This is a genomic window from Stenotrophomonas sp. 28608_Sma, from assembly GCF_056486185.1.
The window spans coordinates 469,344-582,148 of record NZ_CM151308.1 but is presented as its reverse complement, the minus strand read 5'-3'; the positions used below and the strand labels follow the sequence as shown (position 1 = coordinate 582,148).

At 65.4% G+C, this 112,805-nt stretch carries 100 protein-coding genes and 1 pseudogene (2 of these 101 cut by a window edge); 42 read left to right on the top strand and 59 right to left on the bottom strand.

Annotated features, from left to right (window positions below; translation table 11 throughout):
- Positions 1-57: the end of a DUF3016 domain-containing protein gene (locus ACZLHH_RS02600; protein ID WP_049463461.1), read on the top strand. It extends 507 nt beyond the left edge of the window; 57 of the gene's 564 nt are visible here — the last part of the coding sequence; the start codon falls outside the window, past its left edge; the stop codon is at positions 55-57.
- Between the two features lie 281 nt (positions 58-338).
- Here ACZLHH_RS02600 and alr read toward each other — a convergent pair whose 3' ends face one another.
- Together alr and ACZLHH_RS02590 are read right to left on the bottom strand one after the other, a co-directional pair.
- Positions 339-1,409 carry an alanine racemase gene (gene alr, locus ACZLHH_RS02595; protein ID WP_049463462.1) on the bottom strand — a complete coding sequence of 357 codons (1,071 nt, stop codon included), beginning with the start codon at positions 1,407-1,409 and terminating at the stop codon, positions 339-341.
- Entirely contained in the window at positions 1,388-2,692 is a 1,305-nt protein-coding gene (locus tag ACZLHH_RS02590) for a D-amino acid dehydrogenase (protein WP_032128742.1), read from the bottom strand. Before ACZLHH_RS02590 ends, alr begins: the two co-directional genes overlap by 22 nt.
- Positions 2,693-2,841: 149 nt before the next feature.
- Between ACZLHH_RS02590 and ACZLHH_RS02585 the strand changes: the two genes are divergently transcribed.
- Positions 2,842-3,321, top strand: a complete 480-nt coding sequence (locus ACZLHH_RS02585; RefSeq protein ID WP_005407919.1) for a winged helix-turn-helix transcriptional regulator — start codon at positions 2,842-2,844, stop codon at positions 3,319-3,321.
- A 56-nt stretch (positions 3,322-3,377) separates the two neighbouring features.
- Here ACZLHH_RS02585 and ACZLHH_RS02580 read toward each other — a convergent pair whose 3' ends face one another.
- Positions 3,378-3,578, bottom strand: a complete 201-nt coding sequence (locus ACZLHH_RS02580; protein ID WP_049463463.1) for a hypothetical protein — start codon at positions 3,576-3,578, stop codon at positions 3,378-3,380.
- A gap of 144 nt (positions 3,579-3,722) precedes the next feature.
- Positions 3,723-4,100 carry a hypothetical protein gene (locus ACZLHH_RS02575; RefSeq protein ID WP_049398340.1) on the bottom strand — a complete coding sequence of 126 codons (378 nt, stop codon included), beginning with the start codon at positions 4,098-4,100 and terminating at the stop codon, positions 3,723-3,725.
- 141 nt (positions 4,101-4,241) lie between these two features.
- Here ACZLHH_RS02575 and msrB point away from each other — a divergent pair, with 141 nt between their 5' ends.
- From msrB to ACZLHH_RS02550, 5 genes are all read left to right on the top strand, one after another.
- Positions 4,242-4,709 (top strand): peptide-methionine (R)-S-oxide reductase MsrB, encoded by a 468-nt coding sequence (msrB, locus tag ACZLHH_RS02570; RefSeq protein WP_049463465.1) that lies wholly within the window; start codon positions 4,242-4,244, stop codon positions 4,707-4,709.
- A gap of 91 nt (positions 4,710-4,800) precedes the next feature.
- Entirely contained in the window at positions 4,801-5,655 is an 855-nt protein-coding gene (motA, locus tag ACZLHH_RS02565; RefSeq protein WP_032128746.1) for a flagellar motor stator protein MotA, read from the top strand.
- Positions 5,656-5,658: 3 nt separating this feature from the next.
- Positions 5,659-6,597, top strand: a complete 939-nt coding sequence (gene motB / locus ACZLHH_RS02560; protein ID WP_049398339.1) for a flagellar motor protein MotB — start codon at positions 5,659-5,661, stop codon at positions 6,595-6,597.
- A 128-nt stretch (positions 6,598-6,725) separates the two neighbouring features.
- Positions 6,726-7,214, top strand: coding sequence for a hypothetical protein (locus ACZLHH_RS02555; protein ID WP_049463467.1), 489 nt, complete (start codon positions 6,726-6,728; stop codon positions 7,212-7,214).
- A 13-nt stretch (positions 7,215-7,227) separates the two neighbouring features.
- The gene (locus ACZLHH_RS02550; protein WP_049463469.1) at positions 7,228-7,503 is read left to right on the top strand and encodes a DUF4031 domain-containing protein; all 276 of its coding nucleotides are present in this window, start codon (positions 7,228-7,230) and stop codon (positions 7,501-7,503) included.
- Between the two features lie 39 nt (positions 7,504-7,542).
- Here the strand turns inward: ACZLHH_RS02550 and ACZLHH_RS02545 are convergent, their stop codons facing one another.
- On the bottom strand, positions 7,543-8,085 hold the full coding sequence (locus ACZLHH_RS02545) for a DUF6630 family protein (RefSeq protein ID WP_005407911.1): 543 nt from the start codon (positions 8,083-8,085) through the stop codon (positions 7,543-7,545).
- Positions 8,086-8,175: 90 nt separating this feature from the next.
- Here ACZLHH_RS02545 and ACZLHH_RS02540 point away from each other — a divergent pair, with 90 nt between their 5' ends.
- Positions 8,176-8,424 carry a DUF3297 family protein gene (locus tag ACZLHH_RS02540; RefSeq protein WP_032128750.1) on the top strand — a complete coding sequence of 83 codons (249 nt, stop codon included), beginning with the start codon at positions 8,176-8,178 and terminating at the stop codon, positions 8,422-8,424.
- A gap of 90 nt (positions 8,425-8,514) precedes the next feature.
- Here ACZLHH_RS02540 and ACZLHH_RS02535 read toward each other — a convergent pair whose 3' ends face one another.
- The 3 genes from ACZLHH_RS02535 to ACZLHH_RS02525 form a co-directional block, all read right to left on the bottom strand.
- Positions 8,515-10,164, bottom strand: a complete 1,650-nt coding sequence (locus ACZLHH_RS02535; RefSeq protein ID WP_032128751.1) for a Na+/H+ antiporter — start codon at positions 10,162-10,164, stop codon at positions 8,515-8,517.
- A gap of 117 nt (positions 10,165-10,281) precedes the next feature.
- Positions 10,282-11,070: a dioxygenase family protein gene (locus ACZLHH_RS02530; RefSeq protein ID WP_049463471.1), complete on the bottom strand. Its 789-nt coding sequence runs from the start codon at positions 11,068-11,070 to the stop codon at positions 10,282-10,284.
- Positions 11,071-11,101: 31 nt separating this feature from the next.
- Complete coding sequence (locus tag ACZLHH_RS02525) at positions 11,102-11,512, bottom strand: DoxX family protein (protein ID WP_049424804.1); 411 nt, start codon at positions 11,510-11,512, stop codon at positions 11,102-11,104.
- 96 nt (positions 11,513-11,608) lie between these two features.
- Between ACZLHH_RS02525 and ACZLHH_RS02520 the strand changes: the two genes are divergently transcribed.
- Positions 11,609-12,490 carry a LysR family transcriptional regulator gene (locus tag ACZLHH_RS02520; protein WP_049424802.1) on the top strand — a complete coding sequence of 294 codons (882 nt, stop codon included), beginning with the start codon at positions 11,609-11,611 and terminating at the stop codon, positions 12,488-12,490.
- A 95-nt stretch (positions 12,491-12,585) separates the two neighbouring features.
- Here the strand turns inward: ACZLHH_RS02520 and ACZLHH_RS02515 are convergent, their stop codons facing one another.
- Positions 12,586-15,648 (bottom strand): bifunctional diguanylate cyclase/phosphodiesterase, encoded by a 3,063-nt coding sequence (locus ACZLHH_RS02515; RefSeq protein WP_049463473.1) that lies wholly within the window; start codon positions 15,646-15,648, stop codon positions 12,586-12,588.
- A gap of 176 nt (positions 15,649-15,824) precedes the next feature.
- Here ACZLHH_RS02515 and ACZLHH_RS02510 point away from each other — a divergent pair, with 176 nt between their 5' ends.
- Positions 15,825-17,936, top strand: a complete 2,112-nt coding sequence (locus ACZLHH_RS02510; protein ID WP_032128756.1) for a M13 family metallopeptidase — start codon at positions 15,825-15,827, stop codon at positions 17,934-17,936.
- 354 nt (positions 17,937-18,290) lie between these two features.
- On the opposite strand, the gene ACZLHH_RS02505 is transcribed toward ACZLHH_RS02510, so the two are convergent.
- On the bottom strand, positions 18,291-19,463 hold the full coding sequence (locus ACZLHH_RS02505; RefSeq protein ID WP_049460662.1) for an MFS transporter: 1,173 nt from the start codon (positions 19,461-19,463) through the stop codon (positions 18,291-18,293).
- Entirely contained in the window at positions 19,460-20,674 is a 1,215-nt protein-coding gene (locus tag ACZLHH_RS02500) for an MFS transporter (protein WP_049460663.1), read from the bottom strand. The genes ACZLHH_RS02505 and ACZLHH_RS02500 overlap by 4 nt, the downstream gene beginning before the upstream one ends.
- A 133-nt stretch (positions 20,675-20,807) precedes the next feature.
- On the opposite strand from ACZLHH_RS02500, the gene ACZLHH_RS02495 reads away from it, so the two are divergent.
- Positions 20,808-21,395 (top strand): TetR/AcrR family transcriptional regulator, encoded by a 588-nt coding sequence (locus ACZLHH_RS02495; RefSeq protein WP_049460665.1) that lies wholly within the window; start codon positions 20,808-20,810, stop codon positions 21,393-21,395.
- A gap of 228 nt (positions 21,396-21,623) precedes the next feature.
- On the opposite strand, the gene ACZLHH_RS02490 is transcribed toward ACZLHH_RS02495, so the two are convergent.
- Positions 21,624-22,553, bottom strand: a complete 930-nt coding sequence (locus ACZLHH_RS02490; RefSeq protein WP_049460666.1) for an oxygenase MpaB family protein — start codon at positions 22,551-22,553, stop codon at positions 21,624-21,626.
- 309 nt (positions 22,554-22,862) lie between these two features.
- Here ACZLHH_RS02490 and ACZLHH_RS02485 point away from each other — a divergent pair.
- Positions 22,863-23,084: pseudogene (locus ACZLHH_RS02485) on the top strand (hypothetical protein); the annotation flags it as partial.
- 412 nt (positions 23,085-23,496) lie between these two features.
- Here ACZLHH_RS02485 and ACZLHH_RS02480 read toward each other — a convergent pair.
- The 13 genes from ACZLHH_RS02480 to ACZLHH_RS02420 form a co-directional block, all read right to left on the bottom strand.
- A complete protein-coding gene (locus ACZLHH_RS02480; protein WP_032128762.1) occupies positions 23,497-23,841 on the bottom strand; it encodes a hypothetical protein in 345 nt (114 codons plus the stop codon).
- Positions 23,842-23,859: 18 nt separating this feature from the next.
- Positions 23,860-24,630, bottom strand: coding sequence for a LytR/AlgR family response regulator transcription factor (locus ACZLHH_RS02475; RefSeq protein ID WP_032128763.1), 771 nt, complete (start codon positions 24,628-24,630; stop codon positions 23,860-23,862).
- Positions 24,620-25,879: a sensor histidine kinase gene (locus ACZLHH_RS02470; protein ID WP_010484138.1), complete on the bottom strand. Its 1,260-nt coding sequence runs from the start codon at positions 25,877-25,879 to the stop codon at positions 24,620-24,622. Before ACZLHH_RS02470 ends, ACZLHH_RS02475 begins: the two co-directional genes overlap by 11 nt.
- Before the next feature lie 212 nt (positions 25,880-26,091).
- On the bottom strand, positions 26,092-27,741 hold the full coding sequence (locus tag ACZLHH_RS02465) for a M28 family metallopeptidase (protein ID WP_049460669.1): 1,650 nt from the start codon (positions 27,739-27,741) through the stop codon (positions 26,092-26,094).
- A gap of 585 nt (positions 27,742-28,326) precedes the next feature.
- Positions 28,327-29,973, bottom strand: coding sequence for a CsgG/HfaB family protein (locus ACZLHH_RS02460; RefSeq protein ID WP_049463530.1), 1,647 nt, complete (start codon positions 29,971-29,973; stop codon positions 28,327-28,329).
- A 16-nt stretch (positions 29,974-29,989) separates the two neighbouring features.
- Entirely contained in the window at positions 29,990-30,667 is a 678-nt protein-coding gene (locus ACZLHH_RS02455) for a hypothetical protein (RefSeq protein ID WP_049398327.1), read from the bottom strand.
- Positions 30,668-30,766: 99 nt separating this feature from the next.
- Entirely contained in the window at positions 30,767-31,867 is a 1,101-nt protein-coding gene (locus tag ACZLHH_RS02450) for a hypothetical protein (protein WP_032128768.1), read from the bottom strand.
- Positions 31,858-33,054 (bottom strand): hypothetical protein, encoded by a 1,197-nt coding sequence (locus ACZLHH_RS02445; RefSeq protein WP_049463531.1) that lies wholly within the window; start codon positions 33,052-33,054, stop codon positions 31,858-31,860. Before ACZLHH_RS02445 ends, ACZLHH_RS02450 begins: the two co-directional genes overlap by 10 nt.
- Before the next feature lie 107 nt (positions 33,055-33,161).
- A complete protein-coding gene (locus ACZLHH_RS02440) occupies positions 33,162-34,424 on the bottom strand; it encodes an RNA polymerase sigma factor (protein ID WP_032128770.1) in 1,263 nt (420 codons plus the stop codon).
- Positions 34,425-34,469: 45 nt separating this feature from the next.
- Positions 34,470-34,826 carry a DUF1428 domain-containing protein gene (locus ACZLHH_RS02435; RefSeq protein WP_049463532.1) on the bottom strand — a complete coding sequence of 119 codons (357 nt, stop codon included), beginning with the start codon at positions 34,824-34,826 and terminating at the stop codon, positions 34,470-34,472.
- A 23-nt stretch (positions 34,827-34,849) separates the two neighbouring features.
- Positions 34,850-35,260 carry a VOC family protein gene (locus ACZLHH_RS02430; protein WP_032128772.1) on the bottom strand — a complete coding sequence of 137 codons (411 nt, stop codon included), beginning with the start codon at positions 35,258-35,260 and terminating at the stop codon, positions 34,850-34,852.
- A gap of 34 nt (positions 35,261-35,294) precedes the next feature.
- A complete protein-coding gene (locus ACZLHH_RS02425; RefSeq protein WP_012509913.1) occupies positions 35,295-35,717 on the bottom strand; it encodes a VOC family protein in 423 nt (140 codons plus the stop codon).
- A 68-nt stretch (positions 35,718-35,785) separates the two neighbouring features.
- Positions 35,786-36,199 (bottom strand): YciI family protein, encoded by a 414-nt coding sequence (locus ACZLHH_RS02420; RefSeq protein ID WP_049463533.1) that lies wholly within the window; start codon positions 36,197-36,199, stop codon positions 35,786-35,788.
- A 716-nt stretch (positions 36,200-36,915) separates the two neighbouring features.
- Between ACZLHH_RS02420 and ACZLHH_RS02415 the strand changes: the two genes are divergently transcribed.
- Positions 36,916-37,323, top strand: a complete 408-nt coding sequence (locus ACZLHH_RS02415; protein WP_049461400.1) for a YciI family protein — start codon at positions 36,916-36,918, stop codon at positions 37,321-37,323.
- On the opposite strand, the gene ACZLHH_RS02410 is transcribed toward ACZLHH_RS02415, so the two are convergent.
- The gene (locus tag ACZLHH_RS02410; protein ID WP_049461402.1) at positions 37,301-39,382 is read right to left on the bottom strand and encodes an NHL repeat-containing protein; all 2,082 of its coding nucleotides are present in this window, start codon (positions 39,380-39,382) and stop codon (positions 37,301-37,303) included. The two genes, ACZLHH_RS02415 and ACZLHH_RS02410, sit on opposite strands and share 23 nt — an antisense overlap.
- Positions 39,383-39,547: 165 nt before the next feature.
- Between ACZLHH_RS02410 and ACZLHH_RS02405 the strand changes: the two genes are divergently transcribed.
- The gene (locus tag ACZLHH_RS02405; protein ID WP_049461404.1) at positions 39,548-41,068 is read left to right on the top strand and encodes a tetratricopeptide repeat protein; all 1,521 of its coding nucleotides are present in this window, start codon (positions 39,548-39,550) and stop codon (positions 41,066-41,068) included.
- 42 nt (positions 41,069-41,110) lie between these two features.
- On the opposite strand, the gene ACZLHH_RS02400 is transcribed toward ACZLHH_RS02405, so the two are convergent.
- Together ACZLHH_RS02400 and cycA are read right to left on the bottom strand one after the other, a co-directional pair.
- Entirely contained in the window at positions 41,111-41,887 is a 777-nt protein-coding gene (locus ACZLHH_RS02400; protein ID WP_049461406.1) for a lytic transglycosylase domain-containing protein, read from the bottom strand.
- Positions 41,888-42,105: 218 nt separating this feature from the next.
- A complete protein-coding gene (gene cycA / locus ACZLHH_RS02395) occupies positions 42,106-43,479 on the bottom strand; it encodes a D-serine/D-alanine/glycine transporter (RefSeq protein ID WP_049399140.1) in 1,374 nt (457 codons plus the stop codon).
- A gap of 228 nt (positions 43,480-43,707) precedes the next feature.
- Here cycA and ACZLHH_RS02390 point away from each other — a divergent pair, with 228 nt between their 5' ends.
- Positions 43,708-45,324 (top strand): EAL domain-containing protein, encoded by a 1,617-nt coding sequence (locus ACZLHH_RS02390; protein ID WP_049461408.1) that lies wholly within the window; start codon positions 43,708-43,710, stop codon positions 45,322-45,324.
- Positions 45,325-45,648: 324 nt separating this feature from the next.
- Here ACZLHH_RS02390 and ACZLHH_RS02385 read toward each other — a convergent pair whose 3' ends face one another.
- Complete coding sequence (locus ACZLHH_RS02385; RefSeq protein ID WP_049461436.1) at positions 45,649-46,833, bottom strand: MFS transporter; 1,185 nt, start codon at positions 46,831-46,833, stop codon at positions 45,649-45,651.
- Positions 46,830-48,008, bottom strand: a complete 1,179-nt coding sequence (locus tag ACZLHH_RS02380; RefSeq protein WP_049461438.1) for a serine hydrolase domain-containing protein — start codon at positions 48,006-48,008, stop codon at positions 46,830-46,832. The genes ACZLHH_RS02385 and ACZLHH_RS02380 overlap by 4 nt, the downstream gene beginning before the upstream one ends.
- A gap of 228 nt (positions 48,009-48,236) precedes the next feature.
- On the opposite strand from ACZLHH_RS02380, the gene ACZLHH_RS02375 reads away from it, so the two are divergent.
- Together ACZLHH_RS02375 and ACZLHH_RS02370 are read left to right on the top strand one after the other, a co-directional pair.
- Entirely contained in the window at positions 48,237-49,136 is a 900-nt protein-coding gene (locus ACZLHH_RS02375) for a LysR family transcriptional regulator (protein WP_049461440.1), read from the top strand.
- 240 nt (positions 49,137-49,376) lie between these two features.
- Positions 49,377-50,984, top strand: a complete 1,608-nt coding sequence (locus tag ACZLHH_RS02370) for an ATP-binding cassette domain-containing protein (protein WP_049461442.1) — start codon at positions 49,377-49,379, stop codon at positions 50,982-50,984.
- A 72-nt stretch (positions 50,985-51,056) separates the two neighbouring features.
- Here ACZLHH_RS02370 and ACZLHH_RS02365 read toward each other — a convergent pair whose 3' ends face one another.
- Positions 51,057-52,382, bottom strand: coding sequence for a GTP-binding protein (locus tag ACZLHH_RS02365; RefSeq protein WP_049461444.1), 1,326 nt, complete (start codon positions 52,380-52,382; stop codon positions 51,057-51,059).
- 69 nt (positions 52,383-52,451) lie between these two features.
- Here ACZLHH_RS02365 and ACZLHH_RS02360 point away from each other — a divergent pair, with 69 nt between their 5' ends.
- Entirely contained in the window at positions 52,452-52,823 is a 372-nt protein-coding gene (locus ACZLHH_RS02360; protein ID WP_014645760.1) for a MerC domain-containing protein, read from the top strand.
- 125 nt (positions 52,824-52,948) lie between these two features.
- On the opposite strand, the gene ACZLHH_RS02355 is transcribed toward ACZLHH_RS02360, so the two are convergent.
- The gene (locus tag ACZLHH_RS02355) at positions 52,949-53,233 is read right to left on the bottom strand and encodes a metal-sensing transcriptional repressor (RefSeq protein WP_049461446.1); all 285 of its coding nucleotides are present in this window, start codon (positions 53,231-53,233) and stop codon (positions 52,949-52,951) included.
- A 48-nt stretch (positions 53,234-53,281) separates the two neighbouring features.
- Here ACZLHH_RS02355 and dmeF point away from each other — a divergent pair, with 48 nt between their 5' ends.
- Entirely contained in the window at positions 53,282-54,247 is a 966-nt protein-coding gene (dmeF, locus tag ACZLHH_RS02350) for a CDF family Co(II)/Ni(II) efflux transporter DmeF (RefSeq protein ID WP_049461449.1), read from the top strand.
- Positions 54,248-54,363: 116 nt separating this feature from the next.
- Here the strand turns inward: dmeF and ACZLHH_RS02345 are convergent, their stop codons facing one another.
- A complete protein-coding gene (locus ACZLHH_RS02345) occupies positions 54,364-55,326 on the bottom strand; it encodes an IS110 family transposase (RefSeq protein WP_228355044.1) in 963 nt (320 codons plus the stop codon).
- 244 nt (positions 55,327-55,570) lie between these two features.
- Positions 55,571-55,855, bottom strand: coding sequence for a hypothetical protein (locus ACZLHH_RS02340; RefSeq protein WP_032130412.1), 285 nt, complete (start codon positions 55,853-55,855; stop codon positions 55,571-55,573).
- Between the two features lie 90 nt (positions 55,856-55,945).
- Here ACZLHH_RS02340 and ACZLHH_RS02335 point away from each other — a divergent pair, with 90 nt between their 5' ends.
- The 3 genes from ACZLHH_RS02335 (at position 55,946) to ACZLHH_RS02325 (ending at position 57,729) form a co-directional block, all read left to right on the top strand.
- Positions 55,946-56,362, top strand: a complete 417-nt coding sequence (locus ACZLHH_RS02335; RefSeq protein WP_049399133.1) for a hypothetical protein — start codon at positions 55,946-55,948, stop codon at positions 56,360-56,362.
- 69 nt (positions 56,363-56,431) lie between these two features.
- On the top strand, positions 56,432-56,755 hold the full coding sequence (locus tag ACZLHH_RS02330) for a hypothetical protein (RefSeq protein WP_049462916.1): 324 nt from the start codon (positions 56,432-56,434) through the stop codon (positions 56,753-56,755).
- 131 nt (positions 56,756-56,886) lie between these two features.
- A complete protein-coding gene (locus tag ACZLHH_RS02325) occupies positions 56,887-57,729 on the top strand; it encodes a class I SAM-dependent methyltransferase (RefSeq protein WP_049462917.1) in 843 nt (280 codons plus the stop codon).
- A gap of 3 nt (positions 57,730-57,732) precedes the next feature.
- Here the strand turns inward: ACZLHH_RS02325 and ACZLHH_RS02320 are convergent, their stop codons facing one another.
- Both ACZLHH_RS02320 and ACZLHH_RS02315 read right to left on the bottom strand, forming a co-directional pair.
- The gene (locus ACZLHH_RS02320; protein WP_049462918.1) at positions 57,733-58,701 is read right to left on the bottom strand and encodes a polysaccharide deacetylase family protein; all 969 of its coding nucleotides are present in this window, start codon (positions 58,699-58,701) and stop codon (positions 57,733-57,735) included.
- A gap of 70 nt (positions 58,702-58,771) precedes the next feature.
- Positions 58,772-59,431: a hypothetical protein gene (locus tag ACZLHH_RS02315; RefSeq protein WP_478478754.1), complete on the bottom strand. Its 660-nt coding sequence runs from the start codon at positions 59,429-59,431 to the stop codon at positions 58,772-58,774.
- Positions 59,432-59,564: 133 nt separating this feature from the next.
- Between ACZLHH_RS02315 and ACZLHH_RS02310 the strand changes: the two genes are divergently transcribed.
- Entirely contained in the window at positions 59,565-60,245 is a 681-nt protein-coding gene (locus ACZLHH_RS02310; protein ID WP_049462920.1) for a hypothetical protein, read from the top strand.
- A gap of 91 nt (positions 60,246-60,336) precedes the next feature.
- Here the strand turns inward: ACZLHH_RS02310 and ACZLHH_RS02305 are convergent, their stop codons facing one another.
- Both ACZLHH_RS02305 and ACZLHH_RS02300 read right to left on the bottom strand, forming a co-directional pair.
- Positions 60,337-60,510 carry a hypothetical protein gene (locus ACZLHH_RS02305; RefSeq protein ID WP_097048477.1) on the bottom strand — a complete coding sequence of 58 codons (174 nt, stop codon included), beginning with the start codon at positions 60,508-60,510 and terminating at the stop codon, positions 60,337-60,339.
- A gap of 9 nt (positions 60,511-60,519) precedes the next feature.
- Positions 60,520-61,332: an alpha/beta fold hydrolase gene (locus tag ACZLHH_RS02300; RefSeq protein WP_049462921.1), complete on the bottom strand. Its 813-nt coding sequence runs from the start codon at positions 61,330-61,332 to the stop codon at positions 60,520-60,522.
- A 222-nt stretch (positions 61,333-61,554) separates the two neighbouring features.
- On the opposite strand from ACZLHH_RS02300, the gene ACZLHH_RS02295 reads away from it, so the two are divergent.
- Both ACZLHH_RS02295 and ACZLHH_RS02290 read left to right on the top strand, forming a co-directional pair.
- Positions 61,555-62,034 carry a nuclear transport factor 2 family protein gene (locus ACZLHH_RS02295; RefSeq protein WP_049462922.1) on the top strand — a complete coding sequence of 160 codons (480 nt, stop codon included), beginning with the start codon at positions 61,555-61,557 and terminating at the stop codon, positions 62,032-62,034.
- 75 nt (positions 62,035-62,109) lie between these two features.
- On the top strand, positions 62,110-62,502 hold the full coding sequence (locus ACZLHH_RS02290) for an XVIPCD domain-containing protein (protein ID WP_049462923.1): 393 nt from the start codon (positions 62,110-62,112) through the stop codon (positions 62,500-62,502).
- A gap of 3 nt (positions 62,503-62,505) precedes the next feature.
- Here the strand turns inward: ACZLHH_RS02290 and ACZLHH_RS02285 are convergent, their stop codons facing one another.
- The 3 genes from ACZLHH_RS02285 to ACZLHH_RS02275 all read right to left on the bottom strand — a co-directional run bounded on the left by ACZLHH_RS02285 (position 62,506) and on the right by ACZLHH_RS02275 (position 65,404).
- The gene (locus tag ACZLHH_RS02285; protein WP_049462924.1) at positions 62,506-63,450 is read right to left on the bottom strand and encodes an XVIPCD domain-containing protein; all 945 of its coding nucleotides are present in this window, start codon (positions 63,448-63,450) and stop codon (positions 62,506-62,508) included.
- 9 nt (positions 63,451-63,459) lie between these two features.
- Positions 63,460-64,095: a hypothetical protein gene (locus ACZLHH_RS02280; RefSeq protein WP_143048151.1), complete on the bottom strand. Its 636-nt coding sequence runs from the start codon at positions 64,093-64,095 to the stop codon at positions 63,460-63,462.
- A gap of 163 nt (positions 64,096-64,258) precedes the next feature.
- Positions 64,259-65,404, bottom strand: a complete 1,146-nt coding sequence (locus ACZLHH_RS02275; protein ID WP_049462926.1) for a YncE family protein — start codon at positions 65,402-65,404, stop codon at positions 64,259-64,261.
- A gap of 219 nt (positions 65,405-65,623) precedes the next feature.
- Here ACZLHH_RS02275 and ACZLHH_RS02270 point away from each other — a divergent pair, with 219 nt between their 5' ends.
- Positions 65,624-66,406: a hypothetical protein gene (locus ACZLHH_RS02270; protein ID WP_143048150.1), complete on the top strand. Its 783-nt coding sequence runs from the start codon at positions 65,624-65,626 to the stop codon at positions 66,404-66,406.
- A 42-nt stretch (positions 66,407-66,448) separates the two neighbouring features.
- Here ACZLHH_RS02270 and ACZLHH_RS02265 read toward each other — a convergent pair whose 3' ends face one another.
- Entirely contained in the window at positions 66,449-67,375 is a 927-nt protein-coding gene (locus tag ACZLHH_RS02265; protein WP_049462928.1) for an XVIPCD domain-containing protein, read from the bottom strand.
- A 219-nt stretch (positions 67,376-67,594) separates the two neighbouring features.
- Between ACZLHH_RS02265 and ACZLHH_RS02260 the strand changes: the two genes are divergently transcribed.
- Positions 67,595-68,455, top strand: a complete 861-nt coding sequence (locus tag ACZLHH_RS02260; RefSeq protein WP_049462929.1) for a hypothetical protein — start codon at positions 67,595-67,597, stop codon at positions 68,453-68,455.
- 27 nt (positions 68,456-68,482) lie between these two features.
- Complete coding sequence (locus tag ACZLHH_RS02255; RefSeq protein ID WP_049462930.1) at positions 68,483-69,775, top strand: XVIPCD domain-containing protein; 1,293 nt, start codon at positions 68,483-68,485, stop codon at positions 69,773-69,775.
- 54 nt (positions 69,776-69,829) lie between these two features.
- Here ACZLHH_RS02255 and ACZLHH_RS02250 read toward each other — a convergent pair whose 3' ends face one another.
- The 7 genes from ACZLHH_RS02250 to ACZLHH_RS02220 all read right to left on the bottom strand — a co-directional run bounded on the left by ACZLHH_RS02250 (position 69,830) and on the right by ACZLHH_RS02220 (position 83,526).
- Positions 69,830-73,042, bottom strand: a complete 3,213-nt coding sequence (locus ACZLHH_RS02250; RefSeq protein WP_049462931.1) for a helicase-related protein — start codon at positions 73,040-73,042, stop codon at positions 69,830-69,832.
- Positions 73,042-74,880 carry a phospholipase D family protein gene (locus ACZLHH_RS02245; RefSeq protein ID WP_049462932.1) on the bottom strand — a complete coding sequence of 613 codons (1,839 nt, stop codon included), beginning with the start codon at positions 74,878-74,880 and terminating at the stop codon, positions 73,042-73,044. The genes ACZLHH_RS02250 and ACZLHH_RS02245 overlap by 1 nt, the downstream gene beginning before the upstream one ends.
- Complete coding sequence (locus tag ACZLHH_RS02240; protein ID WP_049462933.1) at positions 74,877-76,067, bottom strand: DUF6361 family protein; 1,191 nt, start codon at positions 76,065-76,067, stop codon at positions 74,877-74,879. Before ACZLHH_RS02240 ends, ACZLHH_RS02245 begins: the two co-directional genes overlap by 4 nt.
- 530 nt (positions 76,068-76,597) lie before the next feature.
- Positions 76,598-78,463: a dynamin family protein gene (locus ACZLHH_RS02235; RefSeq protein WP_049462934.1), complete on the bottom strand. Its 1,866-nt coding sequence runs from the start codon at positions 78,461-78,463 to the stop codon at positions 76,598-76,600.
- The gene (locus ACZLHH_RS02230) at positions 78,460-80,673 is read right to left on the bottom strand and encodes a dynamin family protein (protein WP_049462935.1); all 2,214 of its coding nucleotides are present in this window, start codon (positions 80,671-80,673) and stop codon (positions 78,460-78,462) included. The genes ACZLHH_RS02235 and ACZLHH_RS02230 overlap by 4 nt, the downstream gene beginning before the upstream one ends.
- Entirely contained in the window at positions 80,670-82,433 is a 1,764-nt protein-coding gene (locus tag ACZLHH_RS02225) for a dynamin family protein (RefSeq protein ID WP_032968364.1), read from the bottom strand. The genes ACZLHH_RS02230 and ACZLHH_RS02225 overlap by 4 nt, the downstream gene beginning before the upstream one ends.
- An 88-nt stretch (positions 82,434-82,521) precedes the next feature.
- Positions 82,522-83,526 carry a helix-turn-helix transcriptional regulator gene (locus ACZLHH_RS02220; RefSeq protein ID WP_004139622.1) on the bottom strand — a complete coding sequence of 335 codons (1,005 nt, stop codon included), beginning with the start codon at positions 83,524-83,526 and terminating at the stop codon, positions 82,522-82,524.
- 906 nt (positions 83,527-84,432) lie between these two features.
- Here ACZLHH_RS02220 and ACZLHH_RS02215 point away from each other — a divergent pair.
- The 4 genes from ACZLHH_RS02215 to ACZLHH_RS02200 all read left to right on the top strand — a co-directional run bounded on the left by ACZLHH_RS02215 (position 84,433) and on the right by ACZLHH_RS02200 (position 87,803).
- Positions 84,433-85,080: a HEPN domain-containing protein gene (locus ACZLHH_RS02215; RefSeq protein ID WP_049462936.1), complete on the top strand. Its 648-nt coding sequence runs from the start codon at positions 84,433-84,435 to the stop codon at positions 85,078-85,080.
- 324 nt (positions 85,081-85,404) lie between these two features.
- Entirely contained in the window at positions 85,405-85,779 is a 375-nt protein-coding gene (locus ACZLHH_RS02210) for a TonB family protein (protein ID WP_080356568.1), read from the top strand.
- A gap of 454 nt (positions 85,780-86,233) precedes the next feature.
- Positions 86,234-86,602: a hypothetical protein gene (locus ACZLHH_RS02205; RefSeq protein WP_049462937.1), complete on the top strand. Its 369-nt coding sequence runs from the start codon at positions 86,234-86,236 to the stop codon at positions 86,600-86,602.
- A gap of 643 nt (positions 86,603-87,245) precedes the next feature.
- Positions 87,246-87,803: an HNH endonuclease gene (locus ACZLHH_RS02200; protein ID WP_053093340.1), complete on the top strand. Its 558-nt coding sequence runs from the start codon at positions 87,246-87,248 to the stop codon at positions 87,801-87,803.
- A 197-nt stretch (positions 87,804-88,000) separates the two neighbouring features.
- On the opposite strand, the gene ACZLHH_RS02195 is transcribed toward ACZLHH_RS02200, so the two are convergent.
- The 4 genes from ACZLHH_RS02195 to aceE all read right to left on the bottom strand — a co-directional run bounded on the left by ACZLHH_RS02195 (position 88,001) and on the right by aceE (position 95,886).
- Positions 88,001-89,218, bottom strand: a complete 1,218-nt coding sequence (locus ACZLHH_RS02195) for a 5'-methylthioadenosine/S-adenosylhomocysteine nucleosidase family protein (protein WP_080356569.1) — start codon at positions 89,216-89,218, stop codon at positions 88,001-88,003.
- Positions 89,215-89,694 (bottom strand): response regulator, encoded by a 480-nt coding sequence (locus ACZLHH_RS02190; protein ID WP_080356570.1) that lies wholly within the window; start codon positions 89,692-89,694, stop codon positions 89,215-89,217. The genes ACZLHH_RS02195 and ACZLHH_RS02190 overlap by 4 nt, the downstream gene beginning before the upstream one ends.
- On the bottom strand, positions 89,684-93,076 hold the full coding sequence (locus tag ACZLHH_RS02185) for a hypothetical protein (RefSeq protein WP_152911155.1): 3,393 nt from the start codon (positions 93,074-93,076) through the stop codon (positions 89,684-89,686). Before ACZLHH_RS02185 ends, ACZLHH_RS02190 begins: the two co-directional genes overlap by 11 nt.
- Positions 93,077-93,198: 122 nt before the next feature.
- On the bottom strand, positions 93,199-95,886 hold the full coding sequence (aceE, locus tag ACZLHH_RS02180) for a pyruvate dehydrogenase (acetyl-transferring), homodimeric type (protein WP_004139606.1): 2,688 nt from the start codon (positions 95,884-95,886) through the stop codon (positions 93,199-93,201).
- 567 nt (positions 95,887-96,453) lie between these two features.
- Here aceE and ACZLHH_RS02175 point away from each other — a divergent pair.
- Positions 96,454-97,014: a PadR family transcriptional regulator gene (locus tag ACZLHH_RS02175; protein WP_049399094.1), complete on the top strand. Its 561-nt coding sequence runs from the start codon at positions 96,454-96,456 to the stop codon at positions 97,012-97,014.
- A gap of 59 nt (positions 97,015-97,073) precedes the next feature.
- Complete coding sequence (locus tag ACZLHH_RS02170) at positions 97,074-97,871, top strand: siderophore-interacting protein (protein WP_049462941.1); 798 nt, start codon at positions 97,074-97,076, stop codon at positions 97,869-97,871.
- A 94-nt stretch (positions 97,872-97,965) separates the two neighbouring features.
- Here the strand turns inward: ACZLHH_RS02170 and ACZLHH_RS02165 are convergent, their stop codons facing one another.
- The gene (locus ACZLHH_RS02165; RefSeq protein WP_049462942.1) at positions 97,966-98,799 is read right to left on the bottom strand and encodes a hypothetical protein; all 834 of its coding nucleotides are present in this window, start codon (positions 98,797-98,799) and stop codon (positions 97,966-97,968) included.
- Positions 98,800-99,008: 209 nt separating this feature from the next.
- Between ACZLHH_RS02165 and ACZLHH_RS02160 the strand changes: the two genes are divergently transcribed.
- Positions 99,009-99,410, top strand: coding sequence for a hypothetical protein (locus tag ACZLHH_RS02160; protein WP_049462943.1), 402 nt, complete (start codon positions 99,009-99,011; stop codon positions 99,408-99,410).
- 556 nt (positions 99,411-99,966) lie between these two features.
- Here ACZLHH_RS02160 and ACZLHH_RS02155 read toward each other — a convergent pair.
- Both ACZLHH_RS02155 and ACZLHH_RS02150 read right to left on the bottom strand, forming a co-directional pair.
- Positions 99,967-100,674 (bottom strand): YceI family protein, encoded by a 708-nt coding sequence (locus ACZLHH_RS02155; RefSeq protein WP_080356579.1) that lies wholly within the window; start codon positions 100,672-100,674, stop codon positions 99,967-99,969.
- A gap of 86 nt (positions 100,675-100,760) precedes the next feature.
- Positions 100,761-101,351 carry a malonic semialdehyde reductase gene (locus ACZLHH_RS02150; RefSeq protein ID WP_004139510.1) on the bottom strand — a complete coding sequence of 197 codons (591 nt, stop codon included), beginning with the start codon at positions 101,349-101,351 and terminating at the stop codon, positions 100,761-100,763.
- Positions 101,352-101,471: 120 nt separating this feature from the next.
- Between ACZLHH_RS02150 and ACZLHH_RS02145 the strand changes: the two genes are divergently transcribed.
- From ACZLHH_RS02145 to ACZLHH_RS02120, 6 genes are all read left to right on the top strand, one after another.
- On the top strand, positions 101,472-102,437 hold the full coding sequence (locus tag ACZLHH_RS02145; RefSeq protein WP_049463237.1) for a mitochondrial fission ELM1 family protein: 966 nt from the start codon (positions 101,472-101,474) through the stop codon (positions 102,435-102,437).
- 128 nt (positions 102,438-102,565) lie between these two features.
- Positions 102,566-102,793 (top strand): hypothetical protein, encoded by a 228-nt coding sequence (locus tag ACZLHH_RS02140; protein WP_004139505.1) that lies wholly within the window; start codon positions 102,566-102,568, stop codon positions 102,791-102,793.
- Between the two features lie 48 nt (positions 102,794-102,841).
- Positions 102,842-103,693, top strand: a complete 852-nt coding sequence (locus tag ACZLHH_RS02135) for a DUF2145 domain-containing protein (RefSeq protein WP_049463236.1) — start codon at positions 102,842-102,844, stop codon at positions 103,691-103,693.
- Positions 103,694-103,712: 19 nt separating this feature from the next.
- Complete coding sequence (locus ACZLHH_RS02130) at positions 103,713-104,216, top strand: hypothetical protein (protein WP_049463238.1); 504 nt, start codon at positions 103,713-103,715, stop codon at positions 104,214-104,216.
- 32 nt (positions 104,217-104,248) lie between these two features.
- Complete coding sequence (locus tag ACZLHH_RS02125; protein ID WP_004139500.1) at positions 104,249-104,764, top strand: hypothetical protein; 516 nt, start codon at positions 104,249-104,251, stop codon at positions 104,762-104,764.
- Positions 104,765-104,839: 75 nt separating this feature from the next.
- Positions 104,840-105,400, top strand: coding sequence for a queuosine precursor transporter (locus ACZLHH_RS02120; RefSeq protein ID WP_004139497.1), 561 nt, complete (start codon positions 104,840-104,842; stop codon positions 105,398-105,400).
- Positions 105,401-106,151: 751 nt separating this feature from the next.
- Here ACZLHH_RS02120 and glnE read toward each other — a convergent pair.
- Positions 106,152-108,947 (bottom strand): bifunctional [glutamate--ammonia ligase]-adenylyl-L-tyrosine phosphorylase/[glutamate--ammonia-ligase] adenylyltransferase, encoded by a 2,796-nt coding sequence (glnE, locus tag ACZLHH_RS02115; RefSeq protein WP_049462168.1) that lies wholly within the window; start codon positions 108,945-108,947, stop codon positions 106,152-106,154.
- A gap of 401 nt (positions 108,948-109,348) precedes the next feature.
- Between glnE and ACZLHH_RS02110 the strand changes: the two genes are divergently transcribed.
- Positions 109,349-110,863 carry an acetyl-CoA hydrolase/transferase family protein gene (locus tag ACZLHH_RS02110; protein WP_049462169.1) on the top strand — a complete coding sequence of 505 codons (1,515 nt, stop codon included), beginning with the start codon at positions 109,349-109,351 and terminating at the stop codon, positions 110,861-110,863.
- Positions 110,864-110,935: 72 nt separating this feature from the next.
- On the opposite strand, the gene hglS is transcribed toward ACZLHH_RS02110, so the two are convergent.
- Entirely contained in the window at positions 110,936-112,300 is a 1,365-nt protein-coding gene (gene hglS / locus ACZLHH_RS02105; RefSeq protein WP_049462170.1) for a 2-oxoadipate dioxygenase/decarboxylase HglS, read from the bottom strand.
- 165 nt (positions 112,301-112,465) lie between these two features.
- Positions 112,466-112,805, bottom strand: the 3' portion of a protein-coding gene (locus tag ACZLHH_RS02100; RefSeq protein WP_049462171.1) for a hypothetical protein. 149 nt of this gene lie beyond the right edge of the window; only the last 340 of its 489 coding nucleotides appear in the window; the start codon falls outside the window, past its right edge; it ends in the stop codon at positions 112,466-112,468.

Genomic DNA, 112,805 nt, shown 5'->3' with positions numbered 1-112,805 from the left:
CTGATCGATGACTGGGTGAAGCGGCAGCTGGCCAGCCAGGCCACCGCCGCGCGATGATCCCGGGCGGCGCGACTCACCGGTAGGTGTCGACCTTGGTCGACACGCATTCAAAGCGCCGACCAAGGTCGGCCGCTACCAGTGCCGAGCACGCCGACCAGTCCCTACCGGTAGGTGTCGACCTTGGTCGACACGCATTCAGAGCGCCGACCAAGGTCGGCCGCTACCAGAGCCGTGCGCGCCGACCGGTCCCTACCGGTAGGTGTGGACCTTGGTCGACACGCATTCACAGCGCCGACCAAGGTCGGCCGCTACCAGAGCCGTGCACGGCCAGCGTTCGGTCAGTCCTGATAGACCTTCGCCACGCGCTTGACCGCGCAGGGCAGCTGGTACGCACTCACGCCGCAGCGCGGCGCCAGTTCGGACAGCGTCGGTGCACTGCCCCACAGTTCCACCACACTGCCGATGCCGGCCTGCGCGTGCGCGGTCAGGTCCACGGTCAGCATGTCCATGGACACGCGCCCGATCAGGGCACCGGGCTGACCATCGATCAGCGCCGGGGTGCCATTCGGGGCAAACTGCGGATAACCGTCGGCATAGCCGAGCGCGACCACGCCCACGCGGGTGCGTGCCTTGGCCACGAAGCGCGCGCCATAGCCCACCGGCTCACCGGCCTCGATCCAGCGTTCGGCGATCACCTTCGACTGCATCGTCATCACCGGGCGCAGGCGCTCGGTCAGCGCGGTGTTGTCAGGCAGCGGATTGGCGCCGTACAGCATCAGGCCCGGGCGCACCCAGTCGCTGCGTACATCTGGCCAGCCCAGCAGCGCCGGCGAGTTGCACACGCTGGTCTCGCCATCGAGGCCGTCGATGGCCCGCGCGAACGTCGCCGCCTGCTCGTGGGTGCGTTCGCTGTCCAGTTCGTCGGCACGCGCCAGGTGGGTCATCAGCACGATGCGTTCGACCTGCGGCAGCGCCAACAGGCGTGCATGCGCCGCGCGGAAGCTGTCCACGTCCAGGCCGAGGCGATGCATGCCGCTGTCCAGCTTCAGCCACACCGTCAGCGGGCGCGGGCTGTCGAACGCGACCAGGGCTTCCAGCTGCCACGGCGAGCCCACCGCGAACCAGAAATCGTGTTCGGCCACCAGCGCCATGTCGCTGGGCTCGAAGATGCCTTCCAGCAGCAGGATCGGCGCACGGATGCCGGCCTGGCGCAGTTCCAGCGCCTCTTCGATGGTGGCCACGCCGAAACCATCGGCCTCGCCTTCCAGTGCCTGCGCACAGCGCACTGCGCCGTGGCCATAGGCATCGGCCTTGATGATCGCCAGGGCCTTGCCACCGCCCAGTTCACGGGCGAGCCGGTAGTTGCTGCGCAGGGCGCCCAGATCGATCAGCGCGCGGGCAGGACGCATGTGCGGTTCTCTTGTTGCGGCGCGTGACCGTACTGGCCGTAGCGGAAAATATCCAGGCCTTCGGTGCTGATCTGCGGCTGGCGCGCGCTCATCAGGTCGGCCAGGTAGCGGCCCGAGCCGCACGCCATGGTCCAGCCCAGCGTGCCGTGCCCAGTGTTGAGGTACAGGTTGCGGAACGGCGTGGCGCCGATCACCGGCGTACCGTCCGGCGTGGCCGGGCGCAGGCCGGTCCAGAACTGCGCGCGCGACAGGTCACCGCCCTTCGGGTAGAGATCGCTGACCACCAGCTCCAGGGTCTCGCGACGGCGCTGCGACAGCGACAGGTCGAAGCCGGCCACTTCGGCCATGCCACCGACGCGGATGCGGTCGTCAAAACGGGTCACCGCCACCTTGTAGCTCTCATCGAGGATGGTCGAGGTCGGCGCCATCGCCGGGTCGGTGATCGGCAAGGTCAGCGAGTAACCCTTCAGCGGATACACCGGCAGGCGCATGCCCAACGATGCGACCAGCGCCGGCGAGTAGCTGCCGAGCGCGACCACGAAGCGGTCGGCGGTTTCCAGCTTGCCGTCGATGCGTACGCCGGTGATGCGGTCGCCATCGAATTCCAGGCCGGTGATGTCCTGGTCGAAACGGAACTCGACACCGGCATCCACGCACATCTGCGCCAGGCGGCGGGTGAACAGCTGGCAGTCGCCGGTCTGGTCACGTGGCAGGCGCAGCGCGCCGACCAAGCCATCGACATGGGCCAAGGCCGGTTCGGCCTGGATGATGCCGGCGCGGTCCAGTACCTCGTACGGCACGCCGTACTGGGCCAGGATCTCGATGTCCTGCGCCGAGGCATCCAGCTGCTGCTGGGTGCGGAACAGCTGGGTGGTGCCCAGGTCGCGGCCTTCGAACTCGATGCCGATCTGCGCGCGCAGCTCGTTCAGGCAGTCGCGGCTGTACTCGGACATGCGCACCATGCGCGCCTTGTTGATCGCGTAGCGCTCGTGGGTGCAGTTGCGCAGCATCTGCCACAGCCAGCGGTACTGGGCCAGGTCCATGCCCGGCTTGATCGCCAGCGGCGCATGCTTCTCGAACAGCCAACCGATGGCCTTCTTCGGCACGCCCGGGGCGGCCCACGGCGAGGTGTAGCCGAACGACAGCTGGCCGGCATTGGCAAAGCTGGTTTCCAGCGCCGGGCCGGGTTGGCGGTCGATGACCGTGACTTCAAACCCGGCCTGTCGCAGGTACCAGGCACTGGTGGTGCCGATCACGCCGCTGCCGAGAACTAGGACTCGCATGGGACTTCTCCAACCCGATCATTCCCTGCACTGGAGCGTGCCGGGACCATAATTGGGGAAGTATAGACAGCCATTCCCAGTTGATTTGCCTGATTTGCGATCAACCGGCAGGATGTTCCCCTGCAATTCATTCCCCAAGGTTGACGGCCATGGCCACCCGTACCCGCGAACTGGACAAGATCGATCGCAAGATCCTGCGCATCCTGCAGGCCGAGGGCCGTATCTCCTTCACCGAACTGGGCGAGCGGGTCGGCCTGTCCACCACCCCGTGTACCGAGCGCGTGCGCCGGCTCGAGCGCGAGGGGGTGATCACCGGCTACCACGCCCACTTGGACCCGGCGGCGGTGAAGGCCAGCCTGCTGGTATTCGTGGAGATCAGCCTGGCCTACAAGTCCGGTGACATCTTCGAGGAGTTCCGGCGCGCCGCCCTGAAGCTGCCCAACGTGCTGGAGTGCCATCTGGTCTCGGGCGACTTCGATTACCTGCTGAAGGCGCGGATCAGCGAGATGGCCTCCTACCGCAAGCTGCTCGGCAGCACCCTGCTGACACTGCCGCATGTGCGTGAGTCGAAGAGCTACATCGTGATGGAAGAAGTGAAGGAAACGCTGAGCCTGCCGATTCCGGATTGAGTCCGGAACGGTAGTGGGGCCAGATCCCGTGCAGCGGGCTCTGACCCCCGGGTCCGTCAGCGCTGCTGCGGATGCTTCTGCGAGCGCTGTTCCTGCTGCTTGCCACCCTTGTGCGGCTGCTGCGGCTCCATCTGCTGCTGTTGCTGTTGCTGTTGCTGTTGCTGCTGTTGTTGCTGCGGGTTGCGGCCCTGCGGTTCCTTGCCGGGATGACGGTTCTGCTGGTTTTTCATGATCGCGATCCAGTGGACGAAGGACATGCGGCGGCGCAATGCCGGCGCACGGTCACGTTGGTCCCGGAACGGTTAATCGCAGGCGAAAAAGCAGTGATCTGCAGCGGGTTGTTTTCGTGCGTTCAGGCCGGACAGCGTGCGGTAGCCGCCAACCTCGTTTGGCACCCGAGATCAGCGCTTGATCTGCTGGCCATCGCCGGCCGGCACGCTGTCGTAATAGCGGCCGGTACGCGAATCGAACACGCGGTTCGGACCGGCCGGGCGTACCCCGGGGACGATGCGGCCATTGCGGTCGTACACCTTGTCGGCCGGCTTCGGCGCCGGGGTGGGCGCGATCTGGGCGGGACCGGTGGACCTGATCGGCTGCGCCGGCTGCGGCGACGGCAGGACCTGCGGCTGCGGGCGAGCGGCCTGCGGCGGCGGCATCACCGGCTGCGGTGCCACGGTGGTGGCACTGCGGGTGGCGGTCGGGCTCGACGACGTCGGTACCTGGGCCTGCGCGACCAGGGGCAACAGGGCCATCAACAGCAGGGAAAGGGTCGGTTTCATGTCACGCTCCGGCGTGGATCACATTTACCTTGCGCCTGCACCTGTGTGCCGGCCATGAACGGCCATCACACTTGCAAGCGCGCGCCGGCACCCCCACGTTTTCCGCCATCCCCAGGCCATCAACCCCCACGGAGCGCCGCCATGACTGCCTTCGACCTGACGCCCCCCACCGCCACCCAGACCGAGGCGCTGATCGCCGGCCTCAGCAGTGAAGAGCGCCGCGTGCTGCTGCAGCACGGTACCGAGGCGCCGTTCTGCGGCGTGTTCCTCGACAACAAGCGCGAGGGCGTCTACTGCTGCCGGCTGTGCGCACTGCCGCTGTTCCGCTCCAGCACCAAGTTCGATTCCGGCACCGGTTGGCCGAGCTTCTTCGCCCCGTTCGACCCGGCACACGTGCGCGAAATCCGCGATACCAGCCACGGCATGGTCCGCACCGAGATCACCTGTGCGCGCTGTGGCAGCCATCTGGGCCACGTATTCCCGGACGGCCCGCCGCCCACCTACGAGCGCCACTGCCTGAACTCCGTCTCACTTTTGTTCACCGGCAATGGCGAGCCCTGGCCCGACCCGTTGCAGCGTGGCGGCGCCGAAAGCGGCGTGGCGGGCTGAAACACCCCGCTGACCGATTTCACAGAATTCCCTCTTCAGAAAACCGGGCGACGGGCCGACAAGGAGATATCCCCTCTCCTTGCGTCGCCCCATGCTCATCATCGTTGGATTCCTGGTCGTCATCGTCAGCGTGATCGGGGGCTATCTCGGTGCCCACGGCCGCCTGGGTGCCCTCTGGCAGCCCTACGAGCTGGTCATCATCGGTGGCGCCGCGCTCGGCGCCTTCCTGGTCGGCACCCCGGCCAAGACGGTCAAGCAGACCCTGCAGGCCATGGTCGGCGTGTTCAAGGGCCCGCGCTACAAGCAGCAGGACTACATCGATGTCCTCAGCCTGCTCTATGAACTGCTCAACAAGGCCCGCCGCGAAGGCTTCATGGCGCTGGAAGACCACGTCGAGCGCCCGGCCGAAAGCGCGCTGTTCGGCAACTACCCCAAGGTGCAGGCCGACCACCACCTGATCGACTTCATCACCGACTGCCTGCGCCTGATGATCGGCAGCAACATCGAGCCACACGAGCTGGAGCCGCTGCTGGAACTGGAGCTGGAAAAGCACCACGCCGAGGCCATGGCGCCGTCGCAGGTGCTGACCAAGGTCGCCGACGGACTGCCCGGTTTCGGCATCGTCGCGGCGGTGCTCGGCATCGTCATCACCATGGGTTCGATCGGCGGGGATATCGTCGAGGTCGGCGGCCATGTGGCCGGCGCGCTGGTCGGTACCTTCCTGGGCATCCTGCTGGGCTACGGTTTCGTCGGCCCGATGGCGGCAGCGATGGAAGCGCGCGCCGAGCAGGACAGCCGCATCTACGAATCGGTGAAGACCGCGCTGCTGGCCTGCCTGCGTGGCTACAACCCGAAGATCGCGCTGGAATTCGCCCGCAAGACGCTGCCGTCGAACGTGCGCCCGGCCTTCTCCGATTTCGAGCAGCACCTGAAGACGGTCAAGTAAGCCATGGCCGAGACCAAGCCCACCGTCATCGTCCGTCGGGTCAAGAAGGCCGGCCACGCCGCCCATCATGGCGGTTCGTGGAAGGTGGCGTATGCCGACTTCGTGACCGCGATGATGGCGTTCTTCCTGGTGCTGTGGCTGATGGCCACCACCAACAAGAACGACCGTGCGGCCATTTCCGAGTACTTCCGCAACCCCAGCCCGCTGAGCGGGCAGAACGCCACGCCGGCGCCCGGCATGGCCGGCCCGGGTGGCGCCAGCACCTCGATGATCAAGCTCGGTGGTGCCACCGACATCTCGCGGGGCAGCAGCAACGATCCCTTCCAGAACCAGAAGGAAGCGGTGCCGCAGCCGGTGGACCAGCAGCAGCGCGACAAGCAGCAGCTGGAAGCGCTGATGAAGGAACTGCAGGAGGCGATCAGCAAGAGCCAGGCGCTGGAGCCGTTCAAGGACCAGCTGCTGCTGGATCTGACCCCGGAAGGCCTGCGCATCCAGATCGTGGACAAGCAGAACCGGCCGATGTTCGACCTCGGCAGCGCCACGCTGAAGCCGTACACGCAGCAGATCCTGCACGAGTTGGCCAACTACCTGAACCACGTGCCGAACCGGATCAGCCTGACCGGCCACACCGACATCACCGCCTATTCGGCCGCGCGCGGCTACGGCAACTGGGAACTGAGCGCCGATCGTGCCAACGCCGCACGGCGCGCACTGGTGGACGGCGGCCTGGAGGACAGCAAGATCACCCGCGTGGTCGGCCTGTCTTCGTCGGTGCTGTTCGACAAGGCCGACCCGCAGAATCCGATCAACCGCCGCATCAGCATCGTGGTGATGACCCAGGCCGCCGAAGCAGCCGCCCTGGCCGGTGCCGGCCCGCAGGTGGGGCTGTCGGCCCCCGCCGCCGACCCGGACGTGCAGGCCGCGCAGGGTCCGGCAAAGTAAACGGTAGGTGCGGACCTTGGTCCGCACATCCGGGAAAAGCGTGCGGACCAAGGTCCGCACCCACCAGGGGCATGACCCGGCGCACCCGCTACAATGGTGGTCTTTCCGTTTCCAGGTGACCCCACCCCATGTCCCAGAACTCCAAGGCCAAGCGCGACAAGCGCAAGAAGCAGCAGGCCAAGCGCCCGTTCCTGCGCCTGAACGCGCAGCAGCAGGTGCAGAACCATGCCGTGCTGACCAACGAAGACGGCCAGGTGGTCGCGGCCATCGGCCTGCAGGGCCGTGAGTGGCTGCTGGCCATCGGCGGCCAGACCATGGGCAACGCCGAGAACCCGGTGCCGATGCTGGCCATGCTCAAGCACCTGGCCAACGTGCAGGAGAAGGAAGGCCGCAAGGTCAACCTGGAGTACTCCGAACTGCTGCAGAAGCTGCTGGACACCCTGGCGGCCGAATCCGAGCAGACCGCCGACGAGTACCTGGACAAGCTGGTTGCCGAGTTCGAAGGCGTCGACGCTGCTGAAGGCGAGGAAGGCGAAGCCGCCGAGGGCGACGTGGCCGAAGAAGCCGCTGCCGAGGCCACTCCGGCCGCTGACAGCGACAGCAAGCCGCAGGCCTGAACCGGCCGCGGCGGTGACAGTCTACGTCGATGACGCGGTGCATCCCTGGCGCGGACAGCGCTGGGCGCACCTGATGGCCGACACCCTGGCCGAGCTGCACGCGATGGCGGCGCAGCTCGGCATTCCCCCGCGGGCCTTCCAGAACAAGGCCAGCGGTGCCCACTACGATGTCACTTCCGAGCTGCGCGCACAGGCGATCGCGCTCGGTGCGCGGGCGATCTCAAGGCACACCGACCGCGCGCTGGTCAAAGCGGTGATCGCCAACGCCAGGGCGCAGTACCGGCCGTAGATGGGAGCGCCGGGCATGGCCCGGCGCTACCGATCAATCTCAGAACGGGTCGCTGCCCAGCCGGATTTCCACGTTCAGCAGCGAGCACAGCGCCAGCATCGCGTCGTCGTCGCGGGTCAGCGCCATCACGCCGGTGAAGCCGTCGCTGCCGGCATCCACGCTCCACAGCGTGTAATTGTGCTCGCGCAGGCGGTCGAATGCGGTGGACATCAGCTGCACGCCGTCCAGGTCTTCGGCGAAGTCCTCGTCGTCCAGGTCGCCGCCCCAGTCCAGCTGCAGGTTGAAGCGCGCCGACAGCTCGTTCACCGCCGACTGCAGCGATTCCAGGTCATCTCGTTCCACCTCGAAACCGGACTGCCAGGCAATGGCCGTGAACAGCGCTGGCAGCCAGTCGCTGTCCGCTTCCAGCGGCTGCCCGTCCTCGGCCAGGTGCTCGCGCCAGCGGTTGAACTGCTGCAGGGCCAGCTCTTCGTCGCCCGGGTTGATCAGTACCAGCAGGTTCCAGACCCGCGCCTCGAAGCCGTCTTCGTCGAAGTCGTGGATGTCTTCCTCGAAGTCGAAATAGTCGCTGTTGTCGGGCATGGCGGAACTTCCTCTGGGGCAGGCCGGCATTCTACGGTTTATCCTGTGCCGCTGAAGCCGGCCTTGGTGGCCGTCACTGTGAATGAAGCGATGAGCGATACCCCTCCCGACCACCTGGCGATCAACCCGGCCAGCCCCTTCCATGATGCGCAGGCGCTGGAGCGCGGCGTTGGCGTGCGTTTCAACGACGTCGAGCGCGACAACGTCGAGGAATACTCGGTCAGCGAAGGCTGGATCCGCGTGCAGGCCGGCAAGGCCCGCGACCGCCGCGGCAACCCGATGACCATCAAGGTCAAGGGCAAGGTCGAGGCGTATTTCCTGGACCAGAAGCCGGAATAACCCGCGCCGTGGGATCGGTAGAGTCGAGCTTGCTCGACTGCTTTGCGAAAGAGCAGTCGAGCAAGCTCGACTCTACGCTTCGGGGCAGGGTCACTCGCGCTTGCGCGATTCCAGCAGGTCCAGGTTGCGGATCAGGCGCCGCGAGATCTCATCGGAGATCACCCCGCGCCGGGTCAGCCGGAACAGCTCCTCGCGCTCGGCATTGAGGCCGGCACTGCGCAGCTGGCGGTAGCCCAGTTCCATGCGCCGCACCTTCTCCGGGTCCACGTCGGGCCCGTCGCTGTCCTTCTCCAGGTGGCGCTGGTACAGCAGGCTGACCCGCGAGGCGGCGTCGTTGTACAGCTGCACGTTCTCGGTGTTCTGGTTCATCACCATCTGCTGGCGCATGCGCTCGACCCCGGCCAGCGCCGCCTTCGACGACAGCCGGCGCGCCAGATCCTCTTCCTTGCGCTCACCCGAATCGGACGGCAGCTGCAGGCCTTTCAACAGCCGCGGCAGCGCGATGCTGGCGCCCAGCAGCGAGAACAGGATCACCGACGCGGCCAGGAAGATCACCAGGTCACGCGCCGGGAACGCACTGCCGTCGGGCAGGAACAGCGGCAGGGTCAACACGCCGGCCAGGGTGATCGCACCGCGCACGCCGGCCACCGAGGTCGCCACCACGATGCGCCAGTTCGGCGCCTCGCCCCGCTCCAGGCCGCGACGACGCGCGCGCAGCAGGTTCCAGCGCAGCGACAGCCACACCCACAGCAGGCGCAGCACGACCAGTGCCAGATTGATCACCACCACATACACCAGCAGCCACCACGCACTCTGGTGGCCGGTCTCGTTCATGGTGGTGGTGGCGCGTTCGACGATGCCCGGCAGCTGCTCGCCCAGCAGCACGAACATGATGCCGTTGAAGCTGAACTGCAGCATGTTCCAGACCCCGGCACGCTGCACGCGCATGCTGCCGGAGACACGGCCGGTCAGCTCGACATAGCTCATCGCGATACCGGCAGCGACCGCGGCGAGGATGCCCGAGGCATGGATCTCTTCGGCCAGCAGGTAGGCCGCGAACGGAATCAGCAGGTTGACCAGCATCGCCGCGCCAGGCTCTTCGCCGAAGCGGCGCCACAGCCAGCGCTGGAAGGTGGACACACCCAGCGTCACTGCCACTCCCACAGCAAGGCCGGCCACCGCCACCCACACGAAGGTCAGCGAGGCGGTGGCCAGCGAGAAGGTGCCGGTCATCACTGCCGCCACCGCGAAGCGGAAGCAGACCAGGCCCGAGGCATCGTTCAGCAGCGACTCGCCCTCAAGGATGTGCATCAGGCGCTTGGGAATCGGCGCCTTGGAAGCGATGGCCCCGACCGCCACCGGGTCGGTCGGCGACACGATGGCCGCCAGCGCGAAGCACACCGCCAGCGGCATCACTGGAATCAGCCAGTGGATGAGGAAGCCGGCGCCGATGACGGTGAACACCACCAGGCCGAACGCCAGCTCGAGGATCGCGCCCTTGTCGCGGAACAGGCCCTGTTTGGGAATGCGCCAGCCATCCAGGAACAGCAGCGGCGGCAGGAACAGCAGGAAGAACACCTCCGGCTCCAGCGCGTGGCCGCGGTTGAACACGCCGGCGATGACCGCACCCAGGCCGATCTGCACCAGCGGCAGCGGCAACGAGAACGGCAGGACACGAACCAGGTAGCCGCTGGCGACAACGGCCACCAGCATCGCCAGGACGACTTCAATGGTATGCATGCTTCTTCCAGGAAGCGGCGCGCGGGGAGGCTCGCAAGCCAGCGCCGGAAACCCGGAAAAAACTACCACATGCGGCCATGACCGCGACGGCCGGGGCCGCCGCGCGTCAGCCCCGGCTCATGCCCCGTCGAAGCGGTACAGATCCATGGCGAGGAAGCCGGCATCGATACCGGCGTCGATGCGGCGTGCACCGAAGCCGCCCTCGCCGGCCGCGCCCATCGCGAAGAACAGCGGCAGCAGGTGCTCGTCGGTCGGGTGCGCACGTTCGGCGAACGGCGCCTGCCGACGGTAATCGAGCAGGGCCTGGCGGTCGTCGGCGGCCAGGCGCTGCTCCACCCACTCGATGAAGGGCCGCACGTACGGCGCTTCCTTGCCGTCCTGGTAGTCGCCCCAGTCGTGCAGGTTGTGGGTGATGCTGCCCGAGCCGACCAGCAGCACGCCCTGCTCGCGCAGCGGCGCCAGCGCGCGGCCGAGCGCGAACTGGTGCTCGGGGCCGAGCATCGGCTGGATCGACAGCGGCACCACCGGGATGTCGGCCTGCGGGCGCAGCAGCCGCAGCGGCACCCAGGCACCGTGGTCGAGGCCACGCTGCGGGTCGAGTGCCACCGGCAGGCCAGCGGCGGCGATGCGGCCGGCCACCTCTTCGGCCAGCGCCGGATCGCCCGGCGCCGGGTACTGCAGTTCAAACAGCGCGCGCGGGAAGCCGCCGAAGTCATGGATGGTCGGTGGCTGCGGATGCGCGCCGACCAGCGGCTGCCGGCCCAGCCAGTGCGCCGAGGCCATCACGATGGCGCGCGGCGTCGGCAGGTCGCGCGCCAGCTCGGCCAGGCGCACGCCAACCTGGCCCGGATGCAGGGCGGTCATCGGCGAACCATGCGAGATGTACAGCGAAGGCAGGCGGGACATGGAATTCTCCAGTTGCAGGGTCAGGCGGCGATCAGCGCGAACGCAGGGTCCACTTGCCATCGCCGACCAGGAACAGCACTACCAGCGCCAGTGCCCAGAACGCCGGGTATTCCCAGCCGCCGCCGGCATTGGCGAAACCGAAGCCGTTGGCGCCGTGCACGGTGACGATGGTGCCCAGCAGCAGCGGCACACCGACAAGGCCCACCCAGCGTGCGTAGATGCCCAGCAGGAGCGCGACGGTGATCACCAGCTCGACGCCGATGGTGAGGTAGCCGAGCACGCCGGGCAGGCCCAGCGACTCGAAGAACGCCGCCGTGCCGGCCGGGGTGAATACCAGCAGCTTGATCAGCGCATGGACCAGGAACAGCACGCCCAGGGCCAGGCGCAGCAGGGTGGCGCCGTACGGGGCCAGCGGCGAAACAGGAGCGGTCGTGGTGTGCATGGGGAAACACCTTGAAGGGAGTAGGCACAGGTTATTGCGCCTTCGTGGACCAATAAATACGATGGATTGACCGTATTTATTTCAAAAGGCGCAACAATGGACACCCTCGAGGCGATGCGCGTGTTCGTGGCGGTGGTCGAGCGCAACGGCTTCAGTGCCGCCGCCCAGGCCCTGGATATGTCCACTGCCGGCGTCACCCGCCAGGTCGCCGCGCTGGAAAAGCGCCTGTCCACCCGCCTGCTCCACCGCACCACGCGCCGGGTCAGCCCGACCAGTGCCGGTGCCGCCTACTACGCCCAGTGCGTGCGCCTGCTGGCCGAGTTCGACGCGCTGGAGGCCAGCATCGGCGCGCAGGCGCTGGAGCCCTCCGGCACGCTGCGCATCAACGCACCGGTCAGTTGGGGCATCGCCCGCCTCGGCCCGCTGCTGGCCAGCTACCGCGAACGCTTCCCGCAGGTGGAACTGGACCTGGCCCTGTCCGACCGGCTGGTGGACATGGTCGAGGAAGGCTACGACGTCGCCATCCGCATCACCCGCGAGCCGGGGCCGACGTTGATCGCGCGACGTCTGGGCGAATCGCGGGTGAGCCTGTGCGCCGCGCCGGCCTACCTGGCCGCACGCGGTACGCCACAGACGCCGCAGGAGCTGCAGGCCCACGCCTGCCTGAGCTACAGCTACTGGGCCGCTGGCGACCATTGGCCGCTACAGGGACCGGGCGGCGAAGTGAAGGTGGCGGTAAGCAGCCTGCTGCACGCCAACAACGGCGACGTGCTGCGCGAAGCGGCGATCGCCGGTATGGGCGTGATCCTGCAGCCCGATTTCCTGCTGGAAGACGCGCTGGCCGATGGCCGCCTGGTGCGCATCCTGCCCGAATGGGAGGCCTCGCCGATCGGCATCTTCGCGGTCTATACCAGCCGCAGCCATCTGGCACCGAAGGTGCGCAGTTTCATCGACCATCTGGTGGAGGCCGGGGTGTAGCCGAATCTGGCGCTTGCCGGTAGTGCCGGCCGCTGGCCGGCAATCAGACACATCCCGGTCCTGGGCGAATGCCGGCCAGCGGCCGGCACTACCACTTAGGCGGCAACCTCATCCAGCGCCTCGATGATCCGTTCCAGCGGCGCCGGCCGCCCGAGCAGGTAACCCTGCACCTGGTCGCAGCCGTGCGCAGCCAGCCAGTCCAGCTGCCCCGGCGTTTCCACGCCCTCGGCGATGATGGTCAGGCCCATGCTGTGGCCCAGCGACAGCAGCGCGCGGCAGATCGAGGCATTGCGCGGATTGGTTTCCACGTCGGCGACGAAGCTGCGGTCGATCTTCAGGATGTCCAATGGCAGGTGCTGCAGGTAGGACATGCTGGAATAGCCGGTACCGAAATCATCCAGCGACACGCTGATGCCCTGCTCGTGCAGGCGTTGCATGGTCTGCATCGCCTGCGCCGGCTTGCGCATCAGGCTGCTCTCGGTCAGCTCCACGTGCAGCGCGCCGCGGGCCAGGCCGAACTCCTGCTGCGCGCGGGTGAACTCGGCCACCAGATCGCTGTTGAAGAACTGCACCGCCGATACATTGACCGCGATCGGCAGCTCGCCCCAACCGGCCTCGACCAGCCGGCGCTGCGCCTTCGCCGCCGCACGGATCACCCAGCGCCCCAGTGCCAGGATCAGCCCGGTGTCCTCACACAGCTGGATGAACTCGTTGGGCGGGATGAAGCTGCCATCGGCCTGCGGCCAGCGCAGCAGAGCCTCCAGCGCGGCCGGGCTGCCATCGCTGGCGTGCCGGATCGGCTGGAAATACAGCTGGAACTCGTTGTCGATGGCGGCGTGGATGCGTCCGGCCAGGCGCAGGCGGTCGGCCAACCGCGTGGTCACCGCCGCGTCGAACCAGACCACCACGTTGCCTTCGGCGCGCGCGGCATGCGCGGCCTGTGCGGCCATGCCGATCACCTGCTCGGCGCTGTGGCCGTCGCCGGCAATGTGCACGGCCACGCCGATGCGCGGCTCGAACTGGTGCAGCGAATCCTTGCCGCGCATCGGCGCCGACACGATCTGCAGCAGGTCGTCCAGCACGCGCTGGGTATCGTGCTCGGCACCGATGGCGAACACGAAGTCCTCCGCCGGCTGGAATGCCAGCGTGCCGCAGCGCGCGCCCAGGCCACCGAGCCGGGTCGCCATCGACTGCAGCACCGCATCGCCGATCTCGCGGCCCAGCGTGTCGGCCACCAGCTGCAGTCCTCGCAACTGCACGAAGGCGATGGTGTAGCCCTCCTGCTGTTCGTCCAGCTGTTCGGTCAACGCACGCACGTTGAGCAGGCCGGTGGCCGGGTTGTGCCGCGCCTGGTAGGCCAGGTCGCGCTCGTAAGCCAGCCGCTCGCTCACATCCTCGGCCAGCACCAGGCAGGCGGGCTGGCCATCGAAATCGAGCTTGGACAGGTGTGCGCGCACTTCGAACACACTGCCGTCCTTGCGCCGGTGCAGGCGCACGGTGGCATCCTGCAGCTCGCCGACACGGGCCTTGGCGATCGCACCCTTCACCTCGTCCCAGCCTTCGCGCGGGCGGATGTCGAGGATGCTCATCGCCAGGAATTCCTCGCGGCTGTAGCCATACTGGCGCACGGCGGCATCGTTGACCTCGATGAAGCGCAGCGTATCCGGATCGAACACCCAGAACGGCGCTGGATTGCGGTCGAACAACAGGCGGAAGCGGCGTTCCACTTCGCTCATCTGCTCGCGGGCCTGGTAGCGTTCGCTCAGGTCGGTCAGGGCACCGATCATGCGGCGCTCGCTGTCGGCCACCTCCACCCGCTGCCCGCGTGCGCCCACCCAGCGCACTGCGCCTCCGGGCAGCACCAGGCGGAACACCTGGTCGAGCACCGCGCCACCGGCGAAGGCCTGGTCGAAGGCCTGCTGCAGGCGCGCTGCATCATCACGATGCACGCGCGCGAAGAAATCGGCCACCGGCAGCGCATCGGTCTGCACGCCGAAGATCTCACGCGCCAGCGGTGACCAGCGCAACAGTGCGGCATCCTCGTCCACGTACCAGGTGCAGACGCGCCCAACCTGGTGGGCCAGGCGCAGTTCGGCATGCCCGGTCTTCAGTTCCTCCGCCATCGACTGCTGGCGGCGGGTGCTGCGGCGCACCGCGTACAGCAGGACCAGCAGCACCCCGACGTAGGCCAGCACGATTGCTACTGACGCCTGCAGGTAGGGCCACCATGGCGCCAGCACGTCCTCATCGGCCAACCCGACCTGCACCGCCAGCGGGCTGCGCTCCAGCGTGCTGATGGTGATGATGCGCTGCACACCATCGACCGCGCCCGGCAGGCTGCCCAGCTCGACCACGGCCTGCTTGCCGAGCAGGTCGCGATGCGCGAGATCGTAGCGTCGGCCGACCGTGCCGTGCGGGTCCGGTACGCGGGCCAGCATGTAGCCTTCCGCATCGCTGATCGACACCAGCCCGTTCGGGCCAACATCGAGGCCGCCGATGATGCGCTGCAGTTCGCCGCAGCGCAGCCGCGCCAGCAACCAGCGGTCACCGGCCATCGGCAGCGCCAGCGGCACCACCCAGCCACCGTCGCTGGCGCGCAGCGGCGGGCCGATGTACAGCGAACTGCCCAGGCCGCGGCGCTGCGGATCGGTCCACAGCGGCAGGTTCAGGTCACCTTTGCCGGCCGTCAGGGCGCGGCCATAGCTGTCCAGCACCACGATGCTGTGCAGCTCGGCATGCCGGCGCAGCACGCCGCCGATGGAGGCATCAAGCAGCGCCGGCGCCTGCGCGGGCACGCTGCGGAACACTTCAACGGCATCGGCGGCGATGCCGGACATCGCCCGCTCCAGGTTGCGCAGCTCCAGCGCCAGCAGGCGCTCGCTGCCCACCGCCAGTGCACGGCTCTGGCGCTGTGCGGCCTCCAGCCGGCGGTGATGGTCGTTGGCCAGCATGGTGGTCAACCCGGCCACCAGCAGAATGCCCAGCAACACCCCGCCCCAGGTAATGGCGCGCAGCGGCCGGGCCAACGCCCGTTTCAGCGCGGGCATCGGTTGGTCTTCCTTGTGCAGTCGGCTGGCTTCATGCGCGAACGAATCCTCCACATCCCCGACCTCAACGGCCGGCGGACGCCATTCTTGACGCCTGACCCGCCCCCGCATGGCCACCTCCCCGTGTCCGCGCAGGGCTCCTGAGGCCAGCATGCACCACACCGGTGACGGCGTGAAGATCGCTTCCGCGCGTTCAGCCAGATCCCGCACAGGGCGGGCGGCACTACGGGAGGGCCAGCCGGGGCGGAGCGGATTAGACTTGGGGTTTTCCGCTGCAAGAGAAGTCCATGTCCAAGCTGCGCCGTCCCACCCTGGCACTGGCCATCGTTGCCAGCCTGTCCCTGGCCGCCTGCGACCGCCCGGCCGATCCGGCTGCCGGCACCGCCGCGCCTGCCGATGCCGCACCTGCGGCCGCCAAGCCGATGCTGGGCAGCTTCGGCTTCGATGCCAGCGGCATGGACCGCAGCATCAACGCCGGCGATGATTTCTTCGGCTTCGCCAACGGCACCTGGGTGAAGAACACCGAGATCCCGGCCGACCGCTCGCGCTTCGGCAGCTTCAACGTCATCGCCGAGAAAACCCTGGCCGACACCCGCGCCATTCTCGAAGGCGCCGCCGGCAACACCCAGGCCAGCGGTGACGACAAGCTGATCGGCGACTACTACGCCGCCTACATGGACGAAGCCGGCATCGAGCAGCACGGCATCGCGCCGGTGCAGCCGCAGCTGAAGGCCATCGATGCGATCGCCGACAAGGCCGGGCTGGCCCGTGCCCTGGGCGGCGACGTGCGTGCCGACGTCGACCTGCTCAATGCGACCAACTTCTACACCGACCGCCTGTTCGGCCTGTGGGTGTCGGTGGACCTGCTGCAGCCGGACCGCAACGCGCCCTACCTGGTGCAGGGCGGCCTGGGCATGCCCGACCGTGACTTCTACCTGGGCGGCGGCCGCATGGCCGAGCTGCGCAAGCAGTACCAGGCCTACATCGCACAGATGCTGCAGCTGGCCGGTGTCGCCGATCCGGCGGGCAAGGCGCAGCGCATCCTCGCGCTGGAGACGAAGATCGCGCAGGCGCACGCCACCCAGGAAGAAACCAATGATGTGACCAAGGGCGCCAATCCCTGGACCCAGGCCGACTTCAATGCCAAGGCGCCGGGCATGGACTGGAACGCCTTCCTCGACGCGGCCGCGCTGGGCAAGCAGCAGGACTTCATCGTCTGGCAGCCCAAGGCCGTGGCCGGCCTGTCCAAGCTGGTCGCCACCGAGCCGCTGGATGTCTGGAAGGATTACCTGGCCTTCCACGCGCTGGACCGCGCCGCTGCCTACCTGCCGAAGAAATTCGCTGATGCCCGCTTCGCCTTCCACGGCACCACGCTGAGCGGCACGCCGCAGCAGAGCGACCGCTGGAAGCGTGCAGTGGACGACGCCAACCATGCCATCGGCGAAGCGATCGGCAAGCGTTACGTCGAGAAGCACTTCGACGCCAAGACCAAGGAACGCGCGGACGAGATGGCGAAGAACATCATCGCCGCCTTCGCCAAGCGCATCGACGCGCTCGCGTGGATGTCGCCGCAGACCAAGGCCAGCGCCAAGGCCAAGGTGGCCGGCCTGACCGTGGGCATGGGCTACCCCGAAAAGTGGCGTGATTACACCGGCCTGGAGATCCGCCGTGATGACGCGCTGGGCAATGCGCAGCGCGCCGAACTGTTCGAGTACCAGCGCAACATCGCCAAGCTGGGCAAGGCGGTCGACCACAGCGAGTGGGCGATGCTGCCGCAGACCATCAACGCGATGAACGTGCCGCTGGAGAACCGCCTGGTGTTCCCGGCCGCGATCCTGCAGCCGCCGTTCTTCGACGGTGCTGCCGACGACGCGGTGAACTACGGCGCCATCGGCGCAGTGATCGGCCACGAGATCAGCCACGGCTTCGACAACGCCGGTGCGCTGTTCGACGAGACCGGCAAGCTGCACAACTGGTGGACCGCTGAAGACCTGAAGCAGTTCAACGCCGCTGGTGATGCGCTGGCCGCACAGTTCAGCAGCTACGAGCCGTTCCCGGGCGTGCATGTGAACGGCAAGCTGACCCTGGGCGAGAACATCGCCGACGTGGCTGGCCTGGGTACCGCCTACGATGCCTACCAGCTGTCGCTGCAGGGCAAGCCGGGGCAGACCCTGGAAGGCTTCACCCCCGACCAGCGCTTCTTCCTCGGCTTCGCCCAGGCGTGGCGCAGCAAGAGCCGCGAGCAGGCGCTGCGCAACTCGCTGCTGACCGATGTGCATGCACCGGGCCAGTTCCGCGCACTCACCGTGCGCAACATCGACGCCTGGTACCCGGCGTTCGAAGTGAAGGAAGGCCAGAAGCTGTACCTGGCCCCGGACAAGCGGGTCAAGGTGTGGTGATGTAACCGGAACGGGCGCCGAAAGGCGCCTGTTTCATTTCCCGGTAGCTGCCAACCCTGGTTGGCAAATGCCCCGCTCTGGTGGGTGCCAACCCTGGTCGGCACATGCCCCGCTCTGGTAGCTGCCAACCTTGGTTGGCAAATGCCCCGCTCTGGTGGGTGCCAACCTTGGTCGGCAAATGCCCCGCTCTGGTAGCTGCCAACCTTGGTTGGCAAATGCCCCGCTCTGGTGGGTGCCAACCTTGGTCGGCAAATGCCCCGCTCTGGTAGCTGCCAACCTTGGTTGGCAAATGCCCCGCTCTGGTGGGTGCCAACCTTGGTTGGCACGGAGCAGGAATCCACGCATGGCGTGGATCTACCTGCGGGTGGTGGCAACCATCAGCAGAGCGCTCGCAGCCAACACCGCAGCAGCCCAAAGCGTGGCGTACGGCCCGACACCATCCAGCAGCCGTCCCCCGCCCCACGCGCCAAGTGCGATACCGATGTTGAACACGCCTACATACAGGGCGGTGGCGATCTCCACGGCCTGCGGCACCGCTTTCATCATCCAGCTCATCAGGCCCACCGATACGCCGCCATAGGCCAGGCCCCATAGCAGCAGCACCGCAATGCCACCGCTCGGCGTGCCCCCCACCCACAGCAACAGCAGCGGCGTCAGCAGCAGGCCCGATGCGATCGCCAGCAACGTACCGCGCGGATGGCGTGCTGCCAGCGGCCCGGCGATGAAGTTGCCGGCGATGCCGGCCAGGCCGTAGGCAAACAGCAGTGCACCGATCCACGACGCCTCCACGCCCGAGACGGACGTCAGCAGCGGCCGCACGTAGGTGAAGGCGATGAAGTGCCCGGACACCAGCAGCACGGTCAGCCACAGCCCACGCCGCAGGTCGCGCTGGCCAAGCTGCTGTACGAACTGCCGCGGCTGCGCCGATGTACTTACAGGTAACGCGGGAACCACCCGCAGATGCAGCAGCATCACCGCCGCACTGAACAACGCCATCGCCGCAAAGGCGCTGCGCCAACCCAATGCATCCCCGATCAGCGCGCCCAACGGAACGCCCAGCACCGACGCTGCGGCCACGCCGCCGAAGATGATCGAGGTAGCCAGGCCGATGCGGTCAGCCGGCACCAGACGCGCAGCCAGACCGCCGGCGATGGCCCAGATGCCGCCCATGCAGAACCCCACCAGCACCCGTGCGGCCAACAGCCAGCCGATGCCCGGTGCCAGCGCCGACGCGAGGTTGGCGACCAGCAGGAGCGCAAGCAGCGCGCACAGGATGCGACGGCGATCGATGCCACCGGCTGCGATCACCACCAGCGGTGCGAACACTGCCGCCAGCAGGGCCGGCAGCGAGATCATGAGGCCGGCTGTGCCGGTGGACGCGCCGAGATCTTCGGCGATCGGGGTCAGCAGGCCGACCGGCAACATTTCGGTGGTGACCACCGAGAACGTGGCGAGGCCGACGGCGGAAACCGCCCACCACGGATGACGAGGCACAGGCGCGGCGTGCGCAGGCGATGAAGCGCTCACGGGACGATTCCTTCAGGGGATGTGGTCGAGGCAGACGGGCGCAGTGCACGGTGCGCGAGCACGGCGAACAGCAGCACGCCACCGCCTGCCACCAGCGCAACAGCAAAACCGCTGCGCACGCCCCCCGCATCGACACCCTGCCCGGACAGTGCCGCGCCCAGCGCCACGCCGATGTTCAATCCGGCCAGCAACCAGGTCATGCCTTCGGTCAGGCGCGATTCGGGCACGTACTGTTCGACCAGCGACATCGCCACGATCATCGTCGGCGCGAAGAACACCCCGGCCAGCAGCACGGCAACGGCCAGGGCAGGCAGGCTGCCGACCCACAGCAGCGGTAGCGTGGCCAATGCAGTGGCCGCTGCTGCGGTCAGCAACAGGCGCGGCAACGGGATCTGCAGCTTCAGTGCACCAAACAGCAGGCCCGCCGCGCAGCTGCCCAGCGCATAGGCCGACAGCACCCAACTGGCAGCCAGTGGCTGCCCGCGCTGTTCGGCGAAGGCCACGCTGGTGATGTCGACGGTACCGACAATCACACCCATCGCCAGCATCAGCAACGCCAGCAGGCGGATCTCCGCTTGCCGCAGCAGCGAGCGCGAGGGTGTTGCGCCTTCGCAGCGCTGCAGCGGTGGTTCGGTACCACGCTGCAGGAACAGTGCGGTCACTCCGATCACCAGCAGAAGGGCTGCAGCCAGCACGCCGGCCTGTGGCCATACCGCTACCGACAATCCGACTGACAACGGTGGCCCGGCGATGAAGGTGACCTCGTCGAACACCGTCTCCAGCGAGTAGGCGGTCTGCAGTTGCGGGCGCCCGCGATGGATCGCGGTCCAGCGCGCGCGCACCATCGCCGACACACTGGGCATGCAACCGGCCAGCATCGCCGCAATGAACAGCGTCCAGTCCGGCGCGGCCAGCAGCGTGCACGCAAGCAGCAACAGCAACCCGGCCGCACTGGCCGCGGTGGCCCACGGCAGCACCCTGCCCTGCCCGCGCCGGTCGACCCAGCGCGATACCTGCGGCGACAGCAACGCGTAGGTCAGCACGAAGGTGGCCGACACCGCACCGGCCAGTGCATAGCTGCCGCGCAGCTGGGACAGCAGGGTGATGATGCCGATACCGGTCATCGGTAGAGGAAGGCGTGCCAGCAGCCCGGCCAGGGCGAGGCCGGCGGTGCCGGGGGCCGCGAACAGGTCGCGATAGGGGGTGGCCATCAGGTTCTCCAGGGCAGCGACTTGCCTGGCGCACTGGGCGCCACGACAATACATACAGAGTGTATGAATAAGAGGCTACATTCATACGCACCGTATGTAAATAATCATGCACTGTGTATGTAAGGAGCTCCGGATGGTTCGTCGCACCCGCGCCGAGATGGAAGAAACCCGCGCCACCCTGCTGGCCACCGCCCGCCGGGTGTTCAGCGCGCATGGCTATGCCGCCACCTCGATGGACGACCTGACCGCCCAGGCCGGGCTGACCCGCGGCGCGCTGTACCACCACTTCGGCGACAAGAGGGGTCTGCTGGCGGCTGTCGTCGCCCAGCTCGATGCCGAGACCGACCTGCGTCTGCAGGCGATCAGCGATGGCGCGGATGATGCCTGGGACGGCTTCGTGCAGCGTTGCCGCGCCTATCTGGAGATGGCACTGGAGCCGGAGATCCAGCGCATTGTGCTGCGCGATGCGCGCGCGGTACTGGGTGGTGCCTCACCGGAATCGCAGCGCCACTGCGTGCACTCGATGCAGCACCTGATCGAACATCTGGTGGCGCAGGGCGTGGTGGCGCCGGTGGACGCGCAGGCGCTGGCGTCGCTGATCTACGGCAGCCTGGCCGAGGCCGCGTTCTGGATCGCCGAGGGCGAGGATGGCGACGCGCGCCTGCGGCAGGCGACGGCGGCGCTGGAGATGCTGTTGCGTGGGTTGAAGTCGGCCGGGTGAAGCCCATCCGCGCATGGCGTGGATCTACTGCGGAATCCGCTCTGGTAGAGGCCAACCTTGGTTGGCGCTTCTTCGGCACCGCGCGAAATGCGTGCCGACCAAGGTCGGCAGCTACCAGAACCAAGGTGTCAGTAGATCCAGCTACTGCGGAATCCGCTCTGGTAGAGGCCAACCTTGGTTGGCGCTTCTGCGGCACCGCGCGAAACGCGTGCCAACCAAGGTTGGCACCTACCTGGGAACGGTGGGCCACCCGCGCAACACCGCCACCGGCACGCCCATGCGCGTGCAGGCGCGGCTGGCCAGGCCATCGGGTAGCGCGCGGCGGAACAGCGGCGCCATGCCCTGCATCAGCTTCGCCGACGCGGCCGCCTGCGCCCGTTGGCGGCCATTGCGCTCGAGCATGCCTTCGGCCCAGTCCGGCAGCAGCGCGGCACCGGCCCCCAGAAACACTTCGCGCGACAGACCCGGCACCGGTACCGGCAGGCGCACGCCGGACAACACCTCCAGCACTTCGCGCGAGCGTTCGTCGACGCGCAGTTCCGGCTGCCGCGCGCAGAAGTACGCGGCCACTTCGGCTTCACTGCGTGGCACATCCACCGCACCCAGTGCCTCGGCCACGCAGCGGTACTCGTCGTAGTAGCGATCGGCGATGTGCGCCGGCACCTCGCGCCCGTAGCGGCGGAAGCCTTGCAGGAAGCCAAACGCCTCGGTCACGTGCACCCACGTCAGCAGCTGCGGATCGTCCGCCGCATAGGGCTCCCCCTGCGCGGTCTGGCCCCGGATCTGCGCATGGATGCGGCGTACCTTGGCCACCAGCGCCTCCACCTCGCCGCTGGGCGCATAGCTGGTGCCGGCAACGAAGGCGGTGGTGCGACGCAGGCGTCCCACCAGGTCCTGGCGGAAATTGGAGTGGTCGTAGACGCCGGCCAGCGCGCGCGGGTGCAGGGTCTGCAGCATCAGCGCACACAGGCCACCGGCCAGCATCGACGGGAATTCCGCATGCAGCCGCCAGGTGACGCTGTCCGGGCCGAACCAGCCCGGGTCTCCCAGCGGGTGGTCGTAATCGATGCCGCTCTGGCCACGCGGGAAGGCCTCCAGCACCCAGCGCCGGATAGGCGCGGTGACGGGGCGGGAAAGTCGCTGCAGCAGAGCCGGCATCACAGGTCCAGGAAAGGCGGAAGAGCGGCCGCAGGTTGCGCGGTCGGCCCCGATTCTGGGCGATCACGACGCCGACGGCGAGTCTCCGCGCTCAGCCACGGTTTCATGTGCAGCCGCAGCACGTTTCACCCTGCGACATCCTGTCGCAGGCTGCGACCATGATGTTGCAGTGCAACAACATTCACCCATTCAGACAAAACCCTTACGCCGCTAGGCATTGCGCCCATTGCACGGCTCGCTGGAAGTGCTAGAACTGAACCCGCCACACCGTCCAACGCTGATCGACGCACGTTCCACAAGGAGCCAGCCATGATTGCTTTGTTCAAGGGTTTGGGACTACTGCTTCGCGACAACGAGCTCTACAGCAGCCCGTTCGAAAAACAGGTCGCGCACTGGCGCAGCCTCAGCGAGCAGCAGATCCGCGATGAAGTGGCTGTGCTGGCCCAGGCTAAGTGCCAATGGCTGATCGCCTCGATCGTCGGCTGGCAGGCGGCCTCGCTGCTGATCCTCGGGCTGATCACCAACTACCTGTGCCCCCCCCCCCCCCCCCCCCCCCCCGTTGTTGTCTCCTCCCCCCCCCCCCTTTTTTTTTTTTTTTTCCCCCCCCCCCCCCCCCCCCCCCCCCCCCCCCCCCCCGTGGGGAGACCCCCCCCCCCCCCCCCCCCCCCCCCCCCCCCCCCCCCCCCCCCCCCCCGCCGCCCGGCCCCCCCCCCCCCCCCCCCCCCCCCCCCCCGGACCGGCCCACCACCCCCCCCCCCCCCCCCCCCCCCCCCCCCCCCCCGGAGCCCCCCCCCCCCCCCCCCCAGAACGGGCGCGCGAAACCCCCCCCCCAACAGGGCGCCCCCCCCCCCCCTGGGGGGGGGAAAGCCCCCCCCCCCCCCCCCCCCCCCCCCCCCCCCCCCCCCCCCCCCCGGAAACGGGGGGACCCACAATGCCACCGTGATCACTCACGGTGGCATTGTTCTATCGGGTCCTGGCTGACGCATTGGTGGAAGCCCCTGGGCAGGTCACGCATCGCCTCGGTCTTTCCCACCGCCACCGCGAACCGACGCAACGGCGGCGTGGCACACGCGGCCCCGCTGCTGCATGCAGGGTCCAGCACCACGTAGTGGCAGTGGCCACTGCTGCTGGCGATGCACTGGAACCGCGCCTCGCCATCGACCACGGTGCGTTTGCTGTACAGCGTGTCCACGCCGTTGGCATTGGTACGGGTGATCGAGGTTTCGCTGGACTTCTCGCAGCCGGCCAACGACAGCGCAGCAACGCAGGCAAACAGGAACAGGCGCATGGTGCCTCCAGGGTGCGGCTACATGCCGCGGAACAGGCTCATGAAGGGTTGGCTGACCACCAGCGTCTCCGTACGCCCACGCAGGCGCAGCACCCCGCGCCCGGTATCGTCGCGGCTGACCGCTGCCACCGCCTTCATGTTGACGATGGTCGAGCGATGGATCTGGCGGAAGTGCTGCGGATCGAGCACTTCCAGCAGCTCGCGCAACGGTGTGCGCAGCAGGCTCTCACCGGCCGCGGTCATCACGGTGGTGTACTTGTTGTCAGCACGGAAATAGGCCACGTCTTCCAGCATGATCAGCTGCGTCTCGCGGCCGTTGCTGGCGGTGATCCAGGCCAAGGGCGGGCGCTCTGCCGCCCTCTGCGACGGCCCCAGGCGCTGAAGCAGGCGTTCGAGTACGGCATCGTCCTGGCGCGTTGATGGCAGCCGCGACAGGATGCGTTCGCGCGTGGCCAGCAGGCGCTCATCGCTGACCGGCTTCAGCAGGTAGTCCATCGCACCCTGCTCGAACGCGTCGATGGCGTACTGGTCGTAGGCGGTAACGAACACCACCTGGGTGCGCGGGCTCAGTTCGGACAGCGAACGGGCCACTTCAATGCCACTGATGCCGGGCATGCGGATATCGAGGAAGGCGATGTCCGGCTGTTTCTCGGCCAGCTGTTCCAGCGCACTGGCGCCATCCTCGCACTCGGCCACCAGCTTCAGGTCCGGCCACAACCGGCCCAGCTGCTCGACCAGCGACTGCCGCAGCAGTTCCTCGTCTTCGGCAATGAGCGCCTCAAGCGGCATGGCTGCGCTCCTTGCTCGACTGCGGCAGGGTCATGGTCGCGGCCACGCCGCTGGGGAAGTTGGCGACGATCGCCACGCCGGCCTGTTCGCCGCAGGTCAGGCGCAGGCGCTCGCGCAGGTTCTTCAGGCCGATGCCGGTACCGCTGGTGCCCTGGCCGAAGCCGAGGCCATCGTCGGCCACCGTCACCGTTACATGGTCATCGAAGCCACGCGCCAGGATCCAGATCGTGCCACCGCCGGGCTTCGGTTCCAGGCCATGCTTGATCGCGTTCTCCACCAGCGTCTGCAGCGCCATCGCCGGCAGCTGCACGCCGTGCAGTTCGTTCGGTACCTGCACCTCCACCCCCAGCCGTGCGCCCATGCGGATACGCAGGATCTCCAGGTAGGCACGGGTGCGCTCCAGCTCCACGCCCAGCGTGGACAGCGATTCGTCCACCTGTGGCAACGAGCTGCGCAGGTACTGGATCAGGTGGCCCAGCATCTGGTCAGCACGTGCCGGGTCGGTGCGGGTCAGCACCTGCGCGTTGGCCAGCGTGTTGTAGAGGAAGTGCGGTTCCACCTGCGCGTGCAGCAGGTTCAACCGGGCCACCGACAGCTCCTTTTCCACCTGGGTCTGCTCGGCCGCGGCCTGCTCGTCGCGACGCTGGTCGGCAACACGGCGGCTGATCGCGCGGGTGACCGCTTCGGCGTTCTCGAAGTTGCTGCCCTCATCCAGTGCCAGCAGGTCGGCCCACCAGCCGGCATCCGGCTCAAACAACAGGGTGACGGTACTGGTGCCCTGCCCCGGCGTGACCGTCGCCAGCACGCTGTTGCGCTTGATCGCCAGCCGTGCCGGCAGGTTCCAGCGCGATGGCTGGCGGCCGTTCCAGGCATCCACGCGGCGCACGTAGGCCCGCACCTGCAGGCTGCCGGCCGAACTTTCCACGTCTTCAACGCGCGGCAGTTCAGCGATGGCCGCTTCCACCACCGAGAATGCCTGGCCGGCATCCATCGGCAGTTCCACCTGGCGGCGCTGGCGGCCGGAGAGCGTGGTCGAATCCAGCCGGCCGGCGACCAGCCAGACGCGGCGTACATGGGTAATCGCGCTGCCCAGCGCGGAAATCATCAGAAACATCGCCAGCAGGCCGAAGATCCAGCCGGGGCCATCGTTCATGCCGCTGAAGATGCCGCTCCAGACCATGCCGGCGACGAACAGCGCCGCAGCCCAGGCCAGCAGGTGACGAAGCAGGAGAGAGAGGCTGGCGAACACGGCGGCGCCTTGGAGGAAGGGGGTGAGCCGAGCATAGGGCGGCCCGCCGGGCAAACAAGCGGGTTGCGACGAAGGGCCGGAAAGCGGGGATGGAAGCCATTCTGGTAGAGCCGGCCGCTGGCCGGCTCCCCATGACCTCCACAAGCATCACAAGGTTGCCGGCCAGCGGCCGGCACTACCCGGGAGGCGCCGGGCGAACCCGGCGCATTCCCTTACTTGCGCTGGTCGGCGCTGGCGTCACGCACGGCGCGGAACGATTCGTCCTTGCTCCAGTTTGGCCAGCTGCGCGAGTTGGCCAGCTGGTTGCCCAGCGTGTACAGCACCTCCAGGTCGCGGGCGGCACCGGCGAACACCCAGTCCGGCTGCCACTCGTCGCCCTGCTGGTGGTAGCGCTTGGCGGTGTAGTCCTCGGAGGCCTTCTTGCCTGCGGCCACGCCACCGTCCACCCAGTCCTGGCCGGCCGACCAGGACAGCGCCGGCACGCCACGCTTGGCGAACGGGAAGTGATCGGAGCGGAAGAACAGGCCCGCTTCCGGCTTCGGGTCCGGCGTGTAGCGGATATCCCAGCCCTTGGCCACGTCCTTCAGCTGGTCCAGCAGCTCGAAGCGCGCGGCACCGTAGATGCCGAAATCACGCGACGGCCCGAACGGCGCCATGCCATCCATGTTGATCACCGCCACGGTCTTTTCCAGCGGATACAGCGGATGGGTGGCGTAGTACTCCGAACCCAGCAGGCCCTTTTCCTCGGCGGTGACCGCCAGGAACAGCAGCGAACGCTGCGGGCGCTTGGCCTTGGCGAAGCCACGGGCCAGTTCGATCAGCGATGCGGTGCCACTGGCGTTGTCCAGAGCGCCATTGAAGATCCGGTCGCCACGTGCGTCGGGCTCGCCCACGCCGATGTGATCCCAGTGCGCGCTGTAGACGATGGTCTCGTCCGGGTGGCTGCTGCCCTCCAGGCGTGCGGCCACGTTGTGCGAGGTGATCACTTCGGTCTTCACCGCGTACTTCGCGTCCAGGCTGGCGCCGGTCAGCGGCACCGGGGTGAAGTCGCGCTGCTGCGCCTTCTTCTTCAGCGCCTCGAAGTCCTGCCCGGCCGAGCGGAACAGCTCCACGGCCAGGTCGCGCTGGATCCAGCCTTCCAGCAGCGGGTGGCTGTCGGCCGGGTTGTCGCGCACCACGTCGAACATGGTGTTGGTGTTGGAACCGGCCACGGTGGCCCAGCCGTACGACGCCGGTGCGGTCTCGTGCACGATCAGCACGCCCAGCGCCCCCTGGCGGGCGCCTTCTTCGTACTTGTAGGTCCAACGGCCGTAGTAGGTCATGCCCTTGCCGTCGAAATCACCCTGGCCGGTCTCGAAGTCCGGGTCGTTGATCAGCACGACGGCGATCTTGCCCTTCAGGTCCACGCCCTTGAAGTCATCCCAGTTGCGCTCCGGGGCCTTCACGCCGTAGCCGAGGAACACCAGCGGGGCCTTGCTGATGTCGACGTTGCTGGCGCCGTTCATGGCAGCGCGCACGGCGATCTGCTTGCCCTGTTCCAGCGCAACGGTCTTGCCGCCCTGGTGCAGCGCCAGCTGCGGTGCGCCGACGATGTCGCCCTTGCGCAGCGGCACCGCCTGGGTCCACAGGCGCTTGCCGTCCTTGAGGTCGCCGCCCGGCTGCAGGCCGGCGTCGGCGAACTGCTTGCTGAGGAAGGCGATGGTCTTCTCTTCGCCGGCGGTGGCCGGGGAGCGGCCTTCGTAGGCGTCGGAGGCCAGTTCCTTGACGTCGGCGGAGATCCGCACGCCATCGAATTTCGGGGTGGCCGCCATCAGTGCGCTCGACACCGAAAGGGCCAGCACGCCCAGTACTACTCGTTTCATTGCTCTCTCCAGCAGGGAAATCCTTCTGGAGTGTAAGGGGTTCGGCAGGGCTGCGCCCTGCACCCGCAGAAACAACGGCAACGGCCGAAGCAACAGCAAAAGCTGGGTTCCTGAGGGTAGGCGGGGTAGGTCCGGTTGCGGGGGACGCCGTGAATCCGTCCCTGGAGGCTTGGGCGCGCCATCCATGGCGCTTACACCCCCGCAACCGGACCCACCCCGCCTTCGACAGGTTCCCGCTGCTGTTGGTGGGTGTCGACCTTGGTCGACACACCGCTGTTGGTAGGTGTCGACCTTGGTCGACACGCCGCTGTTGGTAGGTGTCGACCTTGGTCGGCACGCCGCTGTTGGTAGGTGTCGACCTTGGTCGGCACGCCGCTGTTGGTAGGTGTCGACCTTGGTCGACACACCGCTGCTGGTAGGTGTCGACCTTGGTCGACACACCGCTGCTGGTAGGTGTCGACCTTGGTCGACACACCGCTGCTGGTAGGTGTCGACCTTGGTCGACACGGACGGAAACAAGAAGGGGTCAGTTCCCTTTCCCAGCGGGAACGGTCTCTGACCCCATCGGTGTGTTGCTTGAGCCTGTTACCAGTTCGGGTCTTCGGCCGGGGCGGCAGCGGGCTTGGGCTTCGGCTTGGCCGCCGGGCGCGCGGCGGCAGCCGGTGCAGCCGAGGCCGTTGCGCCAGCAGCGGCAGCAGCCGGCTTGCTGCCCAGCTTCTGGCGCAATTCAATCTGGCCCGGACGGAAGCCGCCGCGCATGGCGTCGACGCCGTCTTCGATGGTGCCGTACGAGGTCTGTGCAGCCACGCGGTCGATGCGGATGGTGCAGCACGGGTGTTCGCTGCGGCCCAGCGAGCGACCGGTCTGCGGGTCCTTCAGTTCTTCGCCCAGGCGCACGGCCTGCCAGCGCTGGCCGGCCTGCACGGTGTCACCGCCCTGGCTCAGCACCACCTGGTCTCCGTCCACCGAAACCACCGACACCGGGAACAGCGTGGTGACGATGGCGGTGCCGATCTGGCCGGACAGCGATTCCATCATCGCCGCGGCCATGTTGCGGCCATTGACCACGCGCGGCAGGGTGCTCGGGCCGGTCGAGGCCAGCTGGTGATCGAAGCTGTCGGACATCACCACCTGGCCGGTGGTGGCGTTGATCAGGCGCAGGGTAATGCGGCCGCCACCGGAGTACGAGGTCACCTGGCGGTCGGACATGCGCAGGTTGCGCACGCTGCGCGGGTACTCGAAACGTTCGATGGTCGGGATCAGGATCAGGTCGGTCGCCAGCTGCTGGCCCACGCGTGCGGTGTCCTGCAGGCGCACGTTGCCACTGTTGATGTGATCGATCTCGGCCTGCAGTTCGTCGCCGAATTCGCGGTCCAGCACGATGAAGCGCTGGGTCTGGGTCAGCGTGTCGGACAGCCGTGCGCGGATCGCATCGGCCACTTCATCGGCATCCACGCGGCCGTCTCCGACGGCGTAGCTGCCGGCCTTGGTGCGCGGCAGGGCAACCACGATCTTCGGCTTGCCCTGCTCGTCCGGCGCGCGGTACTGGGCAATCTGTGCGCGCACGCGCACCTTCCAGTAGCTGCGCATGCTGCGATGGGTCACGTCGGAATCGAACGAACTGGCGCCACGCTTGGCATCGACGTTGACCTTCTCGTCGTAGCTTTCCCTGACGCTGGCCGAGGCCGAACCGCTCTTGGCCGATGCTTCGCCGGAGGCACTGGCCGACGCCGAGCCCTTGAAGCTCCAGCCTTCGTCGCTGGCGCGCACGCGGGCGATGGTTTCCTCGTCCAGCTGCCGCACTTCATCCTGCGACAGGATTTCATAGCCCAGCACCGCGCCCTGCGAGCCGGCGATCATCTGCTGGGTGAACGCGTCGGCGCGGATATCGCCGACGTGTTCGTCATCCACATCCACATGCAGGCCTGCACGCAGGCTCTGCATCTGACTGGCCACGCGTACGCCGTTGACCTGCGCCACCGCCGACTGCAATGCCGCCAGCACCGCCAGTTCCGGGGTGCTGCCAATGCCGTCGGCTTCGCGCGCGACCTGGGTGATGCCGCCGAAATCCGGCGTGCCACGCAGGGGCGCTGCTTCCACTGGCGCATTGCTGGCCAGTGCACTGGTTGCCTTGTCCTTGGCGGGCGCGGCGGCCGGGGTGTCCTGCTTGCCACAGGCTGCAAGCAGCGTGGCAGCCAGGCCCAGGCCGATCAAACGGTAGGTCATACGCATGGAGATTCGCCTCGGATCAGAGCGTGTCGAGCATCGAATCGGCGTTGGACGGCACCTTCACCTTGCTCTTCTTGGCGAAGGTCACGGCCGACTTGGTCGAACCGTACAGGCCCTGGATGAAGCCCGGCGATTCCTTGGCCACCCATGCACCTGCTGCCAGCTTGCGGCCGACGGTGGCCAGCTGGGTCGCGCCCAGGTTCTTCATGCCGGCGGTGAAGTTGCTGGCTTCGCCGCCCAGCTTCTGTGCTTCGGCCGCCGAGGACAGCAGCGAGACCAGGCCTTCGGCGTAGTGCTGCTTGGATTCAGCGTTCAGTTCCGGCTGTGCGGCCTGGCGCTCGTTGATCGCCGCCTGCGCAGCTTCACTGACCGACACCGACTTCTTCATCGCATCGACGCTGACCGAACCCGACGACAGCGCCTGGCGCTCGGCTTCCAGCAGCTGCACCTGCTCGGCCAGGCCGAAGGCGCGGGCAAACGAGGTCTGGGCCTGCAGCGAGTGCGACTGCGAGCTGACGAAACGACGCACCAGCGCTTCCTGCGCGGCTTCGTCCGGAGCGGCGGCGCTGGAGGCGCTGCTGCTGGAGGTGCCGGTAGCGGCGCCAGCCAGGTCCTTCAGCTTGCCCAGGCCAGCGTGGGCCGGCATCGACAGGGTGGCGGCCGCGATGGCCACGACAAGAGCGGTATTGCGGATCATGTGAGTGTCCTTTTGGGAGAGACGGCCGCGAAGCGGCACGTGGGAAATCGGTAACCCCGGGCGATGCCGAGCGAGCTCGGCACCCACCGGGGTGGCGGATCAACGAACTGCCTTGACGTTCAGTTCGTTGATCATCTGCTGGGCAGCCTTTTCAGCCGCCAGCTGCAGCGCGTTGGTACGGGCGACGGTTTCGTTCGGGCCGGTACCGGAGAACTGCACCGGGCCCACCGACGACACGGTGCGCGGGAAGCGACCGGTCACGTCCAGCACCTTGCCGGTGACCGTGACGAACACGCGGGTGTTGCCGCTGGCCGGGTCGCGGTCGCGCATGCCGACGTCGAGGGTGCCGACGGCGATGTACGGGATGTTGGCCGCACGGATGCCGTTGGCGGTATCACGCAGGGTGGCCGGGGCCAGGTCGTTGCCGGTGCTGAAGTCCTTGCGGATACGCTCGATGCTGAGCAGACCGCGCGACTCGCCTTCCACGTATTCGGCTTCAACCACTTCGTAGCCGGCGGCGCTGAAGGCGCCGGTCATCGCGGTGTTCACTTCGGCGGCGTTGGCCACCTTCCAGCTGATGTTGTCGCTGCGCTGGGTGGTGCTGCCACCGCTGGTGACCGACATCGAACCATTCTGGTTGATGCTGCCGTTGGTGCTGACCGAGTTGCCGCGGAAGCTGTCGCCTTCACGGGTGTTCTCGCTGTAGCTGCTGCTGGCGTCGACGCGACGGTATTCCTTGTCCTGGAACGACTGCACGGTGTCCTGCGAGCGCGCCATGAACAGGAAGGTCAGCAGCGAGCGCTGCGCGGCGGTGGCACCGGCCACGGCCGAGCCGGCATCCAGCTTGGTCTGCAGCAGTGTGGTGTTGATCTCGGCGCGGACGGTGACGGTGTAGGTCTTGGCCTTCTTGTCTTCAATGTCCGACAGCTGCACGGCGCTGAGCACGTAGCGGTCGATCTCGCCGATGAACTCGGAGCGACGTGCTTCGAACAGGCGCAGCTTGGCCGCACCGGTTTCGGCGATGTACGCCTCCAGTGCATTGACCTTGGCCTTGTTCAGGGCCTGGGCGCGGGTGTCGGCACTCAGGCGCAGGCCGTAGCTGGCCGAACCGGTACCGCGTGAACTGGCGGTCTGTGCAGCGACCGGGGAGGCCACCACCAGGGCGATGAGGATGAGCAGGATGGTACGCATCAACGACATGACTTGATCAACTCCTGGAGGGCTTGGGTCTGCTGCTGCAACGGGCGGCCGCCCGGCTTCTGTTCGTCCAGCCAGCCGCGCGAATCGGCGCGCTTGGCGGCGGCGCCGGCGAAGGCGTCGAAGCCGGCCAGCAGGGTTTCGTAGCTGGCCGACCACTGGTCGACCTGCCACTGCGTGACCGGCACCACCTTGGTGGCACCCTTGCGCAGCGGCTGTTCGAAATAGACCTTGCCGGAGAACGGCTCGGTCACCTTGGCGGTGAAGAACGCGCCGAACAGCATCGTCTTCATCGCCGGCGTTTCTTCGATCACGCCGTTCTTCAGCGCATCCACCTGCAGGTTGATGACGTAGTCCGGCTCGGGAATCTTCAGCTGGTAGACCTTGCCGTCGGCAAAGCGCGCCGCCATCGCACCACCGATCGCCTGGCCCGAGGCCGGCGGCAGCAGGCCGACGCCGGTATTGGACGACAGCGTCTTGGACAGCTCATGGGCCAGCGTGGCGCGCAGCGGGGCTTCCCACTTCGGGTCGGGCAGCTTGGCGCGGACCGCGTCGGACAGGGTTACGCCACCGACCTGCAGGCGACGCACGGCGGCATCGGGCAGCTTGGCCTGGGCGAGGCTGGCGGCCAGTACCTGCGACAGGCTGGTCGCAGCGTTGCCGTACAGCAGATCGGCGACGATCGCATCGATATCGTCGTTGTCGGGGCGGTAATCCTGCACATCGATGCGCTGCAGGGTGAGCGGATAGGACGCGATCACCTGGCGCTCGCGGAAATCGAAGAACAGCGCCTGCAGCGCCACTTCCACCAGCACCTTGTACTGGTCGCCGATCGGCTCGACCGAGACCAGTTCGCGGTCCAGTGCCGCGGCCAGCACTGTCGCACTGGTGGTGCCGTCGAGCATCGCCACCGGCTGGTCGATCAGTTCCAGATTGGCCGGCGGGCGACGCTTGAGCCCCTGCCCCAGGGTCTGGTTGAGCGGGATCAAGCCACGCTTTTCCAGCACGGCGTGCGCATGCGGCGTGGTCGCCTGCACGGCAGCGGCATCAGCGGTATAGGCAAAACCGGCCCAATAGGCCTGCTGTGATTTGTCTGCCGCCTGCACGGCCATCGGCCATACGGCCAGGCACAGGGCACAGGCAAGCAGGCGCGCAAAAGCGCGCGATGCGCTCTTCGTCCTTGAATACATCCAACCGCTCCTCGGTCAATACGCATGGAAAGTGGACGCTGACGCGTCCGCTGGGCGCGAAACATAACGGCTCGCGGGCCCGCCGACAAGTGCTGCCTTCGTCGAGGTCACTCCGTGGGAGGCAGGCCGGCCCGTTGCCGCAGCAGGCCCCGCTCTGCCTGGTTCTGGCTGAGTCTGGCGGCTTCCGCAAAAGCGTGACGTGCGTCCAGGTCGCGCCCCAGCGCCTGTAGTAACTCCCCGCGCACCACCTGCAGCGGCGCGTACTCGCGCAGTCGCGCGTCCACCAGCAACGGCTGCAGCTGCGCCCACGCCGCGAAGGCACCGTCACTGCGCAGCACCGCCACGACCCGGTTCAATGCAACAACCGGCGAGGGCTGCACCTGCAGCAGCTGCGTATAGAGCGCTGCGATGCGCGGCCAGTCGGTATCCTCGGGGCGGCGCGCCGCTGCATGGCACGCTGCGATACGCGCCTGCAGTACATAGGGATCATCAGCGCCACCGGCGGCCAGCGCGCGCGCCAGCACCTGCTGCCCGCGTTCAATCTGCAGCCAGTCCCAGCGCGCGCGGTTCTGCTGGTCCAGCAGTACCGGCACGCCCTGCGCATCGGTCCGTGCCGCGGCACGCGAGGCCTGCAGCTCCATCAGCGCCAGCAGGCCCAGCACCGGCGGCACCGGCAGCCGGTGCGCCAGGATGCGCGCGAGCCGCAATGCCTCCTCGCACAGCGCCGGACGCATCCAGTCATCACCGGCACTGGCCGCATAGCCTTCGTTGAACACCAGGTAGATCGCCTCCAGCACCGAAGTGAGCCGCTCGGGCATCGCGTCAGCACGCGGGACCTCGTAGGGCACCTGCTTCTGCGCCAAGGTGCGCTTGGCGCGCACGATGCGCTGGGCGATGGTCGGCTCGGGCTGCAGGAACGCGCGCGCGATCTCGACAGTGGTCAGGCCACCGAGCAGGCGCAGGGTCAATGCCACCCGTGCATCGGCCGGCAGCACCGGATGGCAGGCCACGAACATCAGCCGCAGCAGGTCGTCACCCAGATCATCTTCCAGCGCTTGACTGTCGTCGGGCGCCGGCAGCGGCGCCGGATGCAGTTCCTCGCCCCACTGCGCATGCTGCTGCGCCACCCGCTGGTGCTGGCGCAGTACATCAATGGCACGGTTGCGCGCAGTGGTCATCAGCCAGGCTCCGGGGTTGTCCGGGATGCCCTGCTCCGGCCAGCGCTCCAGCGCGGCCAGCCAGGTGTCCTGGGCCAGCTCCTCGGCGCGGCCGACATCGCCCCCGAGCAGCCGCGCCAGGCGCGCGATCAACACCGGCGACTCCATCCGCCAGAGGGTTTCCAGACGCTGCGTCAGTGCGGGCTCGAGCATGCGCCGATCACAGCACGCACGCCCGGCCCGCACAAGCGCCGCAGCTCACGCTTCAACAATCGGCTTGAAGCCGCCCCAGAACATGCGTTTGGTGTCGAACGGCATGTCCTTCGGGCCCAGCGACGCCAACCGCGGGTCCACCATCACTTTCGCGTTGATACGGTCGCGCGCCGCGCGCGAACGGAACACCACGAAGGCGACGATCACCGTTTCGCCAGGTTTGGCCTTGACCGCACGCGGAAACGACGTGCTCTTTCCCGGTTCCACATCGTCGGCCACGCATTCCATGTACTGCAGCGCGCCATGGTCCTTCCACACCGCACCGGCCTTGCGGGCAAGGCGGCGGTAGGCCGCCACCTTGTCCTGGGGGCACGGCAGCACGTAAGCATCCACGTAAGCCATGAGGATTCTCCCTGCGGCGGCCGTCAGCCCGGTTCGCCGTCCATGTGTGCGATTTCCCAGAGATGGCCATCCAGATCCTGGAAGCCGCGCTGGTACATGAAGCCCAGGTCGCGCGCCGGCTGCGGTTCGCTGCCGCCGGCGGCCAGTGCCTTGTCCACCAACTCGTCAACTGCCTTGCGACTGGGTGCCGAGAGTGCGTTGATCACTTCCGTGTGGGTGTGCGCATCGGCAATCGGCTTGTTGGTGAACTGCTGGAAAAAAGGTTGGGTCAGCAGCATCACGTAGATGCTCTCGCTGATGACCATGCCTGCCGCGTCATCGTTGGTGTAAGTTGGATTGAAGCTGTAGCCCAGCGCGGTGAAGAAGGCCTTGGATTTCTCCAGGTCCTTCACCGGAAGATTGACGAAGATCATCTGCGGTTGCGGTGCATTCATCGGTGAAGCTCCTTGTGGATGAAAAGAAGAGGGATCAGGGCTGCTTCATGCAGTTGACCATCCACGGCTTGCCGTAGCGGTCGATCAACATGCCCCAGCGGTGCGCCCAGAACGTTTCGGCGATCGGCATCTGCACCTGGCCACCGTCGGCCAGCGCGGCGAACACGCGTTCGGCTTCTTCGATGCTGTCGACGTCGACATTGATGGTGGTCGAGCCACCCTCGCCACCGCCGGGACCGTCGGCCGCCATCACGATGGCGCTACCGATTTCCAGCTGGCTGTGCGCGACGTGGTCCAGGGTTTCCGGCGGCATCTCGTTGCAGCCCGGCGAGCCATCGGAGGGCGGCATGTCGCGGTATTTCATTTCCGAGGTGACCTGGCCACCGAGTGCCTTGGCGTAGAACGCCATCGCCTCATGGGCCTGGCCGCTGAAGCCGAGGAAAGGAATCAGTTTCATGGCAATACTCCGTCGTGGGTTTCAGGGGGGTAGCGCCGGGCCATGCCCGGCGGGGGAAATGAATCGGGTCAACCTTCCAGCTGTGCACGCAGACGCTGTTCCTGCTGCTGTAATTCGGAGGTGAAGGCTTCACCGAAGTCTTCGGCGGAGATCAGCGGGCGCAGCTCCAGCGTGCCACCACTGTTGAACGGCGCGCGGCTGGCCCATTCAACGGCCTCGTCCAGCGAGCGCACGTCCCACAGCCAGAAGCCGGCGATCTGCTCGCCCGCAGGGCCAAACGGACCGGCCTCGACCTTGGGCGCGCCACTGCCGAAATGAATGCGACGTCCGCGCTGGGTGGCATGCAGGCCTTCACCGGCCAGCATGATGCCGGCGGCCACGAGTTGTTCGTTGAAGGCGCCCATTTCGGACAGTTCCTGTTCACTGGGCATGCGGCCGGCTTCGGAGTCGGCGTTGGCCTTCACGATCACCATCACTTTCATTGCGGTCTCCCGTGGGGACGCGTGGTGCGTGCCCTTCACTGGGTACAACGAACCAGGGGGCTGGGAATCGACACGTCTTTTGAAAATTATTTCTTCCGTGGAAAGCGCGCCTTCGGCGGGCGTCGGCGAACGGCGGAGCCCCTCCGTGGTGGGGTGGGCTGGTCGCTGAAAGCTGGTTTCCTGTGGGTGGGCCGGGCGGGTGGGATTGGCGGGGACGCCGTAAACCCGTCCATGGGGGCTTAGCCGCGGCATCCATGCCGCGGATACCCCGCCAACCCCACCCGCCCGGCCCCAGACAGATTCCGGTGGCCGAACCACCACGGGAAGATCAAGAAAAAAGGCAGAAGCAACAGCAACAGCGGGTGGCTGGCGACCTCGGCTTTGCGAGCGGAGCGACCCGCTTTTGCTCTTGTTGTTGATCTCCCGTGGTGGGTCAGCCGCAGAGATCTGTCCAAGGCCGGGTGGGGAGGCAGGGCAGGGGCGTGAGCCGCATGGATGCGGCGACCGAGCTTACATGGACGTACTTGCAGCGCCCCCTGCCCTGCCTCCCCACCCGGCCAAATCCAAGAACCCGAGCTTTCAGCAACCAACCCACCCCACCACGGAGGGGCTCCGCCGTTCGCCGATCGCCCGCCGCAGGCGGCTTTTCGCGCTGCAGCATGCTGGCAGGCAAACCTGCGCCATCATGGACACCTCGCCCCCGCCAGGACCGTCCCATGCAGCAGTACCTGCTTCTGATCTACATCGAGCCTGCCCTGCTGCAGGCCCTGCCCACCGAAGAATTCAACGCGCTGATGCGCGACTGCCTCGCCCACGCCGACAGACTGCAGGCGGAAGGCACGCTGCTGGCCGCGCAGAAGCTGCAGCCGGTTGACACCGCGCAGACCCTGCGCGTGCGTGATGGCCACAGCCGTGTATTGGATGGCCCGTTCGCGGAAACCCGCGAACTGCTGGCCGGCTTCAACCTGATCGTCGCCCGCGACCGCGACGAAGCCATGCGCATCGCCCGCGATTTCCCGTGGGCACGCTTCGGCAGCATCGAGGTGCGGCCGCTGGAAGACATGGACGCCGAGCGCGAACGCTGCGGCGCCCCGGCTGCGGCTATGGCAGCAGCCGTACCCTGATCTCGCGCGGACCCACGCCTTCGTTGCCGCTGTAGTCGCGCACGCTGGCGCGCACGGTGTACTCGCCCGGTGGCAATGCCGCCGGCTGCCAGCGCCCGGTTTCCATCAGGCCGTCACGCACGGTGTTGGTGGCCAGGTAGCGGAAACGGGTCACCGCGCTGCCATGCACGGTGATGCCGCTGTCCGGCGCGTAGGCCACGCGCACCGCTTCGTTCTGCGGCGGCATGCGGTTGAACACGATGTTCCAGCGTGGCTGTTCGTAGCCCTGCAGCGGCTGTCCGCCGGCATCGAGGATCTGGTAACCCACCTGGTACATGCCCAGCCGGCGCCGCGGCAGGTTGTTGTCGACCTGGTCCCAGGCCTCGACCACGATCTGCACGCCACGTCCCTGCCGCGCCACCATCACCACGCCGTCGCTGCCTGCGGTCATCGGCTGGTCGTTGTCGTCCAGCAGGGCCACATCGGTGATGCGCGGTGCGAAGTGGTCGGCGTAGTTGTGGAAGCCCAGCGCCACCGCGTTGGTTTCGAAACCGCCGGTACCCACCGCCAGATGCACGTGCGCCTGGTTGTTGATGCTGCCCAGGCGATCACCGACGTGGATGCGCATGCCACGACGCACGCGCATCCGCTCCAGCTTGCCCTGTTCGTCGTACAGCGCCTGCCAGCGCGCATCGAACGGCTGGTCGCGCGGGGTGCGGCCGACCCGCATGTGGATGTACTTGAGACGGTCCACGGCCAGGCCCTCCGCCTGCCCACCCAGGCTCCACGCCGCTACCGGGCTGCTGATCTTGCCATCGGCGATCGCCAGCACGGTCTGGCCGACATCGCCGCGCACATCGAAACCGCCGTGCAGGTGGTGGCGGCTCTCGCCCTTGAAGTTGCCGCGCACCTCGCCCAGCGTGCCGACCACTTCATGCCAGCCATCCTGGGGTGCCAATGGCCAGCGCCCACCGGTGTCCGGCAACGCTGCATCGGCAGCGGGCCCGACCAGCGCCGGTGCCGGCAGGTCACCCACCGGCAGCGGGCGCAGGCGGTGCAGGCGATAGCTGGCGGAATCGGCGACCAGCACGCTGCCATCGGCATCCATCGCCAACCCACTGGGGCGGGCCAGGCGTGGCAGGCGGCCGTTGCCCACCAGCGCGATCTGGTGGCCCTGCGGTGTTACCTGCACGATGCGGCCATCAAGGTCACCCACGTAAAGCACGCCGTCGTGCGTGGTGGCCAGCGACAGCGGCCCATTGATCACGCCGCCATCGCCCAGCAGCGTGCTGACCATGCCGTCGGCACCGACCCGACGCACCGCGTTGTTGAACAGGTCGGCCACCAGCAGCGCGCCGTGCGCATCGAAGGCCAGTGCCACCGGTGTATCGAAGCGTGCATCACCCGCCAGGCCATCGGCCAGCCCCGGGCGCTCGCCGCCAGCCAGGGTACGCACGTTGCCGTCGGTACCGATCACCCTGATGCGGTCGTTGAAGGTGTCGGCCACATAGACCTGGCCCTGCGCGTCCACCGCGATGCCCATCGGTGCATCGAAGCGCGCCTGCGCGGCAGGGCCATCGGCGTAGCCCTGTTCGCCACCGGCCAGCGTGGTCACCTGGCCATCGGTGCCGATACGGCGGATCGCGTGGTTGCCGGTGTCGGCCACATACAGGTTGCCCTGCGCGTCGGCGGCGATGCCCGAGGGCGTATTGAAACTGGCCTGCAGTGCCGGGCCATCGATACGCCCCTCGCCCTGCCCGGCCACCGTTTCAACGCGGCCATCGGGAAGGCGGCGACGGATCCGGTTGTTGTCACCGGCATCGGTGAAATAGACGCTGCCATCGGCACTGCGCAGCAACGCGTACGGATCGGCGAAACGCGCCTGCGCGGACGCGCCATCGCGGTCACCCGGGTGGCCATCGCCGGCCAGCGGCTCGATCTGCGCGGTCCACGCCAGCGGCGTTGGAACCGGGCCTGCCGGTTCAGCCGGCGTATGCAGCGGCGTCTCCCACCAGGTCGCGGCCAGTGCCACTACGGTCGCCAACGCTACGCCTGCCGCCATCCATTGCCACCGTGCCATCGTGCTGTGCTGCCTGCCTGCTGTCTGAAGAGGCACTGACAATAGACGCTGAACGCAGGATCCGCCACGGCCAAACGTACTGCCGGATACCAGAGTTCCATGCGTTGCGCTTGTTCTCCCTGGCTACAGCGGGTTCAATGCTCTTCCCACGGATGGAGATCCTCCATGCCCCGCATCTTCCCCCTCGCCGCCCTGCTGGTGGCCGCACTGGCCAGCACGCCGGCCTCCGCCTCGATCTCGGTGGCACCACAGAAGCCGTCAGTCACCGCCGATGCGATGCACCAGGCCTATGCCACGCGATGGGATGAGGCGATCCAGCAGTCACGCAGTGGCAACACGCTGGGCGCACTGATCGCGATGGAACGGCTGATGGAAGATCCGATGCTGGATGACTTCGATGCTGAACATCGCGGCCGCGCCGCGCAGGTGGCCGGCTGGACCGCGATGGTGCAGAAGAAGCCGGACCAGGCTCGCCGCTATCTGCAGCGCGCGCAGGAGGCACTGCCGGACGATGCGCAGATCCTGCTGACCCTGGTCTCGGTGGAACTGTCCGAGAACCAACCGGCGCCTGCCACCAAGCACCTGGTGCAGGCGCTGAAGCATGCCGAAGCGCCGTTGCCGGTGGACCACCACGCGATCAACTACCTGCAGTTCCGCCTGCGGGACCAGCCGCAGCAGCGCATGGAACTGCTGCAGGCACTGTTCGACAACGGCTGGAAGAGCGGCGGCCTGGAACCCACCGGACTGTGGCTGGCACTGGCCACGCTGCAGGCCGACAACGGCCGTGGCGAGGCCATCCCCGCGACCCTGGCCCGCATCTCCGCGCCCGCCGAAATCATCCGGCTGCGCAGTGACAAGCGCTTCGATCCCTATGTCGACCGCGCCAACCCGCGCTTTGATCCCGTGCAGGCTGCACAGAAGCACCTCGACGAACTGCGGGTTTCCGGCCTGCTCGACCGGGCGCTGGACGCGCGCATGGCCGAGTTCAGCAGCACGCTGCTGATGCTGGACCGCAACGAGGAAGTGCTGGCGCTGACCGATGGCATGGCCGCTGCGGCCGCCGAAGGCGAGGCGCCTTCGGCAGCGGAAGCCGAATGGGTGGCATGGCTGCTCAACAGCCGGCTTACGGCGCTGCGCCGGCTGGGTCGCAACGAGGATGCGCTGGCGGCAGCCAAGCTGGCCGCACGCATCGGTGCACTGGGCCCCGATGGTGCCGAGCACCAGTTCAACGTCGGCTTCGTGTTCAGTTCGCTGGGCCGCATGCAGGATGCCGCCACGGCAGTGAATGACATACCGGGCCTGGCCGGTTACGGCAAGGCGGCCCAGGCACTGCTGCAGTTCGTTGCCGCCCGTGAACGTGGCGATGCCAAGGCCGAACAGGCCGCGCGTGCAGCGATCCTGGCCCAGGGCGATGACGCGCGCCTGTTCCAGCGCGAAATGCTGCTGGACGAGGGCAATCTCGACGGCGCAGCTGCCGTGCTGATCGAACAGTTGCGCTCACCCGTTGAACGCGGTGAAACGCTGGCCAGCCTGCAGGACATGCGCACCTATCCGTCGCTGCCCGGTGACGTGAAGATCGATGCGGCCTGGCGTGCGCTGAAGCAGCGCGCCGACGTGCAGGCCGAGGTTGCCCGCCTGGGCCGCATCGAACGCTACGAACTGGTCAGCACCTCCACCTCGCGCTGAGCAAGCTCCCATGTAGAACCACGTGCGTGCAGCACCACCCGCCTAGCGCGCCGGCACCTCGGTACGGATGCCCATCGCCTCGCGGTAGCGTGCGTACAGGGCCATCACCTTGTCCACGTAGGCCAGGGTTTCGGCATAGGGCGGCACGCCCTTGTAGCGGGTGACCGCGCCGATGCCGGCGTTGTAGGCGGCCGCTGCCAGCGGCCGATCACCGTTGTAGCGACGCAGCAACGCGCGCATGTAGCGGGCGCCGCCATCGATCGACTGCTGCGGCGAGAACGGATCATTCACCCCGTACTCCTGCGCGGTGTCCGGCATCAACTGCATCACGCCCTGTGCGCCCTTGCTGGACACCGCCAGTGCATCGAAGTTGCTTTCGGCATGGGCGATCGCGCGCAGCCACGCGTCATCCACGCCGGTGGCCTTGGCGGCGGCCTTGAACTGTTTGGCATGCTGCGCCAGCTGCGGCTTGCCCACCTTGCCCAGGCCTTCGTGGGCAGGTTCACCCGCCGGCGTGGCCATGGTGAACTTCAGGAACACCCGCGAGCCGGGCAGGTTGCGGGTGGAGTAGACCAGCGCGCCATCCTGCTCGCGCTCGTACAGCACGCCGCTGAACACGCCCATGTTGCCCCACAGATTCGGGGTCTGGATGGCGTTGTCGTCGATTTCCTTCGGGGTGCAGCGTGAACCGGGTTCCGGCGCGGTGGCCAGGCTGACGGTGTTGCCCTGCACGCAGCGGTAGACGGTGCGCGCGGCGGCCAGCCCGGGCCACAGGCTGGGCAGCAGCAACAGCGCAAGCAGGAGAGGGCGACGGAACATGGCGGCCGGATCATCCGGCCGCGCCCGCTAATGCTGGGTGAATGGGGGTCGGCAGGGCTGCGCCCTGCACCCGTGGTAGTGCCGGCCGCTGGCCGGCAACCTCAACAGCAACGGCAACGGCCGATTTCCTGCGGGGGTCGGATCCCGTTGCTGCGCAACGGTCTCTGACCCCACTCCAGAGAGATCTCTGGATCAATCGATGGAACGCAAATGCTGGATTACTTCGCGGTCCTCCGCCGCACCCAATACCCCACGCCCAACAGCACGAACCACACCGGGCTGGCGACCAGCGCCTGGCGGGTGTCGGCCTGCAGGCTCAGCAGCACCAGCACGGCGGCGAAGAACACCAGGCAGGCCCAGCACATGGCGACGCCGCCGGGCATCTTGAAGATCGAGGCGGCGTGGCGTTCCGGGTAGCGGCGGCGGTAGGCCATGTAGGCCACCAGGATCAGCGACCAGACGAAGATGAAGAGCACGGTGGCCAGCGTCGTCACCAGGGTGAAGGCGGTCACCAGGTTCGGGATCAGGTAGATCAGCAACGTGCCGCCCAGCAGGCACAGGCACGAGAACAGCAGGCCACGGGCGGGCACTGCGGCGCGCGACAACTTCGACAACCCGCGCGGTGCGTGGCCCTCTTCGGCCAGACCGTACAGCATGCGGCTGGTGGAGAAGATGCCGCTGTTGGCCGAGGACGTGGCCGAGGTCAGCACCACGAAGTTGATCAGGCTTGCCGCGGCAGGAATGCCGGCCAGCACGAACAGCTGCACGAACGGGCTCTTGTCCGGCACCACCTGGCGCCACGGGGTGACCGCCATGATCGCGATCAGCGCCAGCACGTAGAAGATGATGATGCGCACCGGGATCGAGTTGATCGCCTTGGGCAGGTTGCGCTCGGGGTCTGCGGTTTCAGCGGCGGTGGTACCCACCAGCTCGATGCCGACGAAAGCGAACACCGCGATCTGGAAACCGGCGAAGAAGCCGACCAGGCCCATCGGGAACATGCCGCCGTCATTCCACAGGTTCGACAACGACGCGGTGTGGCCACTGGGCGAGGTGAAGCCCCACGCCACCAGCCCGGCGCCGGTGATGATCAGTGCACAGATCGCCACGATCTTGATCAGCGCGAACCAGAATTCCATCTCGCCGAACAGCTTCACCGTCACCAGGTTCAGTGCCAGCAACAGCAGCACGCAGGCCAGTGCCGGTATCCAGGCATCCAGCCCAGGGAACCAGAACTGCGCGTAGGCGGCAATCGCGATCACGTCGGCGATGGCGGTGACGATCCAGCAGAACCAGTACGTCCATCCACAGAAGAAGCCGGCCCAGGGACCGAGCAGATCGGTGGAGAAATCGATGAAGGATTTGTACTGCAGGTTGGACAGCAGCAGCTCGCCCATCGCGCGCATCACGAAGAACAGCATCGCGCCGATGATCAGGTAGACGAAGACGATGGACGGGCCGGCCAGGCTGATGGTCTTGCCCGAGCCCATGAACAGGCCGGTGCCGATGGCACCGCCGATGGCGATCAGCTGCAGGTGGCGGTTGGACAGGCTGCGGCGCAGGTGCTCGGGGGGCGTTGCGGGCTCGGTCATGGGCGTGCATTGGGGCGGGCGAAGCGTTCGACGTTAGTCCTCCCCGGCCCGGAGCGCCAGCGCTGGACGGCCCGATTGCGTCAATCATGGTCGCTTTCATCACATTGTGACCGAATACCGGATTCGTCCCATTCCGCCCGGCCCGGCGTCATGCTCAGATAGCCGCACCTGCCCAAGGATCGGCCCGACCATGTGCCCTGCCCTGCCCGCCCCGCTGGAGCTCCGGCCTTGAGTCGGCTGCGCGTGATCATTGGTGGCACCGCGCTGGCGCTGCTGGCCGCGGCCGTGCCGATCGCGGTGATGGCCTATGCCACCTGGGACCGTGCAGTCAGCGTCGAGCAGCAGCGGCTGCGCGACATCGCCGGTCGCGCGCTGCGCCGCGCCGACCAGTCCTACCAGGAAGCGCTGGCGGCACTGCAGTCGGCCGAGGTCGGCGCCCACGACGCCTGCGGGCCCGAGCATATCCGGCGCATGCAGACACTGGTGATGACCTCGCCGTCGGTCGACCAGATGGGCTACTTCGAGGGTGGCAAGCTGCGCTGTACGTCGTGGGGGCCGTTCCTGTCCGACGTCAACCAGCCCAAGGCCGACCACGTCACCAGTGATGGCGCCGGCATCGCCGTGGATGTGCGCCCCGAGGCCAGCGGACGGCGCCAGGTCCTGTCGTTCCTGTACGGCAACTACGACGTGCTGGTCGATCCGCGCCGCTTCGTCGATGTCATCGCCGACCCGAACGTGCGCCTTGCCCTGGCCAGCCCCGATGGGCGTCTCCTGGCCAGGCAGGACGGCATGGATCCGGCATTGCTGGAGACCCTGCTGCGCGCCCCCGATGAAGGCCTGGACCACCACACCCTGTATGCCACCGCCCGCAACGAAGAGTGGTTGGCGATCGCGACCATGCCGCGTACCGCGCTTGCCGCGACCTTCCGCCAGCAGGCGTGGCTGTTCGTGCCGATCGGCGTTCTGCTGGCCGCTGCCGGTGCCGGCCTGGTGATCTGGCTGTCGCGTCGCCGCCTGTCCCTGCGCGGCGAGCTGGCCACAGCGATCCGCCGCCGCGAGCTGTACCTGCACTACCAGCCGATCATCGAGCTGGATACCGGCATCTGCGTCGGCGCCGAAGCGCTGGTGCGCTGGCAGCGCCCGGATGGCACCCAGGTGCGGCCGGACCTGTTCATTCCGCTGGCCGAAGAGGCCGGCATGATCGGCGCGGTCACCGATCTGGTGATCGAGAACGTGGTGCGCGACATGCGTGAACTGCTGGTGGCCGACCGCAGCGCGCACATCGCGATCAACCTGGCCGCCGAAGATATCAGCAGCGGCCGTGCGCTGAAGATGATCTCCAAGCACATGGCCGGCAGCGGCATCCTGCCGCAGCAGATCTGGATGGAGGCCACCGAGCGCGGCTTCCTGGATCTGGACCGCGCCCGCACGATGCTGGCGCAGGCGCGTCGGGCCGGGCACAGCGTGGCCATTGACGATTTCGGCGTCGGCTTCTCCAGCCTGCAGTACCTGGAACAGCTGCCACTGGACGCGTTGAAGATCGACAAATCATTCATCGATGCGATCGACACCGAGAGCGCCACCAGCCCGGTAACCCCGCACATCATCGACATGGCCAAGGAGCTGGGCCTGTGGGTGGTGGCCGAGGGCGTGGAGACCGAGGCACAGCTGGCGTATCTGCATACCCGGAAGGTCGAGTTCGCGCAGGGTTGGCTGTTCTCGCGGCCGCTGCCGCGGGATGAGTTCGTGGTGTTCCATCACAAGCGGCAGCAGCGCTATGGCGCGGCGCGGGAGCACATGCAGAATCCGCGCAGCGTGCCGATCGAGCGTGAGGGGATCGAGTAGGACGGCCAACGGCGGAGCCCCTCGTGGTGAGTCGCGTACAGTGGATCCATCAGTTGGGGCCGGGTGGATGGGTCGCGCAGGGGGCGCTGCAAGTACGTCCATGTAAGCTCGGTCGCCGCATCCATGCGGCTCACGCCCCTGCGCAACCCATCCACCCGGCCACGGACACATTGCGGCGGCGTCCCACCACGGAATCAACAGAAGAAAGCAAAAGCAAAAGCAAACGCGGGTCGCTGCGCTCGGCAGATCCACGCCATGCGTGGATGGCGTGGACCACGGTAGTGCCGGCCGCTGGCCGGCACCTCGGTAACGTCTGGTCTGCGCCTACGCCCAGGCCTTCGGCCGTGCCAACAGCCACGCCGCGCTCACCGCCAGCAACAGCAACGGCAACCAGCCCAGCTGGCTCGGGCCGCTGACCTGCAACAGCACACCGCCTGCTACGCCACCGGCGGCAATCGCCAGGTTCCAGCCGGTCACCAGCATCGACTGCGCCAGGTCGGCAGCAGCACCGGCACGGCGTGCGAGCGCGGTCTGGAACAGGGTCGCAACCGACCCGAACGCCACGCCCCACAGGATCGTTGCCAGCAGCAGCGGTGTGGCCTGTCCTGGCCACAACAGCAGGGCCAACACCGGAAGAATGAAACCGATCACGGCCGCCCACACCAGCGTGCGCAGATGACGGTCCACGCCCCAACCGGCAATGCCGATACCAACGATGGCAGCCACGCCGAAGGCCAGCAGCAGGCGGTCCAGCCACGGGCCGGCGCCGGCCTCCACCGCCAGCGGTTCGATGTAGGTGTACAGCACGTTGTGCGCCAGCACGTACAGCACCATCACCGCCAACGCGCTGCGCACGCCGGGCATGCGCCACACCGTACCCAACGACGTGCGCTGACCGGCCGCGGCCGCCGGTAACGCCGGCAATGCCCAGCGCGCGTACGCCAGCAGGCCGACCCCCAGCACGCTCATCAACGCGAACGCCCAGCGCCAGCCGATCTGCTGGCCCAGCAACGTGCCCGCCGGTACGCCCAGCGACAGCGCCAACGGCGATCCAACCATCGCCACCGCAATTGCCCGGCCCTGCAGCGACGGCACCACCATGCGCGCCGCGTAGCCGGCCACCAGCGACCACAGCAGGCCACCACTCACACCGGCCAGGAAACGCGCGGCCAGGATCAGCGGATAGCTGCTGCTCACGGCGGTCAGCGTGTTGACCACCACGAAGCCGGCAATGGCGGCCAGCAACAAGGGGCGTCGCGGCAGGCGCTGGGTCAACGCGGTCATCGGCAGTGCGGCCATCACCGATCCCAGCGCGTACACGCTGACCAGCTGGCCCACCGCCGCATCACTCACGCCCAGGCTCTCGCCCATCGGCCGCAGTACACCGGCCGGCAGGGTTTCGGTCAGCAGGGTGATGAAGCCGCCACCTGCAAGCGCCAGCAGGCCGGCCCACGGCAGGCGTGTAGCTTCGCCGGCAGGACTCGCCGCATCAATGGCATGGCCGCTCATCGCGCAGCCTCCAGATCGGCGTAGACCGCGTCACGCAGCTCATCAACGAAGGCACCGTCCATGCCTTCGTACAGGGTGTTGGTCAGCGCCACCACGCTCAGCCCACGCGCAGGATCGACAAACCAGCTATGGCCGTAGGCACCGCCCCAGCGCCAGGTGCCTTCGCTCTGTGGCGTGCCACTGGCGGCGGCATCGCGCAGCACCGCAAAGCCCAGCCCGAAGCCCCAGCCGGCCGGTTCCGGCGGCCCCTGCTCGCCCACCTGCGGGGTGGCCATCGCCGCCACCAGCGCGGGCGGCAACAGATTCGAAGCTTGCACATCGCGCAGGGCCTCCAACACCGCCATCACCTCGTCGGCGCTGCCAATCAGTCCAGCACCGGCCGAAGGGAAACGGCTGGCATCGGTAGCACGGGCGAGGCTGTACTCGATGCCGACGGTACCCTCGAATGGAGCGACCACCTCGCCTTCCTGCAGGCGATGCGGCTGCGGCGCGTCGGTGACATAGGGCGTGGCCAGCCGTGCGGCATCGTCGATGGCAAACGCGGTATCGCGCAGGCCCAGCGGCGTGGCCAACAGGCGTGCGAACAATGCCTGCAGCGTTTCACCAGTCGCGGCTTCAGCCACGGCGCCCGCGACGTCCACGCCCAACGAGTACAACCATTGGCTGCCCGGCGCGAACAGCAGCGGCGCCTGCGCGATGCGATGCACGTTGTCGGTCAGCGTCAGCGGATTCGCATCCATGCCATCGCTGACGCCGGCCTGTGCGTACGGGCCATCCGCATCGGCTTCGAGGAAGCGGTAACCCAGCCCGCTGCTATGGCTGAGCAGTTGGCGCAGGCTGATCGGCGGCGTGCTGCCATCGGCCAGCGCCGGGCGGAAGTCCGGCAGCCAGCGCTGTACCGGCGCATCCAGGTCCAGCACGCCTTCGGCTACCAGGCGCAGGATCACCGTGGTCAACAGCGGCTTGCTGACCGATGCCAGCCGGAACAACTGGTCGCGCAGCATCGGCGTGGCCGACTCGCGATCGGCCAGCCCGGTCGCGCTGGCGTGGCGCAGCACACCGTGCTCGCGCACCAGCACTACCGTACCGACCAGGCGCTGTGGGTGGACCTGCTGCAGCAGCCGCTGCACCGACGGCAGCGTCGGCGCAGGTGCAAGGGAAGGAACAGCGTTCATCGCGGTGATCCGTGGGGAGAGGCCCGCCACGTTAGGCACCACGCCCTCGTGCAAAAAGCCGGTTGCGGCTCCGGGCATCATGGACCCTGCAGTCCGCAATCGGCATGATGGCCGGAACTGCAAGGCCGCAACGGGCTCCACACCACTTCGCACCACAGTGTTGCGATGGCGGAGCCGTCCGCTACAGCCGCGCCGACCTACCCTGCCGCTTTCATTGCCCGCACGCCCATGTCAGTCCTGGACAACCTCGCCAATCTGCAGACCTTCGTGCACGCGGCCGACACCCGCAGCTTCGTCGAGACCGGGCGCCTGCAGGGCATCTCGGCCTCGGCCGCGGGCAAATGCGTTGCCCGGCTGGAACAGGCACTGGGCGTGCGCCTGTTCCACCGCAGCACGCGCAGCATCACCCTCACCGCCGAGGGCCAGCTGTTCCTGGCACGCTGCCGGCGCATCCTCGACGAACGCGATGCCGCACGCACCGAGCTGGCGCAACCGCATGCCGCACCGAGTGGCACGCTGCGCATCAGCCTGCCGCTGGTGGGCGATCTCACCCTGCCGCTGATGGCCGAGTTCATGACCGCGTATCCGGACATCCGCCTCGACCTCGATTTCTGCGACCGCCTGGTCGATGTCATCGAGGAGGGTTTCGATGCCGTGCTGCGCGTCGGCGAGCCCAGCGACTCGCGCATGAACGCCCGACGCCTGGGCGTGTTCCCACGCCGCATCGTCGCCTCGCCGGCGTACCTGCAGCGGCGCGGCACGCCGCGCACGCCGGCCGATCTGATGCAGCACACGCTGCTGCACTATCGCTTCCCCAGCACCGGCAAGCTGGAACTGTGGCCGATCCACTGGCCCGACCATGAAACACCGCAGGAACTGCCGGTACACATGGTGGCCAATACCATCGAAGCGCGGGTGGCGCTTGCATTGCGCGATATCGGCCTGGCCTTCGTGCCGGTGCACTCGGTGCGCGATGCACTGGCCGACGGCCGGCTGCTGACCGTGCTCGACGAGCATGTGCACTCCTGCGGCATCTTCCACCTGCTGTGGCCCTCCGGCCGCCACGTGCTTCCGAAGCTGCGGGTATTCATCGACTTCGTCAGCGCGCGCCTGGAAACCGTGCCGTAGGCCGGTAGATCCGCGCTCGATGGCCGTGCCACGTAGAGTCGAGCTTGCTCGACTGCTCCTCAAAAGCAGTCGAGCAAGCTCGACTCTACAATTCGCATGCCCTGCGGGCGGTATAATCTCCCCTCATCCCTCCCAGAGGCTCGCGACCAATGCGCCATTGATGCCGCCGTCTTCGCAACAGACGGCCTGACTCTTCCCGCCCCTGCGCGCAGGGGAGAACCCGGCATCCATGGAGGTCGCATGACCCCGCATTCCCTCACGCTCGATCGCGTGTCGTATCGATTGGCCGACGGCCGCCCGCTGTTTTCCGATCTGACGTTTTCCTTCGAACCGGTCGCCACCGGCCTGGTCGGTGCCAATGGCGCTGGCAAAAGCGTGCTCGCACGCCTACTGGCCGGGCGTCTGTCGCCCGATAGTGGCCAGGTGCGTGGCAGTGGCCGCGTGTTCCTGTTGCCGACACCCGGTTATCCACCCGCCGGCACGGTCGGTGAACTGGCCGGCGTCGGCGCGGAACTGGCCGCACTGCAACGCATCGAAGCCGGCAGCGTCGATGAGGCCGACTTCACCTGCCTAGGCGAGCGCTGGGACCTGCGCGAACGCCTGCAGCAGCAATGGCGTGCGCTGCAGCTTCCCGACGACCTCGATCCCGCCCAGCCGGCCGCGCGCCTCAGTGGCGGCCAGGCCATGCAGGTGGCGCTGTCCGGCGCCTGGGCCAGCGGTGCCGACTGGCTGATCCTGGACGAACCCAGTAACCACCTCGACGCACGCCATCGCCAACAGCTGTACGAACAGTTGCAGCAGTGGCGCGGTGGCCTGCTGGTGATCAGTCATGATCGCGAACTGCTGGGCCGCATGCAGCAGATTGTCGAACTCGATGGGCGTGGCCTGCATCGCTATGGCGGCGCATGGCAGCACTACGCCGACACACGCGCCGCCGAACGTGAAGCCGCCACCGCCCAGCTTGACCATGCGCGTGCGCAGCACCGGCAACAGCAACGCAGCGCGCGCGAACAACACGAACGCCAGCAGCAACGCCAGGCACGTGGCAACCGTGATGCGAAGCAGGCCAACCAGGCCCCCATCCTGCTCGGCCGGCAGAAGCAGCGCGCCGAGGCCAGCCACGGCCGCGCGCAGCAGGTGCAGGCCGAACGCCTGCAGGCCAGTGCAGAGCAGCTGCGCGCAGCGGCGTCGGCGGTTCATGCGGCACCGGAACTGGCGCTGTTTGCCACCGATGGCGAGCGTGGCAGCGCACGCCTGCTGCAGGTACAGGATCTGGTCCTGCCACATGGCTGCAGCGCACCATTGCAGCTGGAGATCCGTCGAGGGCAGCGCATCGCCGTGGTCGGTGACAACGGCAGTGGAAAATCAACCCTGCTGCGTGTGCTGGCCGGCCAGCTGCCGGCGCGCAGCGGCATCGTGCAACGGCATGCGCCACTGGCTCTGCTCGACCAGCAGCTGCTGGGGCTGTCCGGCGAATGCAGCATCCTCGACAGCGTGCAGGCCGCCAACCCGAGTGCCGACCCCGGGGAGCTGCGCACGCGCCTGGCCCTGTTGGGTCTGGACGCACAACGCATCCAGCGCCCCGCCCGCAGCCTCAGCGATGGCGAACGGGTGAAGGGCACACTGGCCAGTGTGCTCTACGCCGATCCCGCGCCCCAACTGTTGCTGCTGGACGAGCCCGGCAATGCACTGGACCTCAGTGCATTACAGGCGCTGGAAGAACTGCTTGCGGCATGGCCGGGCGCACTGGTGATGGTCAGCCACGACCGGCACCTGCTGCAGGCGTTGCGGCCGACCCAGGTGCTGCACGTGAGCACCGAGGGCTGGCAGTGGCATGACGCCTTGTAGATCCACGCATGGCGTATCGACCCGGGGTAGTGCCGGCCGCTGGCCGGCAGCCCAGGAAACCTCAATGCACCGTCAGCGCTTCCACACCGGGAACGCCTGTGGCATCTGCTGCCACAGCAGCGGCCCCGCCCGCAGCTCCTGGTCATTGAGCAGGCACGCATCCAGCTCCGCGCGCACCGCACGCTCATCCATGTGCACACCAATCACCACCAGCTCCTGGCGGCGATCACCCCACAACGGGTGCCACAGCCGCTGCATCGCCGTGTGCGCGGCTGCATCCGGAAACTCTTCCAGCCCCGGCAACGGTGCGCTCCAGCAATCGGCCTGCTGCCGCGCCCAGCCAAGGTCGCTGTAGGGCAGCGGTGTCGGCGGCAACAACGGTGCGGTGTCTTCCAGGCCGGCACGCACGCGGTCGCGCGCGGCATACCAGAAACCCGCCGCCTGCGTCCGCGTCGCGGCGCCCACGGTGTTCAACTCGCCTACCCAATCCATGCGGTTGGCCAGCCAGAACCAGCCCTTGCTGCGGATCACGCCGGGCATGCCGGACTGCAGCGCGCGGGCGAATCGCGCGGGGTGGAACGGACGCCGCGAACGGTAGACGAAGCTGCCGATGCCGTACTCTTCGGTTTCCGGTGTGTGCTCGCCACGCAGCTCCTTCACCCAACCCGGCGCGCGTTGCGCACGCTCCATGTCGAAGCGGCCGGTATCCAGCAGCTCGGCCAACGGCACATCACCGAAGCTGGACAGCAGCAGCTTCGCATCCCGGTTCAAGCCACGCAGTACCGCCAGCGTGTCCTGCAACACTTCGTCATCCACTTGGTCGATCTTGCTGACCACGATCACGTCGGCGAACTCCACCTGCTCGCACAGCAGGTCGACCACACCGCGATCATCGTCCGGCCCGGCCTGCTGGCCGCGCTCGGCCAGGCGCAGGGTCGAACCGAAGTCGGCAAGGAACGCGCTGCCGTCGACCACCGTCACCATCGTGTCCAGCCGCGCGATATCACTCAGGCTGAAGCCGTGCTCGTCGCGCACCGCGAACGTGGCCGCCACCGGCATCGGTTCACCGATGCCCGTCGATTCGATCAACAGATAGTCATAGCGGCCGGCCTCGGCCAGGCGCTGCACTTCCTGCAGCAGGTCGTCGCGCAGGGTGCAGCAGATGCAGCCGTTGCTGAACTCCACCAGCGTCTCTTCGGTGCGGCGCAGCTCGGCGCCACCTTCGCGCACCAGCTGCGCATCGATGTTGACCTCACTCATGTCGTTGACGATGACTGCCACGCGCAGGCCCTCTCGGTTGCGCAGGATCTGGTTGAGCAGGGTGGTCTTGCCGGCCCCAAGGAAGCCGGACAGCACGGTGACCGGAAGGCGACGGTCGGCGCGGGAAACAGTGTTCATGTCGGAGCGGGTTGGCTGCGGAACGGAAATGTTACTGTATAACAGTTGCCGCGCAAGGAACCTCCCCTGATGAAGTCGCCTTCTGCCGCCCTGCTCGATGCCGGCGCGGTCGCCCTGTCCAGCCTGTGCCTGCTGCACTGCTTGGCGTTGCCCCTGCTTGCCGCCGCGCTGCCGCTGTTCGGCACCTGGGCCGAAGCGGAATGGGTCCACCTGCTGTTCGTGGCCATCGCCCTGCCACTGACCGGCTACGCGCTGTGGCGGGCCGAGCGCCGTCACCCACTGCCCGTGCTGGCCTGGGCCACCGCCGGCGCCGGGCTCGGCCTGCTGCTGGCCGGCGCGCTGGCCTTGCCCTCACATGACTGGGAAACGCCGATGACGGTCACTGGCAGCCTGCTGCTGGCCGCCACGCATATCTGGAACGCGCGGCACCGGCACGGGTAGTGCCGGCCGCCGGCCGGCAACCGCATGAGCTTCGGACGCCACGGGTAGTGCCGGCCGCTGGCCGGCAACTGCATGAGCTTCGGACGCAACCTGCAGTTGCCGGCCAGCGGCCGGCACTACCCCTGCTATTTGCCGTAGCGGCGCAGCAGCTCCACCAGCACCGCAGCCTCGTCCGCCCGCTGCTGCGGGTCATCGGCACCCACTACGTGTTCCTGCAGATGCTCGTGCAGCAACTCCATCAGCAGGCTGTGGGCGGCACCGCGCACCGCGGCGACCTGCACCAGCACGCCCGCGCAGTCCCCCGCTTCCCCCTCGGGCTTGTCCAGCGCCTGCTCCAACGCCGCCACCTGACCCGCGATACGGCGTACCCGGGTCCGCAGCTGCTTTCGATTCTTATGTACATGGGCCATGGCGGGATCATATACCCTATGGGGGTATCCACTCCAGCTCCCGCCGCCATGCACTTGGACGCCCTCGCCGCCGCCCGTCGCCACGAACACCGCTTCGACGACGGCAACCCGCTGGCTGAACGCAATACCCGCCGCGCCCTGTGGCTCACCGTCAGCATGATGTTGGTGGAGATCGTCGGCGGCTGGTGGTTCAACTCCATGGCCGTGCTCGCCGACGGCTGGCACATGAGTTCGCACGCGCTGGCGCTGGGCCTCTCGGTGTTCGCCTACCGCTGCGCGCGCCGCTACGCGCACGATCCGCGCTTTGCCTTCGGTACGTGGAAGATCGAGATCCTGGCCGGCTACACCAGCGCCATCGCACTGCTTGGCGTCGCCGCGCTGATGGCCGTGCAATCGCTGGAACGGCTGTGGGTGCCGGCACCGATCCATTACGACGAAGCCATCGCCATTGCAGCGTTGGGCCTGGGCGTGAATCTGCTCTGCGCCTGGTGGCTGCACGACAGCCCGGGCCACGCGCATCACCATCATGGGCATGGGCATGACCATCATCACGGGCACGACCACGATCACAGCCATGCGCACGGTCACGACCTCAACCTGCGCTCGGCCTACGTGCACGTGCTGGCCGACGCCGCCACCTCGGTGCTGGCCATCGTCGCCCTGCTTGGCGGCAAGCTGCTGGGCCTGACCTGGCTGGACCCGGTGATGGGCCTGGTCGGCGCCGTGCTGGTGACGGTCTGGGCGATCGGCCTGCTGCGCGATAGCGGCCGCATCCTGCTCGACGCGCAGATGGATGCACCTGTGGTGGCCGAAGTACGCGAAGTGATCGAACAGGGCCCGTGGCCGGCACGCCTGGCCGACCTACACGTCTGGCAGGTGGGTCGCGGCAAGTACGCGGTCAGCGCCAGCGTGGTCACCAGCGACGTCAGTCTGGATGCCGATACCGTGCGCAACGCGCTGGCGATTCATGAGGAGCTGGTGCACGTGACGGTGGAGATTCACCGCAGCGCCTGACCCGCATCCGGTAGTGCCGGCCGCTGGCCGGCATGGCATGCTCCGGCCGCCGCTGACCAGTAGAGCCAGGCCATGCCTGGCTGCGTTGCCCACAAGTCGAGATCCTATGTTCGTGGTCAAGCCTGCTGGAAGCAGGCTTGACCCACCTTCAGCATGGCCGGATCGAAGTCCCGGCCGCTTTTGAAGACACCCCAGGCGATCCTGGCCAGCTTTCTGGCCAGGATGTTGAAGACGGCGGTGCTGGGGTGACCGCGTTTTGACAGCTCGTCGTAGAGCGGTTGCCCCTGGCGACACCGCTTGAGCCCCATTGCGGCCATGTAGAGCATCTGGCGCAGCACTGGCGCGCCCTGTTTGGACAGCCGACGCCGTCCCGTTCTGCCGCCAGACTCGTTAGGCCGGGGATCCAGGCCCGTGCAGGCGATCCACGCGTTGGCGTTGGCCAACGGCCAGCGCGTCATGTAGTAAATCAGGTGAGCGGCGACGGCAGGGCCGATACCAGGGATGGTCAACAGGCGCTTGTAGAGCGCGCCATGCTCTCCATCGCGACCCAAGCGCTGCAGTTCGCTTTCCAGCTCGGACAGCGTCCCAGCCAGAGCGCAGAACAGATCTGACAGCTCCCCGGGGGCACTTTTGCTTACCCCGAAGGATTGCTCCAGGCGCGCGCGTGTCTTTACCAGCGTCTGCCGCTTGCGCAGCAAATCGTGCATCTGCTGCTGCTCATCGGTACGCGGTACGTATTCACGCAGGCGATCGTTCTCCTTCTTCACGTACCGGGCGATCGCTTCGGCGTCCATGGCGTCCGTCTTGCCACGCGAGCCCGTCGCCCGGCCGTAGTGCTTGATCAGACGTGGATTGATCACATAGACAACGTGGCCTGCCTGGCCAGCCATCCGAGCCAACAACTCGTAGTACCGCCCCGTCGCCTCCATGCCAATCCGGCATCGCTGGGGCAAGGTGTTGAGCCACTGGGCTATGCCGGCCCGGGTGTTGGCGATCCTGTCGCCGGCCTTGCGGTCGGCCACTGCCGGTACGAACTCCTTGGAGTCCACGTCCACGCCAATATCGAGAGAATCAGACATTTGTACGGCTCCCAGCTATCTTTAAGGGGCTGGGGTGGTACCGCACCGACGTTAGCTTGCCTACATCGACGATCCCCTTTGGGGGCCGTACGATCCTTTATCGACGTTCGTGTGCGGGATGGGGATCGCTCGACTCGTCTGTCGGCTAGTATCCGCAGATGCATGCTTGACGGTCCCTCCACCCTGGCTCCTACATACCTCGTAGGAGCCGGGAGGAACATACAAGCATGGCTCGACTCTACAACTACAGCTTCAACATCATCCGCAGCAGGTACATCAGCAGCGGCAGCGCGCTCAGCACTGCACCACCGATGCCGATCCACGGCCAGCGCTCGCCGCGCACGCGCGAAGCCACCGCCAGACCGCAGCCCACCAGCGCCGCGCCCAGCACCCCCACGCCCAATCCCGCAGCCATGCCATTGCCGCCTGCGGCCACCGCCGCCTGCGCAGCGAGGCTGCCCGCGCCCCAGCCCACCACGATCCCCAGCCAACTGGCCACGCCGCACCACGGTGCCTTGTCCTTCGCCATCCGAAAACCCCTGTGTCCTTGCCGAATTTCTGTACGGACCACGCCCGTGCACTGCCTACACTAGCCGCACCTGCCCCGTCGGGACATCCCATGCGCACGCTCCGCCTGCTGCTGCCCGGTGCCCTCCTGCTGCTCACCGCCTGCAGTGGTGATGCCGGGCTTCCTTTCAGCGCCGACCCGTTGCAGGGCTGCTTCGCCACCGGCGCGCGCAAACCGGCCGATTTCCGCATCGACAAGGAAGGCGGCCAGTACTTCGTCTCCTTCAGCCGCGGTGACCAGTGGCAGCGCGAACCCAACGCCCTGCACAAAGCCACCCGCAGCGAGATCAGCCGCTACTTCCGCGATGACGCCGAGCAGATCGACAGCGCGTTGATCCGCATGGCCGGTGGCTTCGGCATCTTCCACTTCAACAAGGGCGCGACGCTGAAGGGCAAGGCCAGTGATAGTGACTACATGGCGCTGATGCTGATCGGGGCTGGGCCCGTATACGCGGTCAAGTGCCCGTAAGACGCAATGATTCTGATGGCGGCTCAGGGCAATATGAGCACATCCTGTCTTCTTTGAGGAGCGATGCCAATGCTGCTGTTTCTGCTGCTTGCGTTAAGCGCGCCGAAGACCCAGGGTGCCTATGACGAAGTCCGGGAACTGCCCGACGGCCAGACACTGATATTGCGCACCCTGGACTGGGATCTCGGCGATGGTCGCCACGAGCGCGTTACCGTGCATTGGCTGCTGCAGGAAGACGGCAGCCTGCGCTACGACTTTGATCGGCAGCCACCGGAAACCCAGGAGGTCCACCGTCAGTCGTGCGCGCGAGTAGGCATGCAGCCGTCGCGTGGCGTCGGCGTGATTTCAGGGGAAGGAACCACACACGGCTACAGCTGCACCAGCCAGCGGTAGCGCCGAGCCCACGCTCGGCTCCGCCATGCCGGCACCCACGCGTGGCGTGGATCTAGCGCAACAGCAGCCACACGTGGCCCCGGCAACAGCTGCGGTACCATGCCCTCCCCCGAACCGCCCCGGTACCCGCCGTGCCTCATTACACCGGCCCCCTGCTGACCCGCGACAGCGCTGACACCCTGCGCCGTGCCCATGACAAGGGCGCTGCTGAATGGCAGGGCTCGCTCGACCTGGGCCTGAGCCAGGACAGCGTGGCCCTGAACGCCGACGGCTTCTACTTCCGTGGCCAGCGCTACCCGTGGCCGGGCAAGTTGAAGGACCGCACGCTGTACTACTGGGACGGCGAGGACTTCGCACCGATCTCGCGCTACAGCGGTTCGCTGATCAAACTGGTGCCCACCGAATGGGGCGCACCGACCTTCGAGATCGACGGCATCAAGATGCTGCCGACCTCCAAGCTGTCACCGTTCGAGGATGCGCGCCGCAAGGTCGAGCTGGTCGCCCCGGCCGGCAAGGTCATCCTCGATACCTGCGGCGGCCTGGGCTACTTCGCCGCCTGCGCGCTGGAGGCCGGTGTCGGCCAGATCCGCTCGTTCGAGAAGAACGCCGATGTGATGTGGCTGCGCACGCTCAACCCGTGGTCGCCGGATCCGGACTCGGCCGCCGCCGGGAGCCGTCTGCAGTTCAGCCACGGCGATGTCTCGCAGCAGATCGAGCAGGTGGCAAGCAACAGTGTCGACGCGATCCTGCACGACCCGCCGCGCTTTGGCATCGCCGGCGAGTTGTACTCGCAGGTGTTCTACGACCACCTCGCCCGCGTCATCCGCAAGGGAGGGCGCCTGTTCCACTACACCGGCGCGCCGAACAAGCTGACCAGCGGCCGCGACGTGCCGCGCGAAGTGGCCAAGCGCCTGGAAAAGGCCGGTTTCAAGGCCGAGCTGGCGCTGGACGGCGTGCTGGCCGTCAAGCGCTGAGCTTCATTCCGAGTCAACCTTCGCCAGCTTCATCACCCACTTCGGCACTTCCGGTTCACCGGCGTAGAAGTCTTTCGGCTTCTTCTCGGCCATCGCCCAGCGGTGCAGCCAGCTCGGGCCATAGCGACCGCTGTAGCCCTCGGCGCCACGCCCGTAAGCAGGATCGCGCATCGCCTCATCCAGTGAAATGAAGCGATAGCCGCGCCGCTTCGTCGCCGCCACCAGTTCGGCGAAGGTGGCTGCATTGAGTTCGTTGGCATGCATCAGCCACACCTGCGGCAGCGCGTAGCCCAGCAGCGCCTGCGACTGCTTCTCGTAGTAGTCCAGCTTGTTCAGCATGTAGGGCACATAGCCCTTGCGCAGCTGCGCCAGCATCGCCTCGCGCGCCGGGGAATCAGGCTGCTCGTTCATCACGTTGGCATAGGCGAAGGCCCACACCCACTCACCGTTGTCGACCGTCACCGGCGCCACGCGGTAGCCATGCTGCTTGAAGAACACGTCCATCTCCGCGCGTTCTTCCGGTGTGCGTCCGGCACGCAGATAGGGATGGCGCATCCACTGCGGTTTCAGTCCGCGCTCGGCCAGCAGCGGCCGCAGCACCGTTTCACCACGCAGAAAATCCTGCTGGAACGCAGGCCCCCCCCTGGCGTTCAGATCCATGTGCGAATAGGTGTGGTTGCCCAGCACATGCCCGGCGTCCAGCCAGTCGCGCAGCATCTGCACCCGCGCGGGCTGCACGTGTCCGTTGATCTCAAGCTTGTTCTCGTTGACGAAGCCGACCACCGGCACCCCCGCCTGGCGAAGCTGGGCCATCAGCGCTTCGTGCCGCGATTGCAGGTCCGGCGGAACGATCTCGTCCACCCGCGCCCACGGCAGGTCGTCGATGGTCATCGCGATCCGGCGATCCACCTCGGCGGCGTGTACCGCCAACGAACACAGCAGCAATGGCACCGCACGCAGCAACCAACGCATCAGCACATCCTTGCAGGGGTGAAGTGCTGACTCTAGCGCGATTGCGGACGCGCGGCCGGTCCCACACCCGCTATAGGCCGGGCGACTGCACCTGACGTTCGCGCACGATCGCCCGCCACAGCATGAATCCCGCAGCCATCGCCATCAGCATCAACGCGACCAGCACCAGGGCAAGATCATCGAGATTGCGCAGCAGCGGTGCATGCTCATGGGTGAGGATCTCGAACACCACCTGCTGCGCCTGTGCCAGCGGCAACCGGCCCTGCTCGCCCAGCTCCACCAGGCACGCCGCTGGGGACAGCTTGGCCACGCCAGTCCATGCCAGGTCGTACAGGTGCAATGCCCTGAGGGCCAGCGCCAGGATCGCGGCGTGCAGCGCCATCAGCCCCCAGTTGGCACGTCGCAGGCGTTCCGACAGGCGGCCCAGCCGGTAGACGCTGATCGACATCGCGCCCAGCAGCGCCAGTACCACGCCCGCCATCGGAATCCACTGCAAGGGTTGCCACGGTGCAAGCGCAGTGGACCGCGCCAGCAGTTGTTCGGCCACCTGCATGCGCGCGACAGGGTCGGGCCCACCGCATGCATCATCCACCGGCTCCAGCAGCAGTCCCACACGGTAGTGGAAGAAGCCGACTGCAAGGGCTACCGCCAGCAGCGCCACCACCTGCAGTGCCAGCAGGATCGGGCCAGGACCACAGATACGACAGAAGCGGGTAGCAGCAGAGACCATCGGTTCATCCATGACAACAAAGGACCATCCTAACCAAGCGCCCTGTGCTTGTCGGCTGGCGGATACGACAACCGGCGCGCGGTCCCGGTAGGATGTGGATGAGCATGGATGGTCGTATGTAGAGGTGTTGTGGATGGTCACGCTGTATCTGTGGGTGCGAACGCTGCTTCCGCTGCTGGCGTTCGTGATCGCCTGGATGCTGCTGTCGCGCCTGATCAAGGCCCGCGTGGCGCGCCTTCCACGGGTTCCCTTGAACCTGCCCGAGCACAGCAGCAGCCCGCGCAGGAAGGACCGGCGCATCTACGCGCGCAAGCTGCGGCGAAAGCCAGGTCTGCGTACCGCAACTCGCCCGGCCTCCGCGCCGCGCAGCTGGAACCTCGCAGCGGTGTTCGTTTCGCTCTTCACGTTGATCGCCACCGTGCTGGTCGTGCCGGATGGCGCGCGCTTCCAGGTCATGGTCGAGAGCATCACCGGCTACCCGGCTACGATTGCTGAAGTACATGTTCCCGCTGCCGGGCAGCCCCTCGTACTGCAGGCGTGGCAGCCAGCACTGGCGCAACTGTCGCGGCCGGTAACGATGCGCTACCTGATCGGACGCACCGGCGGCGAGCATGATGCGCACGCCATGCTACCGGTACAGGTGAGGCATCAGGGGGATCGCCTGCAGGTGGCTACGGCAGTGCCGGTGGATGCCGAGCTGCTGCGTGCAGAGCTTGCGCGCTTGGCGGGGCTGCCGACGGAGGCAATCACCGTCCGCCAGCGCGAGATCTCACCCTGGCTGGAACCCGGCTGGAAGCCCCTGGTCGACCTGTAGAGTCGAGCCCATGCTCGGCTGCTGTTGCAGTAGATCCACGCCATGCATGGATGGATGCAGAGCGGAGTCGAGCATGGCTCGATTCTACAGATCACGATCCGCGCGGCAGCTTCGCGGCCCACATGTTGTCCACCAGATTGGGATAACGCCGCCCGTTCTCTTCCGCGCGCTGCCGGGCTGCCTCCTTCTGCGCAGGCGACAACGGCTGCGACGTCTGGCCCTTGGGATTGGGCTTCTTCCACGGGGGCGTCTTCGGTTCACGCATGGGCGCAGCTTACTGCTTCAGAAAGTTCAACAGCGCCAGATTGAAGTGATCCGCATGACTGGTGTTGCAGCCATGCGGCGCGCCTTCCAGGATCACCACCTCGCTGCCCGCAATCGCCTCATGGGTGCGCTGGCCGGAGCCCTCGAACGGCACGATGGCGTCACTGTCACCGTGCAGGATCAAGGTCGGCACCGTGATCTTCTTCAGGTCATCGCGGAAATCGGTAGTGGCAAACGCCTTCATGCAGCCCAGCGCCGCCACCTGGTCGGATTGATGGCACAGCGCGATCGCCGCCTGACGCGTCTCTTCGGTCACCATCAACTGGCCGTTGGCGCTGAAGAAATCGCGGGTGAAGCCATCGAAGAACGCCTCACGATCCTTCTCAAGACCGCTGCGCATTTCATCGGCCTTTTCCTGGGTGAGCGGGCCATCCGGGTTGTCATCACTGCGCAGCAGATACGGCGGCACCGCCGCTGCAAACACCACGCTGTGCAGACGGTCCTGCCCATGATTGCTCACATAGCGCGCCACCTCACCGCCGCCCATCGAGAAGCCGACCAGGCTGACGTCGTGCAGGTCACGCTCCTCGATCACCCCGGCCAGGTCCGCTGCCAGCGTGTCGTAGTCATAGCCCTCGGCCGGCTTGTCGGAACGGCCGAAGCCGCGCCGGTCGTAACTGATCACCCGATGCTGCGCATCGCGCAGGATCGACACCTGTTGTTTCCAGGCATCGGCAGACAGCGGCCAGCCGTGGATCAGAATGATCGGGCGGCCGTCACCACCGGTGTCTTCAACGTGCAGGCGGATGCGGGAAGCAGGCATGGGAGCTCCTGTGGAAGGGGAGGCTTTCAGGCTATTGGCCGGCCCCTATCGCGACCGTGACGGAATCGCCGATCGCCATGACATCGCCTGCACAGGCGACGCCGCCGGAGCCGGGCCGTCAATGCGGGCATTCACTCCGTAGAAGGGCCGTTTCATCGGAAGCCGGCTGCAGCGGCCCAAACGCCATGCGAGCCTGCATGAACCATCCCCGGGAGTTTCGCCATGCTGCTGCTTACCTTGCCCCTGCTTGCTGCCGGTCTCGCTGCCGCACCGTCGCCCGCCGATGACCTGCGCCAACAGATCCGCCAGGCCGATACCCAGCTGTTTGCTGTGGCCTTCGAGGCCTGCGATGCCGACAGGGCCGCCGCGATGACCACCGAAGACATGGAGTTCTTCCATGACAAGGACGGCAAGTCAGCCAGCAACCGCGAGGACTTCCGCCGCAGCGTGGCCAACATGTGCAGCAATGCGCGCGAGGGCGGCTGGAGCCTGCGCCGTGAGCTGGTGGAACCTTCGCTGCAGGTGTTCCCCTTGCGCGACGAGCGGGCGCTGGAAATCGGCGACCACCGCTTCCATGAACGCGGCAAGGACGGCGTGGAGCGCTGGGTGGGCCAGGCCCGCTTCATCCAGGTCTGGCGCCGCGTGGACGGGCGTTGGCTGGCCGAACGGGTGATCAGCTACGACCATCGGCCGGCGGACTGACCCCTCGGGCGCGCTTCACGGGCCGGATCTATACTGACCGGGCCCACCACGACCCATCGCTACCGTTCGATCGCCATGCCAGAGATCACCCCCAACCACCCCGACTACGGCCTCAACCAGCAGATCCGCCAGGGCGTGGCCGCACTGGACGCCCAGCATGGCCGTCCGTTCGACCAGACCAGCGAGCGCCTGGCCGCCAGCCTGACTGTACTCGCCCGCGAGCAGGGCCTGCAGCAGGTCGACCATGTGCTGGTCAGCAATGCGACGGCCCAGCATCCGGCCGGGCACAACATCTTCGTGGTGCAGGGCGACCCGACCAATCCTGCGCATCTGCGGGCAATGATGCCGACCGCTGTGGCGGCGCAGATGCCGGTGGAGCAGTCGATGCAGGCGTTGGGGTTGACGGCGCAACAGCAGGTCGAGCCGCAAGCGCAGGAAATGCAGAATCCCACTCCGCGGATGGGGTGAGCGTCAGCTCATCCGCATCATGCTCTGCTCCTGCACGGCCAGTTGAGGCTCCTGACCTACCGCAAGCGCCTGCGCCTTCTGGTCCTGCTCCAGCTGCTCCACCTTGGCGAACGATTGCTCCACGGGTGCTTGCGCGGCCGTTGCGGTCTCCATGGATGCCCGCGTATGCGCCGGGTTCGCTGGATCGCCCTCGATAAGGAAGATCCGCTGGCCTGCCCCTGCATCTGCAGTGGCCTGGCTCAGCGCCACGTAATCCACCCGCTCGATACCCTTTTCCTTCGCCAACGCGAGCAGACTCGCAGAGATACGCTCGCTTGCATCGTCGTAGACTCGGCCATGCTGCTGGTCCACCTCCGCCACCTTGCTGCGAATGGACTCCAGCAGCTCCCTGTCTTTCTGCGGAAGATGCTGCTCGCTGATCAGGCGCTGCATAAGCGTGCGCTCCGGCATCGGGTTGCGCACTTCCCTGTTCAGCTCGCTGTCCGGAAATGGCGCGCGGATGCTACGGATCGCATCCACGTTGTCCAGCGGCTTGAGGTTGCCCTCGAAGCCCTTCCGCTCCATGCCCAAGATGTTATGACGATGCAGGCCCGCGTGATTCAACGCGCCCCAGGTGAAGTCGATGCAGCTGTTGCTGGCGCCGTTGTAGTTCATCTCAAAGCCATGCTTCGCAGGGGCGTTTCCAAACGCCAGCAGCTTGTCGTACTGCTCCTTGGAGATCTCCATATCACGTCGGTAGATCGGCTTCTGATACTGATCTGCATCATTGGTGTACACCTTGCCCGGGCCACTTCGGGCGCCATGCTCTTCCGGCGCGAATCCCAGGCTGTGGCTCGTCTTTCCATCGGAGACCGTGTAGTACACATGCCCGGCCATGGACGTTCCACCGGCCCGCAACGGTGTTCCGGGTGCGGCAACGTAGATGGAAACAATATAGCGATCATCCATGACGTACTCCTACTTGGCGCGGTGTGTGTAAGCCAACTGCAGTTCAGACGGAACAGCCTCCAGCCCCGCGGCCGGTGACAGCAGGCGAAGGCGCAGGCGGTAGTGACCGGGTTTCACCTGCTCGGCCCAGGCAAAGGTCACGGTGCGATAGTGCCCGTCCGGCCCAATCAGACCGGCAGCCACCAGGGACGCGTCGTCAGCACTGTCGGGTACTACGCCGGGCACATGCCCATCCGAGCCGACAGCCACCATTTCAGAAGGTTCAAAACCATTGAACTGGCGACGGGTCAGCGGCACCGGCTCAGTACCAACCTGCTCGACACGTTCAAGCAGCACTTCAGCCGGCAGTCCCTCGCGCACGAGGCGTTCGGCAGCCTGCGCTGCCTGTGCGTCATCCTCGCCTTTCACGCGAAGGCCGATCAGCAACGTGGGGGCAGCGTTCGGGCCGGGCGGTGTCAGTTCAAAATCGACCACCATCGGTTCATGCATGGCGGTGACCGGGAACGGTCGGATGATCGGCACGACGTTCTCCTGAGCTGTGGCCGCGCGGGTTTGGGGTGCGGGGGCCGCGGCGGGTTGGCAGGCCGCCAGCAGAACCAAGCATGCAGCGCTGGCCGTCCTCAACAGGTAATTCCGAAGTGTCATCCATGGACCTCGTCTGTAGCGTCTTCTGAAAATCTACACCAGGTGCGTAAGCCACAACGTGATGCCAGCTGGATTCCAGGGCATCGGACTGCGCCGTTCAGGTGAAAATGAAGAAGGGCAGGACGCATCGCCCTGCCCTTCCCTCTCACGCTGCCGAACAGCCTTACAGCTGAATCCGCGCCACGCTCTCGTCGGCGCCCTTGTCATCCTTCTCGCCGTTCTTGATGCTCACGTACAGCACGTTGTTCTTCGCATCCAGCGCCAGACTGTTCGGGTGGGTCGGCACCGTGTAGGTGGCCACCTTCTGGTAGCTGTCACTGTTGTAGGCCGTCACCGTACCGGCTTCGCGGTTGGTCACGTACAGGCGCTTGCGCGGTGCATCCAGCAGGATGCCCAGCGGGCCGGCGTCGGTCGGGATGCTGGCCAGTTCCTTGCCAGTGCTGCGGTCGAGCACCAGCACGCGCTGGCCCGGATGCTTGCTGACCAGGCCGCTGCTCTTGGCCTGGTAGCCACGCAGGAATTCCGAGCCCTGGTCGGTCACGAACAGGCGCTTGCCGGCCGGGTCCAGCGCGATGTTCATCGGCTGCTCGGCGGCGATCTTGTGCTGTGCCACCACCTTGTTCGAATCGGTGCCCACCACCACCAGATCGGCCAGCAGGTTGCTGGTGTAGACGCGCTTGTTGGCCGCATCCAGCGCCAGGCCCGGTGCCTTGGCATTGCCCAGGCCGTCGATGGTGTTGATCACCTTCAGCGTGGTGGTATCGATCACGAACAGCACGCTGCTCACGTCCGGCTGGCTGCTGTGGCCGGTCACGTACAGGCGGTTGGCCGCGCTGTCGACCACCAGTTCGCGCAGGTCGTGGGTGTAAGCAGCCTTGCCGTCCTTGCCGGTCTTCTTCTCCATCAGCTGGATGGTGCCGACGGCCTTGTTCTGCGCGGTGTCGACCACGGTCACCGACAGGTCCACGGTGTTGCCCACGTACAGGCGGTTGTGGGCGTCATCCAGCACCACGCCGAACGCTTTGCGCTCCAGCGGGATGCGGGTTTCCACGGCCAGCGTGGCCGGGTTCAGGCGCAGCACCTGGGCCGGGCCGGCGTCATCGCCAAAACCACCGGACGAGGCCACGAACACGGCATTCTGCTTCGGGCTGTAGGCCAGCTCGTACAGGCCCTTGGCCACCGCCTGGCGCTGCACGGCGGCGGTGGCACTGGCGGCGGGTGCGTTGTCGGCGAACGCGGAGGGCACGCCAAGGCTGAGCGAAACGGCAACGGCCAGGGCGGCCGAGCGGAAGAGAGGATTACGGAACATGCGAGCGTCCTTGAATGGGCACGGGAGGGTGTCCTGGCTCGCTGGGCCGTTCTACGACGGCCCGACCTGCATCTGTCTGCGCGGGGTGGGCTGGCTGGGTAGCGGGGGAATGGTAGCAGTTCTCAATTGGCGATGCGCCAATCGGTCTCGGCCACAGTGTGAGGACGAGAAACCGCTCGTTGGCATCTCCGCTCCCCGAAGATGTACGGCCTAAAGAACTTGGCCAACTCGCCGATTGCCACAGTGGGCAATCCACGTTTCGGAGCAAAATTGGAAATCAGGACACGCGCAAAAATCTACGCTTGGCTATTGCTGGCTGCTGCAATCAGCTACGTGGCGTGGTCATCATTGACGATATATACGCCCTTGGTCTCTAGTGAAACGGGTCAGACGTCGCTGAAGGAAATACGCGACTACAGCAATGAACTGGCAGAACGAATGCAGAAGACACGCGCCGAGCACAACCTCCCCTTCATTGGCGAGCAGCAGCTTACGATTGATCACGTTACAGGCATCAATCATCTGGCGGCCGACGCAGCAAGAGCGAGGCAAAGATACTTCGACCCTGAGCACACTTACGTTTGGAAGGGCATACTCGACGACATCAGTAACTACGTCCAACATCTGGACGGATTTGGATCCTCAGACCCAAATGATTCCAAGATGCGCCTTCAGGAACTGAACTCAGCACTCCTGCAGGTCTTGACCAATCGCGACAGGGCTGTGAAGACGATGGAGGGAACCAAGCAAATCTTCAGCGTTCATATTGGCGAAGCCAAGGGCTCGCTGTATACGGACATCCTGATGACGAAGACTTTGCTGGATGCCGGCGTGAACGAACACCTTCTGCTGACGACACAATCAAGTGCACCGCCATTCGAGGATATCGTCCGCTTGCAGAATGCGGAGTGGGCAGTATTCGAGCTGCATCAACAGTTGGGCCGCGACTACGAGCAAGCCAATCGAATCCCAACTGCGATTCGCCTGCTAATCGGGCGTTGATGACACAGCTCGTACAGCCGAGCAAGCAACCGTTGGCGCGGACTATTGCTCCTTCAACCGCAGCGAATCGGCCACATCGGTCTTGGCCGCCACTTCTGTAGCGATGCTGGCGCGGCGGTGCCCCGGGTCGTTGCGATCGCCCTGCACGATGAAGATGCTCTCGGCGGCATGGCTGCTTTGGGTCGGCTGGCTGAGCAGCACGTGGTCCACGCGCGAGAGATTGTTCTGCTTGGCCAGCACCAGCAGGCTGGCGCTGATGCGCTGGCTGGCGGCATCGAACGGGCGGCCATGCGCGGCATCCAGCTCGGCCACTTTCTGGATCAGCTGCGCGAACAGGCGATGGTCCGGATGCGAGGGGTCCAGCAGCGTGCCGGCCACTTCAATCGGCGTCGGCGGCGGCTCATCGCTGGCGCGGTCGCCCTGGCGATGGTGTTCGGCCTCGCGCTCGGGCATCGCATGGTGGGTTTCGGCATTCAGATCGCTACCCGGGAACGGCGCGGCAATGCACTGGATTTCCGGCAGGTTGAACAGCACCGCGAACTCGCCCAGATTGCTGCCGCCGTCCAGCGGCGCCGGCAGCGGATGCAGGCCAGCGTAGTGCAGCGCGGCCCAGACGAAATCGCTGCAGCGGTTGATGGTGGCCGGGCGATCCACATCGAATTCGAACTCGGCCGGTTCCTCGGCGAAATCACGCAGGCAGCCGTAATGCTCCTCAGTGATTTCCAGAGTGCGGCTGTAGTACGGGTCCAGATGCTCATCGGCATCGTCGTGGCGCACCTGCGCGTACTGCGCACCCGTGGGGGCTTCACCCGGCGCCTGGCGCGGCGGTGCGAAGCCGTAGCTGTGGGCCACGTCGCCTGCCGCCACCTGCAGGTACATGTGGCCGCGCGGGGAGATGCCTCCACTCTTAAGCAGGGTGCCGGGGGCGGCCAGATAAAGCGTTGCCGTGTAGCGTGTTGCCTGCTCCATGCCTGTTCAGCCTTGATGGGTGCTGCGGTCCTGGCTGGATGATGGCATAGGTGGGATGGGAGGCAGGTGGAGGAGCCCGGGGCCCGTAGTGGAGGCATGCTGAATGTGTGAACCAGCGAACGCTGAGGCACCGGATGCAGATATGGAGCGTGACCGGCTCTGTGGAATACGCCGCAGAACCTGTCCTATAGTGCCTCGTACACCTCAAGGAACGGCCGCATGAACCTGCCACCGCCGGGCCGCTGGTTGGCCCTGGCCATCGCCTTGGCAAGCAGCACGGCCTGCAGCAAGGCCCCCTCCAAGGAACCGGAGCACCGGGAGACCCCCATGACCGACACCGCACAGTCCCACACCGTGGACGGCTACACCTATACCACCGCCCCCGTGGAAGCCACGCTGGGCCCACACCGCTACGCCTTCCCCGCCAACCTGTACGACGACCAGATGGGTCCGGCGGTGGGCGGCGGCATCGGCCTCACCCTCCTGTGGCCCGACCTGCAGGCGGCACCGCCGGGCACGCGCGCCTCGCGCAGCATGTCCGACCACCACCGCGCCATCAGCCTGTCGCTGGATTACATCGACGCCCTCCCCATCGCCGAGCTGCTGCCGCGCAAGACCAGCACCGAAGCGACCACCGAGGACGGCTCGATCAACCGTGACGACCCGCGCCGCCGGCTGGACCTGCGCAACGCCGGTACGCCGCACTTCGGGCTCACCCCGTACGTCATCGACGAAGCCCGCATGACGCGGTTTTCCGAGGCGTATGCCGCGCAGCGCGGCGCGCCGCCGGTGCGCACGCCCGAAACCGACCAGGAGTGGTACATCGCCCGCGACACACAGGGCGCGCTGGCCACCTTCATCACCTGCAATCCGCCGCAGGATGGGCGCGAGGGGCTGACCGTGCAGGGCACCACGCTGGTGGATGACCCCGATGTGCCGGTGGCCACCTGCACGCATACCTTCACCGACCCGCAGGATGGGCTATCGGTGCGCGCGATCTACCCGCGCGTGCTGCTCAAGGACTGGAAGGCCGTGGAGGACGCCACGCGCGTCCTGCTGGCCCGCTACAAGCTGCGGTAACCGACCAGGGTTCAGGAGGAACGACACATGGGTGAATTGACCCGCAAGGATCTGGAGATCCTCAGGGAATACGCAGACAGCGGAAACCGCGAGCGCTACTGGAGCTACCTGGCGCACAAGGAACATTCCGATGGCTACGGTCTGCTGGCCCTGGGCGTGGTGCGCAACGACAACCTGCCGGGCCAGGTCGCCAACGCCTACGCGCAGTCGCAGGCCCGTGACCAGCACGACCGCAACCCGGCCCTGCAGAACCGCAACCTGACCGAGCGCGAATGGGAGGCCTTCGGCCAGACCCTGCTGCACCGCGACCTGGAACGCCGCGAGCACTGGATGGAGGCCAAGCGCCCCGATCTGGCCCTGAATCTGCCCGGCCGCGATGTGCAGCAGGCGCACGATGAAGCCTTCAAGCGCCACCACCTCGACCCCAACTGCTGGACCCCGCGTGTGCTGCTGGAAGCCACCCGCAAGGAACGCGGAGAGGGCAAGGCCGAGGAAGTCTGGAAGGAGATGCTCAACAACGATGTCGGTGGTACCCAGCGCGCGGCCAACACGCTGGGCAGCGCGTACCTGGCCATGCCCTTCTGGAGCGCCACCGGCTATGTCGGCCGGCTGGGCCTGTACGAAGGCTCGCTCATGGCTGAGGCACTGCCCAGCAGCGATCCCAATGTCATCGGCTCGCGCAGTTCGTACCACATGTATTCGGAAAAGGAGCAGGCCTGGTACCTGCAGGTGCCAGGCAGCATCCCACTGCGTGAGCACAACCCGAGGATCATCGCCTCGCTGGACGACGCCCGTGCCGTGCGCCTGGAGCGCGCGGAGAAGGCCACGCACTTCCACCCCGAGGACAGTTACCGCACCCGCCTTGAAACGCCCAAGGTGGTGATGAACGAGCCGCTGGAGCGCGATGGCCGCGAAACGCAGCTGGCCGCCAACCGCCCCGACCACGCCAACGATCCGGTGTACCAGCAGATCCGCGGCCAGGTGGCCAGCCTGCAGGCCGAGCACGGCCTGGTACTGGGCAACAACCCTGATGGCGTGACCGCGCGCCTGGCGGTGCTGGCCAAAGAGAACAACCTCAGCCAGGTGGACCACGTGATGCTCGGCAAGGCCAACGGCCCTGGGGGTGCGGGGCAGAACCTGTTCCTGGTGCAGGGCGCGCTGGATGATCCGGCCCACCTGCGGGTGGCCATCTCCGCCGAACAGGCCGTGCAGGCGCCGGCCGAGCAGAGCTACCGGCAGCTGGACGCACTGGCGCAGCGTCAGACGCAGGATGTGGAAAGCGCGCAGCAGGTGCAGCGGGAGGGGATGCGGATGGCGTGAGCCTTCCGTGGGCCAGGCAGGGGGCAGCGCATGCGCCCTGCCCGGCCGACCCGGTCAGTCCGGCAGCAGTTCGATCCGCCAGGTATCCAGCAATGCCTGCACATCCTCGCCGCCTTCCGCACGCGCTTGCAGGTGCCCCAGAAGATCCTGCTGGCGCGGCTGTGCAAAGACCATGCGATACAGCGCCAGGCTGCTCTTCAGCCGATCAAAGCGATGCTTGTCCTGGCTCAGAGGAAAATGGAACACCTTTCGCTCGACCGCCACACCGCCCGGTGCCTCGCAGATCCAGTAGGGAATCAAGCCCGCCAATGGCGTGTCCTTGTGAGGCAACTCTGCATTGGTGAATAGTCCCGCCCATGGGTCACCGGCGGCCTGGTCGGCCACGAACCCTGCCAGCCGCGCAACGTTTCGGCGGACGGCCAGTCCTTTGTAGCGATGAACGCGCCCCTCCCGCTGCTCAAGATCCACCGGATTGCCAGGCAGGTTCCAGTGAACGATTGAGTGGCACCAGGAATGGAAGTCCAGCCCTTCCTGCCCCACCGAAGTGGATGCGAGCACGAAGGGACGGAAGGGCGAGTTGAATGCATGCTGCAACGCGTCCTTGCGGGCAACCACCTTGTCGTCCTCGGTGGCATTTCCGTAGCGCATCGCATACCGGCAACGCAATGACAGCGCATCGTCGCGCACGAGCTTTCCATCCAACAGCTTCACACCCTCAGGGTGAAGCTGGCTTGCGCGCACGTGGCCCGCATCACTCACGCCCTTCGCGATGGCCTGAGCATGGGTAGATTTCTCGTCCGCTGCGTTCTGCTCGTGCAGCAGATGCAGGTACTCATCAAGCAAAGCCTGCAAATTGCCTTCTGCGCAGTAGGCCACCGCCCGCCGCCAATACACCCCACCTTCCTCGTGAGTGATGATGGCGACCGCTTCGGGCATATTCAGCTGTCGGCGGAACACGTCCGCAATTTTTATGGCGGCCTGGCGAAGGTCGGCCTCATTGTCTCCCGGCAGCAGGCGCAGCAATGCACGCAAAGCGCACACACCTGGTGCCGCCAATGCGAGATCAGCCAGTACCTCGGCAATGTCGTCGGGACGTGGCCCAAGCGTCTGCAGAGAGGGCTCGTCAAAACCGCGCCCCCATACCTGTCGCCAGTAAGCCACATGACGGGAGAACCCCTGCCCTGAAACGCTGGCGCCACCGTCTTCCTCATCCTCACCCGCACCAATCGTCAGGTCCTCCGAACCCCAGCACGGGTCCACATGCGATTGGACATGCGCACGCTCAAGCAGAAGCAGCGTCAACCAGTACCAGCGCACGTCAGGCGGCCCCGAGTGCCTGGACGCTGGCAGGTCAAGCGACTCCATCCTCTCCCTGATCCGACCGGCAGCCTCACGCCTGGCATCTGCCAAGTGCAGCGAGCCACCTGCAGCGACCGACATCGCCAAGGGATCGACCATTGTGGCCAGCGCGAGGGAAGGAACCAGCAGAGTGAGCGCGTTCATGTCCTCATGCCCGCTCTTGCCGCTGTTGAAGCGCAAGCGAGCACTCAGGCTCTTGCCAGGCGCGTCGTATCCGGGCTGGAGCGCATGCCCCGCCATGGCCAATTGCTCGGCATGGTAGGAAAGAAGGCCGGCAATCGCATCAGGAACCATGTTCCAGCTTGAGAACACCAGCGTCTTGCTGAAATGGGATACCTGCGCGTACGCACCCTCTCCTGCCCAGTAAGGCATGGAAGGAGGAACCCACAACAAGCGCCAGCTGCCCTGGTCCTCCATATCCTTGGCCAGCACGTCCATTCTCGGGTTTGCCGCCACCAACGGGCTGTACCGCTGCAGCGCATCCTGATCCAGCGTCCTGTACTGCGGATGCTGGGACAACGCCCGCCCCAGAGCCGCCTTGCCCTGTCGATCCATCATGCGGCGCTTGAAGGTGTATCCGTCCTCACGCATGAAGTTCAGCAGGTAGGGACTGGAGCGCCAGAACTCCATGACATCATTCGTCCCCGCCGCTCTTGCAAGCGCATCCACGCAGGCGTAGTCCGCCAGGTCCTCCGATGTCAGCGACAACGGAAGCGGGACATCCCTCACCATCGCATCGCGGCCCCGGGTTACACCCACGCGCTCGGTCCGGCACATCACCTTCTTGAGCCGACTCTCGATTGCACCCTTGAGCACACGTGCATCATCCTGCGATGCCCCCACGCCCACCAGCGATGCACGGAATGCGGCGAGGTCAGCGCGGAGCGCGGTCACCTCTTCCGGATCATTGAACAGGAATGACGCCGTTGCCAGGAAGTCGCGGTAGTGATCCTCCTGCTCCTGCTGGGCGACGAACATCTTGTAGGGCGTGGCCGAAAGCAGGAGCACGCGAGGCTTGTTCTCATGGTCGAACAACTCCTGCGCCAGCTTTGCAGCAGAAGATGCCGGGGCAGCCTCGTCATCGGAGTCAGGATCCTGCACGGCAAGAAGCTCGCGGAAGCGCTGGAACTCATCCAGCACCACCAGATCAGGCTTCAGTGCCTTCAGGCAACAGTGCGCCAGCGTGGTGCGCAGCCAGGACGTCAGCTCGAGGGCTTCGGCGCGCTCGTCACTGTCCAGTGCACGCGTCCGCCGACCGGCGTGCCTGTCACAGACTTCGACAAGCTGTCTCAATCGCTTCTTGTCCAACGACTTGACAAACGTACGGGTGATGGCCTCATCCGGTTCATCCACGCCGTCCTCGTGCTCAAAATGCTGCCGCCAGCCATCTCCCAGACCGCCACGCAGCACCCAGGCCAAGCCGTTGGCATTGAGCCTGGATACGCCCTGCAGCATGCGATGGATGAGCACGCGCTCGCGGGCCAGTCCTCCACGGCTGGTTGTTTCAAACGAAGTACCTGGTGTGAAACTGATGAAGTTCACACCGTCGCCTTCCAGACCGCCATCGGCAAGCGCCAGCGGCAGCAGGGTCAACCGGGTAGCGCGAACCGCTTTGGTCGAACGAAGCCGAAGACGCTCCAGGTTCTGCGATGCGATGGAAGCATTGGAGCAGATGTAGATGATGTCCATGCGCTCTTTGCTGGCTGCCTTATGGGCAACCACGCGCGCGATCAGACCTTTGGCCACCTGCGTCTTGCCCAGCCCCACCTCATCGGCGACCAGGAAACGCAGTGCCGGATCGTGATCTTCGTACATGCGTCGGAACGCATAGTTCACCGTCCTACGCTGGAAGCCCTTCAGCCGCTCAAGAACGGGGGTCGGATCCGAAAGATCTGTATTCCTGTTCATTACGCAGCCTCCTTGCCAATAGCGTTTCCCACAACTTCCCAGAGGGCCAGGAAATCATCGGGCAGACAGGGCTGCCCATCGAACTGCTTGTCCTTCAACCGCTTCACCATGCGATCAATCGCTTCAAGTCGTTCAGGCTCGCGGGAATAGATCCGCAGCAGCTGTTCAAACAGCGGGTAGTTCGCCATGAGGCCACTCGCATCCCTGCTGCCGCCGCCGCTGCCTTCGGATCGATTGCGCGCTCCACAGCCTGCGGCCTGGGGATCATCCAGCAGCAGCGCGAGATAGCGCAGGAACGCCGCGCGGTTACCCAGGAGTTGTGCCACCAGCGCGTCCGCGCGGTCGTCTGGAGCGCCTTCCAGTGAAACTTCCAGCGCGAAGCGCAACGGCGGGACGGCCAGCTCCTCGGCGCGGGTACTGTTGGGCGTGACCTGGAAGCCAACCAGCGAACTCACCTCATGGCCGGCAAAGGTTCCCAGATCAACCTGACCCGCCTGTACAGCACGGGCCCGCTCGGAAACCACCGCCAACGGCCACGCGTGCAGCGTGGCACCGTCAAGCGGAAGGCCCGGGCACGAAAGCGCGAGGTTCCATCCCGAGACCGGATGGGTTTCGCAGTGCAGCGTCCAGGCGGCAGCTGCAATCTGGCGACGGATGGCCTCCAGCTGGTCCTGCAGCTGGCGACGCTCTGCGCCCTCCGCATCTTCGCCCTCACCGGGCGTGTACGTGTCCAGCAAGGGCTGGAGATGCTCGTCAAGCCACTGCCTCGGCGCGGGAATCCTGCTCACCGGACCGCTCAGCTCCGCAACCACTTCAACGTTGCTGCCGTTCTGCACAACCGCGTTGGTGTAATTGGCCGAACCGACTGCAACGTGCACCCGTTGGCCGCGCTGGAACACGGCCACCTTGGCGTGCAGGCCCTGCAGCGTATCGGCCTGTCCAGCCTCTTCGCCTTCGGAGAGCAGCGTGTCAGGCTTCAACACGTAGGCACTGTCATCGGCCAGGCAGGCGCCGGCCGGAAGCCTATCCAGCTCATCGGCGCGACTCACCAGCATGAAGTCGCCGTTGCAGTGCTCGCGCAGCGTCTGCAGCGCGCCAGCGCGTACGAAGGGAGAGACGATCAACACATCCTGGGCCTTGCCACCGCCCTCGAGCGGACTCCACGGCACTGCCCGCTTTGCAGTACCCAGCACGTGGAACGCCAGCTGGGTGAAGCCCGGAGGCTTTTCCCAGTCAGCGCGCTCGATGTCCTTCGCCAACGATACGATCATCGCCTGCCGCTCCAGGTCCGGCGACGCCCCTTCGGTATTCAGCGGCAGCCAGCGCAGGAAGTCCGCCAGCGGCTTGTTGCTGGCCTCCTTGGCCTTTCCCGGCACACCATCCAGGCGCAGGCTCACGTCCCAACAGCGGTCCCAGGTCAGATTGCGGGTCAGCACCAGCAGACGTACGACGGTGGCAGGTTCGGCGGCCGCATCGATGGCCACATAGCGCAGCGCCCAGATCTTCGGGTGGAAGGCGCCGCCGTGTGGGGCGCAGACCTCATGCACCATGCCCTCAGCCAGCACCGCCAATGCGCTGCCTGCTGGCGGTGCTTCCATCCGTCCCCGTTCGCAGAACACCGCAAGCCTGCGGCTTGCCCGGCGCAGCCCTTCCACGAGGCGCAAAGGATCTTCTTCGGCGCTGTTGTCGTGGTCGCCGAGCAAGGCGAAATGTGCAGGCAATCCCAGCAACGCGCCCAGCGACAGGCTGTACGTAGTGGCGACGCCGGCATCAAACCGGTAGCCGCTGGGGGGCTGCAAGGCCTCGGTCAGAGTACTGCGTGCAGATGGATGGATCATGCGGCCTCCAGGCCGTGCAGGAGGTCGGCAAGGTGACGGCGCGTGATGCCCCACCGGTAATTGAGGATTCCGAGGCCGGACGCACCGCTCCAGCGATCGAGGTTTTCAGGATTGAAGCGCGAGAGATTGCCTTTCAGCGAGCGCTCCCGCTCACGCACGAGACTGCGTGATTGCGGGCTGTCGGCCTGGCCGGCCTTGACCAGCGCAAGCCAGCTGCTCACGAACTCGCGGGTGCGCGGATGAATCGGACGCCCCACCCGTTCCACCTGCTCCCAGAACCGCACCATGTCCCATTCGCCCAGCTGCGAAGCCGGAACGCCGTCGATCCAGGTCTTCAGTTCCTGGCCGTACTCCTCACGACGTTCATCGTTGGAAGACGCCTCCGCCAGGGCAAGGTTGTAGACCAGCGACGCACCGTTGGCGAGACGGGAGAACTGACGCGCGTGTTCCACGAGCTCACGCAGCGGCTGCGGAGCCTGGCGGATCTGTGGATGCAGCCATGGGAACCCGGCGTCGGCACAGTCGCCCAATCGCCCCTTGTCCTGCGCCAGCCACACCAGCAGGGTCTGCGGGTGATGAACCTTCCATTGCTCGCGGATGAACTCCGCCTCGTCCGCGGTCAGGGACAGCGATCCCTCTTCCAGTGCGGCCACCGGTACGAGCTTCTCCAGTGAGGGATGCCAGGTCTGTGCAATCAGCTCAGCGTCCTCCATCCCGTCGTCGCGTTGCTGCTTCCAGCTGCGCTCCCTGCGAATCTGCTCGATGGCCGAGAAGTAGTCCTGCTGGGAGCCCGATCGCGCGAAGATGCCCCAGGAGCGCATGCCCGCCCAGTAGACGGAGCTGGCAAGGCGCTTGAGCGTGTGGCCGGAATCACGACCGAACGCCCCGTCCTCCGCCGCCAGGCAATCATTTAGCTTCAGCTCATCCTGCCGCGCACGCTCTGCATAATCCCTGGGGCGTACCGAAGAAGCCTCCAGGCCCATGAACATCCTCGGCAGCAGAAGCATGTATCGCAGCCGCGTCTGGATGACGGAGGTGCCGGGGAACAGCTGGTCGGACAACGCATCGCGGATACCGCCAAATCCGAGCTCGTCGCGGGTGCCGGGCTGGTCCAGAAGAGCCAGCAGCGTAGCGCTGCGTGCCTGTGCCGCAGCGTCATGGTCGAGCCATGTCAGGCTGGAAGGCATCTCAAATCCTCCCGCAGGCGCGTGCGCGCGTGGATGCGCGGCGCGATACATGGCGCGTGCATTGGGTCTGCTGGTTCATCACTTTCCCCTGTTCCTGTTTCTGGTGTGGGTGACGCTTGTATCTGTGCTGCTCGATTGCTCTTGCATGTGCCGGCCAGCCATTCTTCCGATCAATGCGTCACTGGCTGTCGCGCCCTCAAAGAGGATGGACCAGCAGGACGCACCATGGGCAGGGATGCCCCCGCCATTCATACGGAGGCAAGCCGCCCATGTGGGGACGTACACAACGTTGGACCTATCACTGCCCAGCCTGCGGTTGGCTTCGTATCACCCCGCCAGCGGGGGATGTGCGTCTGCCGGGGCTGACGCACTTCTCCCATTGCCCGCAGTGCAGGTCACCCGCCGTCTCTGGCCGCCCCACCCGCACCCTCGACCACCTTTGGAATGGTCTGCCTGAGGCCTGGCGGAAGGCAGGCCCCAAGCCATAGCGACATTCAGGCAAAGACAGGTCATGCCAGGCCACACCCGCATCAAGCGGGCGTGAGCACCCGTCTTGCTGCATCGAGGAAAGCGGCATTGATCTGGTCCGCATCGACAAGAAGTCTGGACAGGGCGTCGAGGTTCATCGCCGCGTTGATGGTCTCCACGTTCTGGGTTGCCGAACGCATGGTTGCCGCATCCTGGACATCTCCCTGCATCAGGTCCAATGCAAGCGCACGCGCGGCCGAGCGGCAGGCCTTCGCCGTCGCGATGGATTCGGTGATGGCACTGCGATAAAGCTCGAACACCTCGTTGATCCGATCCTCGACATGCTCCATCGGCAGACGACCCTTGGGACGTTCACGCAGGAAGTCCTGCATGGATTTTCCACGGAATTCGTACTCCTTGCCGTACTTTGAGGAGTAAACACTGATGCCCTCAACCGTGATTCCATTCAGCTCGATTTCGTCCTCGATCTGCCCCAGGATCTCTTCAATCTGATCAGCTGATCGCAGATCGGCCTTGTTCAGAACCACGTAGACAGGGCGTCCCTCGAAACCAATCTCCTTCAGGAATTCGATATCCGAATCCGGAGTCGTACCGTTGGCGTCAATTCCGATGACCCAGAAGAGCACATCCGACTTCCGCGAGTGAGACACGGCTACCGCGCGATCGCTCTGACTGAAACTACCCTCGGTACCCGGGTTGTAGCCGGGGGTATCCATCAGACAGATGTTGCCGGTGCGCTCGGTGTCCATGCTGGTACCGACGCTTACCAAGGGCATGATCCGCTTGAGGTCAAAGCTGAACTTCTCGACAAACGCACGGGACATTTCCTGGTAGAACCCGGCATCCAGATCAATGCAGCCGCCATTGAACGAATACGCCTGGATCTGCGTCTGCTGCGCGGGATACACGTAGCTGGGGATGACGGTTGCCGGCGTGACGCTGGAGAGCAGCTTGAAATCCTTGCCGAGGAAGCTATTGATGAAGGCCGACTTTCCGCTGCTGAAGCCACCGACCACCCCCACGACCGTGCGGCGGAAGATGTCCGGATTGGCCGCCATCAGGTGCAGCTCCTGCTGGATGGACTGCAACAGCCTCAGCGCCTTCGCTTCGTCAGCGAGGGACGCCTCGGCACTAGCAAAGCGCATGTAGTCATCATCGAGCAGCTTCTGGAAGGCTTCGATTCCCTCATTTCGCGGCGGCGGCACAGCAAGCAGGCGCGAAACGAGCGCAAAGCGGATCTGCGTTGCGGCATGTTCGGCCTGCAGAAGATCCAGGTCGCCACCCAACTGACGGCTCTGCTCCTGCTCGCTTTCAAGCGCAGCCTGGGTTGCAGCATGCTGCATGGACTGCACCTTAAGGCGGTCCTGGGCATCCACCAGGCTCGTCGTCAGTTGCGCCCGGGCCATCTTCTCGGCGCCGTAGCGCTGGCTCAGGTCCAGTTCGCGCCTGCCCGCTTCCTGAAGCTCCTTCTGCAGCTCCTGCGAGACCTGCCTCTGGGCATCGAGTTCGCCAGCCAGTGCCTGCTCGCGGGTCTGCGCATCGTCACGCTCGCGACTACGGGTGGTCTCACTCTCGGCCAGGGCCTCGGACACACTCTTCAGCTCAGTTCCCCGCTCCGCCAGAGCCTCCGATGCGCGTTCAAGTTCGGTCTCGCGCTCTGCCAGAGCCCCGGATGCGTGTTTCAGTTCAGCTTCCCGCTCTGCCAAGGCAAGCGCGCGTTGCTCCGCCGTGATGTTGAGCCGTCGATGGTCCTCCACGATGGAGATCCAACGCTGGCTGGCTGCATCCATCTGCTCCTGGATGGCGGTCACGTGGGGCCGACGGCCCCACGGCTTCCACCCGGCGAGGTAGGTAAGGTGCTGCGCGCTGGTGCCTTCGAACAACGGCCTGCCATTGTCACCACTCACTGCATTGCCTCCAGCTCCGCATCCATCATGGTCAGTGTCGCCCGCGTCTTTTCAGCGTCTTCCATCAGCGCCTGCAGTGCATCGAACTGAGCTTGAATGTGCCCAATGAAGTCATCTGCAACAGACTTTGGAATTGCCCTCTTTACTGTCTCAACATACTCGTAGACCGCAGCCTCAGCCGTTTCTCGCAGTGTCTCAATGGCGTGCTGCGCCTGCTCGAGGAACGTATCGGCCTCGCTACCCTTCAGCTTCATGGTGGATGCCTTCAGCACCGGTGCCCGAAGCGAAACCGGAGGAAACTCCACGCCATTGACGATGCTCTTCAGCGATGAATAAACCGCCTCGATGTCCAGCTCATCGTCCAACTGCCGTCGCGCCGTCTGGAGCAGTTCTGCAAACAGCCGCTTGCCAAATTTGGCCTGCAACTCAGTCGCTCTGCTGTCAAGATCTGTTCGCAGCCCACTAGCAAATGCCGATACGGCGGACTTCACAGCAGCAGGCAGGACGGTGCGGTTGTTCTCCTCATACTCCCGGTAGCCGCCATCCCAGAGTTTTCTTGCCACCCAATTGAAGGCGCCAGGAGACTCAGTGCGGCGGGTGGTTTTCTCGGTACCTACCGTCCTGCTCACCCCCGAATCGGCAGCGTCGTAGGCGCCATCGATGACCTCCTTCATGGCCTTCCTGAGGCCATTCACGAAACCAGTCTTGATACCCATGAGCTCATCATCCAGAGCCACCGTAAGGTTGAATTTGCGACGTTCCAGCCCTCGCTTGTTCTTCTTCAGCTCCGTCAGCCCGGCCTCACCAATCTCCCCTCTGCGCAAAGACAACTGTCTGCGCAGCTCACGCAGCAGCTCGACCTGCTTCCGCTCCTTGGCATCCAGCAGGTCCTGGCGCCGAGCGGCCAGCACGCGCGCTTTCGCTAAACGGGTCTGTTCCACCACCTCATGCAGACCGGCCATGTTGGCCAACTGATCGAGATTGGTGCGTGACAGCCCTGGATTGTCATCCCTGAAGTAGTCCGGGTAGGTTTCCTTGAGGTTCTGCCATGCCGTCAGGCGGCCACCTTGCCAATCCGCCACGCTGTCGAACTCGACGGACATCGAATGGCACATGCCGGAACTGTGGATGATCGCATCCTCACCCTTGTCCACCAGGCTCTGGAATACATCGCCAACCTCGGGGTTGGAGAGCTTCAGCTTATCCAGCACCTTGCCCGCATGGCCCGCAAGCTCCCGCCGCAGACCGGTCAGCGAAGCATGCAGCTGTGCCTGCATTTCCGAACCATGCAGCGTGTTGTCCACCTGGCTGGCAACCAGCACCAGTTCGCGGATGCCCTCGGCAGCGGTGATCCGCGCCATCACGTCCAGATCTTCCTGACTCATGAACTGCGCTGCCGGGCTGACGACAAACACCACATCGCAGCACTTCAAGAGATCATGGGTGCGTGCCTCGCGCGATGCAACCGGGTCATTCAGCCCCGGCGTATCGATGATGCGCAGCCCGCGCAGCGCCTCCACCGGCATCTCGATGTCGACGCTCTTGGTTACAGGCATGTAGCGACCTTCCGCGGCAACGTAGTCCGCCAGCAGCGCCGCCAGGCCCTGTACGTCGTCAGCCTCCAGCGGCTTGTCCTCCTTCAGGCGGGCCAACGAAAGGCCGGATGCTGTGATCTTCTCCCACTGCTCGTGCGAGGCCTGCAAGGACGGCTGCTGGGTGGCCAGTGCCCGTCGGGCACCCCGCTCGGCCAGCTCCCTGCGGCGCTCAGGGTCCAGGCCCGCACGCCCTTCCGTGCGTCGCAGCTCTTCGATCAGCGACTTCTCAAGCAGGTCGCTGTACGCAGCAGCGGCCTGCTCGATGTTGGCAAGATCCGCCTCGGAGTAGAAGCGCGCGGTCGCCTTGAACCGGTCGCCGTAGGTCAGCGTGGTCAGTGCTGCGGTCATCGGCGTCGCCGCCTGCGGCAGTACTGACTCCCCGTTGAAAACCAGCGCGTTGAGCAGCGTCGATTTGCCGGCCTTGACCCGGCCGACAATGCCAATGTCCATCAGGCGATTTTCGTCGTCCAGTCGCAACAACGCTTCCTTCAGGCTATCGATCGTGTCGATCTCCCACTGCGACGAAGCCCCGACGGCGCCATTGAGAATGTCGGCGTGTGCTGCAAGCCACGTGATCAACTTCTGCTGACGGTCCAGGATCACTTCAGCACTCATCGGGCGGACTCCAGCGCGACGACTTCGTTCGCAACGGAGGTCAGACCAGCTTCCGCTGCGTCAAGTGCTTTCACGCGTGCCGCGCGGGCAGGACTGCTCTGCTCGGCCACAACACTTTCCAGCAGCTGCCGTTTTTCCTCGATGGCCGTCTTGAACTCATGCACGGCCTGCTCGATCAGGCCATCAACCTGTGCCTGCAGCAGCTCGGGCAGCTTGGTCCGGAACTCGCGCTGCACCGACGGAATAACCTGGTTGTCGATGGTCTTGCGCAGCTCCTCCTCGCGGAGCTTGCGCGACACAAACCCGAGGATCTCCGGCAGGAAGATCACGACCAGCTCGATCGCCGGAGCCACGACGCTGGTGGTGACCGCCAGAACGGTGGTGATACTGCGGAAGGCGACTCGGGCTCTCTGGGTCTTCTCCCGATCATTCTCGTCATCACCGGCATAAGGACGCAGCAGCTTCTCGTCTTCACGCGCCTTCTGCAGGTTGCCCTGCCAGCGCTCGAGCGCTTGACCGGTCTGGGTCAGCGTCTCCTGCACGCGCGTCTGCATCTGCTGCGTCCAGTCCGGTCCGCCGACACTGCCAACCTCATCCACCTCGCGCTGAGACAGGGATTTGGCCAGATCACCAATCGCCTGCTGGCTCAGCCCTTCCATGCGTTCCTTGACCACACGACTCAAGCGCTGGCGGGAAATATCGCTGACGACCTGCGCAAACCGCGGGTTGTTGCCACCGGCAGCGGCCGCCTGCAGCTCACTGGAGGCCTCGCGAAGGGCCTGGCCTACTTCCTCAACGCACTGTTCGACCACCTGGCTCAGGCGGCTACGGCCCAGCTTGGCGACGAGGGCGTCGCGCTGGGCGTTCAGATCATCCAGGGCATCATTCAGCTGACGTACGCTGCGATCAATATCCGCATCGCTCTGATCCAACGCCTTGCGTGCCATTTTCACCTGGGCACGAGCGTGGGCAAGCTGGCGCGAGATTCGCGGCAGGAAGCGGCCGATCCACAGATCACTTGCACTGATCTTGGGCAGCAGACTGGCCAGTCCATTGCCCTGCTTGCGGTCGTCGCGTGCCATGGCCGGCGCAACGCCCAGGCGCAGCTCAAGCTGCTCCCGTACAGCCACTTCCACGGCATCCACTTCTTCGGCCGAACGCAGGTTCGCCTTGCTCAGCAGGATCGAGAATCCAGCCTCATAGGTCTGCATGGTTTCAAGCTGGCGCAGCGTCGACTCGGCCAGAGTACCGTCGGGCACGCTCACGGCCACGATGAAGTGCGCGCCACGCGGCAGATAATGGGCGATGGCCTTGTTGTGGCTGTCCAGCGAGGAGCCGAAGCCGGGCATGTCCACGAGAACCTGTGGATACAGCGCTTCCAGGCGCGGGTCGTCCAGATGCAGTTCCAGGTGCGTGTACGACGAGGCCCGCGGCTTGATGGACAGCAAGTCCTCCACGGCGAGCCGATCACTGCCACCATCGGCACGGTGCGCCAGAACGTGGGGATCCCGGCTGAAGCGCAACTCGGTGGCCAGCTCAGTCTCCGGGGTGATACCGACCGGGAGGATGTCCGCGCCCAGGAAGGTGTTGATCAGCGAGCTCTTTCCTGCACTGAACGCACCGATGATCGGTACCAACAGTTCGGCCCGCTGCATTTCTTCGGCGAGCGAGTGGTTTTCAGGCAGTTCGATCGCTGCGCTGTCAGCCAGCGTCGTAATCCGGTCCAACAGACCAAGGCATTGATTCTTAACAGCGAACATCTGTTTCCCCTGTGTGGCGTGTAGGTCGAAGGAGTAGCGCGGAAAGATTGTGTTGCGGGCGTGCGACATCCGGCGTCGCACCCACACGTCAGTAACGCTGTGCGGCGCTTCGGTGGCGAGCGGCGATATCGTCGGCCAGTGCTGCGGGAGCCAGAACGCGTACCGATGCGCCCAGGCCGAGCAGCCACCAGCGCAGTTGGGCGGAGTCATCGACGGTGGCCCGCAGACGGGGAACAAGACCGTCCCCGACGTCCAGCTTCTGATCACGGGAGAGCGGTGTCTCCGCCAGGTGCTGGGCCAGGGCTTCATCAAGCTCCAGCTCAACGGACAGAGGTCCCTTGCTCTCGAAGCCAGCGGCAACCCGGCTCGCATAGTTTCCGAGTTCGAAGGACTCAGCACCTTCGGTGTCGGCGTCGAGCATTTCTGCACGCTGTACCCGGTGCAGCGACAGCGTAGTGGTCTCCGTGCGCCCATCAATCCGTCCAGCCAGGTAACTGGACGTTCCACGCTGGATCATCCCGTAGGGATGGAAGACGTACTCACTGGCATCGCTACGGCCACGGGCCACGTAGTACAAGCGCAGCTGCTTCTCGTTGAAAAGCGCCTGGTGCACGTTGACCGCCACGTCGGTGTCCACCGCAGCCGGCAGCAGGGACTGGCTGGCTGGCACGACGGCGACCTTCTCGTGCCAGCGCCGCGTGGAACGCGTCGTGCGGACCGCCGCCAGCGTCTTCTCTGCCTGGTCAAAGAACGGCGTCAGTGCAGGCCAGTGATTGGCTGGCAACAGTCCCTGCAGGTTGCGCTGCGCGGTGAGCAGCACCACCGCCTGTGAGACGGACATGCCCGGCATGCTGAAGGCGGCCGCGCCGCGCATCCATGCCCAACCATAGGGTTTCTGAAGATCATTGCTCTCGATGGGGAACTGCAGCGACAGGGCGTTCAGATCCCGCTCGATGGTTCGAGTACCCCCCTTGTAGCTCTCCGCCGCCAAGGTCTGGGCGAGCTCCTTCACGGTGCGGTAGTGCGGAGCAGGCTGCAGCAGCTGCAGCAGACGCCACTGGCGCGCCAGCGAGGAGCGGTTATCGGTGTCCATGTTGCCAGTCCTTTGTATGTTTCCACGACATCCCAGCAGGGGATGAGCCGATTCAACCGAAAGCTGCGACATCTGATGTCGCAAGAAGCCACTTCGGCCAACAACGGGTTCCTTCCCTTGGTCTCGTGATTATCTTGAATCCGATCACGCTTTCACAGCAGACACAGGGCCATCTGCGGGTGCGGATGTGGAACGATGTGTGTTCCGATGGAGGCTCAAGTAATCCAAACGCAAGCCGATAGCGGCCGGCTACGGATGCCAATGGCACGGCGCTCGGCGGGCAGCGACGCATGCCTGCACGGGGCGCCTCGTGGTGGATCGCTCTGCAGCAGAATCTATCGCCAACTCGCGCGCGATGTCTTTAGGAATGGTCTGAAATCCAATCGCGCCGCCACGATCCCGGGAGCGCCGAGTATCGGCCCGGGTGACGCGACACAGGTTGTCGCACCCCTCTGCAGAATGGACGCCGAAGGATCGGAACAGGGGCATTGGACGCCCCGCTACTACCCAGGAGGAGGGACTGCATGTTCAAGATTATCGGTGCCACGGTGGTTTACGGTTTCGCGCTGTATGGGCTGGGCCGCTGGCTGACGGATCAGCAGCTTGTCGGCGCAGATGACTGAGGCTCGGCAGAGCATGTGGGGACTGGCGCAAAAGTCGACCTACCATTGCCGAGACTGCGGCTGGAAGCGGACATTGCCTTCGTCCGGGGATGCGCGTATCGAGGGACTGACCTGGTTCCGCGCCTGCCCCGAGTGCCGCTCCACTGCGCTGGCGTGCGGCAGCGCAGCCACTCTGGATGCGCTTTGGCAGGGATTACCCGAGGCTTGGCGGAGTGCGCGACGTTCGGAGTAGTTTCCCAGCCGGAGGTGCCATGCATAATGGCAAATCTTACAGGGGGGAAAAATGGATTCGACTGCTCTGAAGGAAGTGCATCGTCAGATTCGCGATGCACAACCGGACTCGACGCGCGTGCGCCTACACCGCGCCATCAGCTGGCTCAACCGCGCCGAACAGGAAGACGAGGATACGGACGCGCGATTCCTGTTTCTGTGGATTGCGCTGAACGCAGCCTATGCCCAGGAGTTCGGATTCGAGAATGCCGAGCGCGAACAACTGCGCAAGTTCTTCGATGCTTTGCTGAGGCATGACAAGCAAGGAAGCCTGCAGGACATCCTGTTCAAACAGTTTCCCGGGCCTATCCGAACCCTTATCGGGAATCGCTTTGTCTATGCACGCTTCTGGAAGGCACTGCGGGAACATGACAGCAGCGACCAGTGGGCAGAGCGCTTTGCCAAGGACCAGCGCTCGGCGCTGCAGGCCGTAGTTGAGCGGCGTACTGAAGTCGTGCTCTCCATCGTGCTTGACCGGCTGTACGTACTGCGCAACCAGCTGGTACATGGCGGGGCCACGTGGGACAGCCATGCCAATCGTGAGCAGTTGCGAGATGGCGCCGCCATCCTGGGCCAACTGGTACCGGCAATCCTGCATCTGATGATGAGGGACGACGCGCCCGACCTGGGTGAAGTCGCCTACCCGATGATCCACATCTGAACCACGGCACGGCCAGAGATTTCGGCAGGCCCGGCAACGCGGTTTAGGGACTGAGCGCATGGCTGGGACCCGCCCCAGCCATGCACGCTCCACGCCATCCCCCACCCCCAAGGGGATGATCATGCCCACGATCCTCGCCGGGCGGCTGGAAGGTTCTACCCACGCGCTATCACCCGCCACTACGACGTCGGCCTGGGCGCGGCCAGCCGGTCCAGGCGGGAGCCAGCCGGGGGATGGCCGCGATGCTGATAGCGCACCGGAATGGAAACCACGTATGCCCCGTTTGAACACCGCCCTGGCACTGAACCTCGTTCTGATGCTGCCATGGCCACAGCTGCCATGGCCATGGCGGCGGACCCGCAGGTTTCCACTGAAGTGTTTGTAGAGGCCGGCGACAACCCCACCCTCAAGCTGCAGCAGGCACCTGCCCTTGTGTATTCAACGGCCCTCGCCACGCCGCCCGATACCTTCCTGCAGGCTCCCATGGCGGTGCTGCTGGTTGCTCAATTGGATGAGCTGGGCCACGTTTCCAACGTGATGGTGGCGCGGTCCAGCGGACTGCGGGAGCTCGATCGAGCGGCCTTTACCGCAGTGGACCAGTGGCGCTTTGATCCGGTCGTGGTTGAGTGCGTCGCGCGGCATGCGCGGGTACGGGTCCGTCTGACCTTCGTGCCCACGGCCGAGGCGCCGCCCGGCTGAACCGCTGCTCCAATCTGTCGCGATTGGCCCTAGGCCATCGCCCTGGCTGCGGGCGCTCCTGCGCTTGGGGCCAATAGCGCCAAGCTCTTCAAGAGCGTTGCGGCGCAATCGCTTGCTGGCTTAACACCGTGTGCGACAATGCCGAAAGCGTCAGGACTGGCAATCATCAGTCCTGTGGTTTCTTGGCATTTGGTTGCTGCACGGGTATCTCTTGGCGTGCCACCGGAAAAGGGTGGCGCGGGGTTCGAAAGCCCGCTCAGTAACCTTGTGTTTTGCGCTTGTCAGCCGGCGTCACCTTGTGTGACGCCGGCTGGCAATCCGTTCGCGTTCCATGGCGGGCGGTGCGTGGGGGTCTTCGGACCCACCGGCATGGTTACTGTCCGGCTTTCGAACCACGCATCGTCCGCCGCCTTTATCTGGTGGCGCTGCTATCTGTCCTGTACGGAGCATTGCCATGACCACATCGGACTTCCGTTCCCTGCACGCGCAGTACGATCCGGAGAACGCCGACGCCGAGCGCGAACCATCCCCCGATCCCAACACCTTCGTCGCCACACTGCGCCGCATTGGTAGCGGTGTGGCTGCAGACGGTCAGCCTTGGCCGGAACGGCATCAACTGCCTGGGCGCTGTCTTCAGCTGGCGGATGCGGATTGCGCGCTGGCGGGGCTGCGCGTGGTGGCGGAGCTGATGCTGGCTGCGGAGCGGACTCGGCAGAATGGTGCGCCCGAGGAGTACGTGGGGGATCGGGTGATGGAAGGATTGAAGATGGCGTGTGTGGCGTTGACTGCGCAGGCTATTGAGCGGTTGCAGGTTCGGGAATAGAGCGTGCTTTGCTACGCACATCGAGTGCAACGCGCCGGATTGCATGCACGGCCCTAAGCATGCGCCGCTGTCTGAGCCCCTTAGCCTCCAACACTGGCCTCACTATGCCGAGCCAGACTTTACTTGCCCTGACTGCGGCAGCGTTACTAGGATTGATCATTGGCGGAGCGTACGCGCCAGCCACCACAATGAGTCTTGAGAACTACCCAAGGCTCACCGACTCGGAGTTTGCCCTGTTTCGGGCCGACGCCGAGAGCTTTGCCGAGGAGTTGGCTTGCCAAGGCATCACCATCGGAAAGCATGATCCAGGTGCACACTTCTTTGATCTGAGCCTACGTGACGATGCCATTGTGTTCGTGGACAACTCTGGGCCAAGAATTCTGATAGTCACCATATCCACGGTTGCAAGCTATGCAATAGAGCTACAGCGCTGGAAAGATAGATGGGGCTCAACCGAGGGACGCAGGAGGAACTTGAGCCCACCTGAGAACGGCTGCCCTAGGTCTGCGTCCCAATAGCCCCCATCTGCACCCTGTCCTGGCAGCCAAACCCGTCAGCCAATGACACAAGGAACCTGGTTCTGGCCAGAATCCTGGGCACCTAGCTTCTGGGACAGGGATCCAGGAAGGAACTCCCTTTCGAGGTGGACGCGCTCTACAACCGTCAAAAGCACATCCACGGTGTATTTGGCGGGCAACGGCAAGGCGGCATTTCAACACCCAAGGAGCATCCGCTAGTCATCGCGTTCACTGGCGAGGCTGGCGTGTCTCATGGCTACCATGACTTCTGGAACGACGACGAAGTCTTTCATTACTTCGGCGAGGGTCAAGTCGGAGACATGAAGTATGTGGCGGGCAACCGAGCAATTGGCGAGCACGCCAAGGATGGCAAGACGCTCGTAGTGTTTCAGATGATGGGCAAAAGGTTCCTTCGCGCGAGTCATATCAAACCGTGGGCGGATAGCACTCATAGCGAGCGCGTTGATGACGAGAACGGTCTTCTGCTGGCCCCGCATGCGGACCTGCTCTTTGATCGCGGCTGGATTAGCTTCTCGTCGGCCGGTCGCCTGCTGATTTCGAGCTGCCTACCTTCTGACGTGCAAGTTCGGCTTGGCCTGAAGTTGGATGCATCACTTCGATATAGAGACTTCTCCCAGAAGCAGCTCGGTTTCTTTGAGTTTCACCGAAGACGTTGTCTTTGATAGGCGCCGTCCACCGATACAGAAAGTTTGAAGAGCATGTCAGGCGCTATTGCAAAGATTGCATCAACCCTCGTCCTTTCCTGGTAGTGACGCGACCTGTTTTCGAAGCTGCTGTCTTGGCGCCGCCCCCGCTACTGTAGGCAAGGGCATCGAACCTCCCAAAACACATAGTTCCAGTTGGCATATTCGTCACGCCATTAACAGATATCGAAATATCTGCGAACAAGATGATCAAGAACGGCAGCACTTGTGTAGGCAGAGTATGACTGAAGTCCATCATTCTTATCCGCGTCTGCAAAATCACATACTGCCTTTAATCCTACAAATTTTGGACGAGGAGATGTCGCCATTGCGCACGCGGATGAGACGCCGTAAAGCTCCATTTCTAGCCCTAAAGCGGCGCGCTGTTGGTGTGAGACCTCTTTCGCAAAAGCCCTATCTGCTACCACAGCTGAGCCAGACGCAACGGGACCAATTCGAATTCTAAGATCATTTCGCGGCGGATTTTGCCAAGCATCTCTAATCGATCTCAGAATCTCCTTATCTTCCGACAACTGCTCAATCAGCGCCCTCAGTTCCGGCGAAGACTGAATTTGATGAGGTGCCATCTCAAAACCAGGCTCACCGTTGCCATCCACGATACGCTTCCCGGCCTGATAGTCCCAAACCGGATCTGCGAAAACCACATCGCCCAACTCCACCCTTCCAGAGAATCCAGCACTAATGCCTGGCATCGCGCAAATATCTGGAACAACATCCGCGATCAGTTTGCTCGCCAGCACAGCTGACGCCACCATACCCATTCTCGGAGCAGCGGCAGCAATGACCCTAACATTACCTTTCGCCGTACTTACGACGCCCTTTGAGATGAACGAAACATCATCGAACGGGGTCTCCGCCTCCCAGTTCCAGGGAAGCTTCTTCACGGCCTCCAACTCAGGACTACGAAGCGCGCATATTACGAGAACCTCTGCCTTAGATGTTCTCGTAGCGTCTTCTTTGCGCGCAGAGCGGAGGTAGTTAACACAATTTTTGACTCTCTCCACCCACCCATTGTCGGCCTCAGAGACCTTAATTACATTCCACAGCATCTCATTAAAGGTATCGACAGCGTCAGCAATGCCTTCATCGTACGCAGTGAGCCCAACAATGTTTCCCGGCCTTTTGTACTCACCACCCTCAGAAATATCCTCAAGCAGGTCAACGCAGACCTGGGCATCTGGATCATCTTCTTGACGGAAAGGGATAAGCACATCAAGAAGCAGCAGATCGTAGTAGTTATTTCGTAGAAACTGGCGTGCAGAGTATGAACATACTGCCACCTCGATATGATCCCGAGGAATTCCTGTCTCCATGAGAACGGCAACGATCCGCTTCAACTTGGCTTGTGTATCCTCAACAACAAGAATTCTCAAATCGACACCCTCGCAATAAATTGATCCATCAAGCTAATCAACGCCCTCTTCCAATCCAAATTGGCGTTATCAAATTCCACAAGCCCAAGGAAGACATCCCCATGCTCTTCGCGCAACTCACACTCCAACTCTGACAGAAGATACCATTTTCCATCGATTGAAAAATCTGCGTATTGAGTTACAACAATTACGAGCGGCGAATAACTGAGCCGCTCGAACTCATTAAGAATTTCCACCCCCCCAGCGCCTTGCGGCCTGCCGCCCCCTTCTCCAGCCGCCACATCGAATGTTGGCAACGACATATCTAGCAAGATCAAATCAAAACTCTCTCGACCAAGACGCGCGATGGCTGATCTGACAGATGCGGCCTCAGTGATAATCGCCTCAGGATAATGGGATGCAAAAAGATCACGGACATTCTTCGACTTATGTGCCTCATCCTCAGCCAGGAGTATCGAGAAGCCTCTACTCTTCACAGCAACCTCCCTCTTGAAGAATCAAGGACAGCTTCATATCAACAAAAAAATCCGTTGCAGATGAGAAACCAAAATCCAAGTAACCCTTCGCGGATTGGCTCGCGATGGCAGCCAACTTCTTAAAGCCGGATTCGCCCTCGCGCCTAAGACCCTGTTCAATTCGCCCAGCCTTAACTTCATTCAGTATCTCAGAAACACGAAACTGGTTTCGATCGCGCACACCAACTGCAACTTCATTTTTTACGACGATCCTAAGCGTCCCTTCTGCATCATTGACGGAGCAATGTAGGCTAACAATCGCTCCGTCCTGAACTTCAGACTTGGTGTGAATATTTCCAAATATAACCAGAAGCACGTCAGCCAGCACGGGAATGTCCGCTGCGGTTATATCGAAGTCTGGGACTGTAGACTCAGAGAGGTTAAGGTTTGAATTCTTGTAAGTGGCCTTCGACGACTCTATACCAATTGCGAATGCATCCGCCAGTTTGCATCTCATATGGGCGGCATCAAGCCCAGACTTTTCAAACCATTGTGCCACCGACTCAACTTCTCCCAACACATCCCGACAGGCTTGATCCAGCTTACTGAGCAGCAAGGACAACTCAGGATATTTTTGTCGCTTCGCGACTACGGTAGCTCTGACCCTAGAGAACTCCCTAGATATCGATTCAGCAGTGCGTTCCCGGAGGTGCCTACGAACCGCACTCAATGACGGGTTGAGCAACCCCCAGAATGCCGCAAACATTGAATCCAGGAACCCATCGAAAGAGAGATCCCGCCGTACAAACGACCTGATTGTATGATACTCCCCCGCACCGAGATTAATACCAAGAAGTCCACTTACTTTCTCAGCAGTACGAATCTGAACAACGTTGTTCTTTGCATAGAGAAGTTCTGCATCGATTTTTTCACTGAAGTCACACATCGCTCTGACGACCTCAAGCTGTTCGATGTATGGAACTCTAACGTAGCTATCCCGCCAATCGTCCGGCTCGACGTAGGGTAACCCGCTACCCAAAGCCTGGAAAATCATTTCGTGCTGCTCGATCGCACCCCGCAAATGCCCGACGATAGAGCCGTGGCGGATACGCTTACTGAGATAGCTATCAAGGCCATGTTTAGCATCGAAAAGAAATCTGTTGCAGCTCAGATTTATCATTTCAACCAAGAGCTGGTCCGCCTCACTCTTAGGAAACGCAAGATCTCCAGCGCCAGAATCTCCCTTAGCAACCCGCCTCAGAACCTCATCAAACTCTCTCGTGTCTTCCACGGAAACGGGAGCTAGTGCGCGATATCGACTGAATGGCTCTGTCAACTCCTCACGAAGAAGCTGTCGGAGCGCCGCCTCGTCTACATATATTCGACTTTGATCAACTATGCGCCGACCATCCTCAATCATCAACAGATGAGTGATTGATACAATCTCAGAGTCATAGAACTCCTTGTGCTCGACATCAATCTCTCGCAGCACAGAAAGTATCTCTCTCATCTCCTTTCGAAGAGACTTCACCCCGTCTATGGAGTAAATCATGTCTACCACATGCTCCTCGCAGACCTCCCGCCAGAAGTGCCTAACTGCATTTATTCCGTGTACCGCCACATCAATCTGCGAGGGTCGCTCAATGGAATGGATCTTCAGGAAATCGTCGATCGCGAAGCGCAAGCATGTGCTCCAGTATTTCCCGGCATTCCTTTTGTTTAGGTAGTGGGCGGCGATGGATAGTCGGATATCAGAGGAGCATGACCGTATATCCTTCCACCTCAACTGAGCGGAGAACGCCAGTGCGTTTGGTGAGAGAGCTACCGCTCCCAGTCGAACAACCCCATCTGAAAGCACCTCCAAGAATGCAGATACATTTCGGTTTTTCGCAGCAGCTTCCAATGCCATGAGCGTTGCGAAATGACTCATGAACCCAACATCGGAGTGTACAAGGGGAGTTAGCTCGACAAGAACCCTTGGCAGATCACGGGCGACGGAATGCTGCGCTCCCAGAGCAATTGCTCGAGCATCTGAGCTCAGGGCCACTCCGTCACTTGGTCGCGGGGAAACCGAGATATCATTAATCAATCTAACTAAGTCCCCATGCTCCGACAGCTGCGATAGAAGGCGTGTGCTCTGAACGCAGCCAGGTACACTTCGCGCTGCAACTTGCATGGCAACTGAATCGAATATATCTGTCGCTGCGAGCCTGGTACTTGCACTTACAAGATAACCATCATACCAGTTCAAATGTAGCTTTCTCAGATCGGCCTTTGCAGCAACCGATCGCTCAGTTGCCAGCAATGCCTCGGCAAATCTGCTGACGACCTGGTTTCTCAAAGAACGCGCTTCCCTCTCACAACCATGGCCTTGAGCAGCCTGCGCTCGACAGATGGATGCAGTGATAATGTCCTCTATATTCAGGCATTGACGCCCTAGACATTCCTTCATGGCTTGGCGGTAGTGACCTGACACCAGCGAATCCATAGTCTTGCCGCTCAGCCCTAAAGAGGATGCTGACGTACTGAGTCTGCGATCCTCAATGCAGCTCAACTCATGTACGATCGCGTCGACATCAATGCCAACCTGCAGCCGTCCTGAGCGAACTGCGCTCAACAGACATACAAATGTTTCATAAACATCAATGCTAGCGTTGTTCTGCTCAACTCTAAGTACGCTCGCAATTTCAGCCTCATCTGAAGGCCACTGCTTGGTAAGCTTGTATTCAAGATAAACTGCAAGCTCCCTGTCCTTTATCTTCTCACATCGCTTCTTTACATCTGCAGTGAATCTTGCAACTGACGTAGACGGCTCATTGCGCACACTGAAATGATGAGACAAGAATGGGGCAACCCCCCCTTGCAGCGCCCGCTTGACAGTCGCTACGTACTTTTTCTGTGCCTCAAGACCGCCAGCTTGCTGATGGAGGAATATCCTTTTTTCAATAAGAAATATTGACTCCCCGAACTCGTCCGAAATCTCTTGTGCCTTTTCTAGCGCCCCTCTCGCTCCCGCCCAAACAATCTCTCCAAGCTCTTGATTCATCTGAATCGTCTTGGAGATTTCACCTGCCGCAGCCTTTATTCTCGCAATGTTCCAAAGCACTTCATCGGCGAGAGAGAGCTCCGGCATTTCCACGAGAGCTGCAACATTTGAATAGCCTTTTAAGGGAACCAGCCGAAGCATCTCGGCAGCGAACGAATTTATGTAGTCGAAGTAAGCACTATAGGATAATGGGGATAGAGTTTCTCTCGCCTTCCCATGCACATCTCTTAGACCGCGAACTGCACGGAAAGTGCGAACACTCTGGTCGACCCCATATGCCCGCTCCTTGATACTCCCAACAAGCCCACGGAGAGTCCCATACTTTGATGAGGCTTTGCGCACTTTAATGGCTGACATTCACATTCCCTGTATATCGCCCAAAATATTCATCCTTACGAGTGAGGCACGCGTCTCAAAAAGAAGGCGGCTTAATAGCCGCCTTCTTCCCTCACTACCGGAGCGGTCCACACTGGCCGGCTTCAAACCCCAACAGGATTAGCCTTCTCCGGATCAATCTTGTACTGCTTGATCGCCCGGGCCACATCCTTCGCGGTCATCTTCCCTTCCTTCGCCAGCGCCGCAATCGCGGCATGGGCGATGTAGTACCGGTCCACTTCAAAGAACCGGCGCAGGTTCGCACGGGTATCCGAACGACCAAACCCATCGGTACCCAGCACGGTGTACGACATCGGCACGAACGCGCGGATCTGGTCCGCATACGCACGCACGTAGTCGGTGGCGGCAATCGCCGGGCCCTGGCGGCCTTCCAGCAGCTCGGTCACGTAGGCCTTGCGCTGCTCACCTTCCGGATGCAGGCGGTTGGCACGCTCCACGTCGAAACCATCGCGACGCAGTTCGTTGAAGCTCGGGCAGCTCCAGATATCGGCGGTCACGCCGAAGTCCTTGTCCAGCAGCTCGGCGGCAGCAATGGCTTCGCGCAGGATGGTGCCCGAGCCCAGCAGCTGCACGCGCAGCTCGCCCTTCTTCGGCTTGCCGGCGTCGGTCAGCAGGTACATGCCCTTGACGATGCCTTCGGCCGCGCCTTCCGGCATTTCCGGGTGGGTGTAGTTCTCGTTCATCAGGGTGACGTAGTAATACTCGTCCACCTGGTCTTCCATCATGCGCTTGGTGCCGTGCTGCAGAACCACGGTCACTTCGAAGCCGAAGGTCGGGTCGTAGCTGCGCACGTTCGGGATGCCACCGGCCACCAGATGGCTGAAGCCATCTTCGTGCTGCAGGCCTTCACCGTTCAGCGTAGTGCGGCCAGCGGTGCCTCCCAGCAGGAAGCCGCGGGTACGCATGTCCGCCGCCTGCCAGGCGATGTCGCCCACGCGCTGGAAGCCGAACATCGAGTAGTAGATGTAGAACGGCAGCATCGGCACGTTGCTGACCGAGTAGCTGGTACCGGCGGCCATCCACGAGCTGATCGCACCCGGCTCGCTGATGCCCTGCTGCAGCACCTGGCCGCTCTGGTCTTCGCGGTAGAACATCAGCTGGTCCGCGTCCACCGGCTTGTACTTCTGGCCGAACGGCGCGTAGATGCCGATCTGGCGGAACAGGCCTTCCATACCGAAGGTACGGGCTTCGTCGGCCACGATCGGCACGATGTGCGGGCCCAGTTCCTTGTCACGCAAGGTGATGTTCAGGCTCTGCACGAAGGCCATGGTGGTGGAGTAGCTGCGCTCGCCGCTGCTCTTCAGCAGGCGCTCGTAGGCTTCCAGCTTCGGTGCCACGAAGGTCTTGTCGGCCTTGCGGCGGCGCTGCGGCAGGTAACCGCCCAGTGCGGCACGGCGTTCCTGCAGGTACTGCACTTCCGGCGAATCCGGGCCCGGGTGGTAGAACGGCACCTGGCCGTCGGCCAGCTGCGCGTCGGTCACCGGAATGTTGAAGCGGTCGCGGAAGTGGCGCACCGCTTCGTCGTCCAGCTTCTTGGTCTGGTGGGTCGGGTTCAGTGCCTCACCGGCGCTGCCCATGCCGTAGCCCTTCACGGTCTTGGCCAGGATGACGGTCGGCATGCCTTTGGTGTTCACGGCCTGGTGGTAGGCGGCGTACACCTTGTGCGGGTCGTGGCCACCACGGTTCAGGCGCCAGATGTCGTCGTCGGACAGGCCGGCGACCATCGCAGCGGTTTCCGGGTACTTGCCGAAGAAATGCTCGCGGGTATATGCGCCGCCGAAGGCCTTGCAGTTCTGGTATTCGCCGTCGACGGTTTCCATCATCAGCTTCTTCAGGACGCCGTCGCTGTCCTTGGCCAGCAGGGCATCCCAGTAACCGCCCCACAGCAGCTTGATCACGTTCCAGCCGCCGCCACGGAACACGCCTTCCAGTTCCTGGATGATCTTGCCGTTGCCGCGCACCGGGCCGTCCAGGCGCTGCAGGTTGCAGTTCACCACGAAGATCAGGTTGTCCAGGCCTTCACGGCCGGCCAGGGCGATGGCACCCAGGGTTTCCGGCTCGTCGCTCTCGCCGTCGCCGATGAAGCACCACACCTTGCGGTCGGACTTCTCGATCAGGCCACGGTTTTCCAGGTAGCGCATGAACTGCGCCTGGTAGATGGCGGCCAGCGGGCCCAGGCCCATCGACACGGTCGGGGTCTGCCAGTATTCCGGCATCAGCCACGGGTGCGGGTAGGAGGACAGGCCACCGCCGTCCACTTCCATGCGGAACTTGTCCAGCTGCTCTTCGCTGATGCGGCCTTCCAGGAAGGAACGCGCGTAGATGCCCGGGGCGCTGTGGCCCTGGATGAACAGCAGGTCGCCCGGGTGGTTTTCGCTCGGGGCGCGCCAGAAGTGGTTGAAGCCCACGTCGTACAGGGTGGCGCCGGAGGCGAACGAGGCGATGTGGCCGCCCAGGTCACCCGGCTTGCGGTTGGCGCGGACCACGGTGGCCATCGCGTTCCAGCGGATGATCGAACGGATGCGCCATTCCAGCTCGGCATTGCCCGGGCTCTTGGCCTCGAGCTGCGGCTCGATGGTGTTGACGTACTCGGTGGTGGGAGAGAACGGCAGGTAGGCGCCCGAACGACGGGTCAGTTCCACCATGCCTTCCAGCAGCTGATGCGCGCGCTCGGAGCCCTCGACATCAATAACGGCCTTCAACGACTCGATCCACTCCTGGGTTTCCACAGGATTCGGGTCGTTGTTCAGCACCTCGTTCAACCAGTTCATTAGCGCTCCCATAACCGCACGCACGCGCGCGACTGTTGTATAGATTTCTAGACCGCAAAGTGTAGCGCACCAAGGGCTTTCGTCACTTGGCTACGCAGGCGTATGGATGCAACCGGCCAGTGTCCGCAAGGGGCTTGCCGGGCCCGCTGAAGGCCCTGCGGCGGGCCTTGTTGGCTGCGCGGGCTGTCGCTTGCGGGCCGCTGCGCCCATGTGCAGGACGCAGTGTTACCGCTGCCGATGACGGTTGTAGGGCAGCGCCATGCCCACCTGTATCGGCTCCGCGTGCTGGCGCTGAACGGACGACAACGTGTCGCACCTGCCTCTGGATCGCCCCCCGCCCTGCCCTCAGGGTAGGCCTCGAGTGTTGGCCTCGCCCGCTTCGGTCCGCCGTCTGGCCCTGCCTCACTCCCTTCCACAGTGTTTCCGGGGCGCCTCGCAAGGGGCGCCCCTTTTGCTGTGCGCGGGGCCGGCCGTGGCCCAAAACTGACCTGCTTGTGGCCGGATCGATGATTGTCGTCTTCGATATATCGATATATCGTTTGCACACTCGTTTACCGATATATCGAAATGAGCCGTACCGCTTCTCCCAGAGCCCGTTCCACCAATCCGGAAGTGCCACGCCGCAACGGCCAGCCGCGGGTGCTCAGCCGCGGCGACCTGCGCCTGCTGGTGCTGGCCCTGATCGGCGAGCAGCCGCGCCACGGCTACGAGCTGATGCAGCTGATCAGCAACCAGTTCATGCAGGCCTACACGCCCAGCGCCGGCACCATGTACCCGCTGCTGGCCAGCTTCGAGCAGGCCGGCTGGATCGAGGCCGAGGAAGTGGACGGCAAGCGGATCTTCCGCATCACCACCGCCGGCGAGTTCGAGCTGAAGGTGCAGCGCACCCAGGTGCGCCTGGCGCAGCGACGTGCCTTCGACCGTGCCCGCGAGATCACCAAGGCCTCGCTGCCGCCGCCGCTGGCCGGCGCCCTGCGCGAGTTCAAGCGGGCGCTGGTGCATCACCACGGCCGCTGGGCCGAGGGCGAGGCAGAAGAAGTAGCGGCGCTGCTGACGCGGGCGTCCGCGCTGCTCAACGGTACGGCCGGTAGCGAGAGCCAATCCTTTTCTACGACCCAGCCAGACTGAATCCAGCCAGGTCGCCCCTACGCCGCGCGCCCCCGCGCGACACCTTTACAGGTAACCCCATGACCGAACACAACAACACGCGCCTGCGCCTGGATGTGCGCTTCCGTGAACTGACCGTGCTGCGCACCGAAGAGGTCACCCCGCACATGCGCCGCATCGTGCTGGGCGGCGCCGAGCTGGCCGGTTTCGATTCGCCCGGCGCCGACGACCACATCAAGCTGTTCTTCCCCAATGCCAGCGGCGAGATGGTGCTGCCGGTGGTCACTGCCGAAGGCCGCAGCTATCCGGCCGGCAAGGAGCCCTCACCGGCCCGCGACTACACGCCGCGCTGGTGGGACCACGAAACCGGCGAGCTGGCCATCGACTTCGTGCTGCACGACCAGGGCATTGCCGGGCCGTGGGCCGAGCAGGCCAAGGCTGGCGACACGCTGGTGATCGGCGGCCCGCGCGGCTCGTTCGTGGTGGCCGACAGCTACGACGCCTATGTGCTGATCGGCGATGAAACCGCGCTGCCGGCCATCGCCCGCTGGCTGGACGTGCTGCCGGAGGATGCCGAGGTGCAGGCCTTCATCGAAGTGAGCGATGAAGCCGAACGCCAGGACCTGCCGCAGTACGAGAACGTGCGTATCCACTGGCTGGAGCGCAATGGCTTCGCCGCGGCCAGCAGCACGCTGCTGGAAGACATGCTGACCGACTTCGAGGCACCGGACGGCGATGTCTTCTACTGGATCGCCACCGAATCGCGCCGCGCCCGGATGATGCGCAAGTTCATCGAAGGCCACCTGGGCGTGCCGCGCGACTGGATCCGTTCCACCGGCTACTGGAAGGCCCACCCGGACGAAACCGACGGCGATTGACCGGGCAGCCGGTGGGTGCGGCCCCTGCTTGGTGGGTGCGGACCGTTGGTCCGCACGCCCTGCAACAGGTAGTGCCGGCCGCTGGCCGGCAACCTCATGAACCTTCGGCAGGAACCTGCAGTTGCCGGCCAGCGGCCGGCACTACCACGTTGGATGCCACCTGCCGCTTCCACCCGAACCGCTGCGCGGCCCAGATCTCCAGCGCCACCAGCAGCGCGATGATCAGCAACGGCAACAGCAGCCCGAAGTACACACCGGGCATCATGCCGTTGATCTGCGCTTTCACCAGCCGCAGCACGCCACGGGTGTGCAGCAGCTCATCAACGTGCATGGTCAGTACCTCGCGTACCACCTTGGGTTCCAGCCCAATCGTGCCGGCCTTGTCCACCAGCGTGTCTTCCACCATGCCGCGCAGCAGGCCTTCGCGCACTTTGCCGATCACCCAACCGGTGCCGCGCGCCAACGGGCCGTTGCCAAGACGATCAAGACCGGGCAACGGATGTTCGCTGAGGTAGGCCGAAGCGATGGTATCGGCCACATCCCCCACCGTGCCCTGGCTGCGCAATGCCTCGCGCATGCGCGGGTCGTCCAGCGAATCGGTGAAGCCTTCGCTCCAGCCTTCCACCAGGGTCTGCAGGTGCGGCTGGAAATGATCGAGCTGCTTGAACAGCGCGCGGTGCGCGCCAGCAGTAAAGCCCAGCTGCAGGCCGAAGAAGGCGGTGGCCAGTGGCAGCAGCACCACGTAGCTGGCCAGCAGCCAGTGATGCCAGCGCTTGCGCCGCTGCAACCAACCCCGGCGGTGCAGCCAGCGCCAGGCAAAGATGCCCAGCACCAGGCCAAGCAGCGTACCGAGCACGCTGCCGCCCAGCAGATCGAGCACGCTCAGGCCCGTCCAGAATTCGTTCAACCAGTACTGCGCGTCCTGCATGGATCTTCCTTCCGTGGGTGGTACAGCGGGCCATTGTAGAGCCGAGCCCATGCTCGGCTGCTCTCCGCCTCCGGTGGGTGCGGACCGCCATCGACTGGTGGGTGCGGACCGTTGGTCCGCACACTCCCATGCAATTGCCGGCCAGCGGCCGGCACGACCCGCCAAGCAATGCGACAATCGCGCTCCTTTCCTGCAGCAACGAGGGCCACATGGCCAAACTGACCCTGGCCAGCGTGGATGCGCTGCGTACCCGCTTCGCCGATGACGCCGCCTGCGACGCGGCACTGGCCGCCTTCGCCGACACCGCTGCCCTGCGCGTACCGCTGCGTGAGCTGGTGGAAGCACAACACCGCTACCTGCAGGCCGAATTCGAAGTGGCGCAGGTGGCCGATGTGCTGCGCCGCGACCAGAAGTACGCGCCGGTGGGCCGGCCTTCGATCAACATCGTGCAGCTGCGCAAGCAGCAGGCCGCGACCAAGCAGGCCGCGCTGATCGCACGCCAGGTGGTGGCGCAGGCAGCGCAGACCTTCGTTCGGGTGAGCGGGCTGGCGGTGAAGGCCAAGCAAAGCCCGAGCGAAGCGTGCGTGGCATGGTTGGGCGCGCTGCGCTGAACGCGCGTACCCGGTAGTGGCCAACCTTGGTTGGCCTGCGAAATGCTCGTGTGCCAACCAAGGTTGGCACCTACCAAAGCACTCTCCGGCCCTGCATGAACCGGTAGTGGCCAACCTTGGTTGGCCCGCGAAGTGCTCGTGCGCCAACCAAGGTTGGCACCTACCAAAGCACTCTCCGGCCCTGCATGAACCGGTAGTGGCCAACCTTGGTTGGCCCGCGAAGTGCTCGTGCGCCAACCAAGGTTGGCATCTACCAAAGCACTCTCCGGCCCTGCATGAACCGGTAGTGGCCAACCTTGGTTGGCCTGCGAAATGCTCGTGTGCCAACCAAGGTTGGCACCTACCAAAGCACTCTCCGGCCCTGCACGAACCGGTAGTGGCCAACCTTGGTTGGCCCGCGAAGTGCTCGTGCGCCAACCAAGGTTGGCACCTACCAAAGCACTCTCCGACCCTGCATGAACCGGTAGTGGCCAACCAAGGCGTCCCCCACGCCCAAAAAAGAAGGCCCGCTTTTCAGCGGGCCTTCTGCCTTCTCACGACGAGTGAGCGGGGTGCATCAAGCGGCCGGCTTTTCGCCGGTGGCTTCGGTGGTGATGCGGATCTTCACTTCATCGCTGACGTTCGGGGCATACGCGCCGACGCCGAAATCGCTGCGCTTCAGGGTGGTGGTGGCATCGAAGCCGGCGGCCGGAACCTTGGCCATCGGATGCTCGCCGCCGCCGTTGACGGTCACGTCCAGGGTGACCGGCTTGGTGATGCCCTTGATGGTCAGGTCACCGGTGACGGTCAGCTTGTTGGTGCCAGCGGCTTCCACCTTGGTGCTCTTGAAGGTGGCATCGGCGAACTTGGAGGCGTCGAAGAAGTCGGCGCTCTTCAGGTGCTCGTCGAACTTGGCGGTGAAGCTGTTCAGGCCGCTCAGCGGCAGCTTCACTTCCACGGTGGACTTGGTCACGTCGGCGGCGTCGTACACCAGGGTGCCTTCGACGTTGCCGAAGTGCGCGCTGGGGTTGGAGAAGCCAAAGTGGCTCCACTGGGCCAGCACGTCGGTGTGGGTCGGGTCCAGCTTGTAGGTGCCCGAGGCGATCTGGATCGCTTCGGCGGCCGGCGCGGCGGCAGCGGCATCGGCAGCCGGGGTGGCGGCCTGTTCGGTGGTGGCCGGGGCGGCAGCGTCAGCAGCCGGGGCAGCGGTGTCGGCCGGCTTGGAGCAGGCGGCGATGGCCAGGGTCAGGGCCAGCGGCAGCAGCAGTTTACGGGTGGCGCTCATCTGAGGAACTCTCCGGATCGTAGGGTGGGTACACGGTGCAGCAAGAGCCTGCCACGGGACGGCAGGCCCGAAACCGATACAGCGACTTACGCGATGCGCGCCGCTTCGTCGAACGACAGGCGCGGCAGACGCGGGAACAGGCCCGCCGAGTCACCGTAACCCAGGTTGACCAGGAAATTCGACTTGATGGAGGTGCCGGCGAAGAAGGCTTCATCCACCTTGGCTGCATCGAAGCCCGACATCGGGCCGGCATCCAGGCCCAGCGCGCGTGCGGCCAGGATCAGGTAGGCGCCCTGCAGGCTGCCGTTGCGGATGGCGGCTTCGTGGCGGCCTTCCTGCGGGCCGTCGAACCAGGCCTTGGCATCGGTGTGCGGGAACAGGTACGGCAGCTTCTCGTGGAAGTCCAGGTCGAAGCCGATGATGACGGTGACCGGGGCGGCCATGGTCTTGTCGTGGTTGCCTTCGGACAGGGCCGGGGCCAGCTTGGCCTTGGCTTCCTTCGAGGTGACGAAGACGAAACGGGCCGGCGTGGTGTTGGCGGCGGTCGGGCCCCACTTCACCAGGTCATACAGTTCCTGCAGCAGGCTGGCCGGGACCGGCTTGTCGAGGAAAGCGTTCTGGGTGCGGGCAGTACGGAACAGCTGGTCGAGGGCAGCAGCGTCGAGCGCGTGGGACATCGGTGGATCTCCAGGGCGGCTAAGGGAAGTCAGTGCCCGCGGGCGGCGCGGGGCGAAACGACGAGCCGCAGTGTAGAGTGTCGCGACTGTTGCAACACCCAGCAGGGCTGAAACGAATTAATGCCACAGGTGAAACGATCGAGCGCGCCCTGGACGGTCACGGACGGCCGTGCGGGCAATGTCCGCCAGGCGGTCGCGCTGGCCTCTGCGCTGCGCCAGGGCACCCATCGGCCGCTGGTCCTGCAGCCCCGCGCACCCTGGCGCTGGCTGTCGCCGCGGCGGCTGCCCGGTGATGTGAACGGCTATGGCGAGGCATTCGCGACGCTGGCCGCGGACGCACCGCCGCTGGCGATCGGCTGTGGCCGTCAGGCCGCCGGCGCACTGCGCGTGCTGCGCGCACGTGGCAGCCAGGTGGTGCAGATCCTCGACCCGCGCATCAATGCCCGCCACTGGGACATGGTGGTGGTGCCCGAACACGATGCCCTGCGTGGCAGCAACGTGCTGACCCTGCTCGGCAGCCTCAACCCGGTGGATGACGACTGGCTGGCCTGGGGCCGCGCCGCGTTCGCTGGCTTCAGTACCCTGCCTGGCCCGCGCACCGCGCTGCTGGTGGGCGGGCCGACGCCGCTGGCACCCTGGGACGAGACCGCGATGGTGGGCGTGTTCCAGGCGCTGGCCGATCAGATCCGCGCTGAGGGCGGCAGCCTGCTGGCCACGACTTCGCGGCGCACGCCACCGGCATTGGCCGAGATCCTGCGCGCGAAATTCTCCGACCTGCCGCACGTGATCTGGGGCGATGGTGGCGACGGCACCAATCCCTATGGCGGCCTGCTCGGCTGGGCCAACCGCGTGGTGGTCTCGCCCGATTCGGTGAACCTGCTCTCTGAGGCCTGCGCCACGCGCATGCCGGTGATGGTGGCGCTGGCCGAGACTGCGCAGGGCCGCTTGGCGCGCTTCCAGCAGCAGCTGCGCGAGCGCGGGCGATTGCAGGCGCACTGGCTGGACTGGCAGTACGACCGTATCGAGCCGCTGCGCGAGACCGCGCGGGTGGCGGCAGAAGTGAAACAGCGCCTGGCAGCGGGGTAGTGCCGGCCGCTGGCCGGCAATCCTGGGCACCTGGCATCACGGTAATGCCGGGTGCCCAGCGTTTTCTGAACATTTCGATCCGGTACCGCGGTTAGAGTCCAGCTTCCCCCATCACTCTGAACGTCTTCATGCGTACCTTGCTCCTGCTGCCCCTGGCCCTGCTCGCTGCCTGCTCCACCACGCCCACCGAGCTGGATCCGATTTCGTATCAATGCCAGCAGCAGTTGGACGCGTACCGCGAACAACCGGCGCTGCGCGATCCGAAGGGCCAGCGCCCACCGCTGCCGGTGGCCCCGATCAGCGATGCCTGCGACAAGGAGCTCCAGCGCAAGGGCGTGGATCGTCCCCTGCGCTGAGCAGCGTATGATCGGCGCGCGGGCCTGCCCGCCGTTGAAGGTATCGACATGGATCGTTTCTCCCACCTGCCGCGCGCCGCGCTGCTGATCACCAGCCTGCTGGCGACCGCACCGGCCTGGGCCAACAGCACCGAATGCCGCGAGCGCTACCCGAGCGTGGCCGCGCAGGCGGCGATGCTGGACGTGGCCTGGACCACCGCTGAGCGCCTGGACGCGCTGCCCGATGTGGACGTGGTGGTAGCCGCGCGCGGTGGCCAGGACCTGAGCCGCTACGGCCTGCGCCACAGCCACCTGGCCTTCCTGGTGCGTGAGGACAATGGCCGCTGGCGCGCGATTCACCTGCTCAACCGCTGCAAGACCGACAGCTCGCAGCTGTACCTCGAAGGGCTGGGCAACTTCGTCGGCGAGAGCGGCGGCCATACCGACCTGCGCATCGGCGTGCCCTCGGCGCCGCTGCGTGCCGCGTTGAAAGCGATGCTGGTGTCGCCGTCGATCCAGCCGAAGGCGCTGCACGAAACCAAATACAACGTGGTTGCCTACCCGTTTGCCACCGACTACCAGAACTCCAACCAGTGGGTGCTGGAAGTGCTGGCCGCGGCGATGGCGCAGACCGAAGGCGCGCCGGCCATCGTCAAGCGCGAACAGGCACAGCAGTGGCTGCGCCAGCAGAAGTACCAGCCCAGCGTGCTGCATATCGGCCTCGGCAAGCGCGTGGGTGCGCGCCTGTTCGTGGCCAACGCCACCACCACTGACCATCCGGCCGGCGAACGCATCTCCGGCAACTATTCGGTGGTGACGGTGGAATCGGTGTTCGATTTCCTGCACCAGCGCAGCCAGCTGCAGCAGGAACTGGTGATCCCTCACGTGCCGGTAGCCGGTGCTGCCGCCGCCACGCCCTGAATCCAGCAAGGAGAACGACATGCGTACCCTGCCCGCCGTCCTGATGCCGATGCTGATCGCCGCAAGCCTGGCCTGGTCCACGGCCGCTCATGCAGAGCGCCGCATCGTGATCATCCACGACCCGGGCCCGCAGGGACCGAGCCTGGAGATGTCCACGCAGATGGTGACGTCGGCCCGCGCGGCGGCGGCGAAGGAAGCCCAGGATGCCGCCGACGCTGGCCAGCCGCTGGCCCGCCCGCAGCAGATCAAGCTGCCGCAGATGCAGGTGAGCGCGATCGCCACCACCGTGGATGGCCGCCGCGAAGTGCTGCTGCGCGATGCCAACGATCCGCAGAACACCGCATCGATGCAGTACCCGCGCGGCATCGGCGATCCCGCCGTGCAGTTCACCGTGGGCCAGACCGTGAACTTCGAACCGACCGGCGCCGACCAGGGCTGGCAGCTGAAGGACAACCAGGGCCGCCCGCTGGAATACCTGCCCGAGGCCACCGGCCCGCGCGACATCTTCGATACCCGGCGCTGAGCCGCCGTCCCCACCCTGACCAGGAGGTCTCCATGTTCCGTTGCCTGCGCGTTCCCGCCACTGCCCTGCTGCTTTCGGCGCTGGTGGTGCCCACCGTCCATGCCGGCGCCGCGCCGCAGTTGAACAGCGGCCAGACCAGCGTGCTGGTCACGTCGCTGATCGTGCTGTCGATTCCGTTGGCCACGTCGATGGGACTGGCCGAACTGTCCAAGGCCCCGTTCAAGGCCAGCGAGCGCAACGGCAAGGTCGCCGCACGCACGCCGGCGGTGCCGCTGCCACCGATGGAAGTGAAGCAGGTCGCCACCACGCCAGCCGGTGATCGCCAGGTGCACCTGCAGGTGCCCGGCAAGGCCGACCAGACCGCAACGCTGCAATGGCCGGCGGCTGCAGGTGATGACCCGATTGCCGGTTTCGTCGTCGGCCAGCAGGTGCGCTTCGACCCGACCGACGCGGGTGCCGGCTGGACCGTGAAGAGCGCGCAGGGCCAGGCGCTGGCCTATGTGCCGACCGCCTATGCCGCCGGCGATGTGATGAGCGAAACGCTGTAAAGCTGAACGGCCGGTTTTGGCATTGCCGCGGGCCGGGCGGATAATGGGCGATCCCCTTTGTCCCCCTGGCTCGCCATGTCCGTGCGTCCTGCCCCTGTGTTTGCCCCGTTGACCGCCCGCGCCCTGGTGCTGGCGGTGCTGGCCATGGGCGCGGTGGTGCTGCTGTCCAACGTACTGGTGCAGTACCCGATCAACGATTGGCTGACCTGGGGTGCTTTCAGTTACCCGGTCGCGTTCCTGGTCAGCAACCTGATCAACCGCCGCTTCGGCCCGGGCCCGGCCCGGCGCGTGGCGTGGATCGGTTTCGCGGTGGCGGTGCTGCTTTCGATCTGGGTGGCCACCCCGCGCATCGCCATTGCCTCGTGCTCGGCCTTCATCGTGGCCCAGCTGCTGGACATCACCGTGTTCGACCGCCTGCGGCGTGGCAGCTGGTGGCGCGCACCGATGGTGGCCACCACCTGCAGCGCGACGGTGGATACCACCATTTTCTGGTCGATCGCGTTTGCCGGTTCGACCCTGCCGTGGGTGAGCTGGGCTGCCGGCGACCTGGCGGTGAAGCTGGCGATCGGCGTCTGCCTGCTGGCCCCGTTCCGCGCACTGTTGTGGAAGATGGCGCCGCTGCGCACCACCAGCTGACCGCCGTTGCTCTGGTAGGTGCCAACCTTGGTTGGCACGCTGTTGCCGGGGTCATGAACGCTGACGGATTGTGCCAACCAAGGTTGGCACCTACCAACAGCAGGCCAACGCTCAGATCATTGATCCGGCGGGTCATCGCCGGGCCATTGATCCGGTAGTCGCCAACCTTGGTTGGCGCTTTGCATTCATGCCAACCAAGGTTGGCATCTACCAACAGCGGGTCATCGCCGGCCAATGATCCGGTGGGTGCCGACCGTTGGTCGGCACGCCCTGCAGAACCCATCGCTGCCGACAGATTGTGCCGACCAACGGTCGGCACCTACCAACAGCGACCATCGCCGAGCCATTGATTGGGTAGCTGCCAACCTTGGTTGGCGCTTTGCATTCATGCCAACCAAGGTTGGCAGCTACCAACAGCAGGTCATCGCCGGCCATTGATCCGGTGGGTGCCGACCGTTGGTCGGCACGCCCTGCAGAACTCATCGTTGCCGACAGATTGTGCCGACCAACGGTCGGCACCTACCAACGGCGACCATCGCCGAGCCATTGATCTGGTAGCTGCCAACCTTGGTTGGCGCTTTGCATTCATGCCAACCAAGGTTGGCATCTACCAACAGCGGGTCATCGCCGGCCAATGATCCGGTGGGTGCCGACCGTTGGTCGGCACGCCCAGCAGAACTCATCGCTGCCGACAGATTGTGCCGACCAACGGTCGGTACCCACCCAAAGTTGTTGCAGCATTTGCACCCACTCAGGCGAACGGCAGCTCCGCGGCGATGCACGCGGCGGTAATCGCGGCACATGCCTCTTCAATCGCGGGCGTGGTCGGCGCCAACCGCGGGCGCCGATCCAGCGTGCAGGCCAGGCCCACGTCCAGCAGCGTGGCATGTGCTCCATGCAATGCCTGCGCCGTGTCTTCCGGCAGGAAACCGGCAACGGCCAACGCATCGATCAACGACGGCGTATCGCGCGGCTGCAGCAGCGCCGCATGCTGCGCACTGCGCGCCAGCACACCGGTCTGCAGCAGGAACTCCAGGTCCACCACGCCGCCAGCACCCTGCTTCAGGTCCAGTCGCGCGGCATCGCTGCGGTCCAGTTCGGTGCGCATGCGGCCGCGCATCTTCAGCACGTCCGCGTACAGCACACCCGTGTCGCGCTCACGCCCAAGCGTCTGCGCACGCACCTGCTCGAAGTCGGCCAACAGGCTGGCATCGCCGGCCACGCCACGCGCGCGCACCAGCGCCTGGTGCTCCCAGGTCCACGCACGTTCGCGCTGGTATTCGGTGTAACTGGCCAACGAAGACACCAGCGAACCCTTGCCACCATCCGGGCGCAGGCGCACGTCGATGTCGTACAGGCGCCCGGCGGCGGTCACCGCACCGAGCAGCGCCATCACCTTCTGCGCCAGGCGTGCATACCAGCGCCCCGGCTCCAGCGGACGCGCGCCATTGCTGGCATCCACCCCGGCCGGGTTGTCGTGCAGGAACACCAGGTCCAGATCGGAACCGAAGCCCAGTTCAAGCCCACCGAGGCTGCCATAGCCGATGATCGCGAAACGCCCGCCGGGAATCTCGCCGTGTGCGGCATGCATGTCCGCTTCGGCCATCGCCAACACGGTGACCACCACGGCCTGCGCCAGCTCGGCCAGTTGCCGCGTGCTGTCCACCGCACCCTGGCGGCCATCCAGCGTGGCCATCGCCATGCGGAAACTCAGTGCCAGCCGCGTTTCATTGAGCCAGCGCAGCGCGGATTCCGGATCTTCCACCGGCAGCACCTGCTGGCACTCGGCCAGCATGCCAGCCGCATCCGGCATCGGCCCGGATACGCGCACGTCCAGCAGTTCGTCCAGCAGCAGCGGATACGCCGCCAACCGCTCGGCCAGCAGCGCGCTGCGCGCCAGCACGTCCACCAACCGCGCCAGTGCGCTGGGCTGTTCGTCCAGCAAGGCGAGATAGCTGGTCCGGCGCAGCACCGCCTGCAACAGGCCGAGCACGCGCTTGAGCGCGGCATCCGGCTGCGGCGAACGCGTGGCCGCATGCAGCAGCGCGGGCAGCACGCGATCCAGCCGCGCACGCGCGGCATCGGACAACGACTTCACGCCGGTGCCCTGGGCGAAATCGCGTAGCGACTGGTCGGCGCCGTTGGCATCGAGGAAACCGGCTTCGGCCAGCAGCGGTGCGTTGCTGCCTTCGGGCAGGCTGCGCCAGTAGTTGGCCAGTGCATCGGGCGCGGCCTGGCCCTTGCGCGGTGCCAGCAGCGCGGCGAATTCAGTACTGACGCGCTGCTGCTGTTCGGCCAGCGCCGCGCGCAGCACCTCCCAATCCGGATAGCCCAGACCCACGGCGATGCGTTCGCGGTCGAGCGCATCACTGGGCAACACATGGGTCTGCGCGTCACGCAGCATCTGCAGGCGGTTCTCCAGGCGCCGCAGGAACAGGTACGCCTCGCGCAGCGCGCTGCCATCCTCGGGCGCGATCTGCCCGGCGGCCACCAGTGCGTCCAGCGCCACCAGCAGCCGACGCTCGCGCAATGCCGGTTCGCGACCACCGCGGATCAGCTGCAGCGCCTGGCACAGGAATTCGATCTCGCGGATGCCACCGGCACCGCGCTTGATGTCGTCGTGCAGTTCGCGGCGTGCGACTTCAGCGGTGATGGCCGCCTTCATTTCGCGCAGGCCGTCTAGCGCGGTGAAATCCAGGTAGCGGCGGTACACGAACGGGCGCAGGGTCTGCAGCCACGCCTCACCGGCCTCGATATCGCCGGCCACCGCGCGCGCCTTCAGCCAGGCATAGCGCTCCCAATCACGGCCCTCGCGCTGGAAATACTGGTCCATCCCCGCGAACGAGAGTGCAACGCGGCCGGCGCTGCCGAACGGACGCAGGCGCAGGTCGACGCGGTGGCTGAAGCCATCGACGGTGGTTTCATCCAGCAGCTTGGCCAGGCGCTGGCCGAGACGGGCGAAATATTCTTCCGCCGCCAACGGACGCGGTCCATCGGATTCACCTCCCTGCGGATAGGCGTAGACCAGATCCACATCGGAACTGAAGTTGAGCTCGCCACCGCCCAGCTTGCCAAGGCCGAACACCACCAGCTGCTGCGGGATGCCGTGTTCATCGGCGATGACGCCGTGACGCTGGGCGAATTCCTGCTGCAGGGCGTCCAGCGCCAGCCGCAGGCAGTCTTCGGCCAAAGCGGTGGCACCGGCCAGAGTCTGCGCCACGTCGTCCAGACCGGTCAGGTCACGCCAGATCAGCCGTGTGGACATCGCGGTACGCCAGCGCCGGATCTGCGCCGGCCAGTCGCTGGGCTGCAGCGGATCGAGCACCGGCGCTGGGATCGGCGGGCAGCCGGGCGCGGCCAGCTGTGCCAGCAAGGCCGGTTGCCGCACCAGGGTGTCCAGCGCGAAGTCGCTGGCCACCGCCAGCCGGGTCAGCAGCGGCAGCAGGTTGGCCGGGATGTGCTCGGGCAGGACCTGGGCCAGGCGCGCCAGAGCGCGGTCGACAAGAGGCTGCAGGGAGGCGGGCACGTCAGCGGGGGCGAGGGTCATGGGCTGATTGTATCGACCCGTTAACGCCGGCCGCTGCCCAGCGAATCCGATGACCCGGTAGTGCCGGCCGCTGGCCGGCAGATCCGATGATCCTGCCGAAGGTTACTGGGGTTGCCGGCCAGCGGCCGGCACTACCGATAATGGAGACCGCGTATTCATACTGGACGACAGGCAATAAAAAAGCCCGCTTGCAGCGAACTGCCAGCGGGCTCTGCTCCCTCCCCCACGTCGGGATGCAGGTCCATCGTGCGGGCTGCGAAAGCACTTTGCACGCTGCACTGCAAAACAAAACCGGCGGGTTTGGGTGACCCCTGCGGGAAAAGCCATTCCACGAAGGTAGAACCCCCCGTACGGATGAGGATGGCCGATAATCGGAATTCCCCCAAGCAACACGTGTCGTCATGTCTGTTGATCGCATCGCCAACGCGCGTCTTCGTGACCGCGTGGTCTCCGCAGAGGCCGCAGCCGCGCTGATCCAGCCCGGTGAAACCGTGGCCATGAGCGGCTTTACCGGCTCCGGGTATCCCAAGGCCGTTCCCGTCGAACTGGCCCGCCGCATCGAAGCGGTGCATGCCCAGGGCCAGCCCTTCCAGATCAGCCTGATGACTGGCGCCTCCACAGCGCCGGAACTCGATGGCGCGCTGGCCAAGGCCGATGGCATCGCCATGCGCATGCCGTTCCAGAGCGACCCGGATGCGCGCAACCGCATCAACGAGGGCAAGCTGGATTACATCGACATCCACCTCAGCCACGTGGCCCAGCACGTGTGGTTCGGTTTCTATGGCGAGATCGATACCGCCGTGATCGAAGTCTCGGCCATCCGCGAAGACGGTTCGCTGGTGCCCTCCACCTCGGTCGGCAACAACAAGACCTGGCTGGACCTGGCCAAGAAGGTGATCGTCGAGGTCAACGAATGGCAGCCGGCCGGCGTCGACGGCATGCATGACATCTACTACGGCACCGCGCTGCCGCCGCACCGCAAGCCGATTCCGCTGGTGAACGCCAACGACCGCATCGGCGACACCGCGCTGCGCTGCGACCCGGACAAGATCGTGGCCGTGGTGCGCACCAACGGCCCGGACCGCAACAGCCCGTTCAGCCCGATCGATGCGACCAGCGAGCAGATCGCTTCGCACCTGATCGAGTTCCTGCAGCACGAAGTGAAGAAGGGCCGCCTGCCGCCGAACCTGCTGCCGCTGCAGTCGGGCGTGGGCAATATTCCGAACGCGGTGCTGGCCGGCCTGGCCAAGAGCGGCTTCCGCGACCTGGCCGCGTTCACCGAAGTGATCCAGGACGGCATGCTCGACCTGCTGCGTGACGGCGTGCTGAGCTATGCCTCGTGCACCGGCTTCGCGCTGAGCCCGCAGGCCAACGAGACGTTCAAGGAGAACATCGATTTCTACCGCGAGCGCATCATCATGCGCACGCAGGAGATCTCCAACCATCCGGAACTGGTGCGCCGCCTCGGCTGCATCGGCATGAACGGCATGATCGAGGTGGACATCTACGGCAACGTCAATTCGACGCACGTGATGGGCACGCGGATCATGAACGGCATCGGCGGTTCCGGTGACTTTGCCCGCAACGGTTTCCTGTCGGCGTTCCTGAGCCCGTCCACCGCGAAGAACGGCACCATCTCGGCGATCGTGCCGATGGCCAGCCACGTGGACCACACCGAACACGACGTGTCGGTGATCGTCACCGAACAGGGCCTGGCCGACCTGCGTGGCCTGACCCCGCGCAAGCGTGCGCAGGTGCTGATCGACAACTGCGCGCACCCGGATTTCCGCCCGCAGCTGCAGGACTACTTCGACCGTGCCAGCCGCGAGAGCTACGGCAAGCACACCCCGCATCTGCTGCCGGAAGCGTTGTCGTGGCACCAGCGTTGGCTGGATACCGGCACGATGAAGAGCTGAGATCCGGAGACTCTGGTAGAGCCGGCCGCTGGCCGGCTCCCCAGAACAGCCGGCCAGCGGCCGGCTCTACCTTCACGCGGTGCGCAGCGCCGCCAGCGACTCAGCCTGCAGCCGCTCGTAGATCTCGAACTCGTCATTCACCGCCACGCCCAGCGCCTGCTCGAAGGCCTCGCGGTTGGCGTGTGCGGCATACGCACGCTGTTCTTCGCCGCCCAGGTTCGACTGGAAGATGCCCGCCGCACTGACCGGCAGGAAATCCTCATAGACGATCGGGTCGGCCGTGGCCAGGCCGGCGGCCACCAGCACTTCGGCGGGCAGATCGGCCACGCGCTCCGGCGCGGCGCGGCCAGCGTCGGTCAGCTGGTAGCGGTAATAGCCCAGTCCTTCCTGGCGCAGCGTGTCATGGTCATCCGGGAAGCTGGCGAACACCGCCTGCAGGCGCTGGCCGTAGTCGCCGCCGGTGCTGCCTTCGCCACCGGCATCGCGGGCCTGCGACAGCAGCTGGTCGTACAGCGCGCGGCCCTTCGGGGTAAGCGCAAGGCCCCGCTGTTCGATCTCGCCGAAGCGCGCGGTGTGGGTGCCGGCATCGCCACCCTCGCTGTCCGGGAAATGCACGGCTTCTTCCAGTGCCTTGAAGCTGGTCTGCCGCAACAGGATCGGGCAGGCACGGCGCGGCGGACCTTCGATCACCGCCTTGGCGGCCATGCCATGCTCGATCATCGCCGCCTGCGCCGCGTCGATATCCAGCGTACGCGGGGTCAGATGGTTGATGTGCGGGCCACGGAAGCTGACCACGTCGGCCACCAGGCGATGCGCGTTGTGCAGCGCGTGGTAGGTCGGCAGGTCGACCGTGGCATCGCCATGCCAGCGGAAGGTTTCCAGTGCTTCCTCGACGAAGCGCTCGGCATCGGCCTGCGAGAGCCCGCCGTCACGCTCGGCCTGCTCGATCAGCGCCAGCGCGCCCTCGGTGAAGATGCGGCGACGTGCAAGGATCTTTGCCGATTCGGCACGCAGCGCTTCGTCTTCGATCAGCTCCAGGCGCAGCAGCGAGGTGAACACGCGGAACGGGTTCTGCGCCAGCGCGGCGCCGGTGAGCGGGCGGAACGCGGTGGAGTGCACCGGCACGCCGGCCACCGACAGGTCGTAGTAGCCGACCGGGTACATGCCCATCACCGCGAACAGGCGGCGCAGCGTGGCCAGTTCCTGCACGGTACCAACGCGGATCGCGCCGTGGCGCTCTTCATCCAGGCGCGCACGCTCGTCGTTGCGCTGCAGCTGTGCGGCCAGCGCAGGGTCCTGGTCAAGCACCTGCGCGTTGATCCGCTCCACCAGTTCCACCAGCGTGCCGTACAGCGGCACTTCGGTGCGGTACATGCGGGACATGGCCTGCGCGAACAGGCGGCGGATCATATCAGGCGAAACGAAAGAGGCGCTCATCAGTCACTCGATTACGGGAACGGGGAACAGCTCGAACCCGTATTGTCGCCGGAGCGCGGGGCCGCGGCGATATGCAGAGCAACATGAAGGAAATCGGTAGTGCCGGCCGCTGGCCGGCAACCTCCGGATGCCTGGAAGGATGCAGTTGCCGGCCAGTGGCCGGCACTACCGCTTGAGCTGGCGCCTCAGGGTGGCATCCAGGGTGATCGGCCGGTCCCAGTGCTGGTAGCTGGCCACGATGGCATGGCGCACGGCGCGGTAATGCAGGTTGTCCGGCTTGGCCGGCATGCGCTTCACCACCGCCTCCCAGCCGCCCTCCGGGTCCTGGCTGAAGGCGCGCACGCTGTCGCGACAGGTCTGGCCGCTGGCCTTGGCCCAGAAGCAGGCGAAGTAGATATCCCCGGCCTGCCAGCCATGGGTGGTGAACAGCGCGCTGATGTAACCGCGCGGCACCTCGGCATAGCGCGACACTTCGTCGAGGAAGGCGTCGGGGTAGCGTTCGGCG

What these genes read in the sequence shown, in the direction of transcription:
- ACZLHH_RS02435 (WP_049463532.1), bottom strand. Translation starts at nt 34,826, where the DNA reads ATGGCTTACGTGGATGCTTACGTGCTGCCGTGCCCCCAGGACAAGGTG.
- ACZLHH_RS02225 (WP_032968364.1), bottom strand. Translation starts at nt 82,433, where the DNA reads ATGTTCGCTGTTAAGAATCAATGCCTTGGTCTGTTGGACCGGATTACG.
- ACZLHH_RS02315 (WP_478478754.1), bottom strand. Translation starts at nt 59,431, where the DNA reads ATGGTCTCTGCTGCTACCCGCTTCTGTCGTATCTGTGGTCCTGGCCCG.
- hglS (WP_049462170.1), bottom strand. Translation starts at nt 112,300, where the DNA reads ATGAGCGCCTCTTTCGTTTCGCCTGATATGATCCGCCGCCTGTTCGCG.
- ACZLHH_RS02205 (WP_049462937.1), top strand. Translation starts at nt 86,234, where the DNA reads ATGACCACATCGGACTTCCGTTCCCTGCACGCGCAGTACGATCCGGAG.
- ACZLHH_RS02440 (WP_032128770.1), bottom strand. Translation starts at nt 34,424, where the DNA reads ATGCTCGAGCCCGCACTGACGCAGCGTCTGGAAACCCTCTGGCGGATG.
- ACZLHH_RS02515 (WP_049463473.1), bottom strand. Translation starts at nt 15,648, where the DNA reads ATGCGGGGGCGGGTCAGGCGTCAAGAATGGCGTCCGCCGGCCGTTGAG.
- ACZLHH_RS02385 (WP_049461436.1), bottom strand. Translation starts at nt 46,833, where the DNA reads ATGAGCGGCCATGCCATTGATGCGGCGAGTCCTGCCGGCGAAGCTACA.
- ACZLHH_RS02590 (WP_032128742.1), bottom strand. Translation starts at nt 2,692, where the DNA reads ATGCGAGTCCTAGTTCTCGGCAGCGGCGTGATCGGCACCACCAGTGCC.
- alr (WP_049463462.1), bottom strand. Translation starts at nt 1,409, where the DNA reads ATGCGTCCTGCCCGCGCGCTGATCGATCTGGGCGCCCTGCGCAGCAAC.
- ACZLHH_RS02185 (WP_152911155.1), bottom strand. Translation starts at nt 93,076, where the DNA reads ATGTCAGCCATTAAAGTGCGCAAAGCCTCATCAAAGTATGGGACTCTC.
- ACZLHH_RS02140 (WP_004139505.1), top strand. Translation starts at nt 102,566, where the DNA reads ATGCGTACCTTGCTCCTGCTGCCCCTGGCCCTGCTCGCTGCCTGCTCC.
- ACZLHH_RS02530 (WP_049463471.1), bottom strand. Translation starts at nt 11,070, where the DNA reads ATGTCCCGCCTGCCTTCGCTGTACATCTCGCATGGTTCGCCGATGACC.
- ACZLHH_RS02300 (WP_049462921.1), bottom strand. Translation starts at nt 61,332, where the DNA reads ATGCCTGCTTCCCGCATCCGCCTGCACGTTGAAGACACCGGTGGTGAC.
- ACZLHH_RS02405 (WP_049461404.1), top strand. Translation starts at nt 39,548, where the DNA reads ATGCCCCGCATCTTCCCCCTCGCCGCCCTGCTGGTGGCCGCACTGGCC.
- ACZLHH_RS02320 (WP_049462918.1), bottom strand. Translation starts at nt 58,701, where the DNA reads ATGCGTTGGTTGCTGCGTGCGGTGCCATTGCTGCTGTGTTCGTTGGCG.
- ACZLHH_RS02380 (WP_049461438.1), bottom strand. Translation starts at nt 48,008, where the DNA reads ATGAACGCTGTTCCTTCCCTTGCACCTGCGCCGACGCTGCCGTCGGTG.
- ACZLHH_RS02175 (WP_049399094.1), top strand. Translation starts at nt 96,454, where the DNA reads ATGAGCCGTACCGCTTCTCCCAGAGCCCGTTCCACCAATCCGGAAGTG.
- ACZLHH_RS02295 (WP_049462922.1), top strand. Translation starts at nt 61,555, where the DNA reads ATGCTGCTGCTTACCTTGCCCCTGCTTGCTGCCGGTCTCGCTGCCGCA.
- ACZLHH_RS02520 (WP_049424802.1), top strand. Translation starts at nt 11,609, where the DNA reads ATGGACACCCTCGAGGCGATGCGCGTGTTCGTGGCGGTGGTCGAGCGC.
- ACZLHH_RS02265 (WP_049462928.1), bottom strand. Translation starts at nt 67,375, where the DNA reads ATGGAGCAGGCAACACGCTACACGGCAACGCTTTATCTGGCCGCCCCC.
- ACZLHH_RS02495 (WP_049460665.1), top strand. Translation starts at nt 20,808, where the DNA reads ATGGTTCGTCGCACCCGCGCCGAGATGGAAGAAACCCGCGCCACCCTG.
- dmeF (WP_049461449.1), top strand. Translation starts at nt 53,282, where the DNA reads ATGCACTTGGACGCCCTCGCCGCCGCCCGTCGCCACGAACACCGCTTC.
- ACZLHH_RS02370 (WP_049461442.1), top strand. Translation starts at nt 49,377, where the DNA reads ATGACCCCGCATTCCCTCACGCTCGATCGCGTGTCGTATCGATTGGCC.
- ACZLHH_RS02430 (WP_032128772.1), bottom strand. Translation starts at nt 35,260, where the DNA reads ATGAATGCACCGCAACCGCAGATGATCTTCGTCAATCTTCCGGTGAAG.
- ACZLHH_RS02490 (WP_049460666.1), bottom strand. Translation starts at nt 22,553, where the DNA reads ATGCCGGCTCTGCTGCAGCGACTTTCCCGCCCCGTCACCGCGCCTATC.
- ACZLHH_RS02280 (WP_143048151.1), bottom strand. Translation starts at nt 64,095, where the DNA reads ATGACACTTCGGAATTACCTGTTGAGGACGGCCAGCGCTGCATGCTTG.
- ACZLHH_RS02540 (WP_032128750.1), top strand. Translation starts at nt 8,176, where the DNA reads ATGAGCGATACCCCTCCCGACCACCTGGCGATCAACCCGGCCAGCCCC.
- cycA (WP_049399140.1), bottom strand. Translation starts at nt 43,479, where the DNA reads ATGACCGAGCCCGCAACGCCCCCCGAGCACCTGCGCCGCAGCCTGTCC.
- ACZLHH_RS02220 (WP_004139622.1), bottom strand. Translation starts at nt 83,526, where the DNA reads ATGGACACCGATAACCGCTCCTCGCTGGCGCGCCAGTGGCGTCTGCTG.
- ACZLHH_RS02535 (WP_032128751.1), bottom strand. Translation starts at nt 10,164, where the DNA reads ATGCATACCATTGAAGTCGTCCTGGCGATGCTGGTGGCCGTTGTCGCC.
- ACZLHH_RS02255 (WP_049462930.1), top strand. Translation starts at nt 68,483, where the DNA reads ATGGGTGAATTGACCCGCAAGGATCTGGAGATCCTCAGGGAATACGCA.
- glnE (WP_049462168.1), bottom strand. Translation starts at nt 108,947, where the DNA reads ATGACCCTCGCCCCCGCTGACGTGCCCGCCTCCCTGCAGCCTCTTGTC.
- ACZLHH_RS02360 (WP_014645760.1), top strand. Translation starts at nt 52,452, where the DNA reads ATGAAGTCGCCTTCTGCCGCCCTGCTCGATGCCGGCGCGGTCGCCCTG.
- ACZLHH_RS02340 (WP_032130412.1), bottom strand. Translation starts at nt 55,855, where the DNA reads ATGGCGAAGGACAAGGCACCGTGGTGCGGCGTGGCCAGTTGGCTGGGG.
- ACZLHH_RS02445 (WP_049463531.1), bottom strand. Translation starts at nt 33,054, where the DNA reads ATGTATTCAAGGACGAAGAGCGCATCGCGCGCTTTTGCGCGCCTGCTT.
- ACZLHH_RS02480 (WP_032128762.1), bottom strand. Translation starts at nt 23,841, where the DNA reads ATGCGCCTGTTCCTGTTTGCCTGCGTTGCTGCGCTGTCGTTGGCCGGC.
- ACZLHH_RS02250 (WP_049462931.1), bottom strand. Translation starts at nt 73,042, where the DNA reads ATGAACAGGAATACAGATCTTTCGGATCCGACCCCCGTTCTTGAGCGG.
- ACZLHH_RS02160 (WP_049462943.1), top strand. Translation starts at nt 99,009, where the DNA reads ATGGCCAAACTGACCCTGGCCAGCGTGGATGCGCTGCGTACCCGCTTC.
- aceE (WP_004139606.1), bottom strand. Translation starts at nt 95,886, where the DNA reads ATGAACTGGTTGAACGAGGTGCTGAACAACGACCCGAATCCTGTGGAA.
- ACZLHH_RS02410 (WP_049461402.1), bottom strand. Translation starts at nt 39,382, where the DNA reads ATGGCACGGTGGCAATGGATGGCGGCAGGCGTAGCGTTGGCGACCGTA.
- ACZLHH_RS02210 (WP_080356568.1), top strand. Translation starts at nt 85,405, where the DNA reads ATGGCCACAGCTGCCATGGCCATGGCGGCGGACCCGCAGGTTTCCACT.
- motB (WP_049398339.1), top strand. Translation starts at nt 5,659, where the DNA reads ATGGCCGAGACCAAGCCCACCGTCATCGTCCGTCGGGTCAAGAAGGCC.
- ACZLHH_RS02345 (WP_228355044.1), bottom strand. Translation starts at nt 55,326, where the DNA reads ATGTCTGATTCTCTCGATATTGGCGTGGACGTGGACTCCAAGGAGTTC.
- ACZLHH_RS02130 (WP_049463238.1), top strand. Translation starts at nt 103,713, where the DNA reads ATGCGTACCCTGCCCGCCGTCCTGATGCCGATGCTGATCGCCGCAAGC.
- ACZLHH_RS02260 (WP_049462929.1), top strand. Translation starts at nt 67,595, where the DNA reads ATGAACCTGCCACCGCCGGGCCGCTGGTTGGCCCTGGCCATCGCCTTG.
- ACZLHH_RS02365 (WP_049461444.1), bottom strand. Translation starts at nt 52,382, where the DNA reads ATGAACACTGTTTCCCGCGCCGACCGTCGCCTTCCGGTCACCGTGCTG.
- ACZLHH_RS02460 (WP_049463530.1), bottom strand. Translation starts at nt 29,973, where the DNA reads ATGCGTATGACCTACCGTTTGATCGGCCTGGGCCTGGCTGCCACGCTG.
- ACZLHH_RS02275 (WP_049462926.1), bottom strand. Translation starts at nt 65,404, where the DNA reads ATGTTCCGTAATCCTCTCTTCCGCTCGGCCGCCCTGGCCGTTGCCGTT.
- ACZLHH_RS02110 (WP_049462169.1), top strand. Translation starts at nt 109,349, where the DNA reads ATGTCTGTTGATCGCATCGCCAACGCGCGTCTTCGTGACCGCGTGGTC.
- ACZLHH_RS02450 (WP_032128768.1), bottom strand. Translation starts at nt 31,867, where the DNA reads ATGTCGTTGATGCGTACCATCCTGCTCATCCTCATCGCCCTGGTGGTG.
- ACZLHH_RS02465 (WP_049460669.1), bottom strand. Translation starts at nt 27,741, where the DNA reads ATGAAACGAGTAGTACTGGGCGTGCTGGCCCTTTCGGTGTCGAGCGCA.
- ACZLHH_RS02585 (WP_005407919.1), top strand. Translation starts at nt 2,842, where the DNA reads ATGGCCACCCGTACCCGCGAACTGGACAAGATCGATCGCAAGATCCTG.
- ACZLHH_RS02400 (WP_049461406.1), bottom strand. Translation starts at nt 41,887, where the DNA reads ATGTTCCGTCGCCCTCTCCTGCTTGCGCTGTTGCTGCTGCCCAGCCTG.
- ACZLHH_RS02305 (WP_097048477.1), bottom strand. Translation starts at nt 60,510, where the DNA reads ATGCGTGAACCGAAGACGCCCCCGTGGAAGAAGCCCAATCCCAAGGGC.
- ACZLHH_RS02240 (WP_049462933.1), bottom strand. Translation starts at nt 76,067, where the DNA reads ATGCCTTCCAGCCTGACATGGCTCGACCATGACGCTGCGGCACAGGCA.
- ACZLHH_RS02455 (WP_049398327.1), bottom strand. Translation starts at nt 30,667, where the DNA reads ATGATCCGCAATACCGCTCTTGTCGTGGCCATCGCGGCCGCCACCCTG.
- ACZLHH_RS02170 (WP_049462941.1), top strand. Translation starts at nt 97,074, where the DNA reads ATGACCGAACACAACAACACGCGCCTGCGCCTGGATGTGCGCTTCCGT.
- motA (WP_032128746.1), top strand. Translation starts at nt 4,801, where the DNA reads ATGCTCATCATCGTTGGATTCCTGGTCGTCATCGTCAGCGTGATCGGG.
- ACZLHH_RS02135 (WP_049463236.1), top strand. Translation starts at nt 102,842, where the DNA reads ATGGATCGTTTCTCCCACCTGCCGCGCGCCGCGCTGCTGATCACCAGC.
- ACZLHH_RS02575 (WP_049398340.1), bottom strand. Translation starts at nt 4,100, where the DNA reads ATGAAACCGACCCTTTCCCTGCTGTTGATGGCCCTGTTGCCCCTGGTC.
- ACZLHH_RS02310 (WP_049462920.1), top strand. Translation starts at nt 59,565, where the DNA reads ATGGTCACGCTGTATCTGTGGGTGCGAACGCTGCTTCCGCTGCTGGCG.
- ACZLHH_RS02375 (WP_049461440.1), top strand. Translation starts at nt 48,237, where the DNA reads ATGTCAGTCCTGGACAACCTCGCCAATCTGCAGACCTTCGTGCACGCG.
- ACZLHH_RS02525 (WP_049424804.1), bottom strand. Translation starts at nt 11,512, where the DNA reads ATGCACACCACGACCGCTCCTGTTTCGCCGCTGGCCCCGTACGGCGCC.
- ACZLHH_RS02285 (WP_049462924.1), bottom strand. Translation starts at nt 63,450, where the DNA reads ATGGATGATCGCTATATTGTTTCCATCTACGTTGCCGCACCCGGAACA.
- ACZLHH_RS02545 (WP_005407911.1), bottom strand. Translation starts at nt 8,085, where the DNA reads ATGCCCGACAACAGCGACTATTTCGACTTCGAGGAAGACATCCACGAC.
- ACZLHH_RS02580 (WP_049463463.1), bottom strand. Translation starts at nt 3,578, where the DNA reads ATGTCCTTCGTCCACTGGATCGCGATCATGAAAAACCAGCAGAACCGT.
- ACZLHH_RS02245 (WP_049462932.1), bottom strand. Translation starts at nt 74,880, where the DNA reads ATGATCCATCCATCTGCACGCAGTACTCTGACCGAGGCCTTGCAGCCC.
- ACZLHH_RS02150 (WP_004139510.1), bottom strand. Translation starts at nt 101,351, where the DNA reads ATGTCCCACGCGCTCGACGCTGCTGCCCTCGACCAGCTGTTCCGTACT.
- ACZLHH_RS02425 (WP_012509913.1), bottom strand. Translation starts at nt 35,717, where the DNA reads ATGAAACTGATTCCTTTCCTCGGCTTCAGCGGCCAGGCCCATGAGGCG.
- ACZLHH_RS02230 (WP_049462935.1), bottom strand. Translation starts at nt 80,673, where the DNA reads ATGAGTGCTGAAGTGATCCTGGACCGTCAGCAGAAGTTGATCACGTGG.
- ACZLHH_RS02330 (WP_049462916.1), top strand. Translation starts at nt 56,432, where the DNA reads ATGCTGCTGTTTCTGCTGCTTGCGTTAAGCGCGCCGAAGACCCAGGGT.
- ACZLHH_RS02120 (WP_004139497.1), top strand. Translation starts at nt 104,840, where the DNA reads ATGTCCGTGCGTCCTGCCCCTGTGTTTGCCCCGTTGACCGCCCGCGCC.
- ACZLHH_RS02335 (WP_049399133.1), top strand. Translation starts at nt 55,946, where the DNA reads ATGCGCACGCTCCGCCTGCTGCTGCCCGGTGCCCTCCTGCTGCTCACC.
- ACZLHH_RS02165 (WP_049462942.1), bottom strand. Translation starts at nt 98,799, where the DNA reads ATGCAGGACGCGCAGTACTGGTTGAACGAATTCTGGACGGGCCTGAGC.
- ACZLHH_RS02125 (WP_004139500.1), top strand. Translation starts at nt 104,249, where the DNA reads ATGTTCCGTTGCCTGCGCGTTCCCGCCACTGCCCTGCTGCTTTCGGCG.
- ACZLHH_RS02145 (WP_049463237.1), top strand. Translation starts at nt 101,472, where the DNA reads ATGCCACAGGTGAAACGATCGAGCGCGCCCTGGACGGTCACGGACGGC.
- ACZLHH_RS02415 (WP_049461400.1), top strand. Translation starts at nt 36,916, where the DNA reads ATGCAGCAGTACCTGCTTCTGATCTACATCGAGCCTGCCCTGCTGCAG.
- ACZLHH_RS02500 (WP_049460663.1), bottom strand. Translation starts at nt 20,674, where the DNA reads ATGGCCACCCCCTATCGCGACCTGTTCGCGGCCCCCGGCACCGCCGGC.
- ACZLHH_RS02420 (WP_049463533.1), bottom strand. Translation starts at nt 36,199, where the DNA reads ATGAAAGTGATGGTGATCGTGAAGGCCAACGCCGACTCCGAAGCCGGC.
- ACZLHH_RS02155 (WP_080356579.1), bottom strand. Translation starts at nt 100,674, where the DNA reads ATGAGCGCCACCCGTAAACTGCTGCTGCCGCTGGCCCTGACCCTGGCC.
- ACZLHH_RS02510 (WP_032128756.1), top strand. Translation starts at nt 15,825, where the DNA reads ATGTCCAAGCTGCGCCGTCCCACCCTGGCACTGGCCATCGTTGCCAGC.
- msrB (WP_049463465.1), top strand. Translation starts at nt 4,242, where the DNA reads ATGACTGCCTTCGACCTGACGCCCCCCACCGCCACCCAGACCGAGGCG.
- ACZLHH_RS02475 (WP_032128763.1), bottom strand. Translation starts at nt 24,630, where the DNA reads ATGCCGCTTGAGGCGCTCATTGCCGAAGACGAGGAACTGCTGCGGCAG.
- ACZLHH_RS02215 (WP_049462936.1), top strand. Translation starts at nt 84,433, where the DNA reads ATGGATTCGACTGCTCTGAAGGAAGTGCATCGTCAGATTCGCGATGCA.
- ACZLHH_RS02555 (WP_049463467.1), top strand. Translation starts at nt 6,726, where the DNA reads ATGTCCCAGAACTCCAAGGCCAAGCGCGACAAGCGCAAGAAGCAGCAG.
- ACZLHH_RS02355 (WP_049461446.1), bottom strand. Translation starts at nt 53,233, where the DNA reads ATGGCCCATGTACATAAGAATCGAAAGCAGCTGCGGACCCGGGTACGC.
- ACZLHH_RS02290 (WP_049462923.1), top strand. Translation starts at nt 62,110, where the DNA reads ATGCCAGAGATCACCCCCAACCACCCCGACTACGGCCTCAACCAGCAG.